Origin of the sequence: Flavobacterium sp. WV_118_3 (assembly GCF_039778605.1) — a bacterium.
Taxonomy (GTDB): Bacteria; Bacteroidota; Bacteroidia; order Flavobacteriales; family Flavobacteriaceae; genus Flavobacterium.
The window spans coordinates 3305343-3420685 of the sequence record NZ_CP156060.1 but is presented as its reverse complement, the minus strand read 5'-3'; the positions used below and the strand labels follow the sequence as shown (position 1 = coordinate 3420685).

97 protein-coding genes and 2 tRNA genes (2 of these 99 cut by a window edge) are annotated in these 115343 nt (G+C 40.4%); 43 read left to right on the top strand and 56 right to left on the bottom strand.

Features of this window, described 5'->3' with window-relative positions; translation table 11 throughout:
* Positions 1-1074 carry the 5' portion of a histidine kinase gene (locus ABFU83_RS16020; protein ID WP_347067389.1) on the bottom strand. Its footprint begins 744 nt before the window's first position, so the window shows 1074 of its 1818 coding nt (coding positions 1-1074); the start codon lies at positions 1072-1074; the stop codon falls past the left edge of the window.
* Positions 1075-1225: 151 nt separating this feature from the next.
* Here ABFU83_RS16020 and ABFU83_RS16015 point away from each other — a divergent pair, with 151 nt between their 5' ends.
* The 3 genes from ABFU83_RS16015 to ABFU83_RS16005 all read left to right on the top strand — a co-directional run bounded on the left by ABFU83_RS16015 (position 1226) and on the right by ABFU83_RS16005 (position 5339).
* A complete protein-coding gene (locus ABFU83_RS16015; RefSeq protein WP_347067387.1) occupies positions 1226-2179 on the top strand; it encodes an SIMPL domain-containing protein in 954 nt (317 codons plus the stop codon).
* A 108-nt stretch (positions 2180-2287) separates the two neighbouring features.
* Positions 2288-3580, top strand: coding sequence for a hypothetical protein (locus tag ABFU83_RS16010; RefSeq protein WP_347067386.1), 1293 nt, complete (start codon positions 2288-2290; stop codon positions 3578-3580).
* 139 nt (positions 3581-3719) lie between these two features.
* Positions 3720-5339 (top strand): DUF4139 domain-containing protein, encoded by a 1620-nt coding sequence (locus ABFU83_RS16005; RefSeq protein ID WP_347067384.1) that lies wholly within the window; start codon positions 3720-3722, stop codon positions 5337-5339.
* A 101-nt stretch (positions 5340-5440) separates the two neighbouring features.
* On the opposite strand, the gene ABFU83_RS16000 is transcribed toward ABFU83_RS16005, so the two are convergent.
* A complete protein-coding gene (locus tag ABFU83_RS16000) occupies positions 5441-6880 on the bottom strand; it encodes a hypothetical protein (RefSeq protein ID WP_347067383.1) in 1440 nt (479 codons plus the stop codon).
* 217 nt (positions 6881-7097) lie between these two features.
* On the opposite strand from ABFU83_RS16000, the gene ABFU83_RS15995 reads away from it, so the two are divergent.
* Positions 7098-8468: a PQQ-dependent sugar dehydrogenase gene (locus ABFU83_RS15995; protein WP_347067381.1), complete on the top strand. Its 1371-nt coding sequence runs from the start codon at positions 7098-7100 to the stop codon at positions 8466-8468.
* Between the two features lie 2 nt (positions 8469-8470).
* Here the strand turns inward: ABFU83_RS15995 and ABFU83_RS15990 are convergent, their stop codons facing one another.
* The 3 genes from ABFU83_RS15990 to ABFU83_RS15980 all read right to left on the bottom strand — a co-directional run bounded on the left by ABFU83_RS15990 (position 8471) and on the right by ABFU83_RS15980 (position 11353).
* Positions 8471-9508, bottom strand: coding sequence for an NADP(H)-dependent aldo-keto reductase (locus ABFU83_RS15990; protein WP_347067379.1), 1038 nt, complete (start codon positions 9506-9508; stop codon positions 8471-8473).
* 94 nt (positions 9509-9602) lie between these two features.
* Positions 9603-10568, bottom strand: coding sequence for an OmpA family protein (locus ABFU83_RS15985; protein WP_347067377.1), 966 nt, complete (start codon positions 10566-10568; stop codon positions 9603-9605).
* A gap of 23 nt (positions 10569-10591) precedes the next feature.
* Entirely contained in the window at positions 10592-11353 is a 762-nt protein-coding gene (locus ABFU83_RS15980) for an exodeoxyribonuclease III (RefSeq protein WP_136404108.1), read from the bottom strand.
* A 194-nt stretch (positions 11354-11547) separates the two neighbouring features.
* Here ABFU83_RS15980 and ABFU83_RS15975 point away from each other — a divergent pair, with 194 nt between their 5' ends.
* Entirely contained in the window at positions 11548-13359 is a 1812-nt protein-coding gene (locus tag ABFU83_RS15975) for a GNAT family N-acyltransferase (RefSeq protein WP_347067375.1), read from the top strand.
* 50 nt (positions 13360-13409) lie between these two features.
* Here the strand turns inward: ABFU83_RS15975 and ABFU83_RS15970 are convergent, their stop codons facing one another.
* The 10 genes from ABFU83_RS15970 to serS all read right to left on the bottom strand — a co-directional run bounded on the left by ABFU83_RS15970 (position 13410) and on the right by serS (position 22075).
* Positions 13410-13784: a DUF2752 domain-containing protein gene (locus ABFU83_RS15970; protein ID WP_347067374.1), complete on the bottom strand. Its 375-nt coding sequence runs from the start codon at positions 13782-13784 to the stop codon at positions 13410-13412.
* A 64-nt stretch (positions 13785-13848) separates the two neighbouring features.
* Entirely contained in the window at positions 13849-14232 is a 384-nt protein-coding gene (locus ABFU83_RS15965) for a DUF4234 domain-containing protein (RefSeq protein WP_347067373.1), read from the bottom strand.
* A 61-nt stretch (positions 14233-14293) separates the two neighbouring features.
* Positions 14294-14677 carry a VOC family protein gene (locus ABFU83_RS15960; protein WP_347067371.1) on the bottom strand — a complete coding sequence of 128 codons (384 nt, stop codon included), beginning with the start codon at positions 14675-14677 and terminating at the stop codon, positions 14294-14296.
* Between the two features lie 19 nt (positions 14678-14696).
* Positions 14697-15650 (bottom strand): 2-hydroxyacid dehydrogenase, encoded by a 954-nt coding sequence (locus ABFU83_RS15955; RefSeq protein ID WP_347067370.1) that lies wholly within the window; start codon positions 15648-15650, stop codon positions 14697-14699.
* The gene (gene proC, locus ABFU83_RS15950; protein ID WP_347067368.1) at positions 15647-16426 is read right to left on the bottom strand and encodes a pyrroline-5-carboxylate reductase; all 780 of its coding nucleotides are present in this window, start codon (positions 16424-16426) and stop codon (positions 15647-15649) included. The genes ABFU83_RS15955 and proC overlap by 4 nt, the downstream gene beginning before the upstream one ends.
* 18 nt (positions 16427-16444) lie before the next feature.
* Positions 16445-17797, bottom strand: coding sequence for a magnesium transporter (gene mgtE / locus ABFU83_RS15945; RefSeq protein ID WP_347067367.1), 1353 nt, complete (start codon positions 17795-17797; stop codon positions 16445-16447).
* Positions 17787-18566 carry a 16S rRNA (adenine(1518)-N(6)/adenine(1519)-N(6))-dimethyltransferase RsmA gene (rsmA, locus tag ABFU83_RS15940; RefSeq protein ID WP_347067365.1) on the bottom strand — a complete coding sequence of 260 codons (780 nt, stop codon included), beginning with the start codon at positions 18564-18566 and terminating at the stop codon, positions 17787-17789. The genes mgtE and rsmA overlap by 11 nt, the downstream gene beginning before the upstream one ends.
* An 18-nt stretch (positions 18567-18584) precedes the next feature.
* On the bottom strand, positions 18585-18896 hold the full coding sequence (locus tag ABFU83_RS15935) for a DUF4286 family protein (RefSeq protein WP_136404099.1): 312 nt from the start codon (positions 18894-18896) through the stop codon (positions 18585-18587).
* A 47-nt stretch (positions 18897-18943) separates the two neighbouring features.
* Complete coding sequence (locus ABFU83_RS15930; RefSeq protein WP_347067363.1) at positions 18944-20722, bottom strand: tetratricopeptide repeat protein; 1779 nt, start codon at positions 20720-20722, stop codon at positions 18944-18946.
* Between the two features lie 81 nt (positions 20723-20803).
* Positions 20804-22075 carry a serine--tRNA ligase gene (serS, locus tag ABFU83_RS15925; RefSeq protein ID WP_347067362.1) on the bottom strand — a complete coding sequence of 424 codons (1272 nt, stop codon included), beginning with the start codon at positions 22073-22075 and terminating at the stop codon, positions 20804-20806.
* Between the two features lie 173 nt (positions 22076-22248).
* Here serS and ABFU83_RS15920 point away from each other — a divergent pair, with 173 nt between their 5' ends.
* From ABFU83_RS15920 to ABFU83_RS15860, 13 genes are all read left to right on the top strand, one after another.
* Positions 22249-24162, top strand: coding sequence for a M1 family aminopeptidase (locus ABFU83_RS15920; RefSeq protein ID WP_347067360.1), 1914 nt, complete (start codon positions 22249-22251; stop codon positions 24160-24162).
* Between the two features lie 77 nt (positions 24163-24239).
* A complete protein-coding gene (rseP, locus tag ABFU83_RS15915; RefSeq protein ID WP_347067358.1) occupies positions 24240-25565 on the top strand; it encodes an RIP metalloprotease RseP in 1326 nt (441 codons plus the stop codon).
* 72 nt (positions 25566-25637) lie between these two features.
* Positions 25638-25711 (top strand) — tRNA-Asn (locus ABFU83_RS15910).
* Between the two features lie 71 nt (positions 25712-25782).
* Positions 25783-25856: transfer RNA gene (locus ABFU83_RS15905), tRNA-Asn, on the top strand.
* Between the two features lie 49 nt (positions 25857-25905).
* A complete protein-coding gene (locus tag ABFU83_RS15900) occupies positions 25906-26223 on the top strand; it encodes a GIY-YIG nuclease family protein (protein ID WP_347067357.1) in 318 nt (105 codons plus the stop codon).
* 82 nt (positions 26224-26305) lie between these two features.
* Complete coding sequence (locus ABFU83_RS15895; RefSeq protein ID WP_347067357.1) at positions 26306-26623, top strand: GIY-YIG nuclease family protein; 318 nt, start codon at positions 26306-26308, stop codon at positions 26621-26623.
* A gap of 175 nt (positions 26624-26798) precedes the next feature.
* Complete coding sequence (locus tag ABFU83_RS15890; RefSeq protein ID WP_300490318.1) at positions 26799-26993, top strand: hypothetical protein; 195 nt, start codon at positions 26799-26801, stop codon at positions 26991-26993.
* A gap of 29 nt (positions 26994-27022) precedes the next feature.
* The gene (gene trxA / locus ABFU83_RS15885; protein WP_347067355.1) at positions 27023-27322 is read left to right on the top strand and encodes a thioredoxin; all 300 of its coding nucleotides are present in this window, start codon (positions 27023-27025) and stop codon (positions 27320-27322) included.
* A 17-nt stretch (positions 27323-27339) separates the two neighbouring features.
* Positions 27340-27549 (top strand): DUF2892 domain-containing protein, encoded by a 210-nt coding sequence (locus tag ABFU83_RS15880; RefSeq protein ID WP_347067353.1) that lies wholly within the window; start codon positions 27340-27342, stop codon positions 27547-27549.
* Between the two features lie 94 nt (positions 27550-27643).
* Positions 27644-28945 (top strand): NAD-dependent succinate-semialdehyde dehydrogenase, encoded by a 1302-nt coding sequence (locus tag ABFU83_RS15875; RefSeq protein ID WP_347067351.1) that lies wholly within the window; start codon positions 27644-27646, stop codon positions 28943-28945.
* Position 28946: 1 nt separating this feature from the next.
* Positions 28947-29465, top strand: coding sequence for a nuclear transport factor 2 family protein (locus ABFU83_RS15870; protein ID WP_347067349.1), 519 nt, complete (start codon positions 28947-28949; stop codon positions 29463-29465).
* Between the two features lie 133 nt (positions 29466-29598).
* Complete coding sequence (locus ABFU83_RS15865; protein ID WP_136404087.1) at positions 29599-30033, top strand: hypothetical protein; 435 nt, start codon at positions 29599-29601, stop codon at positions 30031-30033.
* An 18-nt stretch (positions 30034-30051) separates the two neighbouring features.
* Positions 30052-30618, top strand: a complete 567-nt coding sequence (locus tag ABFU83_RS15860; protein ID WP_347067346.1) for a group 1 truncated hemoglobin — start codon at positions 30052-30054, stop codon at positions 30616-30618.
* A 65-nt stretch (positions 30619-30683) separates the two neighbouring features.
* Here the strand turns inward: ABFU83_RS15860 and ABFU83_RS15855 are convergent, their stop codons facing one another.
* Entirely contained in the window at positions 30684-31628 is a 945-nt protein-coding gene (locus ABFU83_RS15855; protein WP_347067345.1) for an L-threonine 3-dehydrogenase, read from the bottom strand.
* A 176-nt stretch (positions 31629-31804) separates the two neighbouring features.
* On the opposite strand from ABFU83_RS15855, the gene ABFU83_RS15850 reads away from it, so the two are divergent.
* The 3 genes from ABFU83_RS15850 to ABFU83_RS15840 are packed head-to-tail and all read left to right on the top strand — an operon-like array spanning position 31805 to position 36442.
* The gene (locus ABFU83_RS15850; RefSeq protein WP_347067343.1) at positions 31805-32392 is read left to right on the top strand and encodes a hypothetical protein; all 588 of its coding nucleotides are present in this window, start codon (positions 31805-31807) and stop codon (positions 32390-32392) included.
* Positions 32393-32418: 26 nt separating this feature from the next.
* Complete coding sequence (mfd, locus tag ABFU83_RS15845; protein ID WP_347067341.1) at positions 32419-35781, top strand: transcription-repair coupling factor; 3363 nt, start codon at positions 32419-32421, stop codon at positions 35779-35781.
* Between the two features lie 7 nt (positions 35782-35788).
* Entirely contained in the window at positions 35789-36442 is a 654-nt protein-coding gene (locus ABFU83_RS15840; protein WP_347067339.1) for a DsbA family oxidoreductase, read from the top strand.
* Between the two features lie 82 nt (positions 36443-36524).
* Here ABFU83_RS15840 and ABFU83_RS15835 read toward each other — a convergent pair whose 3' ends face one another.
* The 11 genes from ABFU83_RS15835 to uvrC all read right to left on the bottom strand — a co-directional run bounded on the left by ABFU83_RS15835 (position 36525) and on the right by uvrC (position 53605).
* Positions 36525-39302 (bottom strand): TonB-dependent receptor, encoded by a 2778-nt coding sequence (locus ABFU83_RS15835; protein ID WP_347067337.1) that lies wholly within the window; start codon positions 39300-39302, stop codon positions 36525-36527.
* Positions 39303-39609: 307 nt separating this feature from the next.
* A complete protein-coding gene (locus ABFU83_RS15830; RefSeq protein WP_347067335.1) occupies positions 39610-40125 on the bottom strand; it encodes a CPBP family intramembrane glutamic endopeptidase in 516 nt (171 codons plus the stop codon).
* A 200-nt stretch (positions 40126-40325) separates the two neighbouring features.
* The gene (gene pgi, locus ABFU83_RS15825; RefSeq protein WP_347067333.1) at positions 40326-41936 is read right to left on the bottom strand and encodes a glucose-6-phosphate isomerase; all 1611 of its coding nucleotides are present in this window, start codon (positions 41934-41936) and stop codon (positions 40326-40328) included.
* Positions 41937-43166, bottom strand: a complete 1230-nt coding sequence (locus ABFU83_RS15820; RefSeq protein ID WP_347067331.1) for a peptidoglycan DD-metalloendopeptidase family protein — start codon at positions 43164-43166, stop codon at positions 41937-41939.
* 26 nt (positions 43167-43192) lie between these two features.
* Complete coding sequence (locus ABFU83_RS15815) at positions 43193-44119, bottom strand: tryptophan 2,3-dioxygenase family protein (RefSeq protein ID WP_347067330.1); 927 nt, start codon at positions 44117-44119, stop codon at positions 43193-43195.
* A complete protein-coding gene (locus tag ABFU83_RS15810; RefSeq protein WP_347067328.1) occupies positions 44119-44895 on the bottom strand; it encodes a DUF3108 domain-containing protein in 777 nt (258 codons plus the stop codon). The genes ABFU83_RS15815 and ABFU83_RS15810 overlap by 1 nt, the downstream gene beginning before the upstream one ends.
* 297 nt (positions 44896-45192) lie before the next feature.
* Complete coding sequence (gene hppD / locus ABFU83_RS15805) at positions 45193-46353, bottom strand: 4-hydroxyphenylpyruvate dioxygenase (RefSeq protein ID WP_347067327.1); 1161 nt, start codon at positions 46351-46353, stop codon at positions 45193-45195.
* A gap of 84 nt (positions 46354-46437) precedes the next feature.
* A complete protein-coding gene (locus ABFU83_RS15800) occupies positions 46438-47598 on the bottom strand; it encodes a homogentisate 1,2-dioxygenase (protein ID WP_300490323.1) in 1161 nt (386 codons plus the stop codon).
* A gap of 247 nt (positions 47599-47845) precedes the next feature.
* A complete protein-coding gene (locus tag ABFU83_RS15795) occupies positions 47846-49483 on the bottom strand; it encodes an amino acid permease (protein ID WP_347067325.1) in 1638 nt (545 codons plus the stop codon).
* 113 nt (positions 49484-49596) lie between these two features.
* Complete coding sequence (locus ABFU83_RS15790; RefSeq protein ID WP_347067323.1) at positions 49597-51798, bottom strand: patatin-like phospholipase family protein; 2202 nt, start codon at positions 51796-51798, stop codon at positions 49597-49599.
* Position 51799: 1 nt separating this feature from the next.
* On the bottom strand, positions 51800-53605 hold the full coding sequence (gene uvrC / locus ABFU83_RS15785; RefSeq protein ID WP_347067321.1) for an excinuclease ABC subunit UvrC: 1806 nt from the start codon (positions 53603-53605) through the stop codon (positions 51800-51802).
* 123 nt (positions 53606-53728) lie between these two features.
* Between uvrC and ABFU83_RS15780 the strand changes: the two genes are divergently transcribed.
* From ABFU83_RS15780 to ABFU83_RS15770, 3 genes are read left to right on the top strand one after another with little or no spacing between them, the layout of a single operon-like run.
* Positions 53729-54706: a succinylglutamate desuccinylase/aspartoacylase family protein gene (locus ABFU83_RS15780; RefSeq protein ID WP_347067320.1), complete on the top strand. Its 978-nt coding sequence runs from the start codon at positions 53729-53731 to the stop codon at positions 54704-54706.
* Positions 54696-55262 carry a 5-formyltetrahydrofolate cyclo-ligase gene (locus ABFU83_RS15775; RefSeq protein WP_347067318.1) on the top strand — a complete coding sequence of 189 codons (567 nt, stop codon included), beginning with the start codon at positions 54696-54698 and terminating at the stop codon, positions 55260-55262. The genes ABFU83_RS15780 and ABFU83_RS15775 overlap by 11 nt, the downstream gene beginning before the upstream one ends.
* Before the next feature lie 3 nt (positions 55263-55265).
* Positions 55266-55442 (top strand): hypothetical protein, encoded by a 177-nt coding sequence (locus ABFU83_RS15770; protein WP_347067316.1) that lies wholly within the window; start codon positions 55266-55268, stop codon positions 55440-55442.
* 25 nt (positions 55443-55467) lie between these two features.
* Here the strand turns inward: ABFU83_RS15770 and ABFU83_RS15765 are convergent, their stop codons facing one another.
* From ABFU83_RS15765 to ABFU83_RS15745, 5 genes are all read right to left on the bottom strand, one after another.
* A complete protein-coding gene (locus ABFU83_RS15765) occupies positions 55468-56064 on the bottom strand; it encodes a lipoprotein signal peptidase (protein WP_347067315.1) in 597 nt (198 codons plus the stop codon).
* Between the two features lie 83 nt (positions 56065-56147).
* A complete protein-coding gene (locus ABFU83_RS15760; RefSeq protein WP_136404069.1) occupies positions 56148-56528 on the bottom strand; it encodes a TraR/DksA C4-type zinc finger protein in 381 nt (126 codons plus the stop codon).
* 9 nt (positions 56529-56537) lie between these two features.
* Entirely contained in the window at positions 56538-59942 is a 3405-nt protein-coding gene (ileS, locus tag ABFU83_RS15755) for an isoleucine--tRNA ligase (RefSeq protein ID WP_347067313.1), read from the bottom strand.
* Positions 59943-60045: 103 nt separating this feature from the next.
* Positions 60046-60759 (bottom strand): DNA repair protein RecO, encoded by a 714-nt coding sequence (gene recO / locus ABFU83_RS15750; protein WP_136404067.1) that lies wholly within the window; start codon positions 60757-60759, stop codon positions 60046-60048.
* A gap of 26 nt (positions 60760-60785) precedes the next feature.
* Positions 60786-63077: a T9SS type A sorting domain-containing protein gene (locus ABFU83_RS15745; RefSeq protein ID WP_347067311.1), complete on the bottom strand. Its 2292-nt coding sequence runs from the start codon at positions 63075-63077 to the stop codon at positions 60786-60788.
* A gap of 210 nt (positions 63078-63287) precedes the next feature.
* On the opposite strand from ABFU83_RS15745, the gene ABFU83_RS15740 reads away from it, so the two are divergent.
* Positions 63288-64079 carry a glutamate dehydrogenase gene (locus tag ABFU83_RS15740; RefSeq protein WP_136404065.1) on the top strand — a complete coding sequence of 264 codons (792 nt, stop codon included), beginning with the start codon at positions 63288-63290 and terminating at the stop codon, positions 64077-64079.
* A gap of 61 nt (positions 64080-64140) precedes the next feature.
* Here ABFU83_RS15740 and ABFU83_RS15735 read toward each other — a convergent pair whose 3' ends face one another.
* Entirely contained in the window at positions 64141-65286 is a 1146-nt protein-coding gene (locus ABFU83_RS15735) for a cystathionine gamma-synthase (protein ID WP_347067309.1), read from the bottom strand.
* Between the two features lie 105 nt (positions 65287-65391).
* On the opposite strand from ABFU83_RS15735, the gene ABFU83_RS15730 reads away from it, so the two are divergent.
* The gene (locus ABFU83_RS15730; protein ID WP_347067307.1) at positions 65392-66141 is read left to right on the top strand and encodes a DUF4163 domain-containing protein; all 750 of its coding nucleotides are present in this window, start codon (positions 65392-65394) and stop codon (positions 66139-66141) included.
* On the opposite strand, the gene ABFU83_RS15725 is transcribed toward ABFU83_RS15730, so the two are convergent.
* Positions 66134-66589, bottom strand: coding sequence for a DinB family protein (locus ABFU83_RS15725; RefSeq protein WP_347067306.1), 456 nt, complete (start codon positions 66587-66589; stop codon positions 66134-66136). The two genes, ABFU83_RS15730 and ABFU83_RS15725, sit on opposite strands and share 8 nt — an antisense overlap.
* A gap of 147 nt (positions 66590-66736) precedes the next feature.
* Between ABFU83_RS15725 and ABFU83_RS15720 the strand changes: the two genes are divergently transcribed.
* From ABFU83_RS15720 to nadD, 5 genes are read left to right on the top strand one after another with little or no spacing between them, the layout of a single operon-like run.
* Entirely contained in the window at positions 66737-67087 is a 351-nt protein-coding gene (locus ABFU83_RS15720) for an arsenate reductase family protein (protein ID WP_136404062.1), read from the top strand.
* The gene (locus ABFU83_RS15715) at positions 67088-68014 is read left to right on the top strand and encodes a DMT family transporter (protein ID WP_347067304.1); all 927 of its coding nucleotides are present in this window, start codon (positions 67088-67090) and stop codon (positions 68012-68014) included. It begins immediately after the preceding gene.
* Between the two features lie 54 nt (positions 68015-68068).
* Positions 68069-68929, top strand: coding sequence for a YicC/YloC family endoribonuclease (locus ABFU83_RS15710; RefSeq protein WP_347067302.1), 861 nt, complete (start codon positions 68069-68071; stop codon positions 68927-68929).
* Positions 68930-68952: 23 nt separating this feature from the next.
* Positions 68953-69525, top strand: a complete 573-nt coding sequence (gene gmk / locus ABFU83_RS15705; RefSeq protein WP_347067300.1) for a guanylate kinase — start codon at positions 68953-68955, stop codon at positions 69523-69525.
* A 14-nt stretch (positions 69526-69539) separates the two neighbouring features.
* A complete protein-coding gene (gene nadD / locus ABFU83_RS15700) occupies positions 69540-70121 on the top strand; it encodes a nicotinate (nicotinamide) nucleotide adenylyltransferase (protein WP_347067298.1) in 582 nt (193 codons plus the stop codon).
* Between the two features lie 3 nt (positions 70122-70124).
* Here nadD and ABFU83_RS15695 read toward each other — a convergent pair whose 3' ends face one another.
* Positions 70125-70676, bottom strand: coding sequence for a hypothetical protein (locus tag ABFU83_RS15695; RefSeq protein WP_347067297.1), 552 nt, complete (start codon positions 70674-70676; stop codon positions 70125-70127).
* Positions 70677-70849: 173 nt separating this feature from the next.
* Between ABFU83_RS15695 and ABFU83_RS15690 the strand changes: the two genes are divergently transcribed.
* Positions 70850-72010 carry an iron-containing alcohol dehydrogenase gene (locus ABFU83_RS15690; RefSeq protein ID WP_347067295.1) on the top strand — a complete coding sequence of 387 codons (1161 nt, stop codon included), beginning with the start codon at positions 70850-70852 and terminating at the stop codon, positions 72008-72010.
* Between the two features lie 87 nt (positions 72011-72097).
* Here the strand turns inward: ABFU83_RS15690 and ABFU83_RS15685 are convergent, their stop codons facing one another.
* Positions 72098-72976, bottom strand: a complete 879-nt coding sequence (locus ABFU83_RS15685) for a nicotinic acid mononucleotide adenyltransferase (protein WP_347067293.1) — start codon at positions 72974-72976, stop codon at positions 72098-72100.
* Between the two features lie 161 nt (positions 72977-73137).
* Between ABFU83_RS15685 and ABFU83_RS15680 the strand changes: the two genes are divergently transcribed.
* Positions 73138-74133 carry an NAD(P)H-dependent glycerol-3-phosphate dehydrogenase gene (locus tag ABFU83_RS15680; RefSeq protein ID WP_347067292.1) on the top strand — a complete coding sequence of 332 codons (996 nt, stop codon included), beginning with the start codon at positions 73138-73140 and terminating at the stop codon, positions 74131-74133.
* Positions 74134-74357: 224 nt separating this feature from the next.
* Positions 74358-75335: a TerC/Alx family metal homeostasis membrane protein gene (locus ABFU83_RS15675; protein WP_347067291.1), complete on the top strand. Its 978-nt coding sequence runs from the start codon at positions 74358-74360 to the stop codon at positions 75333-75335.
* Between the two features lie 79 nt (positions 75336-75414).
* On the opposite strand, the gene ABFU83_RS15670 is transcribed toward ABFU83_RS15675, so the two are convergent.
* The 4 genes from ABFU83_RS15670 to ABFU83_RS15655 all read right to left on the bottom strand — a co-directional run bounded on the left by ABFU83_RS15670 (position 75415) and on the right by ABFU83_RS15655 (position 80244).
* The gene (locus ABFU83_RS15670; RefSeq protein ID WP_347067289.1) at positions 75415-78228 is read right to left on the bottom strand and encodes a GH92 family glycosyl hydrolase; all 2814 of its coding nucleotides are present in this window, start codon (positions 78226-78228) and stop codon (positions 75415-75417) included.
* A 69-nt stretch (positions 78229-78297) separates the two neighbouring features.
* Positions 78298-78705, bottom strand: a complete 408-nt coding sequence (locus ABFU83_RS15665; RefSeq protein WP_347067288.1) for a hypothetical protein — start codon at positions 78703-78705, stop codon at positions 78298-78300.
* A 60-nt stretch (positions 78706-78765) separates the two neighbouring features.
* Positions 78766-79785 (bottom strand): phenylalanine--tRNA ligase subunit alpha, encoded by a 1020-nt coding sequence (gene pheS, locus ABFU83_RS15660; RefSeq protein WP_347070230.1) that lies wholly within the window; start codon positions 79783-79785, stop codon positions 78766-78768.
* A 102-nt stretch (positions 79786-79887) separates the two neighbouring features.
* Positions 79888-80244: a hypothetical protein gene (locus ABFU83_RS15655; protein WP_347067286.1), complete on the bottom strand. Its 357-nt coding sequence runs from the start codon at positions 80242-80244 to the stop codon at positions 79888-79890.
* Positions 80245-80359: 115 nt separating this feature from the next.
* Between ABFU83_RS15655 and ABFU83_RS15650 the strand changes: the two genes are divergently transcribed.
* Positions 80360-80893 carry a CvpA family protein gene (locus tag ABFU83_RS15650; protein WP_347067285.1) on the top strand — a complete coding sequence of 178 codons (534 nt, stop codon included), beginning with the start codon at positions 80360-80362 and terminating at the stop codon, positions 80891-80893.
* A gap of 131 nt (positions 80894-81024) precedes the next feature.
* Here ABFU83_RS15650 and ABFU83_RS15645 read toward each other — a convergent pair whose 3' ends face one another.
* The 9 genes from ABFU83_RS15645 to ABFU83_RS15605 all read right to left on the bottom strand — a co-directional run bounded on the left by ABFU83_RS15645 (position 81025) and on the right by ABFU83_RS15605 (position 91123).
* The gene (locus ABFU83_RS15645) at positions 81025-81813 is read right to left on the bottom strand and encodes a hypothetical protein (RefSeq protein ID WP_347067283.1); all 789 of its coding nucleotides are present in this window, start codon (positions 81811-81813) and stop codon (positions 81025-81027) included.
* 376 nt (positions 81814-82189) lie between these two features.
* Positions 82190-82933: a tetratricopeptide repeat protein gene (locus ABFU83_RS15640; protein WP_347067281.1), complete on the bottom strand. Its 744-nt coding sequence runs from the start codon at positions 82931-82933 to the stop codon at positions 82190-82192.
* A gap of 5 nt (positions 82934-82938) precedes the next feature.
* Complete coding sequence (locus tag ABFU83_RS15635) at positions 82939-84696, bottom strand: BatD family protein (protein WP_347067279.1); 1758 nt, start codon at positions 84694-84696, stop codon at positions 82939-82941.
* 55 nt (positions 84697-84751) lie between these two features.
* Positions 84752-85516, bottom strand: a complete 765-nt coding sequence (locus ABFU83_RS15630; protein WP_347067277.1) for a tetratricopeptide repeat protein — start codon at positions 85514-85516, stop codon at positions 84752-84754.
* Positions 85516-86550: a VWA domain-containing protein gene (locus ABFU83_RS15625; protein ID WP_347067276.1), complete on the bottom strand. Its 1035-nt coding sequence runs from the start codon at positions 86548-86550 to the stop codon at positions 85516-85518. The genes ABFU83_RS15630 and ABFU83_RS15625 overlap by 1 nt, the downstream gene beginning before the upstream one ends.
* Positions 86551-86552: 2 nt before the next feature.
* The gene (locus ABFU83_RS15620; protein WP_347070229.1) at positions 86553-87554 is read right to left on the bottom strand and encodes a VWA domain-containing protein; all 1002 of its coding nucleotides are present in this window, start codon (positions 87552-87554) and stop codon (positions 86553-86555) included.
* Positions 87554-89176: a hypothetical protein gene (locus tag ABFU83_RS15615; protein WP_347067274.1), complete on the bottom strand. Its 1623-nt coding sequence runs from the start codon at positions 89174-89176 to the stop codon at positions 87554-87556. Before ABFU83_RS15615 ends, ABFU83_RS15620 begins: the two co-directional genes overlap by 1 nt.
* A gap of 2 nt (positions 89177-89178) precedes the next feature.
* Complete coding sequence (locus ABFU83_RS15610) at positions 89179-90045, bottom strand: DUF58 domain-containing protein (protein WP_347067272.1); 867 nt, start codon at positions 90043-90045, stop codon at positions 89179-89181.
* 73 nt (positions 90046-90118) lie between these two features.
* Positions 90119-91123, bottom strand: coding sequence for a MoxR family ATPase (locus ABFU83_RS15605; protein ID WP_136404041.1), 1005 nt, complete (start codon positions 91121-91123; stop codon positions 90119-90121).
* 171 nt (positions 91124-91294) lie between these two features.
* Between ABFU83_RS15605 and ABFU83_RS15600 the strand changes: the two genes are divergently transcribed.
* From ABFU83_RS15600 to ABFU83_RS15585, 4 genes are read left to right on the top strand one after another with little or no spacing between them, the layout of a single operon-like run.
* Entirely contained in the window at positions 91295-92047 is a 753-nt protein-coding gene (locus tag ABFU83_RS15600; protein ID WP_347067270.1) for an SDR family NAD(P)-dependent oxidoreductase, read from the top strand.
* Between the two features lie 15 nt (positions 92048-92062).
* On the top strand, positions 92063-93226 hold the full coding sequence (locus tag ABFU83_RS15595) for an ATP-binding protein (RefSeq protein ID WP_347067268.1): 1164 nt from the start codon (positions 92063-92065) through the stop codon (positions 93224-93226).
* Positions 93219-93947, top strand: coding sequence for a metallophosphoesterase family protein (locus tag ABFU83_RS15590; RefSeq protein WP_347067266.1), 729 nt, complete (start codon positions 93219-93221; stop codon positions 93945-93947). The genes ABFU83_RS15595 and ABFU83_RS15590 overlap by 8 nt, the downstream gene beginning before the upstream one ends.
* Positions 93948-93989: 42 nt before the next feature.
* A complete protein-coding gene (locus ABFU83_RS15585) occupies positions 93990-94538 on the top strand; it encodes an autotransporter outer membrane beta-barrel domain-containing protein (protein ID WP_347067264.1) in 549 nt (182 codons plus the stop codon).
* 140 nt (positions 94539-94678) lie between these two features.
* On the opposite strand, the gene ABFU83_RS15580 is transcribed toward ABFU83_RS15585, so the two are convergent.
* The 3 genes from ABFU83_RS15580 to ABFU83_RS15570 all read right to left on the bottom strand — a co-directional run bounded on the left by ABFU83_RS15580 (position 94679) and on the right by ABFU83_RS15570 (position 98054).
* Positions 94679-96226, bottom strand: coding sequence for an aldehyde dehydrogenase family protein (locus ABFU83_RS15580; RefSeq protein WP_347067262.1), 1548 nt, complete (start codon positions 96224-96226; stop codon positions 94679-94681).
* 116 nt (positions 96227-96342) lie between these two features.
* Complete coding sequence (locus ABFU83_RS15575; protein ID WP_347067260.1) at positions 96343-96882, bottom strand: 3-hydroxyanthranilate 3,4-dioxygenase; 540 nt, start codon at positions 96880-96882, stop codon at positions 96343-96345.
* A gap of 65 nt (positions 96883-96947) precedes the next feature.
* Positions 96948-98054: an endonuclease/exonuclease/phosphatase family protein gene (locus tag ABFU83_RS15570; RefSeq protein ID WP_347067259.1), complete on the bottom strand. Its 1107-nt coding sequence runs from the start codon at positions 98052-98054 to the stop codon at positions 96948-96950.
* A 138-nt stretch (positions 98055-98192) separates the two neighbouring features.
* On the opposite strand from ABFU83_RS15570, the gene ABFU83_RS15565 reads away from it, so the two are divergent.
* The 4 genes from ABFU83_RS15565 (at position 98193) to ABFU83_RS15550 (ending at position 103627) form a co-directional block, all read left to right on the top strand.
* Positions 98193-101009 carry a TonB-dependent receptor gene (locus ABFU83_RS15565; RefSeq protein WP_347067257.1) on the top strand — a complete coding sequence of 939 codons (2817 nt, stop codon included), beginning with the start codon at positions 98193-98195 and terminating at the stop codon, positions 101007-101009.
* A 23-nt stretch (positions 101010-101032) separates the two neighbouring features.
* On the top strand, positions 101033-101644 hold the full coding sequence (locus ABFU83_RS15560) for a DUF5017 domain-containing protein (protein ID WP_347067255.1): 612 nt from the start codon (positions 101033-101035) through the stop codon (positions 101642-101644).
* 16 nt (positions 101645-101660) lie between these two features.
* The gene (locus tag ABFU83_RS15555) at positions 101661-103025 is read left to right on the top strand and encodes a DUF5689 domain-containing protein (RefSeq protein WP_347067253.1); all 1365 of its coding nucleotides are present in this window, start codon (positions 101661-101663) and stop codon (positions 103023-103025) included.
* A 230-nt stretch (positions 103026-103255) separates the two neighbouring features.
* Complete coding sequence (locus tag ABFU83_RS15550) at positions 103256-103627, top strand: XRE family transcriptional regulator (protein ID WP_347067251.1); 372 nt, start codon at positions 103256-103258, stop codon at positions 103625-103627.
* Between the two features lie 534 nt (positions 103628-104161).
* Here the strand turns inward: ABFU83_RS15550 and ABFU83_RS15545 are convergent.
* The 4 genes from ABFU83_RS15545 to ABFU83_RS15530 form a co-directional block, all read right to left on the bottom strand.
* A complete protein-coding gene (locus ABFU83_RS15545) occupies positions 104162-106036 on the bottom strand; it encodes an OmpA family protein (protein WP_347067249.1) in 1875 nt (624 codons plus the stop codon).
* Positions 106037-106055: 19 nt separating this feature from the next.
* Complete coding sequence (locus ABFU83_RS15540; RefSeq protein ID WP_347067248.1) at positions 106056-106976, bottom strand: type IX secretion system membrane protein PorP/SprF; 921 nt, start codon at positions 106974-106976, stop codon at positions 106056-106058.
* Between the two features lie 67 nt (positions 106977-107043).
* Positions 107044-113322: a fibronectin type III domain-containing protein gene (locus ABFU83_RS15535; protein ID WP_347067246.1), complete on the bottom strand. Its 6279-nt coding sequence runs from the start codon at positions 113320-113322 to the stop codon at positions 107044-107046.
* Between the two features lie 139 nt (positions 113323-113461).
* Positions 113462-115343, bottom strand: the 3' portion of a protein-coding gene (locus ABFU83_RS15530; protein WP_347067244.1) for an OmpA family protein. The gene runs 35 nt beyond the window's last position; only the last 1882 of its 1917 coding nucleotides appear in the window; its start codon lies beyond the right edge, outside the window — the gene reads right to left on this strand; it ends in the stop codon at positions 113462-113464.

Here is a 115343-nt window from a genome sequence, read left to right as displayed (position 1 = left end):
TTCATCTTTTAACACTTTTTCCTTTTCCAGCTGACGAATCTTTTCTTCCGTTACCTGAAAGGTCAACTGGTCGGCTTGCGCACTGTCTTTTCGGGTTAGCTGTTCGTAGTTTTGAAAGAATTGCTCATATAACTGTGTACTCTCCTTATAATTCCCGGTCTGTCGGTAAAAGTTCAGCAATCTTTCGAGGCTTTTTTTTACGGCATCGGCTTTTCCTTTTTCGGTTGCCAGTTGATAGGCTTCTTTTAAAGCATGAGTTGCTTTTTCCGGTTCTTTCTTTTTAAAATAGATGGTTGCCAACGATTGCAACTGAGCGATTTCGGTATCAAAATCCTGACGCGCCCGGGCATCGGCCAATAGTTTTTCGGAAATCCCAATCGCTTCGTCAAACTGATTATCAGCGGTATAGACTTTTGCGATTTCATTTTTGAGTTTGATCACCGCTTCCGGTTTATCTTTTACAAACGTAATAGCCTGATTATAGCTTTCAATGGCTTCGACCTTATCTCTTTTCTTCAGACTCATTTCTGCTTTTTGCACATAGGCCTCGGCTACTTCCTCCTTACGGTTTTCTTTTTCCAGCAATTTGATATTGGAATTGACATAATCATACTGTGCCGCTGGATTTTGGGGACTTTGCAAACGCTTTGCATCGTTCTGATTGACCTCTATTGCGCTTTTATCGACCGTCATGGCACTCGCAGTCTGATAATTACTGATCGCCGCTTTGTATTTATTCTGACTTTCCTGTGTTCGTGCCAAATTTCGCGTTACCCGTGCAATATCCTCTTTCCGTTTCAATCGGGTAAAACTTTCCAATGCTTTTTTAAGATATTCTTCTCCCTTAACCGGATCGTCAGCATCAATAAACTCCTGTGCGAGCTTTTCGTAACTCGCTGCGATCTTTACCTCATCGTTAGCGTCTAACGATTTGGCCAGTTCATCTGCTGCTTTACTCAGCTTACCACTAACACTTTTACTCGCTTTTTCAGTATTGATTTGTTGGGCAATCGCCTGCTGCGGAATCAAAAGTCCGACACCCAATCCGATCAAGATACATATTATATACCGCATGCTGTTTTACTTGTTTTTTCTGAATGTAAAGTACGTTAAAACCAAAATCCTTTCCTATAGCATTCACCAAGTCGGATTCGCGTTTCACCCGTTCTTCCAAAAGTACGTTTTTTCGATTAATACATTTGTTCCGAACCTTAAAACCGCTGATATGAAAAAAATACTATTCTTTACAAGCTTACTAATTGTACAATTTACCATTGCACAGGTTTCCGGAAATATCAATTACAAAAATCAGGTTGTATTTACAGACAATTCGATCAATGTGAATTTTCCTTCCAATGCCGATATCATTGCCAGTGTAAAAGGTCTGGCCAATGTGAAAGCCGATGCGTATGTCGCTATTTTCCAGGTTACCCAAACCGGTGCCACTACGGAAGAAGTGAATGAGATCATTGACAAACGCATCGGTCAGTCGTTAAAAGAAATCCGATTAAAAAAAGGCGTGGAAACCTTTGTTGACATGATCACTTTTGTTCCGATGTATGATTATACGGTCGAACGAAAACTATTTAGCCGGAAAACCTATAATGAAATCCCGGTAGGTTTTGAGCTAAAAAAGAACATTCATATTAAATATACCGATCCGAGTCTCCTGGACGATTTTATGAAGATTCTATCCGCCAATGAAATTTACGATCTCGTACGGGTAGATTACTTTTCGAATACTTTGGAAGCGGTAAAAAAAGACCTGATGAACAAAGCCCGGCTTCTGGTTTTGGAGAAAGTAAAAAATTACGAAACCCTGTTAGGCGAAACCTTTACAAATGCCGAGAAAAAAATAGCCGACGGTTACAGTATCACGCTTCCGGTTGAGATGTATAAATCGTATGAAGCCTATAGCAGTTCATCGCTTTCGCTTAAAAAATTTGCCAATGTCAATCAGGCTGTTAAATCGACAACATTGTATTACCAACCGATTACAAACAAGGATTTTGATTTTGTGGTCAATTCAACCATACTCGAGCCGGTAATTCAGGTGCAATATGAGATTAAAATTGCCATCACGCGCACCAAAAAGCCGGCACCGAAAAACGAAAAGGAATATATACTGGTAACACCATCCGGTGATCTGAAACCCTTACAACTAAGTACTTCCAAATAAGCTGCTACTATTCTTTCACCAAGTAGAAACCCACTTTCACCCATTCTGTCAAAACCGCATGTCCGAGACGACTACTTTTGAACTGTAATCTTTAAAAAACCGAGAATTATGAAAACCGAGAATCTTTTACTAGCAATAACGACTTCGGTATTGTTGACCGGAGCCATTATCAAAACCGGAAAACCGGATTTGACTGAAACAACAGCACTTCATACGCAAAAAGCACCGGAAGAGAAACCTTGTGTTTTCATGTCGGTTATGGGGGAACAACCCGTTGCAGAATATGCTCAATATAAAAATGATGCTTCTCTAAAAAGTGTTGTACAAAAAGGTGAAAAATGGTTGGTTTCCGCACAAAACAACGACGGCGGTTGGGGCGCCGGTTCCCACAGCAATCAGGGCGAAATGAACCCACATGCCGTACAATCCGATCCGGCTACAACGGCAATGGCGGCGATGGCTTTATATCGTATGGGCTATACCACAACCAAAGGTCCGTATCAAAAACAACTTTCCAATGCGTTGGACTATCTGTTACACCAGATCGAAGCCAGTAAAAACAGTGCTTATATCACGCAGGTTCGCGGCACCCAGATACAACGCAAACTGGGCGAAAATATTGATGCCGCACTAGCGCTTCAATTTTTAAATCAGGTAGCCGAAAAAAATCCGTCGCGACGCGTTGAGAACGCCATACAAATCTGCGTTAACAAAATTGAGAAATCGTACGACACCAACGGAAAAGTAAACGGTGCCGGATGGGCCGGTGTATTGCAATCATCTTTTGCCAGTTCGGGATTGGAACAGGCTAAGAAAAACAAAAACATTACCGTCAATGAAGACAAGATCACCGCTGCCCGCAATTATCAGAAAAGCAATTACAATACCGAAAGTAATACCGCTAAAACCGAAGATGGTGCCGGCATTATGCTTTATGCGGTGAGTAGTTCCGTTCGTGGAAGTGCCTCGGAAGCCAAAGAGGCCGAAGAACTGTTTACCAAAGCCAAAGCAGAAGGTAAAATCGGTAAAACAGCCGAACTCAACCGCGACAACCTGCAAAAGATTGGTATTTCGAAAGAAAAAGCCGCCTCCTATGATGTCGCATCAAAAGTGTATAAAGCCGCAAAAGTACAGGCAATGGACAATGGTGTAATGAATGGTTTCGGAAATAATGGTGGTGAAGAATTTATGAGTTTTCTGCAAACAGGCGAATCCATGTTGGTTAAAAAAGACAATGACTGGAAAAACTGGTACGACAACGTTAGCGGAAAGCTGATCAACATCCAAAACAACAATGGTAGCTGGAACGGTCACCATTGCATTACCAGCCCGGTTTTTTGCACCGCTACCTGTTTGTTAATCCTAACCATTGAAAATGACATCCACTCTTTCCAAAAATAAAAACGAAATGCCAACAGTCTTTATACTTACCGTATTTTTTGTCGGCATCGTCGCCTTTGCCAACACTACCGGTAATAAAAAAACCTAAAATAAAACGCTTTTTACACAATTTGTAAAACATTATATTTACTAAAAAAACATGAAAAAGTTTATCACAATACTCCTATTCGCCCTGTCCGGAATGGTATTCGCCCAAAAGCCCGTTTTTACGACAGCCAAAGTCAATGCGGTTACCGTATATTTCAACGCCGCGGAAATATCGCAAACAGCTCATCTGAATCTTCCGGCCGGAACACATGAAATCGTTATCAAAAATGTAGCGAATTATCTGAATGAAAACACGGTTCAAATCGGTGCACCTTCGAGCCTTACAGTACTTTCCTCGCAATTCACGAACGATTATATCAGTGAATACGACATCGATGAAAGTTCTCCAGCTATTAAAAAAGTACGCGATAGCATCAAAATTGTCCAAAAAGAACTGGATCGTTTAAACAACACGCGGACTTCGGAAATGAAAACCATCGAAATTTTGGATCGAAATCAACAGGTATATGGGGCAAATACCGGTTTGAGTGTAACGGAACTGATGAAAATGGTGGAGTATTACAAAACGAAACGCACCGAAATCAGTAATACAATAGACGTTTTAAACGAACGCGAAAAGAAACTATCCGATCTTTTAACCAAACTAAACACCAAACTGGAAATCAACAGTACTAAAGAGGAAAAAAATGCTACCGGAAAACTGGTATTACAGGTGATGAACCAAACGGCCGGAGCCGTAACACTGGATGTTTCCTATCTGACAAACAATGCACGTTGGTCACCGTTTTATGAGCTTCGTGCCGACAATATTGCCTCACCGGTAAACATGTTGTATAAAGCGCAAGTGGTTCAAAATACCGGAGTTGACTGGAGAAAAGTAAAACTAACTCTTTCCAGCGGCATCCCGAACCAGAACAATCAGGCACCTGTAATCAACCCCTGGTTTTTAGCGTACCAACAGATATATCCTGCCGTACCACAAGTCAAAGCTAACCATGATCGACTGGAAGAGGTTGCAGTCTCAGCAGTCGGGATTCGAGGAAAAGTTTCCGGATTACAAGCAAGAAGTACGGTTTCGGATTACACCATGATCAACGAAAATCAGTTAAATGTTTCGTTTGATATTGATATCCCGTATGACATCCTGTCGAATGGCAAAACCCATAGTGTTTCGTTAAAAGAGATCAAATTACCGGCTACGTATAAATATTATGCAGCACCCAAACTGGACAAAGAATCCTTTTTATTGGCCGAGATTAGTGATTATGGCAAATACAACCTGTTAAAAGGCGAAGCCAATATCATTTTCGAGGGAATGTATGTAGGCAAAACACTTGTCAATCCGGGACAAACATCCGACACGTTGAATCTTAGCATGGGACGCGACAAAAAAGTTGTGATCACGCGTGAAAAAGTTGTCGATAAATCCGGTGTTAAATTCCTGTCTACCAAAAAAGAACAAACTTTCACGTATGACATTACGATTCGTAACAACAAAAAAGAGTCTATTTTGTTAAAACTGGAGGATCAATATCCATTAAGCAGCGATAAGGAAATTGAAATCGAATTAAAACAAAAAGAGGGTGCGAAGGTTAATTCCGAAACCGGCTTATTAAGTTGGGAGTTCCATTTAAAACCGAATGAGACGAAAAAAATCCGCATCAGCTATACCGTTAAATACCCTAAAGACAAGATAATCGGAAATCTTTAGAAAATTGAACCTCTCCTCTGGAGAGGTTCTTTGTTTTTAAAAACAATTGTAACTCAGGTCATCAAAAAAGCAAGTGGCTATATCTTTAAAGAGACGTGTTTCTAATCCAACTCCAATATTTCAATACACTGTATTTCTTTTAGCTGGCATGCCCCTGCTTCGGTAAGGGATTTTCCTTTTGCAATCAGATCCACATGTCCGAAGCCCCCGTTTTCATCAACATCCGTATTTTCAACGGTATTAATCCCTGTTTTATCCCTTAAAAAATTGGCAAAGTTTGCTTTCTGTCCTTTCAGCCTGTAAGTCGGATCTTCATAAATCTTATTCATCCCGATATTAAAATCTTCCACCAAAACATCATTGGTTTCACAATCAACCCCCCATTTCTTTTTGGGTAACTTATTTATGACATTCAACTTCTGGTGTTCCGTGACACTGGTCGAATCGTAATGATTGGAATATTGTTCCTGAACATCTTTAATAACCGATCTGTCGATGCGATTATATTCTTTAGGTTTCGGAGCTACTTCTACAAAAGCATCATCGGACGGTAATTTTTTGGTCTGAAAATTCTGTATCGTTTTTTCCCAGAACCGGCTATCGCGGGTCTTTTCTCTTATTTCTTCCGGTTCTAAAAACCATTTTTCCAAATGTTCCCAGGTTATTTCCGGATTTTTACACATATAACCAACAGCCCATGACGCGAAATCATTTGCTTCCTGCGTTTCCAATCCGGTTTTGAAATCAAATTGTTCCTTTAAATAGGCTACTACAGTATCACTGGCATTTGTTCGCCACCAGATACTATTGGGACTTACGGTTGTAATTTCTTCTTTAAACCGTTTCAAAAACGATGCAAATGTCATACTCACAACCGGTGTGGTTAGAATTTGTAAAACCGGAGCAGTATTATTTCCAAAGGTTTTTTGTTGTTGTTCTTCAAATCCGTATAAATCGTCATCCTCCTGTTTTTGCAACCATTCCAAAGAGGATGTCACCTCACCACTGTCGTTCCACACTATTGGGATCCTTGCGAATATAGTCCCTTTATAAAACAGATTTTGCTCTTTGGAGGCTTTGTCTACTTTTTTTCGGATGGCAATACCCATTTTATCTTCCAAACTATGCATATTATGGAGTCCCAATACCTGAGTACGTTTCAGATCATATGTCGTCAGAAAGACATTACAATCTCCTTTTTCCGAAAAATTCAGCACAAGATTTTCAATTGCATCAACAGGGCATTCCCGTATAATTGGAAACGTATAGGATGTTATTCCTTTATCCTTAATAAAAACAGCTTCTTCCCGGTTTACTATCAAACGATTCTCGGCGTTATAGGCATCCACAACCAATGCCAGCAACACTTCATTCAATTTTTTTGCCACATGGGAAACTTTTCGTATCTCTTCATCGGACAGTCTTTTCACAGTCATTTTTTCATTTCTGGCAACCTCCTGTTTGACACCGTATTCCTGATCACATTTTTTTACCAGCGTTACATAAAACAGACTTATAATCACTGTCAAACTTTGTAGCATTTTTTTCATTCCCGAGTCAAATTAAATTTTGCGTAATACATACCAAATAATAAAGAATCGTTCAGGGCATAGACTAAATTATAATATTGATTCATACAGCATTACAGCAACGCCCACATTGTCCCACTAAAGTCCTTATTATACTAAAAATTAAACCGTTACAACTGTACTAAATATTTTTTTACTATTTTTACTACAAACCAACACCAACTATCCTATGAAAAAAATACTACTTACCCTGGCACTTATAGCGAGCAACATCGGTTTTTCACAGACCGTTGCACTAGAAAGTTTCGCAACCGGTTTTTCCAATCCGGTCGAAATAGCACATGCTAATGATTCCCGATTATTTGTCGTGGAACGCGGCGGAAACATTAAAATAGTAAATGCTAATGGAACCGTTAATGCAACACCTTTTTTAACCGTAACCAGCCTGATTAGTTCCGGAGGAGAACGCGGTTTACTCGGTCTTGCTTTCCATCCGAATTACAGTACCAATGGCTTCTTTTATGTTAACTATACCAATACAGCCGGTAATACGGTAATTGCACGGTACAGTGTGAATAGCAGCAATCCGAATCTTGCCGATGCGGGAAGTGCTTCTGTTTTACTTACTATTACCCAGCCATTTTCCAATCACAATGGCGGATCTGTAAAATTTGGCCCGGATGGCTATCTATACATCGGTATGGGTGATGGCGGTAGCGGTGGCGATCCCGGAAACCGGGCGCAAAATATCAACGAGTTGTTGGGTAAAATGCTGCGAATTGATGTGAATTCCGGATCACCTTATGGCATTCCGGCCAATAATCCGTATGTAGGTGTGGCTGGTGCCGACGAAATCTGGGCGATCGGATTGCGTAATCCGTGGAAATTTTCCTTTAACCGAAACAATGGTGACTTATGGATCGCTGATGTAGGACAGGATGCCTTCGAAGAGATTAATAAAGTGGCATCCAACCAAGCCGGACTGAACTATGGCTGGCGTTGTTATGAAGGAAACAATACGTACAATACCAGTACCGGATGTCCCGCACAATCGACGATGACTTTTCCTTTGGCGGTTACCGCTCATAGTGCCGGGAATTGTTCGATAACCGGTGGTTATGTTTATACCGGAACGCTTTATCCTAATTTCCAGAACAAATATTTCTTTACGGATTATTGTTCGCCCCGAATCGGTATGGTTGACAACAACGGAACCATAACCTACTCGACGAACTTTAGCGGTAATAGTTTTGTAACTTTTGGAGAAGACATGAATGGTGAATTGTATATCGGTGCGATTAACAACGGAACCATCTATAAGATAAAAGACAGTTCACTAAGTACTGCCGATTTTAACCGAAATACGTTTACGATTTATCCGAATCCGGCGAAAACCGAAATCAACATCAAAGCCAATGGCAACAGCTATCCGGATGCCGTTGCTATTTTCGACACGAACGGAAAACAGGTTCATATTCAGAAAACAAAAAACCTGGAGCTAGTCAACATTAAAACGTCGCACTTAGCTACAGGTTTATATATTCTTCATATTACCGACAGCGAGGGTAGCACTGCTACGCACAAATTGTCTGTAGAATAAAATTAAGGTGCCGGATTTGGAATATGCTCCTGGATACGATTGATTTCACGAATCATCTCCTCTGTTAAAACCACCGAATGGGTTTTAATATTTTCCTCCAGCTGTTCCAAATTCGTCGCTCCAATGATTGTTGCAGCAACAAAGGCTTGTTGTTGTACAAAGGCCAGAGCCATTTCGGTTAACGTCAATCCAAAGGAAGTGGCCAATTCCTGATATAATTTCACGGCTTTTTGAGATTGCTCGCCAGAGTAACGTGAAAAACGCGGAAACAGGTTAATTCGCGCTTTTGGCAATGGTTCTCCGGTAAGAAACTTTCCGGTAAGTGTACCGAATCCTAATGGCGAATAGGCCAATAACCCTACCTTTTCACGGTAGCAGGTTTCGGACAAACCCACTTCGAAAGTTCGGTTTAACAACGAATACGGATTTTGAATCGTCGCAATACGCGGTAGATTGTGTTTTTTACTTTCTTCCAGAAAACGCATCACACCCCACGGTGTTTCATTCGAAACGCCGATATGACGGATTTTTCCTTCTTTGATCAACGCATCAAAGGTTTCCAATACGGTTTTAAAATTATCTTCCCAGGCATCCTCCTGAACTGTGAAACCGCGTTGTCCGAACATATTCGACTTTCGTTCCGGCCAGTGCAACTGATACAAATCGATATAATCCGTTTGCAGCTGTTGTAAGCTTTTATCAACCGATTCGCGAATCGTTTTATCGGTATAGTGCAAATCGTCCCGTAAATATTCCATTCCGCGGTTAGGACCGGCAATTTTAGTTGCCAGTACTACTTTATCGCGGTTTCCGGTTTTATGCAACCAACTTCCGATATAGCGTTCTGTTCGTCCGGAAGTTTCCTCACGTGCCGCCACGGGATACATTTCGGCGGTATCGATAAAAGTAACGCCTTTGTCCAATGCAAAGTCCAACTGACTGTGTGCTTCCGCTTCGGTATTCTGTTCTCCAAACGTCATGGTTCCGAGACATATTGTACTTATTTTGATGTCCGTTCCCGGTATTACTGTGTATTTCATGCTAATTTCAGGCTCCAATTATAAGGTTTCAAAAATACTAAAAACAAAAGGTTCAGCCCGTACGGCTGAACCTTTTTCACTATATAACTGTTAATTAGTTAATATCGTTAAGCATTTTCGAAATTTCATCCAGTTTAGGGGTCAGAATAATTTCGATTCTTCTGTTTTTTGCTTTTCCTTCAGCGGTATCGTTGGATGCGATTGGCGCAAACTCTCCTCTACCGGCTGCTGTCAGGTTCTTTTTGTCGATTGCTTTGTTTTCAGCCAGAATATTTACGATAGCGGTAGCTCTTTTGGTCGACAAATCCCAGTTGTTTTCGATTGCACCAACGGCACCGGCATATTTATCATTATCGGTATGTCCTTCGATCAGTACCGTAATGTCCGGATTATCGCCCAATACTTTTCCAACCGCTACAACGGCTTTTCTACCTTCGGTTCCAACCGCCCAACTTCCGGTTCCAAACAACAGTTTGTTTTCCATCGAAACGTATACTTTTCCGTTTTTGTGTTCTACCGTTAATCCTTTTCCTTCAAAAGCATTTAACGCTTTGGAAAGGGTTTCTTTCAGACGCTTCATGGAAGCTTCTTTTTCGGCGATCATGTTTTCCAGTTCGTTAACACGATCCGAACGGTCTTTCAAATCATTTTTCAGTTTTTCCAAACGGTCTTTTTCAGCGGCCAATGCTTTTTCTTTAGCTTCCAACTGCGCCAATAACTCCCGGTTTTTATCCATATTGCTCTTTAAAGCATCATCGCTGTTTTTTTCCAGAGCCTTATACGACGACTGTAGCGTTTTCAGACTGTTTTGAGCGGCAGCATAATCGGATGCCAGTTTATCGCGTTCGGCTTTTAGCTTATCCAATTGTGATTGCAAATCTTTAGAAAGCAAATCCAACTGGTTTTTATCTTTAGACAGCGATGTATTTTCATCGGCCAACTGACGGTTTTCTTTTTTTAAATCGGCATATTTTGTTTCTAAATCGGTATACAATTTTTTAGAAACGCATGAAGTGGACAACGCAAGTGCCAACACTCCAATAGACATTTTTTTAATCATTTGCTATATCAGTTTTTTCGAGTTTATTCAATTTCAACTAAAATCGGACAATGGTCGGAATGTTTGGCTTCCGGCAGTATCACAGCCCGTTTCATCCGATCGCGCAACGGTTCGCTCACCAGATTATAATCGATACGCCACCCTTTGTTATTGGCTCTGGCATTAGCGCGGTAACTCCACCAACTGTAATGGTGCGGTTCTTTGTTAAAATGACGGAAACTATCCACAAATCCGCTTTTCATAAAACCGTCCAGCCAGGCGCGTTCTTCCGGCAGGAACCCCGACACTTTCGCATTTCGGATCGGATCGTGAATATCGATGGCTTCGTGACAGATATTGTAATCCCCACAGATAATCAGATTAGGAATTTCCTTTTTCAGGTTGTTGATGTAATTCTGAAAATCGGCCATATACATAAACTTATGATCCAGTCGGTCGATATTTGTCCCGGACGGCAAATACAGACTCATCACCGAAAACGTATCAAAATCCACGCGCAGGTTACGTCCTTCTTTATCCATATGCGGAATACCGGTTCCGAAAACCACATTGTTTGGTTTTACTTTCGACAAAATTGCCACACCGCTATAACCTTTCTTTTCAGCCGGAAACCAGTAATGATAGGGATATCCCGCCAGTTCGATATCCAGCAACGGAATTTGTTCCTGAGTTGCTTTAATTTCCTGAAGGCAAATCACATCCGGATCAGCACTTTTTAACCAATCCAGAAAACCTTTGGTAATAGCGGCCCGGATTCCGTTTACGTTATAAGAAATAATCTTCATTGTTTACAGTTACATTTTCCCCAAAAATAGGCAAAAACCCATAGAATTGAAACAGAAATACAGAAATAGAAACAAAACCTTCACAATCAAATACCTAAATTCCAATGCTATTAAAAATTATATAATAATAAGATAAAGCCTTTTAGCGTTTCGAGAGAATTAGTATCTTTGTTTTTCGCTCAAAACGAAATTAAATGGGTTTAGTTACCGCTAAAGAAGTTGCAAAAGCAATAAATACTGACAAATACGGTTTCTTAGGAACTTTTTCAGGCTGGTTACTGATGAAGGTGCTGAAGATTTCTACGCTTAATGCTGTATATAACAGAAATAAACATCTCAACGATGTTCCTTTTTTAAACGCCATTCTGGATGAATTCCAGATTAAGTTTGAAATTCCGGAAGAAGATTTAAAGCGCTTACCAAAAGATGGTGCTTATATTACCGTTTCCAATCATCCGCTAGGCGGAATTGATGGTATTTTACTATTAAAACTAATGTTGGAGCGCGAGCCTAACTTTAAAATTATCGCCAACTTCCTGTTACACCGCATTGAGCCTTTAAAACCGTATGTAATGCCGGTAAATCCGTTTGAGAATCACAAAGATGCCAAATCGAGCGTTGCCGGAATTAAAGAAACATTACGTCACCTTAGCGAAGGAAAACCGTTGGGAATCTTTCCGGCCGGAGAAGTTTCTACTTACAAAGACGACGAACTGGTTGTTGACAAACCCTGGGAAGAAGGCGCTATAAAGTTGATTAAAAAAGCACAGGTTCCTGTTGTTCCGATTTATTTTCACGCAAAAAACAGCAAATTATTTTACCTGCTGTCTAAAATAAGTCCGACGTTACGTACTGCAAAATTGCCATCTGAATTACTTACGCAGAAAAAACGTGTGATCAAAGTACGTATCGGAAAACCGATTCCGGTGAGCGAACAATGTGAATACGAAACTACCGAAGCCTATTCGGAGTTTTTACGCCGCAAAACGTATATGCTGGCCAACTCATTCGAAAGCACCGAAAGCAAGTTATTATCAGCGCCAAGTTTAAAATTACCGCTACCAAAAAGCAGTCCGAAGCAAATCGCACATCCTGCGAATTACGAAAAAATCCTACAGGAAGTAACCGAATTACGCAAAGGCGATTACCGTTTGCTTCAAAGTAAAAACTACGAGGTTTTTCTGGTTACTGCGGATAAGATTCCAAATGTATTGCATGAGATCGGGCGTTTACGCGAGATCACGTTCCGCGAAGTAGGCGAAGGAACCAACGAATCGTTGGATTTAGACCAATACGATAAATATTACCACCACATGTTTTTGTGGGATGAGGAAAGCAAACGAATTGCCGGTGCCTACCGTATGGGATTGGGTTCGGATATTTATAAAAAATTCGGTATTAACGGATTTTACCTACACGAATTATTCCGCTTTGAACCGGAATTGTATGATATGATGTCGAAATCCATTGAAATGGGACGTGCTTTTATCATCAAAGAATACCAGCAAAAACCAATGCCGTTGTTCCTGTTATGGAAAGGAATTGTACACACAACCCTACGTCATCCGGAACATCGTTATTTGATTGGTGGTGTCAGTATCAGTAACCAGTTTTCCGACTTCTCCAAATCGCTTATGATCGAGTTTATGAAGTCACATTACTACGATCCGTATATCGCGCAGTATATCCACCCTAAAAAGGAATATAAGGTAAAACTAAAAGATGCCGATAAGGATTTTGTATTTAACGAAACAGAAGCCGATCTCAATAAATTCGATAAGATTATCGATGAGGTAGAACCAGGAAGCCTACGTTTGCCGGTTTTGATCAAAAAATATATCAAACAAAATGCACGTGTGGTTGCGTTTAACGTCGATCCGCTATTTAACAATGCCGTAGATGGCTTGATGTACATCCGCATAGCCGATTTACCGGAAAGCACCGTAAAGCCTGTGATGGAAGAATTCCAGGCAGAACTGGAACGAAAGCTAAACGAAAAAGAATAAGAAAAAATATCGCAATAAACGAAAAGGCCTGGAAAATTTCAGGTCTTTTTTTATTTCCAGATGGATTGTCGCAAGATATCGTCGAAAGTGTTATCCGACACAAAATAAAACAACCGTATCACATGATACACCACCAATATAGTAGCCAGAAAATAGGCAACTTTTTTACTATAAAAAAGGGATCTGAAATAGCTTTTACCGGTAAAAAGCTCCACGGATAATATGAGTATTGCAGCAAGGCACAAGGCAAAGACAAATGGCCCGAATAAATGAAAATGAAGGCTTCTTGATAAATCGCCTTCATAGATATAAACCAACGATTTTGTGATTCCGCAACCCGGACAAGGGAATCCGGTGAGCATCTTAAACGGACACAGCGATTGCGCTTCATCCAGATGATTGTGCTCGTTTTGAAACGTAAGCAAAAAAGGGATTATCAGAGTCAATAATGCTCCGATAATCCCATAAATTTTGAGTTGTTTTCTATTTTTATTTGTAAAGCTTGTTGATATCACTCTGAACAATCATTGCAGCTACCATAGGGAAGAAAAACCCTAAAACCAATAATAAAACCGACTGATCTTTGTTCGGTTCTCCAATTTTTTGATATACTTTAGGCAAACCGTCTTTACCGGCAATATAATAGAAATACAAATTAACAGGCAAACAACATCCCGAAAAGATGGCTACGGGTTGGGAGATAATTTGTCTTTCGGCCACCGCGTTTAAAACATCGGCTACTTTAATATTCCAATAAATAAGGTACAATCCACAGGTAATAATTCCGAACACCAAAACCATGATCGGATCCACTTTAAATACCGGGATCTGAGGACTATTCCAATCCTCTGAATTTGTGTTTTTTACTTCCATTTTTTGTTTTTGATTAGGTTGATTATGTGGCGAATATAGTACTTTTTATGTTAAAGCAATATTATTTAGGCTCCCAAAGTTCAATTTTATTTCCCTCAGGATCCAAAACCCAGCCAAACTTACCATAATCGTACTCTTCCATCTCCCCCACAACCGTAACACCTTCTGCTTTAAGCGTCTCAAGTAATTCCACCAGGTTCTCCACTCTAAAATTCATCATAAACTGCTTTTCACTCGGCTCAAAATAACGGGTATTTGCCGCAAATGGCGACCACTGTGTCAGTCCATCGTTTCCTTCTTCGTCTTTCCAGGTAAACGACCATCCGTAATCACCAACCGGAATTCCAAGACGTTCTCTATACCATTGTTTTACCGTATTCGGGTCGTCGCATTTAAAGAAAAAACCGCCAATTCCGGTTACTCTTTTACTTTGTTTTTTGTCCATAATTTAAGTTTATTTTTGGTTAGCTATTACAGCATACAAGTATCTTATCAACGATCACCTGCGCTAGTTTTTCCTTACTTTCAAAAGTCCACCCGGCAATATGCGGTGTCAATAGTACATTTTCGGCCTGCAATAAATATTGTAATGCTTCCGGTGTTTTATCATCTGTAAATAAATTTTCAAAAGACAGCTTTTCATATTCCAGCACATCCAATCCGGCACCCAATACTTTCCCCTGAATCAGTGCAGTAACCAGATCGGTCGTAACCACACTATTTCCCCGTGCCGTATTGAGAAACCAAAACGGTTTGGAAAACGCTTCGATAAAAGCTGTATTGATCATTTTATCTGTTTCCGGTGTCCAGGGCGTGTGCAAACTCAGCACATCGGCTTTTTTCTGCAATTCCAGCAACGACACTTGTCGGGCATTGGCATCGCCCACATGATCGAGAATATCATAACACAGCACCTCGACCTCAAACCCGCGTAGTTTTTTCGCAAACGATTTCCCCATATTCCCATAACCTATAATACCAACAGTCTTTCCATCGAGTTCATAGCCCCGGTTCGCTTCACGGTTCCAATGACCACTTCGCACCTCCCGATCGGCTTTATTTAGCTTATTCAACAGCGACAAAAGCATCCCAAGCGCATGCTCTCCTACCGCATTTCGGTTTCCTTCCGGAGCGGCAATCAAATGCACCCCTTTCTGTTCCGCATACACACAATCGATACTTTCCAAACCGGCACCCACTCTGGCGATAAACTTTAGGTTGGTCGCTTTATCCAAAAAGGTCTTATCGATTTTAAACCGACTTCTAATCACAATACCGTGGTATTCGTGGATTTTGGCTTCGACGGCTTCTTTACACGATTTATAATCCTCATGATTTTCGAAACCGGCCGCGACCAATCTGTCCCATAAAACCGGGTGATTACTGTCGATATGCAGAATTTTCACAGGTTGTCTCATATCCCTTTAATATTGTTTAACGATGTTTTAATTCCTTTGATCAGCGACGAACTGAATCCCTGGTGTTCCATTTCATTTAGTCCTGCAATCGTGCAACCTTTAGGCGTTGTTACACGATCGATTAACTGTTCCGGATGTACTTTTTCCCGTAAAGCCATTTCGGCCGCACCTTTAACCGTTTGTGACGCGATAGCCAGTGCCGTTTGTGCATCGAAACCAATTTCGATACCCGCCTGCATCGCGGCACGAATATAGCGCAAAGCATAGGCTGTTCCACAAGCACCGAGAACCGTAGCCGCATCCATCATTTTTTCGTCTATAAGCACTACCGATCCCAATTGTTCCAGCACGCTTAAAAAAGACTTAACCGTAGTCTGATCTTCCTCACGAACCGTTACACAGGTTGCAGACGATCCGAACTGAATGGCGATATTGGGCATAATCCGGATGGCCAGTGCGGTTGCTCCCAACTGCTCCTGTAGCATTTCCATAGAAAGACCACTAACCGCCGAGGCGACTATTTTTCCTTTTAAAAACGGTTTTAATTCGGAAATAATTGCAGCTACCTGATAGGGTTTGACCGTTAACACGACTACATCGGCCATTTGAACCGCATTTTTATTATCGGAAGAAAGCAAAATCCCATCCGATTCCAAGAAACGGATCGCCTCCGGATTTCTCCTGGTTACGATCACCTGATTATCCGTTGTAAAACGGACAATACCCAAAGCGATGGCGGTACCTAAATTACCACCACCTATAACTACAATTTTCATAAGAACCGTTTTTTATGATTAAAAGCCTAAGATCATTTTGGCTATGGAAAAGTAAATCAGAATTCCGCAGATATCATTACTGGTTGTAATAAAAGGCCCGGTGGCCAATGCGGGGTCAATACCATATCGGTTTAACGTCATGGGAATAAAGGTTCCCAGTACAGACGCCGTGACAATCACGGAAAGCAGGGCTACCGTAACGGTAATTCCCAGCATAAAGTTCACATTTAAAAGAAAATGGCTACCGATTAACAGGATAAGTCCTAAGATCAATCCGTTTAATAAGCTCAGTGTAATCTCTTTTAACAATCGACTCCATAACGAACCGCTTAATGTATTATTGGCAAGACCCTGAACAATAATTGCCGAGGATTGCACACCGACATTTCCTGCCATTGCGGCGATTAACGGTGTAAAAAAGAACAACTCCGGATGTTTATCCATCGCTCCGTCGAAAAGACCTAATACGCGTACACTGATAAAACCACCCAACAACGCCAATACCAACCATGGCAAACGCGCACGGGTCAACTCCAGAATACTATCATCCGCCTCAACGTCTTGCGAGATACCGGCCGCCAACTGGTAATCTTTGTCGGCTTCTTCCTTGATCACGTCTACGATATCATCGATCGTAATGCGCCCCACCAATCGACCCAATTCGTCGATCACCGGAATCGCCTCCAAGTCATACTTTTGCATGATCCGAGCCACTTCCACGTCTTTGGTATCGACTTTTACATAGTCGACTTTTTTAATATATACTTCGCTAATCGGCGTTTTCGTTGATGTCGTCAACAAGTCTTTTAACGACAAACGCCCTTTTAGTCTTTCTTCATCATCCACCACATAAATCGAATGTACGCGGGAAACGTTTTCCGCCTGATGGCGCATTTCCTTTACACAAGTGAGCACGTTCCAGTTTTCGTTCACTTTCACGAGCTCTTTCGCCATTAAACCTCCGGCTGTATCTTCGTCATACCGCAACAAGTCGACAATATCCTTGGCGTGTTCGACGTCTTCCAGCTCGGAAATAACTTCTTCTTTTTTCGATTGTGGTAATTCCGCGATAATATCGGCCGCGTCGTCCGTATTCAGCTCATCCAGCTCTTCGGCGATCTCTTTTGCCGAAAGATTTCTTAAGATTTTTTCACGGACTTCCTCATCCAATTCGAGGAGGATTTCCGCTGTTTTCTCACTGTCGAGTATTTTAAAAAGATAGCTTGCCTCGTAATCATCGAGTTCCTCCATAATTTCGGCAATATCAGCATAGTGAATCTCCTGGAGCAAATTTTCAAGTTCGTTCCCTTTGTTTTCACTGATTAGTTGCTCAATCTGAGCAATAAAGTCTCTGCTGATTTTAAACTCCATCGGCGGCTATTTTTTGAGTGAGTTCGATAAATTGTTCTACGGATAATTGTTCCGGACGGAGGTCAAAGATACTATCTTCTCTTAAATTATCCGACAACTGGAAAGTTTTTAAACTATTTCTCAATGTTTTTCTACGCTGGTTAAACGCAGTCTTTACCACATTAAAAAACAATTTTTCTTCGCATGGTAATTTGTAGTTTTCTTTTCGACGCATCCGCATTACGCCCGACTTCACTTTTGGCGGTGGTGTAAATACGTGTTCCGACACGGTAAACAGGTATTCCGTATCGTAAAAAGCCTGAACCAGAACGGATAATATACCGTAGGCTTTACTTCCTTTTTTTTCACAAATCCGTTCGGCCACTTCTTTTTGGAACATTCCCGAAAACTCCGGAATACGATCCCGCATTTCCAATACGCGGAAAACGATTTGCGACGAAATATTGTACGGAAAATTCCCGATAATCGCCAACGGATCATCCCCAAACGTTTCCGAAAGGTTGTATCGCAAGAAATCTTTTGAGAGGATACGATTGGACAACTTCAGATAATGCGTTTGCAGGTATTCGACCGATTCGGTATCAATTTCGATCACGTAGGTTTCGATTGGTTTTTCCAGAAGATACTTGGTTAGCACTCCCATACCCGGACCGATTTCCAACACTTTCTGATACCCGTTTAAGGTTAGTGTATCGGCAATTTTTTGGGCAATATTTTCATCATTCAGGAAGTGTTGTCCCAAATGTTTTTTAGCTCTTACCTTATCCATACTTTGTTTTTAAGGCTATTAATGATCGCTGATCAATTCTAATTCCGTACGGAACGCCAACATTTTATCTCCAAAAAGTGCAAATCCTTCTGCTCTCAGGCGTGGCGCGTCTTCGTCGTAATACCGTTGCAACGTTTCCTTACTATCGGTCGTATACTGAATGGAATAGGTTACACCGCCCATTTCTTCCTCCACCAATACTTTTACCATCCGCGCCGTTGAAAACTTTCCGGTAGCCATTACATCGGCTATATGCTTCTCCTGCATCCATTTCATCCATTGGTCATGTACACTCTCGTGTATATTGATCGTCACATTGTAAATAATCATCTTTTAAAACTTAAGTTATCACCCTCCGAACAACTGTCGGTCAGGTTTTATAAATTGTTATCCCCTCTTAATTTTCTGTAATTATTCCGGGCGTCTACGTAGTAAATACTATCCTGATGGTTAAAAATAACCTTTTCATACAGGGCTTTTGCTTTTTCGACATCGGGTAAATCCTTTCGGTAAATTTCGGCCGAAAAAAACAGGGCTTCGTCTACATAAATCCCTTCGGCATGTTTCTCGATAATCTCCTGATAGACTTTTAACGCCTCGGCATATTCTTTTTTCTCTTCCAGAATACGTCCGATTTTCAATAGTGTTTCATCCTCAACGCTTTGTCCTTTCTGTTCTTTTAGAAGCGTACGAAACCCGTTTAACGCTTCGTCTGTTTTATTTTGATACAACAGGAAATCGGCTTTGGCAAATTTCTTTAAGGCCACTCGCGTACTGTCCTGTGCGGTATGATCATTAATCAAAAGAAATAATTCCAACGCGTCGTTGGCGATCAACTGAGAGGAAGAGGCTTTTAGCACTTTGAATTGTTGTTGCGCCCAGTCGAAATCGCCTTTAAAGTAGCTGGCTTTTGCCATTTTCAGACTGGCTTCATGTCCGACTTCATCGTTTTTTAAATCGTCTTCAATCTGCGCATAATAGATAATCGCCTGATTGAACTTTTCATCCAGCAGCAACACATCGGCAAGTTCCATTTTCACGTCGGCTTTCTGATAATTATTGAGCGGCAACTCCAATGCCTTGGTCAATATCTGGCGTGCCGTTTCAAATTGTTTCAGATAGAAGGCTTCAAAATGCGCTTTTAAAACCTGTAGTCGCAACGAATACGGTGAAATACCATATTGTTTTAGCAATAGGTTTAACTTTTCCTGAAGTAATGGATATTCTTTTGGCGTTGCCTTTTCGATATCCATCGTCAATAGCTGATAATGGGCTTCCATTTGCAAATCCAGATCCTGTGTATTGAGCAGTATAAAATCCAGTATCTCTTTTGCCGTATCGTTTTCCTGTTCCTGAACGGCCAGTTTGGCCAGGTTAATGATTGTATAAAAATTATCCGGATTTCGTTTAAAAATGGCTTTTTCCTGAATAAAGGCTTTTCCGTATTCCTTTTGCTGTACAAAAAACCAGCTCAGAAACTGGTTCCAGAAAATATCCTGTGTTTTTTGCGTACGAATCAACAATGCTTTCCGAAGATTGGCATTAAACGACTCCTGTGTATCTTCCATCATAAAACGCGCCAGCTGACTTTGTACCAACGGAGCGTTTTGCGGATTGCGATAGGCATAATCGAGCAGTTTATCCACCATGAGTTCCAGATTCCCCAATTGTCCCTGTAACAAGGCAATCTGATAATCGAAATTAAAACCTGGATTCCCGGCGATTCCGAGTTCATAGGCTTTTAAGGCTTGTTCGAGTAGCACTTTCTGTTCGAAAAGACTCGCAACACCGTAAACATTATTCGGATTTTCTTTGATAACGTCCAATGCTTTCTGATAGGCTTTATTGGCTTTATCCATATCCTTTTGCAACTGGTAGTTGTAGCCCAGTTCTACATAAAGGTTGTTTTGCTTAAAACGGTCGATCCGGATTCGGATCATTTCTTCCGCTTTGGCATATTGTTTTAGCTGTTGGTAGCAGGCAACCTGTTTTTGAAAATACTGATAATTATTCGGTTGCGCTTTCAGCAAATCTTCATAGATCACCATTGCTTTTTCAAACTCTCCCCTATCGAAATAGTTTTGCGCCAGCTGTTCGTTTTGTGCGAAAACAAACACCGAGCATAACAGAGCGATATAGGAAAAAAAGTTTTTCATGATATGGTTATCCTAAAAAAACAATGTACTAATGTAGCCATTTTTCAGCTAATTAGTACATTGTTGTAGTATAAGATTTTATTAATTAATGATATCAAATCCGGTATATGGACGCAACACTTCCGGAATTACGATTCCTTCCGGAGTCTGATAGTTTTCCAGAATTCCGGCCAGTACTCTTGGCAATGCTAATGAACTTCCGTTAAGCGTGTGTGCCAAATGATTTTTCCCGTCTTTATCTCTAAAACGCAACTTCAGACGATTTGCCTGAAAGGTTTCGAAATTCGACACAGAACTGATTTCCAACCAACGATCCTGTGCTGTTGAAAACACTTCAAAATCATAGGTTAATGCCGATGTGAATCCCATATCACCACCGCATAAACGCAGGATACGGTATGGCAATTTCAATTCCTGTAACAGGGTTTTCACGTGTTCAACCATTCCTTCCAAAGCTTCGTATGATTTTTCCGGATGTTCAATTCGTACGATTTCCACTTTATCAAACTGGTGCAAACGGTTTAATCCACGAACGTGTGCTCCGTAAGAACCCGCTTCACGACGGAAACACGGCGTATATCCGGTACACATAACCGGCAATTCGCTTTCCTGTAAAATAACATCGCGGAACATATTTGTTACCGGTACTTCGGCAGTTGGGATCAAATACAAATCGTCGATCCCCACATGATACATTTGCCCTTCTTTATCCGGCAACTGTCCGGTTCCGTAACCCGATGCTTCGTTGATTAAGTGTGGCACCTGATATTCTTTATAACCGGCATCGGTATTTTTATCCAGGAAATAGGAGATCAACGCCCGTTGCAAACGCGCTCCTTTTCCTTTATACACCGGAAAACCGGCACCGGAAATTTTGGTTCCCAGTTCGAAATCGATAATGTCGTATTTTTTAGCCAGTTCCCAATGCGGCATCGCCCCTTCGTGCAATACCGGGATCGCCCCTTCTTCAAAAACGGTTTCGTTATCATCGGCTGATTTACCTTCCGGAACCACATCGGCCGGCATATTCGGTAATTTATACAACTCGTGAATCATCTGATCCGAAACGGTATTTAAAACTTCCGTTAACTCTTTACTTTTCTCTTTTAAAGCGACTGTTTTTTCTTTCAGGATTTCTGCTTTGGCTTTTTCACCACCTTTCATCAACTCACCGATGTCTTTCGATAGCTTGTTCGATTCCGCCAAAATATTATCCAATTCCACTTGCGTTGCGCGGCGCTTTTCATCTAAAGCCACCACTTCTTCAACCATTGCTTTAGCGTCTAAATTTCGTTTTGCCAAAGCCTGGATTACTTTTTCCTGGTTTTCTCTAATAAATGCTATCTGTAACATAGTATAATGATTTTATGGTCAGCAAATTTAAGGAATTGTTTTATATAATAAGACGGGCAATTTTACAAAGCGGAGACAGAATTCGGCCATACAGAGCCAAAAACATATTATTCGAATATTTTAAGCCTATATTTTGTATTATTCCCTAAATTTGGCAAACTTTACTAAAATTTATGAAAAACTATTTCTTAATTTTTGCATTACTGGCAACCACTTTTTCGTTCGCCCAAACCGAAGAAGCCGATTTTTCCAGAATGGTCGAGGCCGAAATGAAGGCTGCATCCGGCATGATGCAATTTGTAGCAAATGCCAATACCCAGAATTACGACATCACCTACCACAAACTCGAATTCACGGTAGATCCGGCCAATTATTTTATTTCAGGCGTCGTAACAACTAACTTTACAGCCAAACAAAACATGAACACCATCACCTTTGACCTAACAAATGCGCTAACGGTGAGCAGTGTTAAACAGGGAAGCACCAGCCTAATATTTACGCAAAACGCAAACGACGAATTGGTAATTACGCTCCCAACAACCTTAACATCCGGTGCTTCGAGTTCAGTAGTCATAACCTATTCCGGCGCGCCAGGCACCGCGAACAACGCTTTTACAGCCAGTTATCACTCCGGAAACCCAATTATCTGGACACTTTCCGAGCCCTATGGCGCCAAAGACTGGTGGCCATGTAAACAGGATCTTAATGACAAAGTCAATACTATTGATGTTTATATTACGGCGCCGTCACAATATGTAAGTGTTGCCAACGGACTACAGGTTAGCAGCACCGACAATGGCAACGGAACCAAAACGACCCATTTTCACCACGGTTACCCGATTCCGGCCTATCTGATCGCCATAGCCGTAACCAACTACCAGATTTACAATCAGGTTGGCGGTGTGGCGCCCAACACTTTCCCAATAGTCAATTACATCTACCCGGAAGGTTCTTTTACCACGCAATCCAATTTAGCCCCTACACCCTCGATCATCAACCTATATGAAACCCTGATTGGCCCGTATCCGTTCCGCAACGAAAAATACGGTCATGCCCAATGTGGATTTGGTGGTGGAATGGAACACACGACTGTTTCCTTTATGGGTGGTTTTAGCAGAAGCCTTATTGCCCACGAAATGGCACACCAATGGTTTGGCGACAAAGTAACTTGCGGCAGCTGGAAAGACATCTGGCTTAACGAAGGCATCACCGAATTTATGTCCGGAATGGTTGTTAAAAACCTAACCAGTAACACCTCTTTTATCAGCTGGAAAGACTCTAAAATAAACAACATTACTTCCCAACCGGATGGCAATTTGTATTTAACCGATGCGCAACTATCCAATGTCGGTCGTATTTTCAGTAGCCGTATCACCTATGACAAAGGCTCGATGGTAACCAATATGCTACGGTTTAAAATGGGTGACACCAACTTTTTTCAGGCGCTTCGCAACTACCTGAACGATCCGGCTCTGGCCTACGGTTATGCCATCACACCGCAACTAAAAGCACATCTTGAAACCGTATCCGGACTGGATCTTACCGAGTTTTTTAACGACTGGGTATACAACCAGGGTTATCCGACCTATAACATCACCGTTCAAAATCTGGGCGCAGGACAAGCTAAAATAAAAGTAACCCAATCCCAATCCCATCCCTCAGTAAGCTATTTTGAAATGCCACTTCCGATTCGTTTAAAAAACGGCACCCTGACACAGGATGTTATTGTAGATAACACGACCAACGGACAAGAGTTTATTGTTTCGGTTCCTTTTACCGTTACCAGTTTCGAATTCGATCCGGAAAAAGATATTATTTCCAAAAACAATACTACTTCTTTGGACACCCGTTCGTTTGCTATTTCCGATACTATTCTGTTATATCCAAATCCAACAAGCGACCGTGTTACCATTCAGTTACCACCCCATATCGAACTGGAGAATATTGAAATTTACAACGCTTTGGGACAGTTAGTCAGCACTCAACCTAAGTCGGAATTTTCGGTAAGCGCTTTATCTAACGGAATCCATTTCATAAAAATCAATACTTCCGAAGGTGTCTTTCATAAAAATTTTATAAAAAAATAGGCAATCTGTAATTCCATGATAAAAAGTAAGGTGAAAACCTTACTTTTGTCGTTTACAATAAAAAAAGTCTTTAAAAAATGATACAATTAGGGCAAATCCTTTTCATACTTTCTGTATTAGTTATCCTCCATGAATTCGGGCATTATATCACCGCCAGAATGTTTAAAGTACGCGTAGAAAAATTCTATCTCTTTATGGATGCGGGATTCTCATTATTAAAAAAGAAGATCGGCGAAACAGAATGGGGAATCGGATGGTTGCCAATTGGCGGTTATGTAAAATTAGCCGGAATGGTTGATGAAAGCATGGACCTGGAACAGATGAAACAGGAACCACAACCATGGGAATTCCGTTCGAAACCGGCCTGGCAACGTCTTATCATCATGTTGGGTGGTATTATTGTAAACATCCTTTTGGCCTGGTTTATTTATACGATGGTCTATGTAACCTACGGTCAGAAATATATTGCTACGGAAGCCATTCAGAAAAACGGACTGGCTTTTGGTGAAACCGGTTTAAATGTCGGTTTTAAAAACGGTGATAAGATTTTAGCGGTAGATGGTAAATACCAGGATCGTTTTAATCGTATGACGTTAGACATCCTTTTAGGAGACAAAATAGACATCGAGCGTAACGGTGAAAAGAAAACGATTATCCTAACCGATCCGCAGAAAGCAGAAATCATCGGAAAAGAAGGTCGTGATTTTATTCAGCCGCGTCTTTCGAGCGTGGTAGTCGATTCAGTTACGCCGAAATCGGAAGCTTTTAAAGCCGGATTTAAAAAAGGAGATCATCTGGTAGCGATCGACAACAAAGAGTTTAAATTCTTTGACGAATTGCGTGATAATCTTAACGCTCATAAAAACGATTCGGTAAGCATTACCGTAATCCGTAACAACGAAAGAGTCAACTTAAAAACTTTAGTAGACAGCGACGGAAAAATTGGCTTTTTACCAACGTTTAAAGACAAAATGGACTTTGAGGTAGTAAACAAATTATCCCTTTTCCAGGCAATCCCGGAAGCCGTTAAAGAATCCTATGCTTTATTGGTTTATAACGTAAAACAATTTAAACTGATTTTACGTCCAAAAACGGAGGCGTATAAGCATGTAAAAAGCCCGGTTGGAATTGCACGCGCTTTACCGGATCAGTGGAACTGGGAGTTTATCTGGAACTTCACAGCACTATTTTCGATCGGTTTGGCGTTTATGAATTTACTACCAATCCCGGGATTAGACGGTGGTCACGCCCTATTTACGATTGCTGAGATGATAACCGGAAGAAAATTAAGCGAAAAAGCGATGGGTCACGTGCAGACTTTCGGGATGATTATCTTACTGACTCTAATGGCCTTAACCTTCGGGAAGGACATCTATCAGCTGATTGCCGATAAATTTTTCTAATTTTTTTAAGCATTTTATTTGCGAGATTAAAATTTCGACTTATATTTGCACCGCAATAAAGGTAACACACCTTCCTCCTTAGCTCAGTTGGTTAGAGCATCTGACTGTTAATCAGAGGGTCCTTGGTTCGAGCCCAAGAGGGGGAGCAAAAAAAAGCCAGTTCAACGCTGGCTTTTTATATCTAACAATAAGTTCTTTTTGACAAAAAATTACAGTTTCCTCCTTAGCTCAGTTGGTTAGAGCATCTGACTGTTAATCAGAGGGTCCTTGGTTCGAGCCCAAGAGGGGGAGCAAAAAAATCCTAATCAGAAATGGTTAGGATTTTTTTTTATTTTTGTAAATGGACAATTTCGTTTACATTCTCTACTCAAAAAAGCTAGACAAACATTATATTGGCTTTACAGAAAACCTTACTCAAAGAATAGAATTTCATTTAAACGATACTCAATCAAGAAAATTCACCTATAAAGCCGATGACTGGAAGTTGATTTTTACCATTCAGTGCGAGTCTAAAAATCAAGGCTTGTCCATTGAAAAACATATTAAATCAATGAAGAGTAAAATATATGTCCGGAATTTACTTCGATATCCGGAAATGAAATTCAAATTACTCGAAAAATACAAAGGAGCACCTGACTTTCAATCAGAGTCCCGATAGCTATCGGGATTGGTTCGAGCCCAAGAGGGGGAGCAAAAAAATCCTAATCAGAAATGGTTAGGATTTTTTTTTATTTTTGTAAATGGACAATTTCGTTTACATTCTCTACTCAAAAAAGCTAGACAAACATTATATTGGCTTTACAGAAAACCTTACTCAAAGAATAGAATTTCATTTAAACGATACTCAATCAAGAAAATTCACCTATAAAGCCGATGACTGGAAGTTGATTTTTACCATTCAGTGCGAGTCTAAAAATCAAGGCTTGTCCATTGAAAAACATATTAAATCAATGAAGAGTAAAATATATGTCCGGAATTTACTTCGATATCCGGAAATGAAATTCAAATTACTCGAAAAATACAAAGGAGCACCTGACTTTCAATCAGAGTCCCGATAGCTATCGGGATTGGTTCGAGCCCAAGAGGGGGAGCAAAACAAAAAAGCCATTCTATCGAATGGCTTTTTTGTTTTTATACACTTTCAAACATTACCTCTCCTACATTAAGTAACATTTGTTACATCCAAACTCCATTATTTTTCGTAAATTTATAAGAAACAGAATTCTTCCACTAATGAAAACCCTATTTTCAAACTGGCATTTTATGCGGTATTTCCGTTTGGCCATCGCCTTATTTATGTTTTATACCGCCTATGAAAACCGGGAATGGCTATTTGGCGTATTCGGATTATTTTTCCTGCTTCAAGCCATTTTTAATTTCGGATGCAACAATAACCAATGTTCCATTCCCAATAAAACCAGACGATAAATAAATCCCAAAATTACACAATAACAATTATGAGTACTTTTTCCGAAATCATTCAAAAAAAAGAACCCGTTCTGGTCGATTTTTTCGCCACCTGGTGTCAGCCTTGTACCGTAATAGCTCCCATTTTAAAAGAAGTAAAAGACACGTTGGGCGATTCGGTTCATATTATTAAAATCGACGTCGACAAAAACCAAGCCCTTGCCGCAAACTACCAAATTCGAAGTATACCTACCATGATGCTGTTTAAAGACGGCCAACAACTCTGGAGACATTCCGGGTTGATTTCCAAAGAGGAATTAATCACTATCATTCGTGCGCATAAAAAGTAACCTTTATCAGTTGTACTATGAGAAAAAATATGGGTAGTATCGACAAAATCATCCGCATTACCATCGCCATCATCTTGTCATTATTGGTATCTACGGAAATCATCACCGGAACAATGGGCTATATCCTATTGATCATTGGTGCTTTATTATTACTTACCGGTCTTTTTAATTTCTGTCCGGTATATTCCTTTTTTAAACACAACACCAGGATAAGGCGATTAAAATAAACACCCTCGTCGCCATTATCCGTAATGACATCTTATTTTAACAAACTATTTTTCTGAAAATAAGTATCTTTACTAGCATAGAAAAAAGTTGATGATGGCTACAAATAACATTCCCGAAAAAATAAACACAGCTGCAGTTGTTTTCCAAATCTGGAAAAAAACGGCTCTAACGGAAAAAATTCGGCATATTGAAAATCTGAAGGTAAAACTTTTAGAAAACAAACAGGAATATGCCGAATCGATCAGCAGGGAAATGGGCAAGCCGATAACACAATCGATCGCTGAGGTAGAAAAATGCGGACTTTTGTGTGACTATTATATTCATAATGCTCCGGTTTTTTTACAAGGCCGAACCATTACAACCGAAGCCACAGAAAGCTACATCACCTACGAACCGCTTGGCGTTCTTTTGGGTGTTATGCCCTGGAATTTTCCGTTTTGGCAGGTATTCCGTTTTGCAATTCCATCGATTGTCGCCGGAAATACGGTTGTGGTAAAACACGCCAGTAATGTTCCGGAAACAGCACAAATCATCGAAACACTTTGTCGCGACAGCGGTTTACCGGAAGGAATCTACCAAAACCTTCCTATTTCAAGCAAAGCAGTAGCCGATGTAATCGCCAATCCGCATATCAAAGCCGTATCCTTAACCGGAAGTGAAAATGCCGGTATTGCCGTAGCCACCGAAGCCGCCAAACACCTGAAAAAATCCGTTTTGGAACTCGGCGGAAGCAATGCTTTTATTGTTTGTGAAGATGCCGATCTGGAAAAAGCCGTGAGTACTGCTGTAAATGCCCGGATGCAAAATGCCGGTCAGAGTTGTATTGCCGGAAAACGCTTCCTGATCCAGGAAAGTATTTTCGATTCGTTTCTGGAAAAATACAAAGCCGCTTTAGGTCCGTTAAAAATGGGTGATCCGATGGATCCTACGACACAAATCGGCCCGATGGCCCGGGTGGATCTCGCTCAGGAAGTGGAAAATCAGGTACAACAATCGGTTGCCATGGGTGCCACTATCGCTTTTGGTGGAACCCGCAACGAGGCCTACTTCGATCCGACCATTATTACCAACGTCACAAAAGAGATGCCTGTTTTTAACGAAGAAGTCTTTGGTCCCGTAGCCGCGTTAGTCGCTTTTAAAAACCTGGACGAAGCCATCGCTATTAGTAACAACTCCCGTTTTGGACTTGGCGTTTCGGTTTTCACTCAAAACACCGATTATATTAAAACCCGTATTGCCGACTTTGAAGAAGGCGCCGTTTTTATCAACGAAATGGTCAAATCCGATCCGCGATTGCCTTTTGGCGGGATTAAGAAATCAGGATACGGACGGGAATTATCCGAAGAAGGCATTCACGAATTTGTAAACATAAAAACGGTACTAATACAACACTAATATGCAAAAAACAGTATTACTTTTGGCGACAGCCTCGCTTTTTGCTTCCTGCATGAAACCGAGCGAAGAAGCCATTAACGAAGAAAAACAGGAAATCAACATGATGCTGGACGAATGGCATCAGGCTGCCGCAGAAGCGGATTATAACGATTATTTTAACGATCTGACTGACGACGCCACTTATATTGGCACCGATGCCACCGAAAACTGGAATAAAAAAGCATTTGGCGAATTTGCCAAACCCTATTTCGACAAAGGACAAGCCTGGAGTTTCAAACCTTTGCAGCGAAATATTTATTTTAACGAGGATCTTTCGATGGCCTGGTTCGACGAGCTTTTGGACACGCAAATGAAAATCTGTCGTGGTTCGGGTGTCGTGATCAAAAAAGATGGCGAATGGAAAATCAAACATTATGTCCTTTCGATGACCATTCCAAACGACAAAATAAACGATGTTGTAAAAGCAAAAAACGACATTGAAAACAAACTGGCAAGCGAATTAAAAAAACAGACGCCATAGCTTTTTTATAGCTTATAACCCATTTTTAAAAACCGGATCATTGTATCCGGTTTTTTTATTTCAATTATTTTAAAACCAAAACCGCTATTTCACCGTAAATAACCCTAACAAACATTTAAAACCAAACTATGCCATGAAAATCAACAAAAAAATCAAATGGATTGCAGGTTCTATTTTAGGCATAACGGTGCTTCTTTTTGTAGTTCTCGTTGTTCATATTCTTTTAGTAACCCCTAAAAATTACGACAACAACAGCCTACAACTCAGCCGTATCGATTTTAAAGAACCTATCGATTCTGTTAAAGCAAAACGTATCAACGCGCAACTGCGAAGCATTGATGGTGTAAAAAACACTTTTTTCAACATTCAGGACGGCACTTTAGTTTATTCGCACGATTTAAATAAAGTTGACGCAGAACAGGCATTTGAAGCCCTTATGCAAAAAGGAAACTATCAAGCCGAACGCTTTGTAGTGACCGATGCAATGAAAAACACCGGATGTCCGATCATGGATCGGAATTCGTTTTCCTATCGTTTTTCAAACGGAATACACAAACTATTTAATTAACTATAAAACCAAATTATTATGAAAAACAGTTTAAAAATCACTTTCGCAGGGCTTTTACTTATTGGAGTTGCCACTTTTTACTCCTGTAGCAAAGACAACGACGACACACCGGTAGTTGTAACGCCGCCTACACTTTACCAGAAATTAGGCGGAACCACTATGGTAGCCGATCCGAACAATCCGTCGCAAATGATCGAAAAAGGACGTTTGGGATTACGCTCGGTAGTAGACAGTACTATTTTTGTTATTGCGGCCGATCCACAGTTACAACCTTATTTTTCGACCTTACTTTCGGAAGTAGGTTCCGGAAACACCACCAACCTGGCCATCTTAAGCAAAAACTTAACCGACTTCTTTTGTGTGGGTACCGGAGCAAAGAATTTTACCTATTCCGGTTTAAATATGGTGGACGCACATAATCCGGCGACAAACCCGAGAATGGCAATGAAAGCCAATAATGCCGACATGGACAAATTTATCGGCGATGTGGTAATTGGCGCACAAAAGAATAGTGTACCAAACGAGCTGATCGGAGAAGTTGGCACACTACTGGAATCCCTGCGAACGCAGGTTGTACAACAATAACTCCATTTTAATTAACCTGCATGCAACAAAAAGGGACTGCTTAAAATGAACAGTCCCTTTTGTTATTATTTTTTAGAAAGATTTTCCAACATTACCGCAGTCATCTTTTCTAAGTCGAAGTCATGTTTCCAACCCCAATCATTTCGCGCACAACTGTCATCAATACTTGCCGGCCAGCTGTCGGCAATTGCCTGACGGAAGTCCGGTTCATACCCAATTGTAAATTCCGGGATCTGTTTTTTAATTGATTCCGCAATTTCTTTTGGCGTAAAACTCATTGCGGAAAGATTATACGATGAACGAATTTTCACATCATCGGCCGGCGCCTGCATGATACTGATTGTCGCTTTAATTGCATCATCCATATACATCATTGGCAAAGCCGTTTCTTCCGAAAGGAAACAGGTATACGCTTTATTTTCCAATGCTTTATAATAAATATCCACGGCATAATCGGTTGTTCCACCACCGGGAGGTGTTGTCCAGGAAATAAGTCCCGGATAACGGATACTTCTTACATCCACACCATATTTCTGATGATAATACTCACACCATCTTTCACCGGTTTGTTTGGAAATTCCATAAACCGTAGACGGTTCCATTACGGTATATTGTGGCGTATCGATTCGCGGTGTTGTTGGTCCGAAAACAGCGATACTGGAAGGCCAGAATACTTTTTTAATTTTTTCGGCTTTCGCCAGATTTAACACGTGGAATAACGAATTCATATTGAGATCCCAGGCAAAAGCAGGATTTTTTTCAGCGGTAGCCGAAAGCAATGCCGCCATAAGATATACTTCGTCTACTTTATATTTTTCAACAACTTCTTCAATCTGGTTAAAATCCATTGCATTGACCACTTCGAAAGGACCTGTTGACACAAATTCCTGAGTTCCTTTTCTGATATCGGAAGCAATCACATTATCATTTCCGTAGATCTGGCGCAATTTAACGGTCAGTTCAGAGCCAATCTGACCACAGGCACCAATAATTAAAATTGTTGTATTCATATTTTAGTAGTAGCTATATTTTTGACAAAGATAGCGATTCGAAGCTATTTACAACTTACTTTAACTTGTGATTATTTAGGGCGTACGATTAATTTTAGTTAACAAATTCCCATAAAAAAAGAAGTTTTCAATAACATTTGTAAATTTGTTGCTTCATACTAACGACTTTATTAAAAATGAAATATATCGTACCTGTTTTAGCGGTTTTATCCCTTTTTCTTTTTTCATGCAATAACAAAGAAGAACGCGAAACAGCCTATATAAAATCCTTACAACGACGGGATTCCGTTTTTGCCGTAATCAACGCCAACTGGAAGTTCGATATTCCGGCTGTAAATCCGAAAGTACAAAGCAAAATTCAGAATTGGCAGGAATGGCACCAGTTCAAACAGGAATTGGAACAAAAACCCAAAAGCACCCTTAACGCATTCAAACTAAAAACGATAAATCTGGTTAAAAAATCCGATTCGTTAACGAATAATATTCCGTTTATTTTTGACACACCAGCCGTTAGAAGCCGGCTTTCGACGCTTAACACAAAAATAAAATCGCTGGAAACCTTTATCTCGCTGGATTATATACCGACACAAAAAGTGATCCCGTTGATTCGTGAAGTTTCGGAAGAAACAATTTCCATACAGGATCAAATGGCCGAGATCATTTATAAAATGGAAATTCCAAGAGAGGTCGGCGAAACCGAAATGCTTCAGGCATTAGACACTGTTCGTCGTGCACGAGCCGGTTTTACAGAACCGAAACAATAGTTTCCATTAATCAAAAGTAGTATTCCTTGAAAAACGATATTGTAACCTTATACGAAAAATCGCCCAAGATTAACCAATTGGCGGAACAACTTCAAAAAAGAGAAGAAAAGATCCATCTAAAAGGATTGATCGGATCGTCGCTTTCGTTTGTTGTTCAATTGCTTTTTCAGAAGAGCGATTTACCTTTTTTACTGCTTTTCCAGGACAAGGAAGAAGCGGCCTATTATCTGAATGATCTTGAAAATCTGATCAACGATCAGGATGTTTTATTTTATCCCGGTTCCTACCGTCGTCCGTATCAGATTGAAGAAACCGACAACGCCAATGTTTTACTTCGCGCCGAAGTACTCAACCGAATTAACTCGCGCAAAAAGCCCTCGATTATCGTTTCGTATGCCGATGCGATTTTCGAAAAAGTCGTAACCCGTAAGGAACTCGACAAAAACACCTTAAAAGTCACCACCGGTGACAACATCTCGATCGACTTTATCAACGAGGTGCTTTTTGAATACAACTTCAAACGCGTGGATTTCGTATCGGAACCAGGCGAATTTTCGGTTCGCGGTGGTATTGTTGACGTTTTTTCATTTTCGAACGACAATCCATACCGAATCGAGTTTTTCGGAAACGAAGTCGACAGTATTCGTACGTTTGATGTCGAAACCCAGTTATCGGTCGAAAAACAAAAAAAGATCACGATTATTCCGAATGTCGAGAATAAATTTCTAAAAGAAAATCGCGAAAGCTTCCTGGACTATATAAGTCCGCAAACGGTAATTTTTATCCAGAACACCGATTTATTGTTAAGCCGACTGGACAAATTATTCGAAAAAGCCAACGAAGCCTTTCAAAAATTGTCATCGGAAATTCAGCATGTATCGCCCGAAAACATGTTCCTGAACCAACAATCCTTTGTAAAAAGATCATTGGATTTTACGATTGTGGAACTGGCTTCGAAACCGATCTACCGAACCCAGAAAACGGTCGAATTCCACACACAACCACAACCGTCGTTTAACAAGCAGTTTGATTTGTTATTAAACAACCTGAACGACAATCATTTCAACGGTTATAAAAACTACCTTTTCTGTTCCAACGAAGGTCAGGCAAAGCGTTTTCACGACATTTTCGAATCGCTGGACGAAACGAATCACGAAGACATCCGCAAACAATACAAAACCATCGTTTCGCCTTTATACCAGGGATTTATCGACGATGAAAACCGGATTGCCTGTTATACCGACCATCAGATTTTTGAACGGTACCATAAGTTTAATCTGAAAAACGGTTATTCAAAAAAACAGACCATCACCTTAAAAGAACTGACCACCTTATCCGTTGGCGATTATGTTACCCATATTGACCACGGCATTGGAAAATTTGGCGGTTTACAAAAAATTCAGGTCGAAGGCAAAACCCAGGAAGCCATTAAACTGGTGTATGCCGATAACGACATTGTGTATGTGAGCATTCATTCCTTACATAAAATATCCAAATACAACGGAAAAGACGGTGCGCCACCCAAAATATACAAACTGGGATCGAGCGCCTGGAAAACCTTAAAACAAAAAACCAAAGCCCGGGTTAAGCACATTGCGTTTAACCTGATTCAATTATACGCCAAACGCCGACTGGATAAAGGTTTTGCCTTTGCACCCGACAGCTATCTACAGGCCGAACTGGAAAGTTCTTTTATTTATGAGGACACCCCGGATCAGTTAAAAGCCACTCAGGATGTAAAAGCCGATATGGAAAACGACCGTCCGATGGATCGTCTGGTCTGTGGTGACGTAGGTTTCGGAAAAACGGAAGTTGCGATCCGTGCCGCCTTTAAAGCTGTAGACAACGGTAAACAGGTTGCGATTCTGGTACCGACAACTATTTTGGCCTTTCAGCATTATAAAACCTTCCGCGACCGGTTAAAAGATATGCCGGTTAATGTGAATTATATTAACCGATTCCGTACTGCCAAGCAAAAAACCGAGATCCTGAAAGAACTCGAAGACGGTAAACTGGACATTATTATCGGAACCCACCAGTTGGTGAACAAAAATGTGGTATTTAAAAACCTTGGTTTATTAATTATCGACGAAGAACAAAAATTCGGCGTAGCGGTAAAAGACAAACTCAAGACGATCGCCCAGAATGTTGATACGCTTACCTTAACGGCGACACCGATTCCGAGGACTTTACAATTTTCGTTAATGGCGGCACGAGACTTATCGGTTATTACCACGCCACCACCCAATCGTTATCCGATCGAAACCCATGTGGTTGGCTTTAACGAAGAAGTGATCCGTGATGCGGTTTCGTATGAAATCGAACGTGGCGGTCAGGTTTATTTTATCAACAACCGAATCGAAAATATCAAGGAAGTAGCCGGAATGATTCAGCGACTTGTTCCCGGTGCCAGAGTTGGCGTAGGCCACGGTCAGATGGATGGAAAAAAACTCGAAGAACTGATGCTTGCTTTTATGGATGGTGAATTTGACGTATTGGTCGCTACCACCATCATCGAAAGCGGATTGGACGTTCCGAATGCGAATACGATCTTTATCAACAATGCCAATAATTTCGGACTATCGGATCTACACCAGATGCGTGGTCGTGTAGGACGAAGCAATAAAAAAGCGTTTTGTTACTTTATCTGTCCGCCGTATTCGGCAATGACGGAAGAAGCCCGCAAACGTATCCAGGCGCTGGAACAATTTAGCGAACTGGGAAGTGGTTTTAATATCGCGATGAAAGACCTTGAAATTCGTGGTGCCGGTGATTTATTAGGTGGTGAACAAAGCGGGTTTATCAACGAGATCGGTTTTGACACCTATCAGAAGATCATGAACGAGGCGATCGAGGAACTAAAAGAAAACGAATTCAAGGATTTATATCCGGAAGACAACGATATCGAAACCAAGGAATACGTAAAAGACATCCAGATCGACACCGATTTTGAGCTTTTATTCCCGGACGAATACATCAACAATATTTCGGAACGTCTGAATTTGTATAACGAGCTGAGTGTTATCAAAACCGACGCCGATTTACAGGTTTACGAACAAAAACTGATCGACCGTTTCGGCCCTTTACCGAGACAAGCAGTCGCTTTACTGAACAGCATCCGTATCAAGTGGATTGCAACCAGTATTGGTATTGAAAAACTGGTTTTAAAACAAGGTAAGATGGTGGGTTATTTTGTAGCCGATCAACAATCGGATTTTTACCAGTCAAATCGTTTTCATAAAGTACTACGTTTTGTACAACAACAGGGTAATTTATGTAAGATGAAAGAAAAAGAAACCAAAAATGGCCTTCGCCTGTTACTGACGTTCGAGAATGTAAAATCGATCAAACGGGCTTTGGAATTAATGGAAATGATGCATCAAAATTAAAAGAGATATGAAAATAGAAATATGGAGTGACATTCGCTGTCCGTTTTGTTATATCGGAAAAACAAAATTCGAAAAAGCCTTAGCGCAATTTGAACACCGCGACCAGGTGGAAATCAGCTGGCGTGCGTTTCAGCTGGATCCGGAAGCGGTGACCGACACCATGATATCGGCGGCACAAAGCATGGCCAACCGTAAAGGCATTAGTTTGGCAGAATCGGAAGAAATGCACGAGAATGCTACCGAAATCGCCCGAGAAGTTGGATTGGATTTTCATTTTGAAAAAGCTGTTCCGGCCAATAGTATGAAAGCACATCAATTATCGGCATTGGCCAAAACCAAAGGCGTGCAGAATGAAATTGAAGACGCTTTGTTCCGCGCCTACTTTACTGAAGGCAAAAACATTGATGATATCCCGACACTAATTGCAATTGGAGCAAGCTATGGATTATTGGAAACCGACATCCGCGCGGTATATGAAAACGATTTATTTGCCGAGGAAGTAAAAGCCGATCAGCAACTGGCATATCAATATGGCATTAATTCGGTTCCTTTCTTCGTTTTAAACAACAAATACGCGGTTAAGGGCGCTCAACCTGTTGATCATTTTTTAGCGACCTTAAATGGCGTTTTTCAGGAAATGAATCCATCGTCCGAGTCTTAATATAAAACACAGCCAAAACCACATAAAAAAACCTCCCTTTCATCAAGATCGGGAGGTTTTCTTATTATAACGGATATAGTAATTAAAAGTCGTAACGGATTGATACGTTCCAGGTTCTTCCAAATCCGAAGTATACACGGTTTGCATCAGCAATACCTTTGTATGTTCTTCCGGCATCCAAATACGTTGGCGCAGTTGCCGCAGTACCTGTTTTATCGCTAGCATGGATATTGGTTCTAGATTCAGCGATATAGATTTTATCCAATAAGTTGTCAACGTTTACACGGAAATTAACTGCATTCGATTTATTTTTACCTACTAACATTTTATAAGACATCCCTACGTCCACTAAGTTATAAGAAGGCAATTGTAACGAACCTTTATTGTTTTCTTCTTTGAAAACTACCGGATCGATCGCTGCATATAATTTGTCGATGTAACGGAAGTTTCCGTCTAATTTCAAACGTTCAACCACTTCGAAAGTAGCACCTGCACTAGCAGTTAACTGAGCTGCATCACCCACTTTAACTTTATCCAGGTAAAGTGTCTGATTACTTGTTCCTACAGGATTATTTCCAGAATCGTAGTTGTTGCTGGTAACATTTCCTTTGTAGAACCAGTCACCATAAGAGAACATACCGTTAAAACGTAGTCTGTCGGTTGCTTTTACAGTCACATCCAATTCACCTCCCATGTGAACTTCGGTCATACCCGAGTAATCAAGGTAACCTCCCGGGTTGCTTGGATTTGCATCATTTGCTCTTTGGAAACGATCTTTCCATGTAGTATGGTATACGTTTACGTTGGCATTTACAATAGACGAACGGAAACCGTAACCCGCTTCGAAACCAGTGATTTTCTCGTTAGTCAAAAGTGGATTTACGATACTCGCATTGTTTGGATATACTGCGTTAAAGAACGGCTGTTTTGAATAATATCCTGCATTTACGAATACATTGTGGTGTTCGTTGATGTTATAGTTGGCTCCAGCTTTAACGTTACCTCCTAAAATGTTTTCATATGGTGTAGCCGAAAGTGGATCAGAACTTAAATATTTAAAGTAATCTACTCTTTTGAACCCTTGGTTAGAGATCGCCCCTTGAACGAAAGCAGAGAAATTCTCTACGTTATATTCAACCTGAGCAAAAGCACCATACCAGTTTACATCACCATCATTGTTATAGTTAATTGTATTTTGATAGCTTGTATTCAAGAATGGATTTCCGTTTGGTTTCGTGTTGTACAAACTTGTCACGATAGCATTCGGGTTGTTTACATCACTTGTTCTGTTGTTAAAAACAGTACCTCCTAATAAGTCGTTTAATACCTGGTAGTGAATTCCTTTGTAGGTTCTTAAATCTACTCCGAAATCTACCGATAACTCATTCGTAAACTTCGTGTTCAATTTAATGATACTTCCATACCAGTTATGAGAGTTGATCGAAGAAATTTTCGAAATACCATTACTAGCAATGTTACCTGTAGCCGAAGTATTTTCGTATCGACCATTAGCCATCGCTCTTGTATAAGGCACGGTAGAACCGTTCATATAGATCGTCTGACCGGAGTTGTAGGCATAAATTCTATTTACATCGATAGATCCATCCGCGTTACGTAGACGGGCATCGTTATAGTTAACCCCCTGGATAGATCCAACAGTTGTAGATCCTCCTCCACGTCCCCAAGAACCGTAGAATACCGATGATAATTTCATTTTATCTGAAATTTTCCAATCCCAGTTTAACATCGCTACCGGTTTGTGGTAGTAGTTTGTTCTGAATGAATATTCTTTACCGTTTAAAGTACCCCAATCCGAGTTGTATTTAACATTTGGTTCACCATCACCATACCGAATATATTCAGCAACTGTTGGAGCTGTACTACGTTGATCGTGCCATTGTGGCGCTCCTGTAAACGTGAATTGAAAATCATGTTTATCGTTTAGTTCGTATCCGAAACCGATAAAATAGTTATATCCTTCGTATTTCGTTCCATCTACATAACCATTACCTGTATTTCTGCTGAATAATACGGAAGAGGAAAATCCGTTTTTCATTTTTCCAGTCGAATACGACGCCATTAATTTCAGGTTATTGTTGTTTCCAACCATGGTTGAAACCGAACCACCTTCTTTCATATCTGCTGGTCTGGTAAGGATATTAATCGTACCTCCTACAGAAGAGATTGCCAGTTTGGAAGAACCCAAACCTCTTTGTACCTGCATTGTTGAGGTTACATCGGCAATACCTGCCCAGTTTGACCAGTATACGGCGCTGTTTTCCATATCGTTAATCGGTGTACCGTTAACCATTACAGCGATATTTTTTTGATCAAATCCACGGATTGTAATTCTGGAATCACCAAATCCACCTCCTGATTTTGTTGCGTAAACAGATGGTGTATTGTTTAACATCTCCGGAAACTCTCTATTTCCTAGTTTTTCCTGGATTTCAGCAGCTTTAATTGTAGAAACAGCCACTGGTGTTTTTCTATCTTTAGCGATATCGGCAACCCCTACTTTAACGACTACATCTTCTAAAGTATTGGAATCAGACTGAAGGATAACATTTCCAATCGTGATTGTTTTTCCGGCTTCCCCTTTAAAAGAAACCGTTTTTGAAATATAACCAACAAAAGAGATTACTAAATCTCCTGATGTAGCATTGGTTGTTAGTGTGAATTTTCCATCGAAATCGGTAGTTACGCCTTCGCTGGTTCCTTTAACAATAACACTGGCACCCGGAAGCGATCCTTTCAGTTCACCATCGGTAACAGTTCCTGTAATCTTAGTTTGTGAAAAAGCTACTGTTGATACTAAGGAAAATAGCATTAACAACAGCCAATTTTTCAAATTTTTCATGTTGCAGTTGTGTTTTAAAATTTTACCGCAAAGTTTGGTCATTTATTTTCACACCGTGTTAATTTAATATTAACAAACGTTAATAATTTAAACAATTATCACATTTCAATCCTCCGAAAGAGAAATATTTATTTTTTAACCATTATTTAACACGAAGAATAGAGAATTCAAAAAAAATACCTCGTAAAAGCAATGATTGTTATTTTTAAAATACCTAAAAACAGGAACAAAAAGACCATTTATTGTGTTTTTTTGTCAATTAAGAATTATAAAACACTAACAAACAAGCAATAAGACCATTTTATTTTCACATCGCGACATCGAAAAGAAGATTTAGTAAAAAACTAATAAAGTTTAATAATGCATGTAGTACCATAATCGCAACTATCGCAAATCCTGTAGTGTATTTTTTAAAAAGCAGGTAATAAAAAGCCAGAGCCACCCCCATAATTGTAGCAAAAACAATATAGATTGTATTGTAACCATGCTCTATCCCAAATACTAATGCCGATACAATAAGTGCCATTTCTTTAGTGTACCTTGACCGAACCTTCAGACTAAGCTCAATTATACCATACTGAAAAATGAGGGTTTCAACGACAGGCGCCAGAATAACTGTCAGCACAAAGATCCAAACCGGATCTTTCCCTTCTAAAAATTCTATGGTCAAAGCATCCTCCTGTAGACAGTTTCCTATAACGGAAAGGAGGATCGTTAGCAAATACAGCACAAAAAAAGCGGTTACAAACAATCTTGTTTTACTCAATGTGTTGTGAAAACGGTATATTCTTTTTAGGATTTTAAAATTTAAAAAAACACTCATACTTACTCTCTTTTGCAATATAAACAAAATGGCATGTCTCTAATAGAAGAGGAAAAAAGTACGATTTAAAAGACATCCAATAGTGGGGAAGTAACGAGCTGTTTTTTAATTTCAATCCATAATGAATTAAAAAAACAGCTACTTAAAGATACAAAAAATTCTGCCGTAGCAGAATCTTATTTTTATTTTTTAGAAGTCTCTTATTTTAAATAATTCCGCAAAAGGAAAGCCGTGGAACTGTCATGCGATCCGACTTCGTGATCATTAATTTCTTTTAAAATCGTATTGGCAAGTGATTTACCGTATTCCACACCAAACTGATCATAACTAAAGATATTCCAGATCACGCCTTGAACGAAAATTTTATGTTCGTACATCGCAATCAGGCCACCTAATGTTTCTGGTGTTAACTTATCGATAAGTAATGTATTCGTAGGGCGGTTACCGTCGAACGATTTAAAAGGAATCAGATAGTCATTCCCAATTAGTTCTTTGGCCACTTCGGCTTCGGTTTTCCCTTTTAGCAAGGCTTCCGTTTGCGCAAAGAAATTCGACATCAACTTATCGTGGTGCTCGGTATTTCCGTGTAAAGATTCCTTAAATCCGATAAAATCGGCTGGAATCAATTTGGTACCCTGATGAATCAATTGAAAAAAAGCATGCTGTGAATTACTTCCCGGTTCTCCCCAAACGATTGTTCCGGTTTGATAATTCACCGGATATCCGTCACGGTTTACCTGTTTGCCGTTACTCTCCATAAAAGCTTGCTGCAAATACGGAACGAACTTTTTCAGGTACTGCGAATAAGGTATTATCGCTTCGGTTTCGGCTTCAAAAAAGTTATTGTACCAAATACTGATAAACGCCAGGATGGCCGGCATATTCTGTTCGAAAGCGGCCGTTCTGAAATGGGTATCCATTTCGTTAGCACCTTTTAAAAGACGTTCGAAATTTTCATTTCCAATTGCCAGGCTAATCGAAAGTCCGACAGCACTCCACAGCGAAAATCGTCCGCCAACCCAATTCCACATCGGAAAAACATTGTCTTCTGAAATTCCAAATTCGGCCACCTTTTCCAAATTCGTCGAAACGGCAACAAAATGATCAGCAATAGCTTCCCGAGGAGCTGTTTTCAGAAACCATTTTTTAATTGTTTCGGCATTGGTTAGGGTCTCCTGAGTTGTAAAGGTTTTGGAAACAATAATAAACAGCGTGGTTTCCGGATTGAGGTGCTTTAATTTTTCAGTCACATGATCGCCATCGATATTTGAAATAAAATGTGCATTCAGATGATTACTGTAAAATTGCAGCGCTTCCACTACCATATTTGGCCCAAGATCCGAGCCACCAATACCGATATTTACGATATCGGTAAAATCTTTACCGGTATATCCTTTTTTAACGCCGTTAATAACGGCCTCCGAAAACGATCGGATATGCGCTTTAACGGATTGGATTTCCGGAATTATATTGGTACCATCAATCCATATTGCCGCTTCTTCAGACCGCAAGGCCGTATGAAGTACACTCCGGTATTCGGTATGATTGATTTTATCTCCTGAGAAATATTTTTCGATTGCTGATTTAAGATCAACCTCTTCGGCCAGTTCGACAAAAAGATCCAGCGTTTTTTTTTCAATGCGATTTTTGGAATAGTCCAGCAAAAAATCGTTCCAAAGCAGGTGCAACTTTTCTGTCCGTTGTGTATCGGCTGCAAAAAGATCCTGCATTTTCACATACTGCATTTCGTTAAAATGCGCACGTAACTTTTGCCAGGCAGCGGTTCCTGTAGGATTTGTATTCTCTAACATCTATTCTCCAAACTTAGCAATTGAAACACTGTCTAATTCTTTTTTTAGCGGTTTGATATACTCCATATATCGCGCTTTGTATTTTGCATTCATAGGTTCCGAATTCGGAAGTTTTTGGCGTAAGGGATCCACCTGAATACCGTTTTTCCAAAAACGATAACACACGTGAGGTCCTGTTGCCAGTCCGGTACTTCCCACTCTTCCGATCACATCGCCCTGTTGTACACGCTGTCCCTGACGAACGAGTATTTTGGACATATGCAGGTATTGCGTAGCATAGGCACCATTGTGTTTTACCTTTACAAAGTTACCATTTCCTGCGGTATATCCGGTGCGTTCCACGACTCCGGACGCAGTTGTCATAATCGGGGTTCCAGTTGGCGCAGCATAATCCGTTCCGTTATGGGCTTTCCACTTTAACTGAACGGGATGGAACCGGCTTTTGGTAAATCGGGAGGTAATATTTACGAATTTGAGTGGTGCTTTTAAAAACATATTTTTCAGCACTTTTCCTTCCTCATCAAAGTAATCAACTCTTTTGGAATTCGGATCCTGTTTAAACGGAAAAGCGTATATTTTTTTGCCTTTATATTCGAAATAGGAAGCATCAATACTTTCAATTCCGGCATAAATGGTATCACTAATATACTTTTCGTTAATGGTTACCGCAAACTTATCCCCTTTTTGAATTTTAAAGAAGTCGATCGACCAGGCATAAATACGGGACAATTCCGGAGCCAGTGCAGCGGATACCCCTGCATTTTTTAAGGTTTCCGACACCGATCCGTCGATAGCCGCAGCAATCGTTCTTCTTTTAATCGTAACGGGGCGTTGTTTTTTATGAACTACAATCGAATCCCTAAGATCCACCACATAATAGGTCATCCGATCCGGCTGGTAGATAAACACCTTCAGATCGTGTGGTGCCGTTTTGTTTTGCAGCAAGGTATAGGGTTTGCCAATCCTGATATCGCGAACATTAAAGCTGTCTTTTATTTTTTCGTTAATTTCATGAATCCGGGCAGCGTCAAAGTTTTGCGACCCAAGAATCTTCCCGAAGCTATCACCAGATTTCACGGTATCGTTAACCACTTTAAAATCGTTAAGCGTAAATCCGTATTCGACCAGGATTTTTTCTTTTTTTACCGCGGGTGCTTTAACTTCCTTTTCTTCTTTTTTATTACAGGCAAATAATGTTGTTAATACTAATATGATGGCAAAATATTTCAATTCAAGTAGGTTTAGTGGTTATTCTTTTATTCTCCCCATTTTTCCAGTTCTTCGTCCGACCAAAGTTCCGGGAAAAATATCCTTCTTTGGTATTTGGGTAACATATATTTTTTCCAATCACTTCCTCCGGTTGCTTCCTGTGTGCCGGGCACACTTTCGATATATTTCACCGCTGCATTATAATGGCCCATCACCCAGGTAATGTTCACCGTTTTATCGTAATGACGCATGGCCTGAACCAAGGCTTCATTTTTTTGATCGGCTTCCGGCAGTTGTTTGAATTTACGCCACAGGTTTAGGGTATTAAATTCTTCCATATGCGCCAGGAAGGATTTTTTATATTTCTTTTCAAATTCTTTGATCAGGTAAGATTTTTCACCGGTTTTATAATCTTTTCCGGCAGCCTGCCAATACAAATGCTCGAAAGCGTGCTCATACGGTGTATTCCTGTCGATTGTTGCCCGGAAACGGTGGTCGATCAGATTGATCAAATCGGTAGAAGCAAACTCAATGAGACGGTATTGGGCACTTTGAAAACCACTGGCCAGTGTTAATGTATTTCGGAATTTCAGATACTGATCAACCGCCATTCCTTCTTTCATAATATCAAAAGAAGTGGTTAACATATCGAAATAACGACTGATACGCATTAGCTTATCGGTAAAAAGCACGGTAGTCAGTTCGTTACAATGAGCTACCTGATTGATCTCCCAAAGTATCATTTTAAAAAGCAATTCGTTTACCTGATGGTACATAATAAAGACCATTTCATCGGGTAACGTGGTTCTTTGCACCTGCAGGCTCAAAAGCGGATCCGTTTGAATATAGTCCCAATAGGTAATTGGTTTTGACCAAAGCATCCCTTCTAAATGGGTTTCTGTCTTTTGGTTTATCGCTTTATATTTTGCATCAATTTCATCAATCTTACTCTGGATCTCTGAGGTTATTTTCATTATGGTTTTACTTTAATTTTGAAAGAATTTTTCAGTCCCTTGAATTCATCCAAATCGGCTTTCAACGAACCTACAGCCAAACTTGCCTTTATACGTACCGGCAAACGATTCTCATCATCTGATATCCAAACGGTTAGACTCTCCTGTTCTTTAAAAACACGGCCAGCCTGCACATACGGACGGAATATCATCGTGGAAATGGTCCCAAATTTAGTTTTTAAATCTTCTCTACCGAGAAACTTTAGCTTAAATTTAAAGGTTTCATCATCAAAAAACATATCAATGACAATCGACTCACCTTCTTTTAACTTGTCGATTTGGGGATGGTTTCGCAAATAATAGAATGAAGATACGATATCCTGAACATTTTCGGGTACAGAAAACGTGTTTTCGGTGTTCTTTTCATAATCTTTCACAAAAACTGTTTTTTTTGTTTGATTAAAGAACCCCTCCTGATTTTTCTTATACCCTCCTTCGTTTATTTTTCTTACAAACTGGTACGGGCGCCCGGTTTGCTTGTCGATATAGCTTTGATAATCGTCTTCCACTTTGAAGAAAAATTTGGTCATCCCGGTCGTATAACCGTTACCCATTATGTGGAATACTTTTTTATTGTTTTTGACTGCCTCCTTAACTTCCAGAGTAGCATAACCCGCATTTACGATTCCATAGTGAATCCGGAATTTAAACCATTCACCGGTTGTAAAAGCAGAATCCTTCTGAGCAAAGGATGTAACTGTTATCAGGAGAAGAAATAATAGGGCCGCTTTTTTCATGGTCTCATTTTTAAACATTCGTTATAACAAGTTACAATTTCTGTTCCAAAAATAAGAAACAAAAAAACTCAGCCAAAAGAATGACTGAGTTTTTATGCTATTAACCAACCAAAAAACTATAAATTATGAAAATTTACTTTACAAATATGAGGCTTATGAGTACCTCATTTTTGCGAGTGCAAATGTAGCTAGTTTTTTTGTTGATTTACAAATGAAATTTCAACTTTAACACAATATTAGCAAAAACAAGGCTATTTTCGACCCTGTTTTTAAACTATTATCAGTAAAAATCGATTTTTACAAAGTTCCTCTTAATTCCTGCTCTCTTTCGATCGATTCGAAAAGCGCTTTAAAGTTACCGGCACCAAATCCACGAGCTCCCATACGTTGGATAATTTCGTAAAACAAGGTTGGACGGTCTTCAACCGGCTTCGTAAAAATCTGCAACAAATACCCTTCTTCATCGGCATCGATCATGATGGCCAGTTTTTCCAATTCGGAAATATCTTCTTTCATCATGGCCATATGTTCGCCCAAACGTTCCGGAATCGCTTCATAATAGGCTTTTGGCGGCGCGGATAAAAACTCCACTCCACGCGCCTTTAACTGAGAAACTGTTGAGATAATATCGTCTGTTGCAATCGCGATATGCTGCACACCTGGTCCGTTATAGAAATCCAAATACTCTTCGATCTGCGAACGTTTTGCCCCTTCGGCCGGTTCGTTGATCGGGAATTTGATACGTCCGTTACCGTTAGACATTACTTTACTCATCAAAGCCGAGTATTCTGTATGGATCTGTTTGTCGTCGAAAGAAAGGAAATTCACAAATCCCATCACATCTTCATACCATTTCACCCACGTATTCATTTCGTTCCATCCTACGTTTCCAACCATGTGGTCGATATATTTCAATCCAACCGGTTCCGGGTTGTAATCGGATTTCCACTCTTTATAACCTGGCAAGAATACACCGTTGTAGTTTTTACGTTCCACAAAAATGTGAACCGTTTCGCCATACGTATAAATACCGGAACGCACTACTTCACCAAACTCATCTTTTTCAACGGTTGGTTCCATAAATGGACGCGCTCCTCTTTTTGTCGTTTCTTCGAACGATTTTGTCGCATCTTCTACCCATAAGGCCACCACTTTAACACCATCACCGTGTTTTACGATATGCTCGTTGATAGGCGAATCGGCATTTAAAGGCGTTGTTAACACCAAACGGATTTTATCCTGTTTTAACACATATGACGCTCTGTCCCGCACTCCTGTTTCCAATCCGGCGTAAGCCAACGACTGATAACCGAAAGCGGTTTTGTAGTAATGTGCTGCTTGTTTTGCATTTCCTACATAAAATTCAACATAGTCCGTTCCCATTAGCGGAAGGAAATCCTGCGCGCCTTCAAATATTTTTTCTAATCCGTATTCAACTGATTTTACTTCTTTACTCATTGTAGTATTATTTTAGTCAGCCGGAAACATACTCTGATGTCCTGCTTCAATGTTTGTTATTGTTTGTTTGTTTTTTTTATGGTATTAATGCTCCAACCAGGATTGGTAGTATTTCTCATCGGCAATTTTCATAGCCTCTTCGGTAAGCATTAACGGTTTAAAGGTATCGACCATTACAGCCAATTCCTGTGTTTCCGTTTTACCGATACTTCTTTCAACAGCTCCAGGGTGTGGTCCGTGTGGAATTCCGGCCGGGTGTAATGAGATGTGTCCGGCTTCGATATCATTCCGACTCATAAAGTCACCGTCTACATAGTACAATACCTCATCACTGTCGATATTACTATGGTTATACGGTGCCGGAATAGCCTGCGGATGATAGTCGTAAAGTCTCGGAACAAACGAACACACTACAAAGGCATCCGTTTCGAACGTCTGGTGTACCGGTGGCGGTTGGTGAATACGTCCGGTTATCGGTTCAAAGTCGTGAATCGATAAGGCATACGGATAATTGAATCCGTCGTAACCCACTACGTCAAACGGGTGTGTTGCATATACCATTTCAAAAATTTCGTCTTTTTTCTTTACTTTAATTACGAAATCTCCTTTTTCATTATTCGTTTCCAGTTCTTCCGGGCGTCGGATATCGCGTTCACAGAAAGGTGAATGCTCCAAAAGTTGTCCAAACCAGTTTCGGTACCGTTTTGGAGTGTAGATTGGTCGTCTGGATTCTACAATAAACAAACGATTGTCATCGGTATCAAAATCGATTTTATAGATCATCCCTCTCGGTACGATCAGGTAGTCCCCATATTTAAAATCCAGATTACCCAACATGGTTCTTAATTTACCGGTTCCTCTGTGGATAAAAATCATTTCATCCGCATCGGTGTTTTTGTAAAAATAATCGCGTGTGGATTCTTTTGGTGCTGCCAGAATAATCGTACAGTCGCTATTCGTTAATACGGCTTTTCGGCTTTCCAGATAATCATTTTCCGGTGTTACCTGAAAACCTCTTAACCGGTACGACTGGATATTATTTCCCTTCGCGATTTTAGGCGCTACGCTATATTGTTTGCGGATCTCCTTAACCTGCGTTGGTCGGTGTTCATGATACATATTGGTTGACATTCCGTCGAATCCAACGGTACCAAAAAGTTGTTCGTAATACAAATCACCGTTTGGTTTACGAAAGATGGTGTGTCTTTTTGGTGGAATCTGTCCTAATTTATGATAAAATGGCATATTTTTTAATTTTAAAAATTTAAAATGTACAACCCGGATTACCCGCAGTGCTGTTGAAATATTTTAACATAAACAATCCACTCATTCCGGATTTCTCTTAATGAGGTATTTTAGCAGTCCTAATAAGCCTTCCCAATGTAAACTCATGATCATACAAATATCGTGATTTTATCACATTTCTTTAAAATAAAAATTCCCAAAAAAAGCGATATCGACATTTTTTTGGGAATTTAAAACTATTTTTTTCTTATTTGTTCTTTTTATAACTCAACGCATAGACAACAGCGTGAATTGCTGCAAAAATCAGCGAGAAATAATACAGAAACGTATCGTCGATTTCAGGGTTTGAATGGTGTACAAAAGCTACTACAACCAAAGCCACGACCATTGCCAATCCGGATAAGCTCACAATTCGGTAGCTTTTACCGTCAAACGAACCACTGTTCAGAATACTGTGTTTCATTCCGTAGAAAATATACAAATCGAAACCGATCATCATCCAAACGATCAAACGGATCCAGGTATCCAATGGTAAAAACACCATCATAAACAAACATACCCCAACACCTAATATAGGCACTAACGGCACTAATGGTGTTTTAAACGCTCTTGGCGCATCCGGCATCGTTCTTCTCATTACGATTACCCCAAGACAAACCAGGATAAACGCAAATAAAGTTCCGATACTGGTCATTTCTCCAACCACTCGAGCCGGAACGAACGCCGCAAACAAACTCACGATCAACATGAACAACAAGTTGTTTTTAGCCGGTGTTCTAAATTTTGGGTGTACTTCTGAGAATACTTTTGGCATCAAACCATCTTTACTCATCGAAAAGAATACACGACTCTGTCCCATTAACATTACTAAAATTACCGAAGCATATCCTGCTAAAATCGCAAGAATAATCGCTTTATTCAACCATGGATACGCTGGCGTAATCATACCCGATGCATCCGCAACGCCCATATGATCGATCGCAATCGCCACCGGTGCAATACCGTCGGCTCCGGCAAAAGCAGAATAATTTACTACTCCTGTCATTACGTGAGCAAACAAAATATACAGTACGGTACAAATTACTAACGACAATAAGATACCGATTGGCATGTCTCTTTTTGGATTTTTAGCTTCCTGAGCTGCTGTCGACACCGCATCGAAACCGATATAGGCAAAGAATACGATTGCCGCAGCACGGATAATCCCTGTAAATCCGAATTCACCAAAAGTACCGGTGTTTTCCGGGATATACGGTGTATAGTTTTCCGGACGGATGTATTGCCATCCTAATGCGATAAATACCAAAACTACGGTTACTTTTAGCAATACGATAATACCGTTTACCAAAGCCGATTCTTTTGTTCCGCGCATTAATACCAATGACATCACCATTACAATAAGCACCGCCGGAATGTTAATCAAACCACCTTCAAAAGGCGAATGTGTTAACTGTTCGCTGAGATGAATACCATAACCATCTAAAAATTTCGTAAGATAGCGCGACCAACTGATGGAAACGGTTGCCGCACCAACGGCATATTCCAGCACAAGATCCCAACCGATAATCCAGGCAACGAATTCCCCCATAGTGGCAAACGAATAGGTATACGCACTACCTGCAACCGGGATCATTGATGAAAATTCAGCATAACATAAACCGGCAAAAAGACATCCGATAGCCGCTACAATAAAAGAAATGGTAATTGCCGGCCCTGCGTTGGTTGCTGCAGCCAAACCGGTAATCGAAAACAATCCTGCTCCAATAATCGCTCCTACCCCTAACGCGGTTAATCCCGACGCCGTTAATGTTTTCTTTAATCCTTTTTCTGATTCCGAGGCTTCTTCGATGAGTTGCCCCAATGGTTTACGTTTCCAAATTGACATAAATATAGTTTTTCGGTTTTTTTAGTTTCCAAAAATATAATTTTTTAAAAACATTCACATATAAAATACAGTTTAATCCGAAAAATGTCGCTTTTAAAACGTTTTTTGTAAGATTAAAACCAAAAACCTACGCTAAACCAGGTATTCCCATCTTTGGTTTCGGGCGACCAACTGTATTTTACTTCAATTGGTCCGATAAGGGTTTCAAAACCATAACCGAGTGCATATCCGGAATAATTGGCATTTAAAAACCAATCGGTCGTATTAAAGATTTTCTGACCTACATAGGCGTAGTTTGCTGTAAAGTTGATATGGTGTTTTTTGTAGAATTCGTAATCCAGCGTTGCACTTCCTTTGATATAGCTATCACCGGCAATACTCAGGAAATCGTAGCCGTAAAAATGGCGGAAATTGTTAATCATCTGATAACCATAACCACCCAGTACAAAATTATAATACGGCACGCCTTCTCTTCCAATCGTAAATCCGGCTTCCGACTGTACTTTTAACGAAATCGTTTTATAAAATGTTTTCACAATACCAGCATCTGCTTTGGCAATAGAAAACTGACTTAAACGATCGTGACCATCTTTTGTATAGGCCGTGGTGTGGAAATCACCGGAAAAATACCAGCCTCTTTTCGGGAAATATTTCTGATCGAAGGAATCGTATTTCAGGTTTCCGAAAACGGAGAAATAATCGTCACTACTAATCACACCGCCAACATTCTCGAGTGTGGAAGAGCGTATTTTAAGATGTTTGTGTTCCAGTCCGGCGCCAATCAGGAATTTCTGAGCGAAAACCGTTTGCAGATAAATCTGGTTTGTAAAATCGGAAAAATCAACATTAATCGATTTTAGCCCCAGGTTTGTCAATATTTGTCCGTCGCTAAAATCGGTTGCCACATTTTTATTAAAGCGGTTGTAGCGGGAATTAAACCCGAAACTCCAGTAAAAACCATTATCGATATAATAATTCAGGTTATACCGGAAATTGTCTCCCAAAATGACATCCAGTGAAACCACGTCGTTTTTGAGCAGGAATTTTTTCTGTGTCAGATTGAGCAATACCGCACTTTTATATAGTTCATCGTAATGCAATCCAAACTTCAAATACCGGTTTAGCGGATTTTCTTTTAAGTTCAGTACCAGATTATCTCCTTTTTCGGCTTCTTCAAAATAATACGAAATTGAACTAAAGTTTTGTGTAGCATTCAGATTATTGATTCCTTTATCCAGCGTCGCATTTGTGATTTTTGAATTCTGATGAAAGCGCAGTTTTCCCAAAACATAGGCTCTGGTATAGCCTTCAATACCCTTGATTTCAATTTTGGAAATTTGGAGTGTATCCGTAAGCCGTCGCGGTTCGAACAGTACCGATTTACTAGCGATCTCACCAAGTTTTGCCAGATCTTCATAAACGGAAAAAGCCGCTTCTTCCCCTTTTTTGATAATTTCGCCACCCTGATCAAACGAGATCACCGAATAGCCTTGTATATTGGGTTTGATATAAATATCGGTCGCTTTCTTTTTAGCCTCCATCTGTCCGATCATTGAAAAATTCGTGATCTGCAACAACACTCCCGTAGCACCGCCTATCGTATTACGATCTTTTAACCCATCCTGTACATCTACACCGATAATAATATCCGCGCCCATTTTTTTTATTTCCTCGAGCGGATAATTATCTACCACACCACCGTCAATTAAAATACGTCCATCGATTTCCACCGGCGAATACAACGATGGAAAAGCGCCACTCGCCAAAATCGCCTGAGGCAATATTCCTTTATTTAAAACCACTTTGTGTCCGGTTTCAATATCGGTTGCAATACACACAAAAGGAATAGGAAGATCGTTAAAATTGCGAATATGTCGCACGTGATTGGTAAGCCGCGTCAATAGGTTATAATTATACAACCCTTTTGATAGAGCCGTAGGAACTCCGATTTTAAAGTTATTAAACGGAAGCGATAACGCATATACTTCGTCATTGCGTTTTTCGAAAAAACTTTTGGATGTTCGCGGAATATAATCCTGTAACAAGGCATCCGAATCGACTTCGCGGAATATCGAATCCAGCTGTCGCGCCGAATATCCGGACGCATACAAGCCACCAATAATAGCCCCCATACTGGTTCCTCCGATATAATCGACCTGAACACCCGCTTCTTCCAGCACTTTTAACACTCCGATATGTGCCAGTCCCTTTGCACCACCACCACTCAATACAACTCCGACTTTAGGTCTTTTATCCTGTGCTTGTACCGCCTGTATCAAACATAGGCTCAGAAGTAGCAGTAGTATTTTTTTCATATCACTTGGAAGAATTGGTTGCCTTGTAAAATTCGGTAATTTTTTTGGCTTTTGAAAGCCCTACGACCTCAGAAATTTCTTTTTCCGATGCCTGCGTCAATCTTTTTACCGATTTAAAATGCTTTAACAGCGTAATCATGGTTTTTTCGCCAATACCCGGAATGGTTTCTATAGAGGTTTGCAAAGCGTTTTTACTTCTTTTATCCCTGTGGAATGTAATCCCGAAACGGTGCGCTTCGTTCCGAAGATGCTGAATCGTTTTCAGGGTTTCGGATTTTTTATCGAGATATAACGGAACGGAATCGCCCGGATAAAAGATTTCTTCCAGTCGTTTCGCGATTCCAATAATGGCAATTTTGCCGCGCAACCCCAAATCGTCCAAACTTTTTAAGGCCGAGGACAGCTGTCCTTTTCCACCGTCGATAATGATCAATTGCGGCAAAGGTTGGTTTTCGTCAAGCAGGCGTTTGTAACGACGGTATACCACTTCCTCCATCGAGGCAAAGTCATTGGGTCCTTCGACCGTTTTGATATTAAAATGGCGGTAATCCTTTTTACTCGGCTTGCCATCTTTAAACACCACACAAGCCGAAACCGGGTTCGTTCCCTGAATATTGGAGTTATCGAAACATTCGATGTGCCGCGGTTCGACCGGCAAACGCAGGTCTTTTTGCATTTGCGCCATAATCCGGTTGGTATGTCGGTCCGGATCGACAATCTTGATTTGTTTTAACTGGTCGAGACGGTAGTATTTCGCATTTCGTTCGGACAAATCCAATATTTGTTTTTTATCGCCCAATTTCGGCACGGTTACTTTTAAAGCTTCTCCAAAATCCATTTCAAAGGGTACGATAATCTCTTTAGAATTCAAACGGAAACGTTCCCGTAGCTCTACTATGGCCAGTTCTAATAATTCCTGATCGGTTTCTTCAAGTTTCTTTTTCAACTCCATCGTATGTGACCGAATAATCGCGCCGTGTGAAATCTGCAGGAAATTGACATATGCCATGCTTTCGTCCGACACGATTGAAAACACATCGATATTCGAAATTTTCGGATTTAAGATTGTCGACTTGGCCTGGTAATTTTCCAGTACTTCGATTTTTTCCTTTATTTTTTGGGCTTCTTCAAACTTCATTTCCATAGCCAAAGTCGTCATGTGCTTTTTGAAGTCCTTTAAACTTTCTTTAAAATTCCCTTTCAGGATTTCACGAATCGCATCAACTTGCCGCTGATAATTTTCCAGCGATTCATAACCTTCACAAGGCCCTTTACAGTTCCCAATATGATATTCGAGGCATACTTTAAATTTTCCGCTATCGATATTTGACTTACTCAGATCATAATTACAGGTACGCAACGGATATAACTCCTTAATGAGTTCCAACAGCGTATTGACCGTTTTAAAACTGGTATACGGCCCGAAATACTCCGATCCGTCCTTTACCATATTACGGGTTGGGAATATCCGGGAAAAAGGTTCTTTTTTAATACAAATCCACGGATAGGTTTTATCATCCTTTAACAACACATTATACCGCGGCTGCAATTTCTTAATCAGGTTGTTTTCCAATAAAAGTGCATCCGTCTCTGTTGGAACCACAATATGTTTTATGGATACGATTTTTTTGACCAGAACGTTTGTTTTGGCCGTATCATGCACTTTGTTAAAATAGGAAGCCACCCGTTTCCGGAGGTTTTTGGCTTTTCCGACATATAAAATTTTTCCGTCTTTATCGTAATATTGATAAACACCCGGACTATCGGGTAAGGTTTGTATCTGAAGCTCTAAAGAAGGAATACTCATTGTAAGTCTGCTATTTTCGGAATTGCATTCAAATTTACAAATAACATTTCTGATAACCGAAAAACAGTATCAACTTAGCCGGCATACAGTAGAAATAGTTACTTTTATCTTTTGATTATACTTATGAGTTACCAACACAAAGGCATTACGATACTAAAAGAGACTGTATTACCGGGCGAGAGCAAAACCATCAACATGGAAATTGCAAAGCTCCACACGATGACCAAATTAAAAATTCCGATCATTGTAGAACGTTCCAAAATAGCCGGCCCAACCGTTTTATTTACAGCCGGATTACACGGCGATGAGATTAACGGTACGGAAATTGTCCGACAACTCATCGTACAGAAAATCAACAAACCTAAAATCGGGACGATTATCTGTATTCCGATCATTAACATTTTCGGATTTGTCAACAAAACGCGTGAATTCCCGGATGGACGGGATTTGAACCGGGTTTTTCCGGGTAGCAAAACCGGTTCACTGGCCAGTCGGTTTGCCTATTATCTGTTAAAAGAAATCATTCCCCATGTGGATTATGCGATCGATTTTCATGCCGGTGGCGCCAGTCGTTTTAATGCCGCACAAATCCGAATCATTCCGGACAATACCGAATTAAAAGCGCTGGCCGATGTTTTTCACGCACCATTTACGTTGTTTTCCAAAAACATCAACGGTTCGTTTCGCAGTGCCTGTCATAAACTGGGTGTAAAAATGCTGCTTTTTGAAGGAGGAAAATCCAACGACATCAACAACAGCATAACCGAACAAGGTGTGGATGGCGCCAAAAGAGTCTTGAATTATCTGCATATGTTAAACGACCGACAAAAAACCAGTACGCCGGAAAACAAAATCATTTATATTGAAAAATCGACCTGGGTACGCGCTCGTTTTTCCGGTTTGTTTCACAGCAATACCGAAATTGGCCAATATGTAGAACGCGGTGATTTGCTTGCAGTGGTTTCCGATCCGTATGGCAAAGAAGAACACAAGTTAAAAGCACCAAGCTCCGGTTATATCATTAATGTAAACGAATCACCAATTGTATATCAGGGTGATGCGATTTATCATATTTCAACTACTTTAAGCCATGACAACTAAACGCGAGTTACGAAAAAAATATAAGGAATTGCGAAAAGCACTTTCACCGGAAGCGATCGAAAGCAAAAGTCTCGAAATCGCCAACCGCTTATTGGAGGTTTCCATATGGAATCACACCTATTACCATTTGTTTCTACCGATCGCAGCGCAAAAAGAAGTCGATACCGAATTTATCTTACAAATTCTCGCTGGCAAGGACAAAGAAACCGTAATCTCGAAATCGGATTTTGAAACCGGAAAAATGGTACATTATTTGTTAACCGATAGTACAAAGATCCGGAAAAACGAATACGACATTCCGGAACCGGTAGACGGAATTGAAGTTCCTTCGACAAAAATCGATGTGGTTTTTGTTCCGCTCTTGGCTTTTGACACGAACGGACATCGCGTTGGCTACGGAAAAGGCTTTTACGACCGTTTTCTTTCGGAATGCAAAGAAGAGGTAATCAAGGTTGGATTATCGTTTTTCGAGGCCGAAAATGCGATTGCCGATGTATTTGAGAGCGATATCGCTTTGGATTATTGTATCACCCCAGATAAAATTTATACTTTTTAGCTTATGAAATCATTTGTCGTCCTTTTAGTTTGCAGTTTTGCACTTATGCTTTCCGGTTGCAGCACAACGGTACACACCACCGGAAACACCAATTCCGGTAAGCCACTTCCTCCGGGTCAGGCGAAGAAAATTTACGGAACCAAAAGCGCCAAGCCTTTTGCTCCCGGACAACAGAAATAAAAAAGCGTCATCTCTGACGCTTTTTTTAGTTATTTCCGAAGGCTTTTTTGTTAAACACAATCAACATTCCTACAGCTACGGATATCGCCATATCGGCTACGTTAAAAATCGCATTAAAAAAAGTGAAGTGCTTACCTCCCCAAAGCGGTAACCATTTTGGCAAGTTACCTTCCCAGATTGGGAAATACAACATATCGACTACTTTTCCGTGGAACCAGGTTCCGTATGGATTGGAAGCAAATAAAGTTGCCGGTTCGTGAATACTATCATTAAAGATCACACCATAAAAAACCGAGTCAATAATATTACCAAAAGCACCGGCCAGAATTAATGCCACCGCTACGATCAGGTAGTTGGAACTTTTTTTCTTTACCGAATCATACAACCAGTATCCGATTCCGCATACGGCTACAATTCGGAACAAGGTTAAGAATAGTTTTCCGTAGGCTCCGGGTATTTCGACACCCCATGCCATTCCTTCATTTTCGATAAAATGAATACGGAACCACTCAAAAACATAGACTTCATCGTTGAGTGCAAAATTGGTTTTGATATAGATTTTAGAAAGCTGATCCACCACCAGGACCAGTATTACTAACAAATAAGCTTTTCGTAAGGACATTTTCAATAATTTGACAGCAAAAATAAAAGAATTATATAATAAAAACGCTCCATAAGGAGCGTTTTCGAGATATTTTGAAAAGATTAACGTTGTAAATTTTTCGCTTCGATACTCATAGTCGCATGCGGAACGAGTTTTAATCTTTCTTTACTTATTAATTTTCCGGTAACTTTACAGATACCATAGGTTTTGTTTTCAATTCGGATTAATGCATTTTTTAAATCCCTGATAAACTTTTCCTGACGGATGGCCAACTGAGAGTTTGCTTCTTTCGACATGGTTTCGCTTCCTTCCTCAAAGGCTTTGAATGTTGGTGACGTATCATCGGTACCATTATTCAGGTCATTCAGATAAGCACTTTTAATCAGATCCAAATCGGCTTTTGCTTTTTCCATTTTCTTTAAGATGATCTCTCTGAACTCGGCTAAATCAGCGTCGGAATATCTTATTTTTTCATCCACCATAATTTCTTTTTATTTTGAAATTAATACTCTAGTTTTAATGTCATCAAACTCAATTTCTATACCATTGTTGAGTTGTTCTTCAAAAATTAAAGTTTCGGTTAACGTTTCTGCTTTGATATAATCTTCATTGCTTCTGACTGCATTTTCCAATTGCAGGTCTTTTTGCAGATGCACCTTAATTTTGTCCGTTACTTCTAATCCCGAATCTTTACGGATATTTTGGATACGGTTTACTAATTCTCTGGCGATACCTTCTTTTCTTAATTCATCGGATATAGTTATGTCCAATGCCACTGTAATTCCGCCGGAATTAGCTACCAGCCAACCCTCGATATCCTGAGAAGAAATCTCAACATCTTCAGTTGTTAAATTAACACTTTTTTCTGATATAACAAGTGTTAAAGTCCCTTCTTTCTCCAATTGGTTGATTTGCTCCTGAGAAAAATTTTGTATCTCCTTAGAAATCAAACCCATATCTTTTCCAAATCGGGGCCCTAAGGCTTTAAAATTTGGTTTAATTTGTTTTACCAATACCCCGGAAGCATCGTCCAACAACTCGATTTCCTTCACGTTTACCTCGGCTTTGATCAAGTTGGAAACCGCTTCGATTTCAGCACGTTGATCATCGTCAAGCACCGGAATCATTACCTTTTGCAATGGTTGACGCACCTTAATCATCTCTTTTTTACGCAGGGATAATACCAGCGATGAAATGGTTTGCGCCTTTTGCATTCGGCTCTCTAACAATTTATTAACAAAGTTTTCAACGAATACCGGAAACTCGGCCAAATGTACACTATCGTATTTTTCCGACTGTGTAGCCTGGGTTAAATCTTTGTAAAGTTTGTCCATAAAGAACGGTGCAATGGGCGCGCTTAATTTAGCTACCGCTAACAAACAACTGTATAACGTTTGATACGCCGCAATCTTATCTTGCGCATATTCACCCTTCCAGAAACGTCTTCTACAAAGACGTACATACCAGTTACTCAGGTTTTCCTGAACGAAATCGGATATCGCACGCGCTGCTTTAGTCGGTTCGTAATCGGCATAATATTCGTCTACATTTTTAACCAGCGTATTTAATTCCGACAATATCCATTGATCAATTTCCGGTCGTTCTTCCAATGGCACTTCCGCTTCTGTATAACTAAAGCCATCTATATTAGCATATAACGCAAAGAACGAATACGTATTATACAACGTTCCGAAGAACTTACGACGCACTTCGGCCACACCATCGATATCAAATTTCAGATTATCCCATGGATTTGCGTTGGCAATCATATACCATCGGGTCGCATCGGGTCCGAACTCTTTTAAAGTTTCAAATGGATCGACCGCATTCCCTAATCTTTTGGACATTTTTTGTCCTTCTTTGTCCAATACAAGCCCGTTCGAAACCACGTTTTTATACGCCACTTTATCGAACACCAATGTGGCGATAGCATGCAAGGTGTAGAACCATCCGCGTGTCTGATCAACACCCTCGGCGATAAAATCGGCTGGAAAAGCCAACTGATCGTCTACCAATTCTTTATTTTCAAACGGATAATGCCATTGCGCATACGGCATCGCACCACTATCAAACCAAACGTCGATCAGGTCACTTTCGCGTTTCATCGGTTTACCGCTAGCCGACACCAACGTAATGTTATCCACTACATTTTTATGAAGATCCACCAACTCGTAGTTCGCTTCACTCATATCACCTATCACAAAGCCTTTAAACGGATTTTCATCCTGAACTCCGGCTGCGATGGCTTTTTCAATTTCAGTATATAATTCTTCAACGGAACCAATAAGCATTTCTTCGGTTTTGTCTTCCGTTCTCCAGATTGGCAACGGAATTCCCCAATAACGGGAACGCGACAGGTTCCAGTCGTTCGCATTTTTTAACCAGTTCCCAAAACGTCCTTCTCCGGTAGCTTTTGGCTTCCAGTTGATCGTTTCGTTTAAGTCGAACATACGGTCTTTTACTTCGGTTACTTTGATAAACCAGGAATCCAATGGATAATACAGGATCGGTTTATCGGTTCTCCAACAGTGTGGGTAACTGTGTACATATTTTTCAACTTTAAAGGCTTTGTTTGCTTCTTTTAAGTGGATCGCAATTTCGACATCCACCGAGCGTTCCGGCGCTTCTCCGTCGTTGTAGTATTCGTTTTTCACGTATTTACCACCCATTTCCGTTCCCATTTGTTTCACAAACTTACCTTGTAAGTCTACCAAAGGAACCGGATTTCCGGCATCATCCAATACCAACATTGGTGGCACTTCCGGTGTGGCTTCTTTCGCTACCCTGGCATCGTCTGCACCAAATGTAGGCGCCGTATGCACAATTCCGGTACCATCTTCCGTCGTTACGAAATCACCCGAAATCACGCGGAACGCATTTTCCGGATTCTGATACGGTAACGCATAGTCCAATAATTGTTCGTAACGGGTTCCTACCAGCGTAGCTCCTTTTACTTCGGTTAAAACGGTATACGGTATTTTTTTATCTTCAGCTTTGTAATTCACAAAGTCTTCTTCGTTTTCAGATAGGAAATATTTCCCGGCAAATTGTTTTGCCAATAAGGGTTTTGCCAAAATTACATTGATTGGCTCGAAGGTATACTGGTTAAAGGTTTTCACCAATACATAATCGATTTTCGGACCAACGGTTAACGCTGTATTCGACGGCAACGTCCACGGTGTAGTCGTCCATGCTAAAAAGTGTACCACTCCGAAACCTTGTAAGGCTTCCGGCAATGTTGCATCGATCGCTTTAAACTGCGCTACAATGGTTGTATCAGTCACATCGCGGTAACTTCCCGGTTGGTTCACTTCATGCGAACTCAATCCGGTTCCGGCTTTTGGTGAGTATGGTTGAATGGTGTATCCTTTGTACAACAAATCTTTATTATAGATCTGCTTTAAAAGCCACCAAACGGTTTCCATATATTTGGATTTGTAGGTAATATACGGATTTTCCATATCCACCCAATATCCCATTTTTTCGGTCAGGTCATTCCACACATCGGTATAGCGCATTACAGTTCGTTTACACGCTTCGTTGTATTCGGCTACCGTGATCTTGGTTCCGATATCTTCTTTGGTAATACCCAGTTCTTTTTCGGTTCCTAATTCTACCGGTAGTCCATGCGTATCCCATCCGGCCTTACGCTTTACCTGGTATCCTTTCTGAGTTTTATAACGACAAAAAATATCTTTAATGGAGCGCGCCATTACGTGGTGAATTCCGGGAAGACCATTTGCCGATGGCGGTCCTTCGAAAAACACAAACGGCTGGTTTCCTTCACGGGAAGTAATACTCTGTTCAAAGATGTTTTCTTTTTTCCAAAATTCAAGCACTTCAGATGCTACTGTTGGCAAATCAAGTCCTTTGTATTCAGTAAATTTCGCACTCATTTTATCGTTTTTTCTAATCAATTTGCGAAAGTAAGGATTTTTGAATAATTCTTAGTTAAGACAATTAGAAAATAGATGGTTTACAAAGACTTTTTATTGTTTTTTACTGAAAAACTTCTTTGAGCACTTCCAGCGACCGCGGCTTTTTAAATCCGTCGAAGTGAAAGGTATAATAATCGAGTAGTATTTTAAGCAGTATTTGTCGTTCCTTTCCGTTAAAAATCTTCTGATCACTATCGAACTTCAGCTCCTTTAACTTCTTAAACAACAGCGTCTCCTGTTCCGTAAGACAGGTAATTCCATGAAAAGGCACAAACATCCCTTCGGTCATTTCAAAAAAGGCATATTCATCATTGGAAACATCCGGATAAAATCCGAGGAATTTAGTGATTTCCATCAGCAGCATCAGGTGAAAATTAGCCACTTCGTCGTGCGTATCCAACCAAAGCAATGCGGTTTCCAAAAATGCAAAGAGGTTTTCGTTTTGTTCTTCTTCCCGGATACAATTATGAAGCATTTCGGAAATAAAAATTACGATGGTACTCTTCACCACATCGACATTAACGGTCATATATGGCGTTGCCAGTTTTACTTCTTTAAACCGTTCGAGTGTTCCTTTATTTTTATGACTGGCTTCGATTTCCAACAACGTCAGTGGCTGGAAATAGGCAATTTTCTGATTACTTTTTTTTCCGGAAAAAGCACTTTGTACAAAATAGGATTTTAGCCCGTCGGATTGGGTAAAACATTTTACAATCAGGCTTTTTTCCTGAAACCGGATAGAACTAAGCACAATCGCTTTTGTTTTGACAAGCATTTTATTATTGGAATTTTCCGATCGGATTACCGAATCACCATTACTTTTTTGACTTTGGTTTCGGAGCCGTCTTCCGAAGAAATAAAGATCATATACACCCCGGAAGCCACTTTATATTTCCCAAATGCCCGCGTATCCCACGTTATCGTACCGCCTTGTGACGTCGTTTCGTACACCAGATTTCCTTCGATATCGGTAATCTTTACATTGGCCTTATCAATTAGTCCACTAATGTTTACGTCGCCTTCAAATCCCGGGCGCACCGGATTCGGAAACACATAAACATTATTCAGATTATCATTGGCTTTGGTTGCCGTTCCCTGATACGAAACCATTCCTTTATCGGTTGCAAAAAACACCTCTCCGGTAACGCCGTCAATTTCAATATCGTTGATATTATTACTGGGCAAAGGGGAATTTTCCTTCGTAAATTTATGCAATACGCTCTGTCCGTTTGGTGACACCTGAAAAACACCGCCACCGGCAATAGACAACCATTTGTTATTCGATCCGTCGACAGCAATATCCAGAATTACCTGTTGGTAAAAAAGCTCCTGAGCCAGATTGTCTTCCAAAATGATAATCGCATTGGTTGTCAGCGTGGTTTCCGTTAAAAAACGATCGACACTTGGCAGGATGCGCAATCCTTTATTCGTACCAATCCAAAGCTGGTTCCGGGTATCGACCGCAACGACTCTCACATCATTATCCGGCAGATTTCCACTATCCGTTCCAGTTTTGATCACTATAAATTTATTACCGTAGTTTTCGTTAAATCCAATAAGTCCATTATTTAGCGATGGAATCCACTTGGTATTATTTTTATCTACAATTAATGGAGCATAACTATCGGATTCCGGTTGTACCGTTACATTAGACAAATCATAGGACACCCATTGATTATCGGCCCGGAATACTTTGAGTCCTTTTGCTACCAAACTATTGGTCATCCAAAGATTTCCTCTTCGATCAAAGGCGGGACCATTGATCCGGATATCATTATTGTTTGGAGGTGGCAACGACTCCAATCCGTTATTACCCGTATTTAGCTGTGTATAAAGCGTAACCAATGCATCATTTTCTATTTTTAAAAGCCCGGAATAATACGAACTCACAAACGCCTGATTTTCATTATTCGGATTAAGCGCCACCCTACTCAGCGATTTTGCACCGCTTAATTCCTCATACGGAATTAAACTCCAGCCACTACTTTCCTTAAACTTACTGATTCCAAAAGCACCCAATGGATACGGATTATAAAAACGGCTATAGTCACCATAAACCGCCCAAAGGGCGCTTGGTGCTTTTTTTAAGGAAAAGATTTTATTCCGCACCGGACCGTCAGGAGTATTATTTTGAAAGACCATACTGTTGGTTGTAGTCGTACTATACATTCCCTTATCCTTAGTACCGATAAAAATATTATTTCCTGATGCCACACCACAGGTAAATGTGGTCACAACATCGGGTATTTGGGTGATATGTGCCAGCAAAACCATTGCCGGATCAAATACATAGACATGATTTGCAGACGTATATACCAATCGGTCATTAAAACTTTTAAAATCCACAGCCTGTTGCATAGTCGTATACACTTCCTGAATGGCTGCATTGGTATAACTATACATTCGGTTATTGGCATTTGCTAACAACAATCGGTTATTGAATGTTACCGCTCCCAACCACGATCCGGCATCGAATTCCTGCCACTGAGAAAAATCGATTAGATTCGGATTGGCCACACTAGCCCGGCGAATTCCGTTATTGCGGGTAACTGCGTAGATCATACCATTAAAAACGGTAGTTTGCAACACTTCGACCTCCTGACCTGTAGGACCTATAAAATAAGTATCCCCGAACTCCATCGTTGCCAGATTATAGACACAAAGTCCAAAATCACAAGAGATGTAGAGTTTCCCGTCGTTTTCGTAAAGATGATTGATTTTTTTCTTATTGGGTGCGATGGATGGCTTATTTACGATATCCACCACATTAAAAACACTTCCGTCAACCTGATTCACCACCAACAACAAACCGTTATCATTCCCCACAAATGTTTTATTATACGTCACACTAAAATGCATGGCTGTAATGGTTTCGGCTTTAAATCCGTTAATAGAAGTTGTGGTTTTCAATTCATTTGTTACCAGGCTTTTCGAAAAAACTGCATTTTCCGAGGTTGCAAAAACCCGTATAGGAGCTGCCGCAATATCCGTTACCTCGGCAAACGAAAAAAAGCCTCTCCAAAGCTGGTTTTGCTGCGCAAAAAAGGGAGTTACAAACAGTACTAAAAAGATGCTATATAATATTTTTTTCATTAACCGGCAGATTGATTTACAAATATAGACTAAAACGCAATTATTTTATTTTTTGTATGTAGTATATCTGTTATCATTTCAACTTTTACTGCAGTTGAAAAATAAAAAATTCATTTTATCGATTATATTATCAATATAACGCTTTTTTTTATCACAATGAAATTATGTTTTTATATATTTGTCAGGAAAAGTTATATCTTTTAGTTAAAAATGCGAAGAAAAATTCTATTCCTCCTTTTTACCCTTGCGTTAGGGAGCAGTACATCAGTTAAAGCGCAATTCGGATTTTCTCACGAAATAGGAGTAATTGCGGGTCCTGTAGCTTTCCAGTCGGATTACGGGGAAAGAGACAACCTGAGCACAGATGCCGGCAATACCGGATATGGTATTGGTATCGTACACTATCTGAATTTTTCCTATAGAGCCGACTGTAGTTGTTATACTCCGGAGACTTATTTCAATGATCACTTCAAATTACGCACGGAATTATCTTACAACAAAACCAAGCTAAAACACTTTGGAGAATGGGTTGACAACAAACGTCAATCGGTCATGGCAAATCAGCTAAGAGGCATGCGCGGATCCACAGCAGTAACCGATTTAGGAATGCAATTGGAATATTACCCGTTTAGCATTCGTGATTTTTCCGTTACACCGGGCGCCTGGGCACCGTTTGTAAGTTTAGGAGCACATTTTAATTATTTTACAACCGAGGCTTATTCTACTTTAGGTCCCAATTTAGGAACCAATCCAAATGTAACACCCGAAAAATATATCGGAGCCGTACGTAATGACAGCGGAACAACCTGGTCGATTGTATCCAGTGTTGGAACCCGTTACAAGCTTACCGAATTATCCGATTTAATGATCGACCTTCGTATGCAATATTATTTTTCCAACTGGGTTGATGGTATGAGTCCGGATCCGACACGCTATCCGGAAAACAAACACAACGACTGGTTGGTTTGGTTAAATGTAGGTTACATTTACTATTTAAACTAGTATAAAAATATTGATCATAAAATAAAAAAAACCGGGATTTCAGAATCCCGGTTTTTTTTATTTAAGCTAATGCCTGTTTTAAATCTTCAATCAGATCTTCAATATCTTCTACGCCTACACTCAATCGAACCAGGTCATCAGAAATACCGATTTCCTTACGTTTGTCTTCCGGAATAGAAGCATGTGTCATTAAAGCCGGGTGATTGGCTAACGATTCCACACCCCCTAAAGATTCCGCCAGTGTAAATACTTTTACTTTTTCCAGGAAGTCAATGGCATCTTCTTTTTTACCGGATTTAAACGTGAAGGTTACCATTCCGCCAAAACCACCCATCATTTGTTTTTTGGCAATTTCATGGAACGGATGCGACGGTAGTCCCGGGTAATATACTTTTTCCACTTTCGGATGATTTAAAAGAAACTCCGCTACTTTTTCACCGTTTTCACAATGTCTTTGCACACGAAGGTGTAAGGTTTTGATTCCGCGTAAGACTAAAAAGGAATCCTGAGGTCCTAAAGTTGCTCCGGTAGCAAACTGTTGAAAATGCAACTGATCGCCTAATTCTTTATCTTTTACAATTAACGCTCCGGCAATAACATCCGAATGTCCGCCAAGGTATTTTGTAGCCGAATGCATTACGATATCCGCACCCAAATCCAATGGTTTTTGCAAATATGGTGTTGCAAAAGTATTATCCACTGCAAAAAGGATTTTATGTTTTTTCGTGATGGTAGCAATCGCAGCAATATCCGCCAGTTTCATCAAGGGGTTTGTTGGCGTTTCCACCCAAACCAGTTTCGTATTGGCATTGATAAGGGATTCGAATTTATTCAGGTCATTCATATCCACAAAATGGAAAACGATTCCGGAATCCTTATAAATACGGGTAAACATACGGTAGGTTCCGCCATATAAATCGTCCATTGCGATTACCTCATCACCGGCTTTTAACGAGCGAAGTACGCAATCGGTTGCCGCCAATCCGGACGAAAATGCCAAACCACGGGTTCCGTTTTCAATACTGGCCAATGCGTTTTCCAAAGCCGTTCTTGTCGGGTTTGCCGCGCGGCTGTATTCGTATTCATTTAAAGGAACACCCGGACTGGTTTGCACATAGGTCGATGTCTGATATACCGGTGGCATAACGGCTCCCGTACTCGGGTCGTGATGTTGTCCTCCGTGTATTGCTTTTGTATTAAATTTCATATCTTTTTTGTGATTTTTATCGTATAAACTAAGCAAATTTACTTTTTATTTTCTGTCAACCGCACAGAAAGCCGTACCTTTATATATTATTAACACATTTTTACCATGAAACAGATCGTTTATTTTCTACTTATCGGACTTTTCGTTGCTAGCTGCGAAAAAAAGGAATTGCAATTCGAAAATATCACTTATGAAAAGCAGAGTAAAAAGCCGTGTGATTCTACGTGCACTCAGGTAAAAATAAAGGTTCCGATAGCTGAAAACAGCCCGGTTACAGAAGACAGTATTAATAATGCGGTATTTAACACCGTTCGCGAGATTGTTTATTTTGGAGAACAACCGTATACAGCTTCCAACTATCAGGAATTGATGGAAAATTTTGTAAAATCGTATACCGACCTGATCGCTCAGTTTCCAAACGACAAGATGCCGGCCTGGGAAGCAACCGTTGAAGGCGAAGTGGTTTACCATTCGGAAAACATCATTAACATCACCTTAAAACATTATACGTTTACCGGAGGTGCACATGGCTATTCCGGTGTACGTTCAATAATATTACAACCGAAAACCGGAAAAGTTATTCCTACGGAAGGCTTTATAAAAGACAAAAAAGGTTTTCAGGCGTATGCCGAAAAGAAATTCCGTGAAAAATTCAATATTCCGGCCGGAAAACCGATTAACGAAAACGGACTGATGTTCGAAAACGAAGTCTTCCAGCTTCCGGAAACCTATATCTTTTCCGAAAAAGGATTGGTTTTATACTATAACACCTATGAAATTGCTCCCTATGTCGATGGTCCGAGAGAATTGTTATTACCGTATGACAGTATAAAACCGTACCTGATTCTTAAATAAATTTTCGGATACTCATCATAATCCCAACATGAATTCCTTCGTGGTAATTGTTAAATTCAATTGCCTGTTGCGCATTGGTAATCACAAAACCCGACATAGTGGTAAAGTCAGTATAATCACGGAAAATTCCCGCGTTATAATCGGCTTCCGTTTGATCGACTGTTGACGTCAACAATTGTTTGATGGTTTCAACCTCATCGGCTGTCACATCGGCTTCCGGTTTGGTTCCGCGTTTATAGGTATCCACCATCGCATCCGAAATCTGCATTGGCAATCCCGACAATTTATAAACCAGCATTTGCTGTACAACTACAATATGTGCGATATTCCAGATTAGGTTATTACTAAATCCTTCCGGAACTTTATTTAACTGCTCGAGTGTATTATTTTCCAGCACATCCAGTAGTTTCCGACGGTTCATTCGGGTGATTTCAAAGCTTGTTTTCATGTTTTGTTTTTTCGCTAATGTAGGTAAAAGTCCTATTCGAAAAACAGCCTTATTTATTTTTTTACCAACTAAAATATAGGCTATTCTATCTGTTATTTCTTCGGTTTATCGTTATTTTTGCAGCTGTATTATAGCACGGAACATACCATGAGAAAAATATACTATTTAAAAACCTGCGATACCTGTAAGCGCATTTTAAAAACAATTCCCAATCTGGATACCTTTGTATTACAAGACATCAAAGAAAGTCCGATTACCGTAAAGCAACTGGAGGAAATTCATGCGCTAACAGGCAGTTATGAAACACTGTTTAGCAAAAGAGCCAAACTCTATAAAGAAATGGGTCTTAAAAATGAGACCTTGTCCGAACCGGATTTTAAACGCTATATACTGGAACACTATACCTTTTTAAACCGTCCGGTTATTTTGGCCGACGGAAAAGCATTTGTAGGCAATAGTCCCAAAGTAATCGAAGCAGCGATTGCTTTTGTAAGCTAAATGAGCAAACGAACCTATGCTTTGATGGCTGCCTGGACGGTAGCGATCATTTATGGTGTTACATTTACTATCGCCAAAGATGTGATGCCGACGTATGTGGATGCGTTCGGTTTTATTTTTATGCGCGTTGGCGGTTCGACTGTATTATTCTGGCTTACCGCACTCGGCATGGCACTGGCGAATCCGTCACAAAGTCAGAAAATCGACTTAAAAGATTTCCCACGAATTATCGCTGCGGCATTTTTTGGTGTGGCTTTTAATATGCTCACCTTTTTTAAAGGACTGAGTTATACCTCTCCGATTATGGGTGCCGTCTTAATGGTGACCACCCCAATGATCGTTTTGGTTTTGTCGGCTTTTATCATGAAAGAAAAAATGCAGCGTCAAAAGATTTTCGGAATTATCCTCGGATTGGCCGGAACCTTACTTTTGATTTTATACGGACGATCGATGATCAATGCGCCAAATGCTGCTTTGGGTAACTTTTTGGTCTTTATCAACGCGGTATCCTATGGCTTTTATCTGATTCTGGTTAAAAAATTAATGGATAAATACAGTGCCTACGCCTTTGTAAAATGGATTTACCTGTTTGGATTTCTGATGGTCATTCCATTTGGCTGGCAGGAATTTCGTCAAATCGACTGGCCTTCCGTTCCGTTTGACATTTACTGGAAAATCGGTTTTGTGATCGTGATTTCGACTTTTTTAACCTATTTACTAAACCTACTATCCATGCGGGAATTAAAACCTACCACGGTAGCCGTTTTTATTTACCTGCAACCGTTTTTCGCTTCCGTTTTTGCTATCGGATTGGGAAAAGACGAATTAAGCTGGGTTAAAACCGGCTCGTCTTTACTGATTTTTACCGGGGTCTATCTCGTTACTCAGAAAAAAGTAAAACCAACGGAATCAAAAGGCTTTGATTAAGTTTTTTAACAGACTAAACTCTTTTTAGTACATTTGTAGCTATTACATTTTTATATGATACAATCGATGACGGGTTTTGGTAAAGCATCACTGCAATTGCCAACCAAGAAAATTACCATAGAAATCAAATCCTTAAACAGTAAAGGACTGGATCTTAATGTTCGTATGCCGTCTGTTTTCCGTGAAATGGAACTGGGACTTCGCAACCAGATCGCACAGCAACTGGAACGCGGTAAGGTGGATTTCTCGATGTATATTGAAGTAACAGGAGAAGAGACTTCTACCAAAGTGAATGCTCCGATTGTAAAAGCGTATATCCGTCAGATGCGGGACATTTTACCGGAAGCCGATGCTACGGAATTGATGAAAATGGCCGTACGGATGCCCGATGCTTTAAAAACCGAAAGAGACGAAATTGACGAAAACGAATGGCAACAGATTCAGTCGGTTATTAACGAAGCATTGGTAAACATTAACAATTTCAGAAAAGACGAAGGAGCTTCATTGGAAAAAGAATTCCGTTTGCGAATTGGCAATATCCGTTCGTTTATGGAACAGGCACTTTTATTGGATCCGGAACGAATCCAGCTGATCAAAGAGCGACTTCAAAATGCCATCACCGAATTGCAAGCCAATGTTGACGAAAATCGTTTTGAACAGGAATTAATCTATTATCTGGAAAAACTGGATATCACCGAAGAAAAAGTTCGTTTGGGCAACCATTTGGATTATTTTCTGGAAACCCTTTCCGGAAGTGAAGCCAACGGACGTAAACTTGGTTTTATCACCCAGGAAATGGGCCGTGAAATCAACACCATGGGATCCAAATCCAACCATGCCGGCATGCAAAAACTGGTGGTACAGATGAAAGACGAATTAGAAAAAATTAAAGAACAAGTACTAAACGTTTTATAACTACGGTACCCAACAATACAACAATGAATACAGGAGGAAAATTAATTGTTTTCTCGGCACCATCGGGTTCGGGAAAAACAACCATTGTCAGACATTTATTAGGGAAAGACGATTTAAACCTGGAATTTTCCATATCGGCTACGTCCCGCGCACCGAGAGGTGAAGAGATCGACGGAACCGACTATTATTTTATTTCACTCGAAAATTTTAAAAAACATATCAAAGCCGAAGACTTCCTGGAATGGGAAGAAGTATACCGCGATAATTTTTACGGTACGCTAAAAACCGAAGTCGAACGCATCTGGGCCAAAGGCAAGAATGTTATTTTCGACATCGATGTAGCCGGCGGATTGCGTATCAAGAAAAAATTCCCGGAGCAAACCTTAGCTGTTTTTGTTAAACCGCCAAGTATCGACGAACTGAAAATCCGCTTGAAAAAACGTTCCACCGAAAGCGAAGATAAAATCAACATGCGTATCGCCAAAGCGTCGGTAGAACTGGCTACGGCGCCACAATTTGACCGAATCATTAAAAATTACGATCTCGATACCGCCAAACAGGAGGCTTACGAACTGGTTCGCGATTTCGTGCAATAAGCAATACAACTCCCATGAAAATAGGGCTTTATTTCGGAACTTTCAATCCCATTCATATCGGACATCTGATCATCGCCAATCATATGGCGGAAAACACCGATATGGACCAGATATGGATGGTTGTAACGCCACATAATCCACACAAAAAGAAAAATAGTTTGCTGGACGACTACCATCGCCTGCAAATGGTTTTTCTGGCAACCGAAGACTATCCCAAAATAAAGCCTTCCGATATAGAATTCAAGCTGTCTTCACCCAATTATACGGTAAACACATTGGCGCATTTACAGGAGAAATACCCAAACCATGAATTTTCTCTGATTATGGGTGAAGACAACCTGAATTCACTTCACAAATGGAAGAACTACGAAATAATCCTTCAAAACCACACTATTTTTGTTTATCCGCGGATTTCATCCGAAGTAATCTCCGGTGAATTTATCAACCATCCGAAAATCCATAGGGTTGGCGCTCCGGTAATTGAATTGTCCGCAACGTTTATTCGCGACAATATCAAAAACGGTAAAAACATCAAACCAATGTTACCGGTTAAAGTATGGGAATACATCGACCACAACCTATTCTATAAAAAGTAATCATTAGTGTTGTTCTTCATCCAGACAATTGGATTTACAAATACTAAAAAACATTGCCCAGTTACTACCCGGAAAGTTATCTCCTTTCGCCCAGGCGGTTTCACTCTGACCCGGTCTGGATACTTCGGCATGTGCTGCAATACAAAAGCAATCGCCTAATCCGGACTTCGCAATCGTATACACCACCTGTTGTACACCCGAAGGATTATTCGTAGCCAATGGAAATTTTCCCGGAATCGGATTTCCGGTACTTGTTTGCGGAATCTGATTGCAATCGCCTACATACAAATGGGTCGCTTTGATTTTCCAGTCATTTATAGCATTATAAATCACATACACATTATTCGCATCCATTTTTACATAAACATTCCCGGCAAGGTAAAATTGTCCCGCCATCAGGTCGGTAGTATAACAGGCATTGGAAACATCAAAAACAAGATTTTCTGTTTTGTTCATTTCAGAACCCGGTGAATTGGAAACAACCGGTTCGTTTTCGCAGGCAGCCATGAACAACAAGGTGCTGCAAAGTAGCAGTGAGCGTACTATTGTTTTCATCATCATGTATTTAATTGGTTACCTATAAATTTACACACTAAACACCAAACATTTAAAAATCAATACATTATATCGATAAATCTATTAAAACCACCGACCAACGGCAGTTTATTTTATCATTATATTAACTTCAATCGTTTTGCAGTTAAATACCTTTGTTAAAAAAACATACTATGTTAAACTTCGAATTATATAACCCGACCAACTTAATTTTTGGAAAAGGGCAAACGGAAAAACTAGGACAGTTGGTTCCGAAAAACAGCAGAATTTTACTGGCATATGGCGGTGGAAGCATCTTTAAAAATGGTGTTTACGATCAGGTTAAAACCGCTTTACAAGGTTTTGAAATCGTAGAATTTGGCGGTATCGAACCCAATCCGCGTTACGAAACCCTAATGAAAGCCGTAACGGTAATCCGCGAACAAAAACTGGATTTCATTCTGGCTGTTGGTGGTGGTTCCGTTATCGACGGTGTAAAATTTATATCGGCAGCCGTACATTTCGACGGAAATCCAATGGAAATCCTGCACAAAAGATTATTGATCAAAGAAAACGCAATGCCATTTGGAACGGTATTAACCCTACCGGCTACGGGAAGTGAAATGAACTCCGGAGCGGTGATCACGATTAACGAAACACAGGAAAAACTATCGTTTGGTGGTTCGGCTTTATTCCCGAAATTTTCCATCTGTGACCCTACGGTAATTGCATCCTTACCAAAACGCCAATTGCAAAACGGTGTGGTGGATGCCTTTACGCATGTTATGGAACAATACCTTACCTATCCGCACGACGCTTTATTACAGGATCGTATCGCCGAAGGTATCCTACAAACCTTAGTTGAAATCGGACCGGATGTGGTAGAAAATCCAACCGACTATAAATTGGCAGCCAATTTTATGTGGAGCTGTACGATGGCCTTAAACGGATTAATTCAAAAAGGTGTTCCAACCGATTGGGCAACGCATATGATCGGACACGAACTAACCGCCTTATACGAAATTGACCACGCCCGAACATTGGCGATTATCGGTCCAAACTTATACCGCGTGTTGTTTGAAACCAAAAAAGAAAAACTGGCGCAATACGGTGAGCGTATCTGGAAGGTAACCGGTGAAACCGTAGAGGAAAAAGCGACTCAGGCAATCGAAAAAACCGTTCAGTTTTTCCATACGATGGGAATGGATACCAAGATTTCCAATTATACCACCGATTATGAAAAAACAGCCGATTTTATCGTAGACCGTTTCGCAGAAAGAGGATGGAAAGCGATGGGCGAGCGTCAGAATATCACGCTTGAAAAAGTACGCGAAATCGTAGAAATGAGTTACTAATCCTTTCCGTATTCTAAAAAACGAAAGGCGCTCCCGAAAAAATCCGGAGCGCCTTTCTTCACCAAAAACAAAAAATAGTAACTTATTTTAACTTAACTTGAGTTCCTCCTGTTTGACCCGCTTCTGTCCGCCTTCTTTTAGGTATTGGATAAATCCTCTTCCCTGAAATTCGTAGGTCGTACCCGAAGCCTGATGAAACAATCGAATTCTACTGTCATTAATAACGGTTAATCGAAACGCTTCATTGCCCCAGAAATCATAATCTAATGTTAAATTTTTCGCATTAGGATTTCCGTAGATATTATGGATTCCATATAGTCCTGTAAAATCCCAATAAATGTTATTTACTGGCGTTCCAGGCGCACTTTGCGACGATCTGAAATTATTTCCACTGGATAGAAACTGGAGAAAATTTTCATGATCAAAATCGTTTAAAGCCCCATACTGACTGGTATATACTTTTTCCCAGGCTTTATATTCCTGTAAGAAATAGGTAATATTATCGTAAAACAAGCTATTATAATTGAAATTGTTACGTTGGTAACCAATCAGATAATAAGACGTATTCCGACTTCTGTCGTACAAACGAATCTCATTGGCACTCAACCGATGTACTTCCAGATTGTATTGTCCGTAAACATTGTGAAAAAAACGAATGGTTTCCGGATAAAAATCATAATATCCTATATTAATTCCAAAACCATTTCCAGTGGAACCGATTCCAACGAGGTTGTTATTTGCGAATAACGTTCCATCGACAAACGAAATCGTAAAAGCTCGTGACAAAAAAGGTATATCTCCGTTTCCGGTTGTCCGGTTGTAATCCACATACCACAATTCATAACGGTTGATCAGTTGCGGAAGTGGTTCATTATTCCCCATATAACCGTCGTCATAGTTAATGGAACAAGACGACAACACTATGGGTGTAATGACTAAAGCTAAAAGTAATTTTATCATTTTCATAACTTCGGGGTTTTTATTATAACACGGTAACCAATTTGTGTGCCACTTTTCATTTTTCGGATTTTCGGATCGGATTTTAACAGTGGGAAGCACTTTTACAGCCTATACTTTGTACTTCCTATGTTTTTAAGTACATTTGGATTCATAAATTAAAAACGATAATGAGTGACCATCCAAAATTTGCAGTAATAGGTGGGGGAAGTTGGGCTACGGCCATTGCAAAGATGTTATGCGTAAACCTTTCGGAGATAGCGTGGTACATGAGAAGTACCTATGCTATCGAACATATCAAACAAAACAGACACAATCCGAATTACCTGAGTTCTGTTGAATTCGACACCAATAAATTACTTTTAACCGACGATATAAACGAGGCGGTTGCTTATGCCGATTATGTAATTTTCGCCATTCCGTCGGCATTTTTAAGCGCCGAACTGGAAAAACTAACGGTTAGTCTCGAAGGCAAAATCATTTTTTCGGCGATTAAAGGGATTGTTCCGGAAACCAGTCTTATTGTTGGCGAACATTTCCATAAAACGTATAACATTCCATACGACAATATTGGCGTTATTACCGGTCCGTGTCACGCAGAAGAAGTGGCTTTGGAACGTTTATCGTATCTGACGATTGCTTGCGGCGACATGAAAACCGCCAAAGTAATGGCCAAAAATCTGAACAGTCATTATATTAAAACCAAAATTTCGGACGACATTGTCGGCACCGAATATGCCGCGATGTTAAAAAACATCTATTCCATTGCTGCCGGAATTGCACACGGTTTGGGTTATGGCGATAACTTTCAGGCTTTATTGATGAGCAATGCGATCCGCGAGATGAAAAAGTTCATCAAAAAAGTACACAAAATGAAGCGCAACATTAACGATTCGGCTTATCTGGGTGATTTACTCGTAACCGGATATTCTGTTTTTTCGCGTAACCGTATGTTTGGAAACATGATTGGAAAAGGCTATACGGTAAAATCGGCACAAATGGAAATGAGTATGGTTGCCGAGGGTTACTATGCGACCAAAAGTGCCCATAAATTAAACGAAGAATACAAAGCCAAAACGCCAATTATCGATGCCGTTTACGATATATTATACGAAGGAAAAGAACCGAAAAAAGTCTTTAAAAAACTGACGGAAAAATTGGATTAAAAAATTTTATTTTTACCCGTTTACGCTAAAAATACCGTTCTCAGAATCCTAAACTGAATTTAAAATACTGACAATCATTGTTTTAAATTCAGTTTAGGATTCTTTTTTCTTTAGAAGCATTTCAAAAAAACAGCTCATAAAACACTAATAAACAACACTTTACAAGCCTTTCCCTTGGGTAAAAAAAGAAGTCTTATTTTCGCAAAAACTAAAAAAAACCAACAATGGATCATTTAATTAATCATCCGGGTATTCTAACCGCTTTTTCCGTTATCATTTTTATCATGCTATTGCTCGATCTTGGTGTTTTCAACAAGAAGAGTCATGTGGTTTCCAACCGCGAAGCACTTATCTGGTCTGTAGTATGGATCTCGCTGGCTATGGGCTTTAGCGGGGTTATCTATTACTTTATGGGACTGGAACAATTCACCCAGTTTCAATCGGCCTACTGGATCGAAAAAGCGCTATCGGTCGACAACCTCTTTGTGTTTATTCTCGTTTTCGGATTTTTTAATGTGCCGAAAGAACTACATCACAAAGTCCTTTTTTGGGGAATCATCGGTGCGTTAGTGTTCCGGGCGATTTTTATTTTCACCGGTGTGGAATTGATCAACATGACCTACTTACCGGAAATGGACCTTTTTGGTCATGCCGCCCGAATTAATGTGGTACTATCCATTTTTGGTATTTTCCTGATTATTGCCGGTATCAAATCCTGGTTTGCCGAAGACGGTGACGACGGTGACAAAGACTTTACCAAAAGTCCCGGTGCCCGACTAATTCATCGCTTTTTTAAAGTGAGCGAAAACTACGATGGTGATAAGTTTTTTACCATTGAAAACGGAATCAAAATGGCAACACCGCTATTAGTGGTTGTCGCAGTAATCGAATTTACGGATCTTATTTTTGCAGTCGATAGTATTCCGGCGATTTTCGCCATTGCTCCGGACGATCCGTTTATTTTATACACGTCGAATATTTTCGCAATTTTAGGCCTTAGAGCGCTTTATTTCCTTCTGGCCAACTTCATGTATATGTTTAGCCGTTTGAAGTACGGATTGGCCGTTATTTTGAGTTTTATCGGGGTTAAAATGCTTATCTCACCATTCTTTCATATTTCCTCACCGGTTTCGTTACTAATCGTAGGTGGTATTTTGATTTTATCGGTTGCAGCTTCATTGCTTTTCCCGGTAAAAGAGTAAAACGATATAAAATTATAGTAAAAACACCTGACAGGTTTTGGAAACCTGTCAGGTGTTTTTTTATTTAGTCAGCAGTTTTTTATTTTATCTGAACTTCATCGATAAAGATATAAGCATCGCCACCTGCACCCTGGTGCCAATCGGGCAATTTCCCGAAATTATAAGCTACGATCTTTACATAACGCGCCGTACTATTTTTGAAAGCCGCTTTAAACGAACGGATCGCAACGTCGGTATTTTTAGCGTCGAGCGTATTGGTTACCGTAGCCACCGGTTTAAAATTTACATTATCATCCGAAAGGAAATAGTCTACCTTAGTAGGCATTAGAATCCACGCGCGGCTATCCTGTAAAAAACGGGCATCGATTTGCGAAACCGATTGTACTTTTTTCAGATCGATCACCGCTTCAAAATTTTGTCCCTGATAGCCTTGCCAATCGCCTTTACGCCAGTTTTCGGTACCAAGAATCCCGTCTATCAATCCATCCGGTCCACCGGCGTGGTATTGCGGATGGTTTTTAGAAGCAATGGTTACTGTCCAGTCGTTTTCTTTTTTAAAGTACGATGCTTCTACAGTTGCGCTTTTCTTTCCGTTATTTTCGGCATACGCCCGAATCACCGCCGATTTCCCAATCGTAACCGGTTTGGTATACGGAACAAATTGTTTTTGCGAAGCGGAACCATCCGAATAATATAGTTTATCCTCCTTATTTCCGGAACGGATCGTGATGATTTGTTTGTCTTTAAACGCTTTGCTTTCGGCTTCAATTACCGGAACCGGCACAATCTTATCCGATGCACTGGTATTCACTATTACAACATCCGAATGCAATCCCAGATTTTTAAGCTTATCCGCAGTTGTTTTTTTGGTGATGGTTCGTGTGGTTCCATCTTCCAAGTGTATTAATATCTTATCAAAATACGGTGTTGTCGTACTCCATACCGGCATTCCCGGTGTTACTGCATAAATCCCCATACTACTCAGAATATACCACGCACTCATTTGTCCGCAATCTTCATTTCCAATCAATCCGTCCGGGGTATTTTTATAGAAGGTATCCAGAATGTATTTTACTTTTTCAGCGGTTTTTTCCGGTTTTCCGATCGCATTATACAAATAGGCCATATGATGACTCGGTTCGTTCCCGTGCGCATATTGCCCTATCAGTCCTGTAATATCGACCTGTTCCCTGCCGGTTGTCTCCGAAGGAGCCTCAAACATTGCGTCGAGTTTTTTCTCAAACGCATCCTTTCCACCATAGGCTTCAATCATACCCGGAATATCCTGTGGTACAAAAAAGGAATACTGCCAGCTGTTTCCTTCGGTAAAATTGTTATTCACTTCTCTTGGATCAAATGGTTTGTCCCAACCACCGTTTTTCTTGGGACGCATAAATCCAATCTGATTGTCAAAAATATTTTTCCAGTTTTGCGAACGCTTGATAAAATAATGATAATCATCCACTTTGTTTAACAACATCGCCATTTGTGCGATACACCAGTCATCGTAGGCATATTCCAACGTTTTGGAAACACTCTCGTGTTCGTCGTCAATACTGATAAAACCATTTTTTTTATAGGCCTCCAATCCCAGGTGATCCAGCATCGCACTATGTTTGGCCGCCTGAAACGCTTTTTCATAGTCAAAACCTTTGATTCCTTTTGCCATCGCATCGGCGAGTACCGAAACTGAATGATACCCGATCATACAATCGGTTTCATTGGATGCCAGTTCCCAAACCGGCAAACGGCCACCCTGTTCGTATTGTTTGATAAACGTATTGCAATAATCGGCGGTTCTTTTTTTATCGATAAGCGTGTACAGCGGATGCGCACCTCTGAATGTATCCCAAAGCGAAAAGACGGTATAGTAATCAAACCCTTCTGCTTTGTGTAATTCGTTGTCACGTCCGCGATACAGCCCATCCACATCCATAGCGATGTTGGGTTGCATCATGGTGTGGTATAATGCGGTATAGAAAATCGTTTTTTTATCTTTGTCGGAAGTCGTAATCTCAATTTTGGACAGTTCTTTATTCCAAAGGGTTTCCGCCTGTTTTTTTGCAGCCTCAAAATTCCAGTCGGACATTTCGGCCAGCAGGTTTTTTTGGGCTCCTTCATAGCCTGTAGGCGACAAGGCTACTTTTACCAGAATCTTTTCCCCTTTTTTTACTTCTTTTGAAAAACTTATCGCCAGTTGGGATCCGGCAAAAAAGGTATCGGTATTTTTGGGTGGTGCGAATCCATTATTGCGGACATTGGTAATTTGCATCGGCACACTAAATACAATCCGTGCATACACATACTGATCTCTTGCCCAGGCTTCACTTCTGCGAAGCACTTCAACCGTTTGATTATCGATTATCCGAACATCGCCCATTAACAGTTTATCGCGATGGTTCAAATCCAGAATAATATTCGCCTTACCCGATTGGTTAAAGGTATATTCCTGTAGGCCGACACGTGTTGTAGCGGTTAAGCGGACATCGATATTGTGGTTGTCGAGTTTGACGGCATAATAACCCGCTGTTGCTTTTTCATTTTTATGCGAAAAAGGCGAACGATACGCGTCACTATTTAGTTTCGGTTCCCCCATAGCAGGCATCAGCATGATGTCCCCGAAATCGGAAACACCGGTACCATTCAGGTGGGTATGTGAAAAGCCATAGATAATGGCATCGGAATAATGGTAACCGCCACATCCATCCCAACTACCGTCGATACGGGTATCGGGTGAAAGCTGTACCATTCCAAACGGAACCGTTGCGCCGGGAAAGGTATGACCATGACCTCCGGTTCCTATAAAAGGATTTACGAATTGTGCGTAGTTATTTTTTTGCGAGAACAGCGTGGCTGTCTGAAGTAAAAGGAAGCAAAAAAGAATCTTTCTCATGCGGATGGTGCTGTAAATTTTCCATAAAGTTGGAAAAATTTCGCGAACAGACCAATTCCTACCCAAAAATTACTTCCCTAAAATCCCTCTTTTTGTCATCACCGGAAGATCGACTAAGGCTTTATCATTAATCGTATTGGTACGGAAGACATAGGTTTTATCGAATAATTTACCGTCCTGAAAATAGGTTACCATAAACTCATTGTTCAATTGCAGGACATTGTTTTCCAGCAATTCGATTTTAACAGATGCGTTTGGTGCTACTTCATTAAAAGCGTGACGGAAGGTTCCGGTTTTACGGTCTTCTCCGTTTATTTTTCCATAGGCTCTGGAAACCACCAGTGCCATTTCCAATTTTACATCGCTATCGTTAATCAGGTAGGCATACCATGAATTTTCCATAAAGTCGTCGTTCCACTCCTGAATAGCGGCTACATAAACATTTTCAACTTTAGGGATCGTGATATCTTTTTTCATTTTTTAACGGGGTATAATAGTGTAAAAGCGAATAGTGTGACCTATTCGCTTTTTATTTTTTTAAATGCTGGATTTGAATTGTTCTAAAAACCGGACGTCATTTTCGTAGAACATACGAATGTCTCCGATTTGGTATAACAACATGGCAATTCGTTCGATACCCATACCGAATGCGAATCCGTTGTATTTATCGGCATCGATGCCGCAGTTTTTTAAAACGTTCGGATCGACCATTCCGCATCCCATGATTTCCAACCACCCGGTACCTTTGGTGATACGGTAATCGGTTTCGGTTTTTAATCCCCAGTAAATATCCACTTCAGCACTTGGCTCGGTGAACGGGAAGTAGGATGGACGCAGACGGATTTTCGATTTTCCGAACATCTCTTTGGTGAAATACAACAAGGTCTGTTTTAAATCGGCAAACGAAACATTCTGATCAATATACAAACCTTCCACCTGATGGAAAATACAGTGTGAACGGGATGACACTGCTTCGTTACGGAACACTCTTCCGGGAGAAATGGTTCGGATTGGCGGTTTATTATCTTCCATATAACGCACCTGAACGGACGATGTATGGGTACGCAATAATATATCCGGATTGGTCTGGATAAAGAACGTATCCTGCATATCGCGCGCCGGATGGTATTCCGGTAAGTTTAACGCGGTAAAGTTATGCCAGTCGTCTTCGATTTCCGGACCTTCGGAAACGTTGAATCCGATATTGGAAAAAATATCGACAATCTGATTTTTTACAATTGAAATCGGATGGCGTGATCCGATTACCAATGGTTCTCCCGGACGCGACAAATCGCCGTAAATACCTTTGGTTTCTTCTTTGCTTTCTAAAGCATCCTGAATGGATTTTACTTTATCTTCCGCGGTTGTCTTCAGCAGGTTAATCACCAGACCGAATTCTTTTTTCTGATCGTTGGGAACATTTTTAAATTCGGCAAACAAGTCTTTAAGAAGGCCTTTACTTCCTAAGAACTTGATACGGAATGTTTCCAGGGTTTCTTTATTATCTGTAGTAAAAGCCTGCGCTTCGCTAATGTATTCTTTAATCTTATCAATCATCGTTCTGTCAATAAAGGGCAAATTTACGGATTTTGGATTCAGATTCTACTGCTTTTGCTGATTAATTTACCGGTAAATTGTGCCTTTTGTCCTTTTTTTGTTTTATTCGATCAATCCTTTTTCGAGGAAATAATTTACAATAGCCTCTTTCATCAACACCGATTGTTCACCGGCTTTTAGTGGTGGTAATTGTTCTTTTACCGTATAATGCGGCCAACCGTCTTCATCGAAAAAAGAAAACTCATAGTAACCATAAGGTTCCAACAGACGGCAGATCGCGATATGCATCAGATTGATCTTTTCGTCTTTTTTGAATTTATTTTTAATTTTTCCCAGTTCCTGAACGCCGATCAGGTAAATGATTGCATCCAGATCCAACATTTCGCCATCGGCAAAACGTTCGGATAATATTGTGACCAGCGTATCCCAACGCTGTTTTAATTGTTCGTCTCTTGACATCGTATCTCATTTTAACTTCCCTGTGGAAGTGTTTTATCAAAAATAAGCCGTAAAGATACTAAGTTCCGCTATGCTTTTCTTATTTCTTTTATCTTTGCTTTTTACACTATACTCCATGAGCTTTTTTGACATTCTACTTGCCGCTGTTTTACTATACGGATTTATTCAAGGTTTCCGCCAGGGATTGTTTACTGCGTTTGCGTCGCTGATTTCTTTGATTGTAGGCATTATTCTGGCGATCAAATTTTCGCATCTGGTACGATCGTTTATCGAGAATCATGTTTCCTGGAATCCGAAATATATTGAAGTAACCGCTTTCGGACTTACATTTATCCTCGTTGTTGTGGGCATAATCCTGTTGGCCAAACTATTTACCGGAATTGCCAGTTTTGCGCAAATGGGCTGGTTAAATACGATTGCCGGCGGTGTTTTCGGAATCTTAAAAATGGCTTTAATACTCAGTATTCTGCTCAACCTTTTCCAAAAAATCAACATTAATAATTATTTCCTTTCGCAGGAAACAATGGACAAATCGTTGTTTTACAACCCGATTCAGAAAACCTCTCAACTGATTTTCCCGAGTGTACAGGAATGGTACGAGGATTTTAAAACGATCGATGCCGACAAAGAAACTTCATCGGCATCGTAATGATCACTTCGATTGGTTATTATTATTTTCACAAATATGTGACTTTTTTATTAAAAACAACGGTGCCGATAAAAATTTACTGGCACCATAGTTATGGTCGTGTCTCAAAAAACGGCTTCTTTTTATTATACTTAAATATAGGTAATTGTAATTTTTGACAGCAACTTACCACTCTTATCATCGATTTTTTTTATTTCAACCGGATAGTCGCCGCTATTATACTCGATCTGGGAAGAAATTGTCTTTGAAGCTTCCATCTTGGTTTCGTTATTGTATATTTCCTCCTTGATGCTATTATTTTTTTGATTTAATAGATTCATTTCTCCAAAAAAACATTTAAAGTAAGGGTTCATATTACTATAAGGGTTCTTTTTATCATCATAAACATACTTCTTTTTAATTCTTGACCCCGGTACTTCTCCAATCAGTAACTCTTCTACATTTCCATTTTGGTCAAATTTAAACCTCTCTTTTCGTAATAGTCGCCATAAATCACCTACTTTATGGAATTCTTCTATGCATTTTAAAACCCCTTTTTCATATGTATAATCGGTCTTATAATTTTCATTTGAAATACGAACCAACTTATCGCCTTCATAAATTCCTGTAACACTTTTACTTCTAGGAGTTCCAACCTGATAGTTCGCCTTTGTGATTTTATCACCCGTATACGTGAATTCAAGCTCAATCTTTGTCACTTCAGACAATTCGGATATACCAACCAGTTTATCTTTTTCATAGCTAAAATTCTTTATAACTAAAGTTGTATTACCATCATCATCATACGATTCCTGAATAATGTTTTTCACCTTCATTTCTAATGATTTTTTCACGTCATTACTTTGACTACTGTTACCGCTATCACTGGAACAGGCCGAAACACCTACCAATAAAGCAGTTAAAAATGCTTTTTTTATCATAATTTGTTATTTTGTTACAAACAAAAAAACCAAAAAATTTTTATAGTAACCTTAGTCTATTTTTTAGCTATACAAATCGCAATCGGTTTATTACAAAGGGGTTGTAGGGAGTACTATCAGGAATTTTCGGAAACCTCAAAACACATATAGCACTCATAATAAACACGATAGCGATTCCAAAGTTTTACAAAATATAGCATCAATTAGCATTGATCGTTCCTTTTTTAGAATTCAAAAAGACCGAAAATCAACCAACATATGTCCCATATTGACACAGTTATTCAAAAGCATTCTTATACGAATACCAATACAATACGATTGGGTTATGCTTTGAAGGTATAAAAAATGCCGGTAGTACTACCGGCATCTTATAATCTTATTTTAATTCTTTGATGGCTTCTTTTTCGATCCAACCCTCTTTATCATCGGTCAGCTGAATTTTCCGCCAGTTATCGAGCGATTCGATCACAAAGACTTTGGCACCTTCGTGTAATACAAAAGCATCTGAAGCCGTTGCTTTAGGTTCGCTTTTTACCGGAACAACCTCAGCAAAAACAATAGCCGGTCGTTCGCTGTTATAATTATCTTTTTCTGCAATAGCCGCCGATACACTGATCAGCATCGATACTAGTACGACAAACATTCCGAAGAAAAAGATTCGCTTTACTATGGTTTGACTGGCAAAATAATAACCAATAAAACACAACAGAAAAAAAACAGCTGATCCAACGGCAATCCAGGCCCATTCTTCATAATGGAATACATCCAACAGATCGTTTAGCATTTTGGAAAAGCCAACTTTCGGCACGATTTTAATCTCATCGATGGTCATTTTCTGTGCAAAATGCAGATTGGTCTGCGCCGCATGATCTTTCGGATTGAGCAACAACGCCTTTTCATAATTGTAAATAGCTGGTGCTACTTTATGCATCTTATAATAGGCATTCCCCAAGTTAAAATACAACTCCGACGATTGTTTTCCGGATTGAACCACCTGTTCGTAACTGGCGGCCGCTTCCTCGTATTTTTCTTTTTTATAGAAATCATTTCCTTTTTCAAAAGCAGTCTGTGCCCAAAATACCTGGGAAACGAAAAGGACGATATACAATAGCTTTTTCATAGCGATTAGTTCGTGATTTGTTTTTCCAGTCCGGAAATTACGGTTACAGCTTTATCATAATCCTGTTGCATGGTACCCACCGAAGCCGGTGTATAGCGTGCAAACTCACAACTATCCATCAATCCTAAAAAGTTTTGAACCGTTTCGGGCGTTGCTTTTCGGGACAATAGCAATTCCTGAATATTTTCTTTACTCATCTCCGATGTTTCAATATGCAATTTCGCTTTTAAGAAATTATGCAAGGCTTTTTCCATTGCCACATAAAAGGCTTCTTTATTCCCCATTTGTTTATTGGCTTCCGACAGGAATCGTTTGGCCAGTTTATTGGACTGACGGATTTTATTTCCAACCACATCACCATCGATCGCTTCTTTTTTCTTACGGGCCAATACAATTATCGGAATGATCAGGAATGGCGCCATCAATAAGGAATAGAACAAACCGGAACCTAAGAATTCTTTTTGATGGATACTGGTCAGATTGGTTTTTAGTTTGATAAACTGAAACTGATCGTTTGCCACCACACTTTGTTTTCCGGGTAAGGAAGCCACCTGGTTATCACCTGAAGTTGGCGACGGCCCGTCCACTACATTGATCATTATTTCCGGCGAATTGATCGTCTTATATTTATTGGCACTCAGATCGAAATACGAAAACACCATTGGTTTAATCAGATAATTTCCTTTGTATTGCGGAATGATTGCATAGGTATCCGACACTTCGCCCTGCATACCGGAAAGCGGTGTGGTTACTTTTTCTTTATGCTCCGGATCGTACATTTCCAATGCACTTGGGACTACCGGTTTTGGAAGATTAAACAATTTCAGGTTTCCTTTTCCGGAAACACTCACCACCAGATTCAGTGATTCGCCTGCTTTTAATGTGGTTTTCGATGGTGTAACTTTAAAGTCGAAATCACCAACTGCGCCGGTAAAATCGATAGGTTTTCCGGCTTCCGGTAAGGTGCGTACATTAATCGATTTGGCTCCGGCCGAAACGGTTTTATTACCGCTGGCATATTCCATACGTCCGAAGAAATCCCGACGTCCGGTTGGCAAGTCGACTTCGATGTCCAGTGAAAGCGGTTCTATTTCGAGTTTTCCGGCTTTTTGCGGATATAACACCGTTTTACGCAACACCACATAACGATAGTCTTCACCGTTGTATTTTCCGTTTTCCACAACCAGTTTTTTGATATCGATATTCTGACTCCAGAAATCGTTATATTTCGGACTGGCCATTTCGCGCCAGTTTCTCACACTGGCGGTGTTACTCACATATAATTTATACACTACCGTTATCGGTTCGTTGATATACGGATTGGTTTTGGAAATTTCGGCTACCAGATGAATTCCCTCGCCCGTTTTTTGTTGCGGATAATACGGATTTACTTCTTCCTGTACCGCATTGGTAACCATTACTTTTACCGGATTCGTTTTATAAATTTTCCCATCGATTTCGATAGAAGCCGGTTTAATGATGGCCGGTCCTTTTTTTAACGGCATCAGAAAATAGGAAAAGGATTTATTAAATGATTTTTTTCCGTTAATCCACGAATAGCTCACCGCCTGATTCGGGCCACCTACAACCCGGAATCCTTCAAAAGCCGGTGGGCTGAAATTATCCCCGTCTTCGTTCATTGTAAAATCAATACGAAGGCGTTCGTTAATCCCAAGGGTATTCTTACTCACGGTTGCTTCAAACTGCACCTGAGCAAAAAGCCCCTGAAAGCATAATAATAGCAGAAAAATAACTCTATTCATTGTTGTTTTGTGTCACTACTTTAGTTTGTCCGACAAGGTATACTTTTTTGTCCGATTACCAATCTTTTTCATTTTTAACAGGACTTCCTTTGACCTCTCTGGCCTTCACTTTGTCCTGAATTTTTTTCTCTTCATTATTTAAAGCGTCCAGGAGGTTTTCCATTCGTTGTTTGGAAGCACCACTTGGTTTTGGCTGGGCGTTCGGTTTGTCTTTATCGCCTTTATCTCCGTTTTTGTCTTTCGGATCACCTTTATCGTCTTTTTTATCCTGACCTTTATCTTTATTCTGGTCTTTTTTATTGTCGCCTTTATCTTTGTTTTTATCCTTATCTTTCTGATCCTGTTGCTCTTTATTCTTATCCTTGTTTTTGTCTTTATTATTATTTTTCGGCGGATTTTCTTTTAACTTCTGTTTGGCCAACGCATAATTATAACGGGTTTCCTCGTCATACGGATTATTCCGCAACGCATCTTTATAGGCTTCCACCGCTCCCGAATAGTTTTTTTCCAACATAAAGACATTACCAAGGTTATGCATCGCTTTATGTTTTTGCTTTTTCCCTTTGGCATTTTCAATCGCCTTCATATACGCAAACTTCGCTTCCCCGGGTTGGTTTTGCCTGTAAATGGCATTACCGAGATTATAGGATGAAGTCGCTCGTGTTGGCACTTTAGATTGCGAGATACGATAATCTGCTTCGGCTTCCGAATAGTTTTTTTCGCCGAACGCTTCATTGCCGCGCGGCAGATTCCGGTCTTTGACCTGAGCCGCCATTACCAATGAAAACAACAGAAAATAACAACTAAACCACTTCTTCATTATTCTTTTTCATTAAATAAATTCAACTTTTTAACCCAGGCTGTTTTGCGTTCCAGCAGGAAAACGTCCAATAATAACAGTACCAATGCGATTCCTAAAAACCATTGGTATTGCGATTGGAAATCGGCTATCTGCTGACTTTCGAAGTCGGTTTTTTCCAGATTGTCCAATCCATTTTTCACGAACTCCACCACTTCTTTGGTATTTCCGCCGTACACATAACCGCCACTGGCGCTTTTTGCGATATTTTTCAAGGTTTCCGGATACAACTTTGTTACTACGGTTTCGCCTTTGGAATCTTTTTTATAACCTTCAATTTTCCCATGATTTCGCAATGGAATCGGCCCGCCTTTTTCGGTTCCGACACCAATGGTCAGGATTTTGATGCGTCTTTTTTGAGCTTCTTCCACCGCATCTTCAAAACCGTCGCCGTGATCTTCCCCATCGGAAATCAACACGATTAGTTTACTCGTTTGCGGATCGTCAAAATAAGACGTTGCCAATTTAATTGCTTCAGACAATGCAGTTCCCTGCGACGACACCATATCGGTATTCATACTTTGCAGGTACATCTTCGCTACACTATAATCGGTTGTAATCGGCAAAACCGGATACGCACTTCCGGCGTAGCCTACAATCCCGATACGGTCACTTCCCAATTGGTTGATAATCTGCGAAACCAACTGCTTACTCTTTTCCAGACGATTGGGTGCAATATCTTCCGCCAGCATACTTTTAGAAATATCCACGGCAAAAACGATGTCCACTCCCTGACGTTTTACGGTTTCCATTTTGGTTCCGATTTTCGGGTTGACCAAAGCCAGAATGATTCCCGCCAATGCCAATAGTAACACCACCAGTTTTAATACCGGTTTAAAAATGGATTTCTCCGGGCTTAATTTTTTAATCAGATCGAGATCACCGAATTGTTTTTGCTTTTTCCGTTTCCAATAGAGATTGATCAGGAAAAGGACTACCAAAAACGGTATGACGCCCAACAGGTAAAAATATTTTGGTTCTTCAAATTGCCACATAATCAGATAAAACTTCTAAAAATAGTTTTTCGTAATAAAATTTCCAAAACCAGTAAGCCTAAGGCCAGGAATACAAGCGGTCTGTATTTCTCATCGTAGTTGAAATAGCGCATTTCTTCTATTTCGGTTTTTTCCAGTTTATTGATTTCGTTATAGATATTTTCCAGACTTTTATTACTGGTTGCTCTAAAGTATTTTCCATCGGTGGTTGCTGCGATTTCTTTCATCAGCTTTTCATCGATTTCCACCTGCATCATACGGAACAAAAACTGTCCGTTTGGCGCGATCGCATATGGAAACTCCGCCATACCGTTCGTTCCGATTCCGATCGTATAAACTTTAATGCCATACTCTTTCGCGATTTCGGACGCCATTCGCGGATCGATAAACCCGGCATTGTTCACACCATCGGTTAACAGGATCACCACTTTACTTTTGGCTTTACTATCTTTTAATCGGTTTACCGCAGTTGCCAATCCGACACCAATTCCGGTTCCGTCCTGTAATACGTTATCGTACTTCACCCCTTTTAAAGCTTCAAGCACCACGGCTTTATCACTGGTTACCGGCGTTTTGGTATAACTTTCGGCGGCATACACCACCAATCCGATCCGGTCGTTCGGACGTTCTTTTACAAACTCGGAAGCTACTCGTTTCAGCGCTTCCATTCGGTTTGGTTTTAAATCTTTGGCCAACATACTTCCGGAAACGTCGATTGCCATTACAATATCGATTCCGCTGGTCGTACGGGTTTTATTGGTTACATCGGTCGACTGTGGACGTGCCAGAGCGACTATCATTGCGCTTAACGCCAGTAGGCGCAGCACAAACAACAACGGTTTTAACTTTGGTAAAATCGAGGTTGTTCCTTTAAATCCTTTAACCGAACTGATTTTTAAGGTTGCCGACTGTTTATTTCTTTTCCAGAAATACCATGCGATTACCACTGGCAATACCAAAAACAGCCAAAAAAACTCGGGATGTAAAAAAGAGATATTCTTCATCATTCGGTTACTTTTCTAAGTTCAATGGATTTCACAATCCTGTCGGCTATTTCTTTTGCATTCTCATCTCCTTCGCGGTATACCAGAGCAATTTCCTGTATTCCGAATTTCTGGGAGAAGATAATAATCTGATATTCCATTCGTTCGTCTTCATTTTTCGCCGGATTAAAGATCGTCATGGTTCCATAACCTCTTTTTCCGGTAAATCCGTCTTTGATTTCAAAGTCGTCTGTTTTAACGATAATTCCTTTGGCGCCGACCGTTTTTTCAAAACGGGCAATATTCTCATTCAAAATCGCGTCGTTATCGGCTTGTAGCGAATCTTTAAACGTGGTTGTATTGATCGCAATGCTAAAATTATCGATCAGACTTCCGTACAGGAATTTCTGAGTCGATTTAATATTAGCCGGTAAATTCGTCTGAACGCGTTCGTCGTTAAATCGTTTTAGCACTTTTGGCGTTTCGATGATCACCGATGGTTCGCCGTATTCACTTTTTACCCATTCACCTTTTAACAGGTCTTTGGTACTGTGTCCGATAAGTTTGTCTTTAACAAAATCCAATCCGTCGGTCGACAGGAAGTAAGTGAATGCCGCAATAAAGAGTACAAGACTAGTCCCTGTTGCAATCAGAATGCGGCGTACTTTTTGTTGTTTGATTAGGCGTTCTTTTCGCAAGCGCTCGTCTACAATCGCCTGTTCCACTTCTTTCGGGATGGATTTTTCGATCGTAAAGATGATTCCTTCAATATTTTTACGGTCGGAAGCAATTTCGAAATCCAGCGGTTTGGATTTGGCGAATTTTACCAGATCGGCATTTTTAAGGATCTTTTCAAAAGTTTCAAACGTATCCTTTTTGATACCCATTTTCTTTTTGATCACCGCTTCTTTTAAGGCGGCAAGCAATTCGGCTGTCGTACTTTCCATTGCCGGAACCTGAATGGTTTCCTCAATATAAGTACGTGTAATATCGGTCATTTCGGAATAATAGGATTTCACATCCCCATTTTGCCAAAGCTCTTTTTTCTCCAGATTTTGAAGCAGATTCGTTGCTTTTTCAATAGGTGTCGCATAAATCTCTTCTACTTTTTTGTCTTTGTTCTGATAGCGTTTTAGCAGCCAATTCACTAAAAACCCGGCACCAATTATCAAAGCCAGAATAATACTGTATTTCCAAACGTTGCTGATGGGCTTTTTAACCGTGATCACCGGTTTGATATCATACATCTGTTGTTTGGTTGTATCGACCACTACACCCATAACCTGAATCGCAAGCGAATCGGTCAGGAATTGTTTGTTATTGATGATCACCGGTAATTGCGGTACGGTATATTTTCCGGTATCAAACTGCGTCAGGCCATATCTTTTGATAAGCTCATATTGGTTTGCCTTTTTGATGGTATCCACCGGATAGGATTCCAGTACTTCCAGATAGCCAAATGTTTTGCTATCCGGGAAGTAGACCTGCGTCGTACTGTCGACCGTTGTTTTTAACGTCAGGTTAAACTGCGATCCTATTTTGATTTTTGTCGAATCGACCGTAGCCTGCACCGGTTTTTGCTGTGCGAAAACCACAGTACCGAGCAGTAGAAACAGCAGTATGTAAAACTTATTCTTTATCATTTCTAGGTTCTTGCTTTAAAATAACCCAATAATTTGGTCACATACGATTCGTCCACGCGGGTACTTACCGTTCCGGAGCCACAACGGGAAAATGTTTCTTTAAAATAGTTTACGTTTTCCTGATAATGTTTTTCGTATTCCATCCGAACCGATTTCGAATTAGTATTGACTAATAGTGTTTCGCCTGTTTCAGCATCTTCCATAGGCACCATTCCGATGTTTGGCATTTTTTCTTCGCGGACATCGTATACCCGAACTCCGGTAACATCGTGTTTTTTTCCGGCGATTTTCAGGGTTTGCTCATAATCGGAAGCCATAAAATCGGAAATCACGAATACGATGGCTTTCTTTTTCATCACACCCGACAAAAATTTCAGGGCTTGTGACAAATCCGTTTTTTTACTTTTTGGCGTAAACTCGATTAGTTCGCGGATGATGCGCAACACGTGGGATTTCCCTTTTTTAGGCGGAATAAACAATTCAATCTGATCTGAAAACAGGATCAATCCGATTTTGTCGTTGTTTTGTGTCGCTGAAAAGGCCAGAGTAGCGGCGATTTCGGTTACCACATCATTTTTAAGCTGATTACGGGTTCCAAAACTTTCCGATCCACTGATGTCGACCAGCAACATCATCGTGAGTTCGCGTTCTTCTTCGAAAACCTTGATATACGGTTCATTATAACGTGCCGTTACATTCCAGTCGATCGCACGAACATCGTCGCCAAACTGATACTGGCGGACTTCCGAGAATGTCATCCCCCGTCCTTTAAAGGACGTATGGTATTCGCCCGAAAAGATATGATCGCTCAGTCTCCGGGTTTTGATTTCTATTTTTCGTACTTTTTTTAAAAGTTCTTTGGTATCCATTCTAAGAGTGATTACAGATTAACGATTCGATCCTGATGCCTGGCAAAAGGGGTTAAAATCAGCAATCTATATTCTAAGGCACTTCGATTTCGTTTACAATTTTATTGATGATCTCAACAGAAGTGATGTTTTCGGCCTCTGCTTCGTAGGTAATTCCGATTCTGTGACGCAACACATCGTGAACCACGGCACGCACGTCTTCCGGGATTACATAACCACGGCGTTTGATAAAGGCATAACATTTAGCCGCCGTAGCCAGATTGATACTTCCCCTTGGCGAAGCACCGAAGCTGATTAATGGTTTTAAATCGGCCAGTTTGTATTTTTCAGGATAACGGGTAGCAAAGATGATATCCAGGATGTATTTTTCAATTTTCTCGTCCATATAGACTTCGCGAACCGCTTCCTGCGCTCTCCGGATCTGATCTAACGAAATCACCGCGTTCACTTTTTCGTAGCTTCCTTTCAGGTTTTGACGGATTACCATACGCTCGTCTTCCATTTTAGGATAGTCGATTACCGTTTTTAACATAAAACGATCGACCTGCGCTTCCGGTAACGGATAGGTTCCTTCCTGTTCTACCGGGTTTTGCGTAGCCATTACCAGGAATGGTTTGTCCAGCTTAAAGGTTTCATCGCCAATGGTTACCTGTTTTTCCTGCATGGCTTCCAGTAATGCCGATTGCACTTTTGCCGGTGCCCGGTTGATCTCATCCGCTAATACGAAATTGGCGAAGATCGGTCCTTTTTTTATCGAGAAGTCATTTTGTTTGATATTATAGATCATGGTTCCCACTACATCCGCCGGTAAAAGGTCGGGCGTAAACTGAATTCTGCTGAAAGAACCTTGAACCGCTTGCGACAGGGTATTGATGGCTAATGTTTTTGCCAATCCCGGAACTCCTTCCAAAAGGATATGACCTTGTCCTAAAAGTCCGATTAATAATCGTTCTACCATGTGCTTCTGACCTACAATCACCTTGTTCATCTCCATTGTCAGCAGATCGATAAAAGCACTTTCTCTCTCTATTTTTTCATTAATTGCTCTAATGTCTAAAGTAGCTGTGGTGTCGTCCATTTTTATGTTTTTTTGAGCCGTGAAATTAAATAAGTTATTTTAACACTGCAAATTGAAAATTTATTTAGTGTTTTGTTGTTAACAATTGGTTAAAAGTCTTGGTAACACTTTCATTTTAAGCCTGAATTATGATTTTGTTTTTATATTTTTAAGATCTGAAATTTAATTACCATGAAAACAGTTCTTATCACGGGTGCTACAAGCGGAATCGGAAAAGCGACAGCTGAGCTTTTGGCCCGTCATCAATATCGTCTGATTATCTGTGGACGAAGAAAAGAAATTCTCGAAACATTAGAAAGCGATTTAGCAAAACATACACAAATTACGTCACTTGTCTTTGATGTGAAAGACAAAGATTCGGTTTTTAAAGCCATTTCGTCCCTTCCGGAGGACTTTTCAAAAATCGATATTCTGATCAATAATGCAGGAAATGCTCATGGACTGGATCCGATTCAAACCGGAAACACCGACGATTGGGATGCGATGATCGACATTAACGTAAAAGGATTGTTGTATGTTTCGAAAGCGATAGTACCACAAATGGCCGAACGCAAATCCGGTCATATTATCAACATCGGATCGACCGCCGCAAAGGAAGTTTATCCCAACGGAAACGTTTATTGCGCGAGCAAACATGCTGTAGACGCCATCACTCAAGGCATGCGGATCGACCTGAATGCTTTTGGAATTAAAGTGGGCGGTATTCATCCGGGTATGGTTCACACGGCTTTTTCCGAAGTGCGCTTTAAAGGCGATACCGATCGTGCCGATACCGTATACAAAGGTTTTCAACCCTTACTGGCCGAAGACATCGCGGATATTATCCACTTTGTGATCTCAAGACCGTATCATGTTAACATTGCCGATCTGATGGTATTATCGACCGCTCAGGCTACGTCAACAATCGTAAACAAAATTTTATAACATCCTCTTTATTCGATGATTAACAAGCGCCTGCTTATCAAAAACCTATTGGCTCACAACGATGAGAGCAGCTTCTATGACAAAAAACGTCAGTTGAATCTGCATACCAAAGAAGGCAAGGCAAAGTTTTTAAAACACATCTGTGCGTTATCGAATTCCAACCCGACTAACAATTCCTATATTGTGGTGGGTGTGGAAGATCAGGACAACGAAATTGTAGGCGACGACTTTTTCGACGACAGTCGGATTCAGAATCTGGTCAATGCTTTTTTGGATAATCCACCGCGGATTCAGTATGAAAATGTTCCGTTTCCGCATTTACCAAAAGACAAGGTCGTTGGATTGGTTACGATTCGGCCGACGCATAAAATTTCATCTTTTAAAAAAGCGATATATACCATTCCGGCCAAAGCCATTTTTATCCGTCGGGGGAGCAATTCGATCCCGATTGATGAGCCGGATTTTTTTCAGGAACCTATAGCCAATTCGAATACCGAAACGGTTATCAGTATCGAAAACAACTCCCGCAACAGCATTGAATATACGCTGGAAGGCGTTATCGATTTCATGAACAACCGTCATAAGGATATGAATCCCAAGTATAAGGTTTTCAAGGAATTTTTTATCGTTTGCTGGGCCGGAAACAAAAAGAAAATACGGGATAAGACGTTCTTTTCCCGGGTTGATATCGAGTTAATCAACGAACAGGTCAAACTTTTTTACTCGGCATTAGACGAAGTGACGGTAGACTATACGGACGATTGTTTTAGAATCACCGAATACCTACTATTGGGATTAAACGACAAAACGAGTTATTACCCGTTGGAGCAGGTCAGCATCCGGTTTTATGACAATGGTTACTACAAGATCGACAACCAGATGCTTTTCGAGCCACCGGAATTCAACCGTAAAATGTTATTTCATATTTATAACTCCAATTTAGCATTAATCCGTAAATTGCAAAAAGGTTTACCGTTGTCCGAACGCGAGAATAAAGATCTGGAAAACCTACCCTCGACCCTGATGATCTGTTATCTGAATGGATTTGAAGAGGCCAAACAAAAACTTATTGATGCCAAATTGCTCCTTAAAGCGCATGAAAACCCTACGGTTTATGTGTCGTTTAAAGAAGCCATGCGCATTTTACGAAAAATGAAATACGGAATGAATAATGAGTAGAACGTTAGTTATTGGAGATATACACGGCGGACTGAAAGCGTTACACCAGATCCTGGAACGCGCCGAGGTTACTACAAACGATAAATTAGTGTTTTTAGGCGATTATATTGATGGATGGAGTGATTCGCCTCGTGTAATTGATTTTTTAATTGAACTGGACAAAACCCACGATTGTTTTTTTATCCGCGGCAACCATGAAGAAATGGTTTTACGCTGGTTAATGGCTGGCGACGACAATGCCGAATGGCGTATCCACGGCGGACAATCGACTGTAGATGCCTATCAGGATCTCGACATTCACACCAAAGACCGTCACATAGGTTTTCTGGCGCGTTTAAACGACTATTATATCGACGAACAGGATCGCCTGTATGTTCATGCCGGTTTTACGAATCAGAAAGGGGTTTACTACGAGTTTTTCCGCGGGATGTTCTGTTGGGACCGAACGTTATGGGAAACGGCCATGTCGTTAAATCCGGCGCTATCGAAAGACGATTTGTTTTATCCGAAACGCCTTACGCTATATAAAGAAATCTTTATCGGTCATACACCGGTAACCCGAATTGGCGAAACCGTACCGGTGAACAAAGCCAATGTCTGGAATGTCGATACCGGAGCTGCATTTAAAGGTCGGCTAACGATTATGGACGTGGACACCAAAACGTTTTGGCAAAGTGATCCGTTACACGAGCTTTACGCCAACGAGAAAGGGCGCAACTAAGCGTTTCGTCTGATTTTTATACCTTTGCAAAAATTTTGAAATATGAGAAAACACATTATTCTTTTAGGCGTACTATTGAGCGGCCTTTTTGCCAATGCACAATCCAAGAACGAAGTTAAGGTTAATATTTTAAATACGATCGTACTGGCCTCGGTGGAACTGGGCTATGAGCATTTTCTGGACAATGACCAGTCTATCGGAGTTGAATTCCTGATCAACGACCGTTTTTCCTATACTGCTGAAAAGAGCGGTGGTGCCAAAGAATTTAAAACCAATAGTATTCTGGCTTCCTATAATTTTTATTTCGGAGCTAACGGAGCAAGCAATTCCGGCTATTATGTATCGCCATTTTTAAAATACCGCTTTGGTGATTTTAACGAAAAAGAAGTCATCAACGATGCGGAAGTAACCCTTACGACCGATATGAACAGCTTTATCATCGGTTTCGGAACCGGATACAAATGGGCCTGGAACGATAAATTTGCGATCGCACCCTATGCGAATATTGCGCGTAACTTTAGCAGTGCTGTAAACGATCGTTTTAGCGCGATTGAGTTTAACGCCGGAGTAAGTATCGGGTATCGTTTTTAAATCTATTTAACATCTGACAGGTTTTGGAAACCTGTCAGATGTTAGAAACCGAAATAGCATATCTGATTCTCAGATAGTAGAAACAAAAAAGGGCTGTCTACAAAATTAGACAGCCCTTTTTATATTAAGATTTGTATCGATTATAAATCAAACTTGATACCTTGTGCCAATGGCAACGCGGTTCCGTAGTTGATGGTATTCGTTTGTCTTCTCATATACGCTTTCCACGCATCCGATCCTGACTCACGTCCTCCACCGGTTTCTTTTTCACCACCAAAAGCACCACCGATTTCAGCACCAGATGTTCCGATGTTTACGTTTGCGATACCACAATCTGAACCAGCCTGAGAAAGGAATAATTCCATTTCTCTCATGTTGTTGGTAAAGATCGATGATGACAATCCTTGAGGAACACCATTTTGCATAGCGATCGCCTCTTCGATAGTTGAATATTTCATTACATATAAGATCGGTGCGAATGTTTCTTCCTGAACAATATGGAATTCATTTTTCGCCTCGATGATACATGGTTTTACGTAACATCCGCTTTCGTATCCTTCACCTTCTAAAACACCACCTTCAACGATAATGTTTCCACCTTCCTGTTTTGCTTTTTCAATAGCATTCAGGTAATCGTTCACCGCACCTTTGTCGATTAGCGGTCCAACGTGGTTGTTCGAATCCAATGGATTTCCGATTTTTAACTGTCCGTATGCATTTTTCAATACGTTGATCGTTTTGTCGTAAACACTTTCGTGAACGATTAAACGTCTTGTAGAGGTACAACGTTGTCCGGCAGTTCCTACCGCTCCGAATACCGCCCCTACCAATACCATACTGATATCGGCATGTTCTGAAACGATAATGGCGTTGTTTCCACCTAATTCAAGGATTGTATTTCCGAAACGTTCCGCTACGGTTTTCGATACGTGACGTCCGATTCTTGTAGAACCTGTGAACGATACTAATGGAATACGCTTATCATTGTTGATCAAATCACCAGACTCGTTTCCGACTACTAAACAGCTAACACCTTCTGAAACATTGTTGTTACGCAATACTTCTGTAATAATGTTTTGACAAGCTACGGCACACAAAGGTGTTTTTGAACTTGGTTTCCAGATACAAACGTCTCCACAAACCCAAGCCAACATTGAATTCCAGCTCCATACCGCTACCGGGAAGTTAAACGCCGAGATAATCCCTACCACTCCAAACGGATGCCATTGCTCATACATTCTGTGCATTGGTCTTTCGGAATGCATAGTTAAACCGTAAAGCTGACGGGATAATCCTACTGCGAAATCACAGATATCGATCATTTCCTGAACTTCACCCAAACCTTCCTGAAGGCTTTTACCCATTTCATACGAAACCAGTTTCCCCAGAGGCTCTTTATATTTTCTAAGTGCTTCACCCATTTGACGCACAATTTCGCCTCTTTTCGGAGCCGGGATCAATCGCCATTCTTTAAACGCCTCTTCAGCCGTTTTCATGGCTGCTTCGTAATCTTCTTTAGTGGATGATTTTACTTTTCCGATTAATTCTCCGGTTGCAGGAGAATAGGATTCGATAATTTTACCATTTGAAAACCAGTTTGAACCGGTTGATGTTCCTTCGTTTATTTCTTTAAGCCCTAATTGTTGTAGTGCTTCCTGAATACCGAATTGGTCAATTGCTGTTGCCATTATTCTAAGTTATTTTCGTGTGTTTTTATTTTTCACAAAGTTACTGTTTTTTGTTTAGGATTATAAAGGATTAACTTTTACGCTTCTGTTTCCGCAACAATAACCTTTGTGTTTTTCTATTTTTTTGCGACAAAACGCGGATCGGATTCCATCACGGTTCCACATTTCTCACAGGTTCGCAAGGTTTCCGAATTGTAAAAATGCTGGAAATGCGGCAAGAAGTCTTTTTCAATATCTTTTAATTCAAAATAGACTTCGTATAGTTTATGGTTGCAATTATCGCAATGCCATAACAGTCCGTCGGTAAATCCTTTTCCGGCTCTTTTCCGTTCGATCACCAGTCCGATGGAACCTTCGCTTCTCACTGGCGAATGTGGCACTTTTGCCGGATGCAAATACATATCGCCTGCTTTGAGTGGCATTTCCTTACGTTCGCCATCTTCCTGAATTACGATTTTGATATCACCTTCCAATTGGTAGAAGATTTCTTCCGTTTCGTTATAATGATAGTCTTTACGCGCATTGGGACCGGCCACGATCATTACAATAAAATCGTTGGCGTCTACGTATATATTTTTATTACCAACCGGCGGTTTTAACAAATGCCGGTTCTCATTAATCCACTGATTAAGATTAAAAGGGGGTTGGATAGCCATAGGTTGAATGTTTGTACTAAAGTACAAAAAAGGAAAAAGGCAGGTAAAAAAACCTGCCTTTATTATTACTTCGCTTCTTTAATCAGATAAATGTACACCGGAAAATGGTCACTAAATCCGACTTCTCCATTGGAGTTACGCAGCGGATAGCCTTTATACTGTCCGGAACTCTGGATCAGATATGGTTTGTTAAACACCCCTGCTTTCCAGAAACGCAATGACGAATAATCTTTACGGATCAACGGTTCGCTGATGATAATCTGGTCGAATAAATCCCATGCATCACGGTAGGCCAATGTTCCGATACCGTCTTTCGACATTTGCTCCATCGGGTTAAACATACCGAATTCTTTCACGTCCTCTTTTTTTCCTTTCGCACCTAAAGCTTCTTTTACACTCTTATTATAAGGACCATCGTTTAAGTCGCCCATAGTAATTACTTTCGCATTCGGGTTGATTCGGTAAAGGGAATCGATAATTTTTTTATTTAAAGCGCCGGCCGCTTCACGGAACGGGCTACTTTTTTTCTCACCTCCGGAACGTGACGGCCAGTGATTTACGATAACACTGATTTCTTCCCCATCCAATAATCCGGTAACCAATAACTGGTCACGGGTATAGATTCTTCTGGTTTTCACATCAAGGTTTACGTTTTCTTCCACCTTATCATCACCTTCTTCTTTGGCTTTTTTATTTAACCCTTGCTCGTTTTCATATATATATAATGGTATATTTTTATAGCTTAACGGTCTGAAGTGTTTTTTCTGATATAAAAAGCCCACGTCGATTCCCCTTTTGTCCGGAGAGTCAAAGTGAATCACCCCATAATCTTTTTCGATCATTCCCGGTTGTTTCACTAAATCTTCCAATACCCCTCTGTTTTCCACTTCGGCACATCCTACGATAACCGGAGCGTATGGATTTTCACCGGTTCCGATTTCCGGAATAACGCGGCTCAAATTAGCCAGTTTTTTCTGATACTTTGCTCTAGTCCAGTGTTGTGTCCCGTTAGGCAACCACTCCTCATCATTGTTCGGCCCATTGATTGTATCAAACAGGTTTTCCAGGTTGTAGAAGGCCACAGTGTAGACTTTGAATTTTTTGTTTTGCGCGTAAATCCCATTAAATGAGAAACATACAATTAAAAGCGCGATGAAATTTCTAATTTTCATGTAAAGTATATTAAATTAACATCAAGTTTGAGACAAACTCCGGGCCAAAAGTAAATAATATTATTAAAAGATGTACATTTGCAGGCTGTTAAGTTTTTATTAAGACTTGGCAAACAAAAAATTAACTTAATTTTATTTATGAAAAAACTTGTATTTAGTATTTTATTTGTACTGCAAGCCGTTTTTGTTTGGTCACAACACTCCCCAGCACTAAAGGGAAAAGTTGTTGATTCTAAAACGCAAAAACCATTAAGAAATGTTGTTGCGACCATCACAAGCACCAACCAGTCTGCTTTAACCGATGCAACTGGGGTTTTCTCTTTCGATGTAGCAACTGAAGGACAACAAACGTTAACTGTAGGAAGTACCGGGTACACCACCCAGACTTATACACTTAGCATTGTGAAAGGACAATCTTTGGATTTGGGTGTGGTTTTCTTAGAAGAAGACATCACATCGGAACAACAACTAAGCTTGATCACCATCACAGAAAACGATCTTGGAGATGACAACAGTGGTTCTGAGAGTACTGCAGGTTTGCTACAGGCATCCCGTGACACTTACCAACAAGCTGCTGCTTTCAACTGGGGTCAGGCAAGATTCCGAATCAGAGGTTTGGACAACGAGTATGGTACTACTATGATTAATGGTATCGTAATGAACAAACTTTTTGACGGAAGACCACAGTGGAGTAACTGGGGAGGTCTTAATGACGCGACTCGAAACCAGGAATTCACAATGGGATCGGCTCCTTCCGACTATACTTTTGGTAACATTTTAGGTACGCAAGAGATAAACACTAGAGCTTCTTTTTACCGTCCGGGAACGCGTGTTTCGTTTTCAGGAACAAATTCAAACTACAGCTGGAGAACTATGGCTACCTATGCTTCCGGAATGAACAAAGACGGATGGGCATTTGTGGTTTCCGGATCCAGAAGATGGGCTAAAGAAGGTTACTTCGAAGGAACAGATTATTCTGCTAACTCCCTTTTTGCCAGTATTGAGAAAAAATTCAACGACAAACATAGCATCAACTTTACTTCTATCTACGCACAAAACAGCAGAGGTAAAAATTCACCAAACACTCAGGAAGTTACGGACTTAATGGGAACAGAGTACAACTCGTATTGGGGATGGCAAAATGGCAAAAAGAGAAACTCAAGAGACAAAAACGTTGATGAGCCTATCTTAATGTTAAGCCACTACTGGAAAATCAATGAGCGAAACACGTTAAACACGAATATTTCTTACCAATCAGGAGGAATCGGGAATTCCAGATTAGACTATAATGGAGGAAACAACCCTGATCCTACTTACTACAAAAACTTACCAAGTTATTATTTAAACTTACACAATATTCCAGCTGACGGTTCTTTACCAACGCATACTCCAAACTATGCACAGGCTGAAATCGCAAGAGTGGATTTCATCAACAACAGCCAGATCAACTGGGAGAGAATGTACCATGCCAACGACATCAACAAACGTAGTATCTACGCTTTATATGAAGACCGTATGGAAGATGTTACCTGGACTGCAAACTCCATCTTAAATTCACAATTATCGGATAACATTACTTTAAATGCAGGAATCAACTTCCGTTCATTAAAATCAGAAAACTTCCAGAAAATGTTAGATCCACTGGGAGATTATGGATTTATGGATACCGATTTATTCTACGAAGGAAACGGATTCACTGCTGGTCAGTCTCAAAGTGACTTAAACAACCCGAACCGTGTTGTTAACGCGGGTGATCGTTACGGATACAACTACATCATGCGCGCTATCGTTGCGGATGCCTTTACTCAGTTTAAATTTACTTACAACAAATTCGATTTCTATTTAGCACAAACATTCTCTCAGACAAGATACCAGAGAGAAGGTCTTTACAGAAACGGATTATACGCCGACAACTCGTACGGAAAAAGCGACAAGTTAGAGTTTAACAACTACGGTTTCAAAGGAGGTCTTACCTACAAAATTACAGGTAAGCACATGTTAAGTGTTAACGCTGCTTATATGACTAAAGCGCCAATGCTAAGAAATGCATTCAACAATGCTCGTTTAAACAACAGTATCGTTAGCGGATTAGACGATGAGAAGATTTCAAGTGTTGATGCAAGTTATATCATCAGAGCACCAAAATTAAAAGCACGTTTAACCGGATTCTACTCTAAAATCGAAGACGCTACTAAAGTTGGTTTCTTCTATGCAGAAGGTTTAGGAGCGATCGAAGATGGTGGTAACGACAGTGAAAATGACTTCGTGGCTGAGATTACTAAAAACATCGACAAACAAAACATCGGTTTAGAGTTAGGTTTAGAGTACCAATTATCTAAAACAATTAAAGTTACCGGTTCTGCTTCATATGGTCAATACATCTACAGCAACAACCCAACAGTATTGCTTAACATCGATTCACGTCAGGCAGCTGGGCTTAACCCAATTGTTAACTTCGGAGATTCGTACCTTAAAAACTACAGACAAGGTGGTATGCCGCAACAGGCTTACTCACTTGGAATTGAATATAGAGATCCTAAATTCTGGTGGATCGGAGCTAATGCCAACTACTTAGACGACAGTTATGTTGAAGTAGATCCATTGATCCGTACCAACAACTTCTTTATGCAACCTGGAGGTTCTGGAGTATCGTATCCGGAAGTTACCGAAGACAGAGCACGTCAATTATTAAGCCAGGAGAAATTCGATTCTTTCATGTTGGTTAACCTTACAGGTGGTAAATCATGGAGAATTCACGGAAACACTTTAGGTTTTTTTGCAAGTGTTAACAACATCTTTGATGTTACTTACAAAACAGGAGGTTTCGAACAAGCAAGAAACGCGAACTACAGAGAGTTAAATATGGATTATGCCAGTGGTACCCGTTCTTTCGGATCGAAATATTTCTACGGTTATGGCAGAACGTATTTCGTAAATGTTTACTTAACATTCTAATTTAAACCAGTAAAGAGACTCACATGAAAAATTTTAATATAAAAACACTTTGTGTTGCTTTGGTTGCCTTAGGCGCTTTGAGCAGCTGTACAAAAGAAGACGATACTAATTTACCGCCAATTGTTCCGGCTATCTATTTTGAAGATTTCCAGACTGCTGTAGCGAATACCCCATTTGACTTTGAAGGATGGACAAACTTCGCTCAGGTAGGTACTAAAAAATGGATTGAAAACTCATACCAAACTAATGGATATGCTGAATTTACGCCATTTAACAGTGGACAGGCATCGAATGTTGCCTGGATCGTAACGCCGGGAATCAACATCGACGGAGCCATTAAAAAACGTTTAACATTCGACGTGGCACAACACCACGTAACCGATTTGGCAAACAATAAATTAGAAGTTTTTATTTCTACCGATTATGATGGAACGAATGTAACAGATGCTACCTGGACTCAGGTATCCTTTACACCACCTTTAGTGGGAAGCACTAATAACTACGACTTTTTTAAAGCGGGTGCTATCAGCTTGGCAAACTACTCCGGAACAATCTATATCGGATTTAAAGCAACCGGAGGAACAGCTACTGCCGTTTCCGGAGCTTATATGATTGACAACGTAAAAATATTCTAAGCTAAAAAATACAACGATGAAAATTTCAATTAAATCCCTTTTATTCGTATCACTTTCAGCTGGAATATTATCCGGTTGTGTGAACGGCGATCATTATCCTAAAGCGGATACCCCTTGTTATACGTTAACACCGACTAAAACAGTAGCTGATATTTTTACAGTGGCTACTGCTACCCCAACACAAGTTACAACCGACGATATCATCGAAGCTTATGTCGTATCGAGCGATGAAGGTGGTACTTTTTACAAAACCGTTTCTTTGGAAACACTTGACAAATCAAGAGGTTTCAGTATTCCGGTTGACATGTATAACATCTATACCGAATTCGAACCGGGAAGAAAAGTATATGTAAACCTAAAAGACCGTTATATTGCGATTTCACAAAGTTCATTGGTAATTGGTGATTTATACCAGGGAAATGCCGTAGGGCGTTTGGTACCGGAAGAATTCAGAAGAACAGCAAAAGCATCTTGTGATTTCGTAAACGAAGATGAATTAGTATCACACATGACTATTGCTGAGGCATTGAACAACAACCACATTAACAAACTTATCGAGTTTGACAATGTTCAGTTTACCGAAGCGGCAATGGGATCTACCTATTATGATGCAAACAGTTCTGCTACTATTGGTGGTGCAACCAACTGGAAAGTTACCGACAATACCGGTCATGAAATCATTTTCAGAACAAGTGAATTTGCTAAGTTTGCTGGTAAACCAGTTCCAAACAAAAGCGGAAAAATCCGTGGTGTATTAACAAAATACAACAGCGACTTCCAATTCCTTGCTCGTACAGAAAGAGATATTATGTTGGAAAACCCAAGATTCTATATCAGTACTGCACAAGGTGGAACAAACATTCAGTTTAACGGATCTTTCACAGAAGATTTTACAAGTTATGCGGTTAACTTAACAGCTTTCCCTAAATATGTAAACGATCAGACTATTGGTGGAAGATACTGGCAGTTAAAACAGTTCCCGGCTAATACCGGAAACAAATACATCGAAATGACTTCTTTCGGAAGTGGTGGTGTAACAGCTAAAACCTATTTCTTTGTACCAGTTGATTTTACAGCTGCAAACACATTGGCTTTCAAAACACTTGCTCGTTTTTATCAGGGTAACGTATTAAAAGTATACTATGTAACGGCTGCAAACTATACTGCTGGCGGACCAATTAACCTGGCTAACTTTGTAGACATTACATCTTCATTCAGTATTTCTACACCAGCTACAGGACAATCGGCTTCGACATTCCAGTCTAGTGGTACATACAACATCCCTGGTAGTGTAACAGGTAACGGTTATTTTGTTTTCGAACATTCGGGAACACCAACTATCACCACTACAATGCAGGTTGATGATATTACAGTAAACTAAAAAATATATCTTCTATTTTTAAAGCAGCCTATTGGCTGCTTTTTTTATTTCCAATACACCCGACAGGCTTTAGAAACCTGTTGGTTGTAAACGTATATTGCATTTCTTGCTCCCCTGATGTCTTTTTTTGTACACTTCTGAAAACACAAATCTGCTTATCTTTATACTATCCATTTAAAACGCCAGACAGAAAAATACATCAAGGGAGAAACGTTAAGCGTTTCCGAGAGATGTTAGGCATCAAACAGGAAGCACTTGCCATAACGTTAGGTGAAGACTGGTCCCAAAAAAGAGTGTCATTAATGGAACAAAAAGAAACTATAGAAAACAATCTACTCGAACAGGTGGCAGCCATTTTTAAAATACCGGTAGAAGCAATTGAAAACCTTGATGAAGAACAAGCCGTGAATATAATAGCAAATACTTTTCATACAAATGACAATGCAACTGTTGGCATCGGCGGTAATAGTGGTAATGGCGATGATGATAATCGAATCTTTCACCCTATCGACAAATTAGTTCAACTACACGAAGAAAAGATCACCCTATACGAACGGATGCTAAAAGAAAAAGATGATATAATTGATCGGTTGGAAAACTGATTGAAAGAAATAACGAATTTTAAAAAGCTTAAAAGCATTTTTATGCCGCACCTGTTTTGGAAACCTTTCAGGCGTAAAGCTTAAAGAAAACAATGATAGGATGATCAATAAAAAGCACTTTCAAAAAGAATAGTCGTCAACAAGCATCCTACATCTCTCAGAATATCATTTTTAAGCTCTGAATTGCATTATTTCGAATCAGACAACAAAACCCTTATAAAAGACAAAAACACCTTATTTATCCACACCTGACAGGTTTTTGAAACCTGCAAGGTGTAAAGCTTTGAGGAAAAACACTAACAGGTATGATCAATAAAAATACTCTTTGAAAAGAATAGTTGTTAACAAACATCCTACACCCCCCAGAATATCGTTTTTAAGCTCTGAATTGCATTATTTCGAATCAGACAACAAAACCTACAAAGGACAAAAACAGTCTTTTAAGAGCAAATAAAAAAGGCGGCCTAATGACCGCCTTTTCTTTATGTTACACCTGACAGGTTTTGGAAACCTGTCAGGTGTTATAAAATAATATTACTTCTTAACAATCAGGAACTCTGATCGTCTGTTTTTCGCGTATTCTTCTTCCGTGCAGTTATCACCACAGTTTACTTTCGGCTCACTCTCTCCGTAACCTTTTCCGGAGATTCTATCCTTAGCAATTCCTTTGGAGATAATATACTGAACTGTAGACTTCGCACGACGATCCGATAAATTCATGTTGTATTTATCACTACCTCTGCTATCGGTATGGGATTTAACCATGATCACCATAGCAGCGTTGTTTTTCATTACCTGAACTAACTTGTCTAACTCAAAAGCACCTTGTTGGGTGATGTTGCTCTTGTCGTATTCGAAATAGATATCGTTTAAGATAACTTCTGTTTCAGTAACAATAACATCGATTGGCTGTAAGTCGGCATTGATGTTCACGATACCTCCTTTGGTTTTGCTAACCGGGAAGTTGTTGCTTTCATAACCGTCTTTCGCTACCTGAATCGTGTAAGCTTTATCACATTCTACCGCATACGATACTGTTCCGTCTGCCTCAGTGGTTTTAGTCGAAATGATGTTGTTTTTCTCGTCTAAGATCGCTACACGAGCGCCTGATAATTTAGCGCCTGTTTTTGCATCTCTAACCAAAGAAACCACTTCCACACCACAAACCGGAATCGCCATATAGATGTTGTCTACTCCGGCACGGTTACTCGATACAAATCCGATGTTTTTAGTCGTATTAAAACTAAATGCGAAATCGTCTTTCTCCGAGTTTACCGGTTTTCCTACGTTCGTCGCATCGGTTCCTTTGTTTAAGTCGATCACGTACACATCCATTCCTCCAAATCCCTGACGGGCGTCTGATGAGAAATACAATTTGTTGTCATCCGTGATAAACGGAAAACTCTCATTTCCTTCGGTATTGATCTTCTTACCCAGGTTCTCCGGTGTTCCGTACGTTCCATCTGAGTTGATCGCTACTTTCCAGATATCCACACCACCAACTGAACCTGGCATATTGGAAGAGAAGTAAAGTGTTTTACCATCTTTGCTCAAACTTGGGTTACTGGTAGAATAGTCTTTACTGTTAAACGGTAATGAAGTAATGTTACTCCAGCTACTTCCGTTTTTAGTGGCTTTAAACAAGTTTACCTGTCCGAATTTTAACTTCTGCGCTTTGTCTTTTTCAAACATACCTTCTTTAAAACTCTCACTGGCAAAATACATCGTATTACCATCGGCACTGATCGTAGCCGGTCCGTCATGGTATTTCGAGTTGATACTCTCTACCGGTGTCGGCTGACTAAAGGTTCCGTCGGAATTATACGTGGAACTGTACAAATCCAAAAACGGTTGTTCGTTCCATCCGTAGGTTTTACGCGAAGTGTTTCGCGCTGAGGCAAAATACAGGGTGTTATCATTGGTTAAAACCGCTCCGAAATCCGATTTATCACTGTTGATATCCATGTTTTTGATATCAAAGGATTTCGCCTTTTCGTTTAGTTTGGGCAGATAATTCGGGTTTTGCTTGAATGCGATCGCACGCTGATCATTCGGAGCCATACTGGCAAACTTCTGCATTTGCTTGTTCGCCTCGTCATATTTCCCCTGTGCTTTTAACATCTGGGCATAACGGTAATAGGTCTCGGCATCGTCGTGCTTTTCGCTGATCGCCTTAGCGTACCATTTGGAGGCTTCGGCAGCATTGAATACGTTGTAGTAACTGTCGGCCAGTTGCTTGTAAACGTATCCGTCCGCTTTACCTTTGTCTACCAGCTTCAGGTAAGCATTGGCAGCATCGACATACTCAAATCTATTGTAGAGTTTGTCGGCGCTTTGGGTGTCTTTGTTTTGTGCCGATAGTGTCGAACTAGCGATCACAAAACTTAAAGTGATATATAAATTCTTCATGTCTTAGGTCGCTTTTATATTAGAAATATCTCGGAGATCGGGACACTTTCTTAGAGAAGTTAACATCAAATAACAAGATGACTTCGTGCGAAGAAGGTGTGGTTACTTTTAAATCGGATACGATATGGTCGTAGGCATATCCGATACGAAGGCTTGGCGTAATGGCATAGTTAACCATGGCTCCAAAGGAATCGTCCAATCGGTAAGTAGCTCCGATTTCGAATTTGTCATAAAAAAGGAAGTTGGTCGACACATCAAACGAAGTTGGCGCATCGAAGGCCGACTTCACCATAAAGAACGGTTTGAATTTTGCATTCTCGCTTAAATCGAATACATATCCCCCCGTTACAAAATAGTGTTGGGTATCACTTCCGAATTTACGGCCGTTATAATCCAAATACGTCGACTTTAACATGTTAGGTACCGAAGCTGCCAAATAGTACTTATTGGTATAGTAGAACAATCCCGCTCCCGCGTTAAAAAACGTACGGCTGGTGTTCTCGGCAAAAGCAGGGTCGTTCGCATCCGGAACATACGGACTTACATCCGATAATAGCCCAACCTTATGGAAAGTCGCTCCCGCTTTTAATCCCAAAGCCAGTTTGTGTTCACCACCAAGGTTTAAGGTGTAGGAGAAGTCAGCGTACACATTATTCTCTTTCACAGGACCGATCTTGTCCGAAATTACCGAAAGTCCCAATCCTACATTCTTACCTACCGGACTGTGACCCGAAAAGGTAGCCGTAGACGGAGCCCCTTCAAGATCAACCCACTGTTTGCGGTATAACAACCCAAAGGATAACGTCTCCTTCGAACCGGCATACGCCGGGTTGATGACATTCATATTATACATGTATTGTGTATAATGTGGGTCTTGTTGTGCTGAGGCCTCTTTTAATCCGATCAGGGCTAAAAAGGCGGTCAAATATATTTTCTTCATTGGTATACTGTTTGTAGATAAAGTCCCTGCCCGATCACTCAGGCAGGTCTTTATATAATGTTACTGCTTATTTCTCTCTGCTGATATAAACCCATCCGGTTTTAGTATCCCCTCCTTTTAACTCGATCACATAGAAATAGGTACCGTCTGGTAACTCACTACCACCTTTAGATTGACCAAACCATTGCTTAGTATAACCTGCGCCATGGCTGAACACTTCTGTACCGTATCGGTTAAAGATGCTTAGTTTTTCTACTTCGAAATTAGAAAGATCAAAAGTATCGTTTAATCCGTCATTGTTTGGCGAAATACCTCTAGGTATTATACATGAAGCAGAAATCTCGAAGCTACTTTCGTTGGTACAAATTGCCGAACCTGTTCCGGTTTGAGCAAAGATGTAAACGGTTTGAGTAGTCGAAACTACTTGTCCAACTTGTAACTGGGCTCCAGTTCCACCAGTACCGGTATAGTATGCATTTCCTGCTGGTAATGCCGGTAATGTAAATCCTTCACATTCTACTGTTACATCTGGTAATGTTGCAACTGTAGGTGTGTTATAGATTGTTACCGTGAAACTATTCTCATCGTTACATCCTGCAGAAGTACTTGTATATACATACAATACTGTAGTTGCATTAACAGGATCACCTGCATTTAACATCGTACCTGTACCACCTTGACCTGTGTAATAGTTATTATTAGCAGATAATGCCGGTAAAGTATACGCTCCACAAGACTCCACGTTAGCCGGAGCATCAGCAGTAGCTGTTTGGATCGTTACCACAAAACTACTTTGATCTGTACAGAAGTTTGGTGCAACACCCGACTGTGCATATACGTAGATCGTTTGTGAAGTTGTAATTGTAGAACCAGCTGTTAACAACGTTCCTGTTCCACCAGTACCGGTATAGTAATTCGCGAACGAAGGTAACGGTTGTAATGTATAGCTATCACAAACTGTCGCACTTGGAATTACCGGAGCAACGATGTTAGTTGTAATATTCACATTAAAACTATCTTCCGCATAACAACTTGGATTCACTGTAGACTGTAAGTAAACATAAATGGTCTGTGTAGATGTGATCACATCACCAGCATTCAATACAGTACCAGTAGCACCAGAACCTGTATAATATGTACCGGACGCTAATGTTGGTAAGGTATACGAACCACAAACCGTTACATCATCCGGAGCGGTAACAGTAACACCGTCGTTCGTTACAACTGTACTAACTGAGTTTGTACATCCGTCAACTGTTACTTCTAATGTATAAGTACCCGCTTGTGATACTGTTATTTGATCAGTTGTTTCACCAGCGATAACAGTTGTACCGAAGTACCATGTATACGTTGGATTATTAGCTGCAGTGTAGTTTTGAGGTGTACCAATAATCGTTACAGTTCCAGTACATACAGAATAGGTAGCCGGCATCGTTACGATTGGCATTAGTTTTACAACCAGGTTCACCGGAATCACACCGAAACATGTAGCACTATTTGCTCCTTCAACACGGATGTAAATTATTTTCGTGTTACTGTTATAAGGAACAGTTGCGTCAATTGGATTTACTCCGGCAGTAGCATCAGCTGATGAAGCATGGTAGGTTACATTATACGTAAACGCCGGGTTCTGTCCTGCAACAACCTGAGGGGTTAATGTTGACAAATCGAAATCCGCTAATCCGTCGTTAGATATATCGTCACAAACTTTATAATCCGGCATTGTAACCTGATTAATAGTTGGGCCGAAAGTAATGTTTACACTATCCGTAGGGTTGTTTGAACATGATGGTTTTGTAACCACTACGCTATACTCACCCGATTGTGTAACGGTTAATGTCTGACCTGTAGCACCAGGAATAACGTTAGTTCCGTTATACCAAGTATAAGTAGTTGCATTTACAATTCCAGCATCTAACGTGTATGATGTTTGTCCACATAAAATCTTATCCGGACCTAAGTCAACCGTACAAACGATGTCACAGTTCGTAGAACCGGCACCTGACTGACCCTGGTTGGTTTGTGCTAAAGTAATATTACCCGCACTACCGTTATAGTTCGTAATCTCAATCAAATAATATTGACCTGATATAGCATTCGGAATATTAAAGTTCTCAACTGATGCGGAACTATAACTACATCCTACGTTTGCTCCAAGGTTACCACAACCTGCTGTAGGTGAAGTAAACGGACCGTAAGCGATGAAATCCACGTCAATTCCTTGTCCTGTAGTACTGGTTTGAGAAATCTGGAACTGTAAGTTTCCTGATTGTTGTACTTGTAAGAAATACCAAGTTGGGTTAGGCGTTGTTGTTAAACACGCTACTGTTCCTAAGTTTGGCACCCCGATAGAACCTGGGAAGGTAATTGATGGTGATGTATTGTTCGCACAGAATGCTTGCGCATCGGCACAAGTAATAACTGTACCCACACAAAGGTTAAATGTGAAGCTTTGTGCTGTTGCTGCATTACTATATACACGGATCAAATAGTTTTGTCCCGGTACTAAACCGTTTACAAGACTGTTATTCGGATCACTACATACAATTGGTGTACCACCACATGCACTGTATACCGAGTGATACATATTATCTGTATTTAAACCAGTTGAAGTAGTATTTAACAACGCGATATAGTGTTGTGTATGTGTCGCTGTAAATTCAAACCAAACGTCATCATTCGGGTTACCACCACAAGTGTTTGGTAAAGCTGAAGCTGTTGCTCCTGCTAATGTTCCCGGTGTTGTCTGACCACAAAGTGAATCTTCATTTACCGGTACGTGAATTGGTGCAGTACATTCGTCATTCGAAATTAACGTACGGAATGTTCCTTTAATCGACCAGGCACTGATATCTGAAGCACTACAAATAGCTCTCACATAGAAATCATATGGTCTTCCTGGCAACAATGCCGGTGGTCCACTATAGGTAAATGGTGGTGGTGTATTAACAATCACCCCTGTAGCTCCAGGAGCTGGTGGTGCAGAACCTGCTGGTAATACAATCACTTCCCACTGCGTAGCGGTACCCATTTCCTGCCAGTTTAGATCGGCAGACGTTTGTGTCATATTAGTAGCCGATAAGTTTTTCGGTTTCGGACATGTTGGTGGTGGTGCACATGTTACTGTAGCATCCCATCCGTCACGTGTTCCACTTCCGTCAGATGTAAACACAAATGTTAAACATCCTCCCACAGTTGACTCAAATGGGCCAGGTAGGTTGTTTGTTAAATCACCTGCATATGTTCCTAATAAAGTACCTGTTGTTCCTGTTCCTTCATACACACGTACAAAGTCATATCCAGCTTCAGTATTGAAACTATTGAATGTAACGGTAACCATATCAGTCGGGTTCGCCGGACAGATAGTAGTCGTTACGTTAGCACTGTTTCCGTACTGTCCGTTAGGTCCTCCCGGATCATAGAAATGATCACCGGCACAGTAGTTCGGTAATGTTCTAAGTGTTCTAGGGCCTGTCCATGTACTGGAATCCGTTGGACTACAAACCGCTCTTACATAGAAATCATATTCTGTATTCGAAGTCAATCCTCCTAATACATACGGTGGTGGTGTAGTTACCGTAGCCGTAATTGCTGTTCCAGGGATTGGGTTTGTATTTGGATCTGGAGTTCCTGTTGGAACTGCCATTACAATCCAGCTAGTTGCCGTTCCGGCTTCAAGCCAGTTTAACTGAACCGAGTTCATCGTAGGGTTAGACGCTACAAAGTTTTTCGGTTTCGGACATGTTGGCGGTGGTCCACATGTTACTGTAGCTTCCCATCCGTCACGTGTTCCACTTCCATCTGAAGTAAATACAAAAGTTAAACATCCACCCACATTAGATTCAAAAGGGCCTGGTAAGTTTGCTCCGGTTAAAGCTCCAGAATAAGTTCCTAATAATGGAGACGTAGCATTTGGTCCGTTATATACACGTACGAAATCGAATCCAGATTCTGTATTAAAGTTTAAGAAAGTAACGGTAACGATATCTGCAGGCGTTGGCGCACAGATTGTTGTTGTTACGTTAGCATTGTTTCCATACTGTGCATTAGGTCCTCCCGGATCAAAGAAATGGTCACCAGCACAGAAGTCTGGCTGTGTTTTAAAGTTTCTAGGTCCTGCCCATGTACTGGAATCCGTTGGACTACAAACTGCTCTTACATAATAATCATAATCCGTATTTGAACTCAATCCGTTTAACACATACGGTGGCGGTGTCGTTACCGTAGCCGTAATTGCTGTTCCAGGAATTGGGTTATTGTTCGGGTTAGGTGTACCTGCTGGTACCGCGATTACAACCCAGCTTGTAGCTGTTCCAGACTCCAACCAGTTTAACTGAGCCGAATTCGCTGTAATATTCGATACAGCTAAGTTTTTCGGTTTCGGACAAGTTGGCGGTGGTCCACACGTTACTGTTGCATCCCATCCGTCACGTATACCACTTCCGTCAGAAGTAAATACAAACGTTAAACAAGCACCTGGTCCTGATGACTCAAAAGGTCCAGGAAGGTTCGCACCTGTTAAGTTTCCTGAGTACGTTCCTAATAATGGAGACGTAGCATTTGGTCCGTTATAAACACGAACGAAATCGTATCCTGACTCTGTGTCAAACGAGTTAAAAGTAACGGTAACGATATCTCCTGGGTTTGTAGGACAAATAGTTGTTGTTACGTTAGCACTATTAGCATACTGTCCATTAGGTCCTCCCGGATCAAAGAAATGATCTCCCGCACAGTAGTTTGGTAATGTTTTGAATGGTTTTGGTCCTGACCACTGACTATAAGATCCGTCCGGACATTTTACTCTTACATAATATTCATAATCTGTTCCGGAAGCTAAAGGCGTACCTGTTACAGTAGTAGTAGCAACATAAGCCGGTCCTGTGGTTACAGCTGTTCCTGCTCCCTGAGGGATTCCCGCACCAAGTGCCTGAACAACTACTTCCCATTCTGTACCCGATGAAGGATTACTCCAGCTTAAGTTAGCCGAGTTCATCGTAATACCCGCAACAGCCAAAGCACCCGGAGGTGTACATGTTACTTTCTGAATTACTAAAGTATATCCCGTTGTTTGCGGAGTCGCGTTGGTAGAAATAACAAAATAGTAAGTCGTTCCTGCCGTTACCGGGAAGTTAGGAATGTTTCTGATATTGGAGTTCGAGTTTCCGATACCTGCCAAACAGCTTGTTCCGATATTAGCACAGTTATTATATACGAAAATACCCGAATACGTTGCCGTAGGGGTCATCGAAATATCAATATTACCGGTAAAAGTAGCAGTATAAGCATACACTACGTCATTACCTGTTAAGTAGTTTGTTGTGGTACCACAACCTGTTGTTCCCTGGCTACCACTAATATTATTACCGTAGTTACTCGTATTATCGGTAGTGGAGTACGGCAACTGGTTGATCATAATTGGCGCAGCACAAGTCTGTCCTAAAGTTACCGTTGTAAAATAGAAAGGTCCTGCCCAATCACTAGGTACACCACCAGTACATATTGATCGTACTTTATATTGGTAAACCGTTCCAGGTGCAATCGGTGCACCAGTTGAAGTTGTAGTAGCGGTATATGGATTCGAGTTAATAACTTGTCCCACTCCTGTTAAAGGATCTGCAGAAGGGATTAATTCGATTTCCCATTGTGTAGAACCACTTGGATTGGTCCATGATAACACAGCGGAGTTCGATGTGATATTGTTGGCTACCCCATTGGTAGGATCCAAACACTGCTGAACCAGATTAATATCGTCAATCACAAAACGGTCACCATCGGCTGCGGTTCCTACTTGTGTATGCTCTCTTACAAAAGCGATATACACTTGCTGGTTTGCCGCTACAGCTGGCGATAGGTTAACAACCACCTCTCTGTACTCTCCTGCAACAGGAGACACTTGCGTTTCCGTCAAGCTCGCTACTTCGATAGTGTAGTTCGCCAAAGTACCTTGGGATCCTGACGTTGTTGTTGTTGATACTTTAATTTTCAGTTTTGATCCCTGATCTCCTGCACGTCCATGAAGTCCGTAGAAACGTAACTGTCCGTTAGCCGGCACAGTAACCACTGGAGAGATCAACCAATCTTGCTCGGTGTTCCCGTCACCGACATTCACTCTTTCAACCACGGCAGCATAGTTGCCAGTGTGAGGAGGGGATGCTGTGGAATTTAGCGGTGAACGCACCCACAGATTCCCGTTAGCGGGCCCCATTCCTATGCCATTATGAGTGACAACCCAAGATCCTCCTGGCCCTGATGGTGGGAAAGCACCTTCAAATCCTTCGGGGAAAACTTGTGAATAGCTCACAAAACTCAATAATGACATAAGAATTAATAATGTAATTTTTTTCATAATTAATCCTATGATTTTTGATAAGTTTAATCCCCAAATATAAAATAAAATTAGCAATAACTTAACGTTATATGTTAAAATTCACAAAAAAAGCAGCCATATAGGCTGCTCTTTGAGTATTGTTAAATTATTTTATTATTTATTTCTTAACAATTATGAATTCCGATCTTCTATTCTGAAGATGTTTCCAGAAGGTACAATCATCCTGACAGTTCACTTTAGGAAGGCTTTCGCCATATCCTTCACCGTAAATCCGCTCTTGGGAGATACCTTTAGAAATCACATATTGAACCGTTGCTTCCGCCCGCTGTACCGAAAGTTTTAAATTATAACCTTGTTTCCCGCGGCTGTCCGTATGCGACTTTACCATGACAACCATTTCCGGGTTTTCGTTCATTATTCGAACCAGTTTATCCAATTCTTTTGCCGCCACCTCGTTAATTACACTTTTATCGAAGTCAAAATAAATATCATCCAATGCTTTTGCTCCAACAGCAATGGTATGATTTGCGTTTTCACCTGTTACGGCTGTATGCGCATTATCAGTATTACTAGCGACGATTGCATCTTCTTTTTTTACTGCGCCTATAGATTCGGATGCCGTTGTTCTAATCCCATTTGCATCGTCCGATTGATTCAGCATCGCTTTGGTTGGCAACCTGATTCCCTGCACCAATCCATCGACACCAATTGCGGCCTCTTTTTTTACAAGATCGGAGTTCTCAACAAGCAATATCGGTTTTTCCGGTTCTTTTGCTTCTTTCCAATCTGTCTCAGTCGCTTCCGGAATTGTGTTTTCGGAAACAACAAGCGGGATAACGCTGTAAATATTATCCGATCCGTCGCGATTACTTGAAACGAATCCGATGTTTTTTGCTTTATTAAAACTAAAGGCAAAGTCATCTTTCGCAGAATTTACCGGTTTTCCCAGATTGCTAACTTTCATTTTTCCAACCAGATCGACGCAGTAAACATCCAATCCACCAAATCCCTGATGCCCATTAGATGCAAAAAACAATTTATGATCGTCTGTCACAAACGGAAAACTTTCATTTCCCTTAGTATTGATTGTTTTACCCAGATTCTGAGGTTTACCATAAGTACCATCTTCATTGAGCGTTACTCTCCAGATATCCACACCTCCTACCGAACCGGGCATGTTTGAGGAGAAGTACAATGTTTTACCGTCTTTACTCAAACTTGGGTTACTGGTAGAATAGTCTTTACTGTTAAACGGAAGGGGTTTGATGTCACCCCATTTTCCGTCTATTTTAATGGCTTTAAACAAATTAACCTGGCCTTGCTTTATTTTTTTCACTTTATTCCGATGAAACAATCTCTTCTTAAAACTCTCACTGGCAAAATACATCGTATTCCCATCGGCGCTGATTGTAGCCGGTCCATCATGGTATTTTGAGTTGATATTATCGACCAACACCGGTTCACTAAAGGTTCCGTTGGCATTATAAACAGCAGCATATAAATCCAAAAACGGCTCATTGTTCCATCCGTAGATTTTACGCGAAGTGTTACGAGCTGAAGCAAAATATAGCATATTATCACTACTTAAAAACGCACCGAAGTCCGATTTATCGCTATTAAAATCCAATCGTTTCAGATCGAAAATTTTTACGATATTATTTAATTTAGTCAGATAGTCTGGATTTTCTTTAAAAGCAATTGCTCGCGGATCCTTGGGCGACATTTTGACAAACTGTTTCATTTGTTTGTTAGCTTCCTCGTATTTTCCTTCTACCTTTAACATCTCGGCATAATGATAATAGGTTTCGGCATCTTGTTTTTTAGCGATTACCTTAGCATACCATTCATTAGCTTTAGGAGCATCAGGCATATTGTAATAACTGTCGGCCAGTTGTTTATATATATAATTTTTATCTTTCCTCTGACTTTTATCCATTACTTCCAAATAGGCATCAGCCGCATTGGCATATTCGGAACGGTTAAAATAACTATCCGCTATATAGGTATTTCCATGCTGAGCGGCTACTTTAAAACTAATA

Coding starts and splice junctions, on each gene's coding strand:
- gmk (WP_347067300.1), top strand. CDS start 68,953: ATGAATACAGGAGGAAAATTAATTGTTTTCTCGGCACCATCGGGTTCG.
- ABFU83_RS15545 (WP_347067249.1), bottom strand. CDS start 106,036: ATGAAGAATTTATATATCACTTTAAGTTTTGTGATCGCTAGTTCGACA.
- uvrC (WP_347067321.1), bottom strand. CDS start 53,605: ATGAGTATTCCTTCTTTAGAGCTTCAGATACAAACCTTACCCGATAGT.
- ABFU83_RS15550 (WP_347067251.1), top strand. CDS start 103,256: ATGTTAGGCATCAAACAGGAAGCACTTGCCATAACGTTAGGTGAAGAC.
- ABFU83_RS15775 (WP_347067318.1), top strand. CDS start 54,696: ATGACAACTAAACGCGAGTTACGAAAAAAATATAAGGAATTGCGAAAA.
- ABFU83_RS15650 (WP_347067285.1), top strand. CDS start 80,360: ATGAGCTTTTTTGACATTCTACTTGCCGCTGTTTTACTATACGGATTT.
- ileS (WP_347067313.1), bottom strand. CDS start 59,942: ATGAGTGCGAAATTTACTGAATACAAAGGACTTGATTTGCCAACAGTA.
- ABFU83_RS15640 (WP_347067281.1), bottom strand. CDS start 82,933: ATGAAAAAGCTATTGTATATCGTCCTTTTCGTTTCCCAGGTATTTTGG.
- ABFU83_RS15920 (WP_347067360.1), top strand. CDS start 22,249: ATGAAAAACTATTTCTTAATTTTTGCATTACTGGCAACCACTTTTTCG.
- ABFU83_RS15625 (WP_347067276.1), bottom strand. CDS start 86,550: ATGTGGCAATTTGAAGAACCAAAATATTTTTACCTGTTGGGCGTCATA.
- ABFU83_RS15735 (WP_347067309.1), bottom strand. CDS start 65,286: ATGAAATTTAATACAAAAGCAATACACGGAGGACAACATCACGACCCG.
- ABFU83_RS15555 (WP_347067253.1), top strand. CDS start 101,661: ATGAAAATTTCAATTAAATCCCTTTTATTCGTATCACTTTCAGCTGGA.
- ABFU83_RS15790 (WP_347067323.1), bottom strand. CDS start 51,798: ATGAAAAAAATACTACTGCTACTTCTGAGCCTATGTTTGATACAGGCG.
- ABFU83_RS16015 (WP_347067387.1), top strand. CDS start 1,226: ATGAAAAAAATACTATTCTTTACAAGCTTACTAATTGTACAATTTACC.
- ABFU83_RS15955 (WP_347067370.1), bottom strand. CDS start 15,650: ATGAGACAACCTGTGAAAATTCTGCATATCGACAGTAATCACCCGGTT.
- ABFU83_RS15935 (WP_136404099.1), bottom strand. CDS start 18,896: ATGATTATTTACAATGTGACGATCAATATACACGAGAGTGTACATGAC.
- ABFU83_RS16000 (WP_347067383.1), bottom strand. CDS start 6,880: ATGCTACAAAGTTTGACAGTGATTATAAGTCTGTTTTATGTAACGCTG.
- ABFU83_RS15830 (WP_347067335.1), bottom strand. CDS start 40,125: ATGAGTGTTTTTTTAAATTTTAAAATCCTAAAAAGAATATACCGTTTT.
- ABFU83_RS15670 (WP_347067289.1), bottom strand. CDS start 78,228: ATGAGAAAGATTCTTTTTTGCTTCCTTTTACTTCAGACAGCCACGCTG.
- ABFU83_RS15985 (WP_347067377.1), bottom strand. CDS start 10,568: ATGATTAAAAAAATGTCTATTGGAGTGTTGGCACTTGCGTTGTCCACT.
- ABFU83_RS15615 (WP_347067274.1), bottom strand. CDS start 89,176: ATGATAAAGAATAAGTTTTACATACTGCTGTTTCTACTGCTCGGTACT.
- ABFU83_RS15900 (WP_347067357.1), top strand. CDS start 25,906: ATGGACAATTTCGTTTACATTCTCTACTCAAAAAAGCTAGACAAACAT.
- ABFU83_RS15540 (WP_347067248.1), bottom strand. CDS start 106,976: ATGAAGAAAATATATTTGACCGCCTTTTTAGCCCTGATCGGATTAAAA.
- hppD (WP_347067327.1), bottom strand. CDS start 46,353: ATGAGTAAAGAAGTAAAATCAGTTGAATACGGATTAGAAAAAATATTT.
- ABFU83_RS15680 (WP_347067292.1), top strand. CDS start 73,138: ATGAGTGACCATCCAAAATTTGCAGTAATAGGTGGGGGAAGTTGGGCT.
- ABFU83_RS15730 (WP_347067307.1), top strand. CDS start 65,392: ATGAAACAGATCGTTTATTTTCTACTTATCGGACTTTTCGTTGCTAGC.
- rsmA (WP_347067365.1), bottom strand. CDS start 18,566: ATGGATAAGGTAAGAGCTAAAAAACATTTGGGACAACACTTCCTGAAT.
- ABFU83_RS15815 (WP_347067330.1), bottom strand. CDS start 44,119: ATGAAAATAACCTCAGAGATCCAGAGTAAGATTGATGAAATTGATGCA.
- ABFU83_RS15930 (WP_347067363.1), bottom strand. CDS start 20,722: ATGAAAAACTTTTTTTCCTATATCGCTCTGTTATGCTCGGTGTTTGTT.
- nadD (WP_347067298.1), top strand. CDS start 69,540: ATGAAAATAGGGCTTTATTTCGGAACTTTCAATCCCATTCATATCGGA.
- ABFU83_RS15780 (WP_347067320.1), top strand. CDS start 53,729: ATGAGTTACCAACACAAAGGCATTACGATACTAAAAGAGACTGTATTA.
- ABFU83_RS15760 (WP_136404069.1), bottom strand. CDS start 56,528: ATGGTGGATGAAAAAATAAGATATTCCGACGCTGATTTAGCCGAGTTC.
- ABFU83_RS15710 (WP_347067302.1), top strand. CDS start 68,069: ATGATACAATCGATGACGGGTTTTGGTAAAGCATCACTGCAATTGCCA.
- ABFU83_RS15575 (WP_347067260.1), bottom strand. CDS start 96,882: ATGGCTATCCAACCCCCTTTTAATCTTAATCAGTGGATTAATGAGAAC.
- ABFU83_RS15980 (WP_136404108.1), bottom strand. CDS start 11,353: ATGAAGATTATTTCTTATAACGTAAACGGAATCCGGGCCGCTATTACC.
- ABFU83_RS15795 (WP_347067325.1), bottom strand. CDS start 49,483: ATGTCAATTTGGAAACGTAAACCATTGGGGCAACTCATCGAAGAAGCC.
- ABFU83_RS16005 (WP_347067384.1), top strand. CDS start 3,720: ATGAAAAAGTTTATCACAATACTCCTATTCGCCCTGTCCGGAATGGTA.
- ABFU83_RS15665 (WP_347067288.1), bottom strand. CDS start 78,705: ATGAAAAAAGATATCACGATCCCTAAAGTTGAAAATGTTTATGTAGCC.
- ABFU83_RS15645 (WP_347067283.1), bottom strand. CDS start 81,813: ATGATAAAAAAAGCATTTTTAACTGCTTTATTGGTAGGTGTTTCGGCC.
- ABFU83_RS15850 (WP_347067343.1), top strand. CDS start 31,805: ATGAAATATATCGTACCTGTTTTAGCGGTTTTATCCCTTTTTCTTTTT.
- ABFU83_RS15865 (WP_136404087.1), top strand. CDS start 29,599: ATGAAAATCAACAAAAAAATCAAATGGATTGCAGGTTCTATTTTAGGC.
- ABFU83_RS15560 (WP_347067255.1), top strand. CDS start 101,033: ATGAAAAATTTTAATATAAAAACACTTTGTGTTGCTTTGGTTGCCTTA.
- ABFU83_RS15600 (WP_347067270.1), top strand. CDS start 91,295: ATGAAAACAGTTCTTATCACGGGTGCTACAAGCGGAATCGGAAAAGCG.
- ABFU83_RS15810 (WP_347067328.1), bottom strand. CDS start 44,895: ATGAAAAAAGCGGCCCTATTATTTCTTCTCCTGATAACAGTTACATCC.
- ABFU83_RS15590 (WP_347067266.1), top strand. CDS start 93,219: ATGAGTAGAACGTTAGTTATTGGAGATATACACGGCGGACTGAAAGCG.
- rseP (WP_347067358.1), top strand. CDS start 24,240: ATGATACAATTAGGGCAAATCCTTTTCATACTTTCTGTATTAGTTATC.
- ABFU83_RS15875 (WP_347067351.1), top strand. CDS start 27,644: ATGGCTACAAATAACATTCCCGAAAAAATAAACACAGCTGCAGTTGTT.
- trxA (WP_347067355.1), top strand. CDS start 27,023: ATGAGTACTTTTTCCGAAATCATTCAAAAAAAAGAACCCGTTCTGGTC.
- ABFU83_RS15720 (WP_136404062.1), top strand. CDS start 66,737: ATGAGAAAAATATACTATTTAAAAACCTGCGATACCTGTAAGCGCATT.
- ABFU83_RS15630 (WP_347067277.1), bottom strand. CDS start 85,516: ATGAAGAAGTGGTTTAGTTGTTATTTTCTGTTGTTTTCATTGGTAATG.
- recO (WP_136404067.1), bottom strand. CDS start 60,759: ATGCTTGTCAAAACAAAAGCGATTGTGCTTAGTTCTATCCGGTTTCAG.
- ABFU83_RS15855 (WP_347067345.1), bottom strand. CDS start 31,628: ATGAATACAACAATTTTAATTATTGGTGCCTGTGGTCAGATTGGCTCT.
- ABFU83_RS15695 (WP_347067297.1), bottom strand. CDS start 70,676: ATGAAAACAATAGTACGCTCACTGCTACTTTGCAGCACCTTGTTGTTC.
- ABFU83_RS15585 (WP_347067264.1), top strand. CDS start 93,990: ATGAGAAAACACATTATTCTTTTAGGCGTACTATTGAGCGGCCTTTTT.
- ABFU83_RS15635 (WP_347067279.1), bottom strand. CDS start 84,696: ATGAATAGAGTTATTTTTCTGCTATTATTATGCTTTCAGGGGCTTTTT.
- ABFU83_RS15570 (WP_347067259.1), bottom strand. CDS start 98,054: ATGAAAATTAGAAATTTCATCGCGCTTTTAATTGTATGTTTCTCATTT.
- ABFU83_RS15610 (WP_347067272.1), bottom strand. CDS start 90,045: ATGGATACCAAAGAACTTTTAAAAAAAGTACGAAAAATAGAAATCAAA.
- ABFU83_RS15745 (WP_347067311.1), bottom strand. CDS start 63,077: ATGAAAAAAATATTATATAGCATCTTTTTAGTACTGTTTGTAACTCCC.
- ABFU83_RS15620 (WP_347070229.1), bottom strand. CDS start 87,554: ATGAAGAATATCTCTTTTTTACATCCCGAGTTTTTTTGGCTGTTTTTG.
- pgi (WP_347067333.1), bottom strand. CDS start 41,936: ATGTTAGAGAATACAAATCCTACAGGAACCGCTGCCTGGCAAAAGTTA.
- pheS (WP_347070230.1), bottom strand. CDS start 79,785: ATGATTGATAAGATTAAAGAATACATTAGCGAAGCGCAGGCTTTTACT.
- ABFU83_RS15605 (WP_136404041.1), bottom strand. CDS start 91,123: ATGGACGACACCACAGCTACTTTAGACATTAGAGCAATTAATGAAAAA.
- ABFU83_RS15535 (WP_347067246.1), bottom strand. CDS start 113,322: ATGAAAAAAATTACATTATTAATTCTTATGTCATTATTGAGTTTTGTG.
- mgtE (WP_347067367.1), bottom strand. CDS start 17,797: ATGGAGTTTAAAATCAGCAGAGACTTTATTGCTCAGATTGAGCAACTA.
- ABFU83_RS15580 (WP_347067262.1), bottom strand. CDS start 96,226: ATGGCAACAGCAATTGACCAATTCGGTATTCAGGAAGCACTACAACAA.
- ABFU83_RS15995 (WP_347067381.1), top strand. CDS start 7,098: ATGAAAAAAATACTACTTACCCTGGCACTTATAGCGAGCAACATCGGT.
- proC (WP_347067368.1), bottom strand. CDS start 16,426: ATGAAAATTGTAGTTATAGGTGGTGGTAATTTAGGTACCGCCATCGCT.
- ABFU83_RS15740 (WP_136404065.1), top strand. CDS start 63,288: ATGCGAAGAAAAATTCTATTCCTCCTTTTTACCCTTGCGTTAGGGAGC.
- ABFU83_RS15870 (WP_347067349.1), top strand. CDS start 28,947: ATGCAAAAAACAGTATTACTTTTGGCGACAGCCTCGCTTTTTGCTTCC.
- ABFU83_RS15890 (WP_300490318.1), top strand. CDS start 26,799: ATGAAAACCCTATTTTCAAACTGGCATTTTATGCGGTATTTCCGTTTG.
- ABFU83_RS15960 (WP_347067371.1), bottom strand. CDS start 14,677: ATGGACAAAAAACAAAGTAAAAGAGTAACCGGAATTGGCGGTTTTTTC.
- ABFU83_RS15725 (WP_347067306.1), bottom strand. CDS start 66,589: ATGAAAACAAGCTTTGAAATCACCCGAATGAACCGTCGGAAACTACTG.
- ABFU83_RS16010 (WP_347067386.1), top strand. CDS start 2,288: ATGAAAACCGAGAATCTTTTACTAGCAATAACGACTTCGGTATTGTTG.
- ABFU83_RS15880 (WP_347067353.1), top strand. CDS start 27,340: ATGAGAAAAAATATGGGTAGTATCGACAAAATCATCCGCATTACCATC.
- ABFU83_RS15835 (WP_347067337.1), bottom strand. CDS start 39,302: ATGAAAAATTTGAAAAATTGGCTGTTGTTAATGCTATTTTCCTTAGTA.
- ABFU83_RS15715 (WP_347067304.1), top strand. CDS start 67,088: ATGAGCAAACGAACCTATGCTTTGATGGCTGCCTGGACGGTAGCGATC.
- ABFU83_RS15690 (WP_347067295.1), top strand. CDS start 70,850: ATGTTAAACTTCGAATTATATAACCCGACCAACTTAATTTTTGGAAAA.
- ABFU83_RS15565 (WP_347067257.1), top strand. CDS start 98,193: ATGAAAAAACTTGTATTTAGTATTTTATTTGTACTGCAAGCCGTTTTT.
- ABFU83_RS15860 (WP_347067346.1), top strand. CDS start 30,052: ATGAAAAACAGTTTAAAAATCACTTTCGCAGGGCTTTTACTTATTGGA.
- ABFU83_RS15685 (WP_347067293.1), bottom strand. CDS start 72,976: ATGAAAATGATAAAATTACTTTTAGCTTTAGTCATTACACCCATAGTG.
- ABFU83_RS15840 (WP_347067339.1), top strand. CDS start 35,789: ATGAAAATAGAAATATGGAGTGACATTCGCTGTCCGTTTTGTTATATC.
- ABFU83_RS15965 (WP_347067373.1), bottom strand. CDS start 14,232: ATGGAAGTAAAAAACACAAATTCAGAGGATTGGAATAGTCCTCAGATC.
- ABFU83_RS15655 (WP_347067286.1), bottom strand. CDS start 80,244: ATGTCAAGAGACGAACAATTAAAACAGCGTTGGGATACGCTGGTCACA.
- ABFU83_RS15765 (WP_347067315.1), bottom strand. CDS start 56,064: ATGTCCTTACGAAAAGCTTATTTGTTAGTAATACTGGTCCTGGTGGTG.
- ABFU83_RS15990 (WP_347067379.1), bottom strand. CDS start 9,508: ATGAAATACACAGTAATACCGGGAACGGACATCAAAATAAGTACAATA.
- ABFU83_RS15800 (WP_300490323.1), bottom strand. CDS start 47,598: ATGCCATTTTATCATAAATTAGGACAGATTCCACCAAAAAGACACACC.
- serS (WP_347067362.1), bottom strand. CDS start 22,075: ATGTTACAGATAGCATTTATTAGAGAAAACCAGGAAAAAGTAATCCAG.
- ABFU83_RS15770 (WP_347067316.1), top strand. CDS start 55,266: ATGAAATCATTTGTCGTCCTTTTAGTTTGCAGTTTTGCACTTATGCTT.
- ABFU83_RS15895 (WP_347067357.1), top strand. CDS start 26,306: ATGGACAATTTCGTTTACATTCTCTACTCAAAAAAGCTAGACAAACAT.
- ABFU83_RS15675 (WP_347067291.1), top strand. CDS start 74,358: ATGGATCATTTAATTAATCATCCGGGTATTCTAACCGCTTTTTCCGTT.
- ABFU83_RS15595 (WP_347067268.1), top strand. CDS start 92,063: ATGATTAACAAGCGCCTGCTTATCAAAAACCTATTGGCTCACAACGAT.
- ABFU83_RS15975 (WP_347067375.1), top strand. CDS start 11,548: ATGGGTTTAGTTACCGCTAAAGAAGTTGCAAAAGCAATAAATACTGAC.